Origin of the sequence: Shinella sp. HZN7 (assembly GCF_001652565.1) — a bacterium.
Lineage (GTDB): Bacteria > Pseudomonadota > Alphaproteobacteria > Rhizobiales > Rhizobiaceae > Shinella > Shinella granuli.
On the sequence record NZ_CP015736.1, the window covers coordinates 447,501 to 559,562 of the forward strand.

108 protein-coding genes, 2 tRNA genes, 2 rRNA genes and 6 pseudogenes (2 of these 118 running past the window's edge) are annotated in these 112,062 nt (G+C 63.9%); 64 read left to right on the top strand and 54 right to left on the bottom strand.

Features of this window, described 5'->3' with window-relative positions; genetic code table 11:
* The 3 genes from shn_RS02150 to shn_RS02160 form a co-directional block, all read left to right on the top strand.
* Positions 1–2,307, top strand: a 23S ribosomal RNA gene (locus shn_RS02150); it begins 489 nt to the left of the window's first position.
* Between the two features lie 225 nt (positions 2,308–2,532).
* Positions 2,533–2,647, top strand: a 5S ribosomal RNA gene (gene rrf / locus shn_RS02155).
* A 160-nt stretch (positions 2,648–2,807) separates the two neighbouring features.
* Positions 2,808–2,884 (top strand) — tRNA-Met (locus shn_RS02160).
* On the opposite strand, the gene shn_RS02165 is transcribed toward shn_RS02160, so the two are convergent.
* Complete coding sequence (locus tag shn_RS02165) at positions 2,841–4,514, bottom strand: recombinase family protein (RefSeq protein WP_235823042.1); 1,674 nt, start codon at positions 4,512–4,514, stop codon at positions 2,841–2,843. The genes shn_RS02160 and shn_RS02165 overlap by 44 nt on opposite strands.
* Before the next feature lie 495 nt (positions 4,515–5,009).
* On the opposite strand from shn_RS02165, the gene shn_RS02175 reads away from it, so the two are divergent.
* The 4 genes from shn_RS02175 (at position 5,010) to shn_RS02190 (ending at position 8,387) form a co-directional block, all read left to right on the top strand.
* A complete protein-coding gene (locus shn_RS02175) occupies positions 5,010–5,309 on the top strand; it encodes a DUF1778 domain-containing protein (RefSeq protein WP_012092580.1) in 300 nt (99 codons plus the stop codon).
* A gap of 4 nt (positions 5,310–5,313) precedes the next feature.
* A complete protein-coding gene (locus shn_RS02180; protein WP_012092581.1) occupies positions 5,314–5,823 on the top strand; it encodes a GNAT family N-acetyltransferase in 510 nt (169 codons plus the stop codon).
* Positions 5,824–5,891: 68 nt separating this feature from the next.
* Positions 5,892–6,368, top strand: a complete 477-nt coding sequence (locus tag shn_RS02185) for a thermonuclease family protein (protein ID WP_012092582.1) — start codon at positions 5,892–5,894, stop codon at positions 6,366–6,368.
* A 228-nt stretch (positions 6,369–6,596) separates the two neighbouring features.
* Positions 6,597–8,387 carry an ATP-dependent endonuclease gene (locus shn_RS02190; RefSeq protein ID WP_245337352.1) on the top strand — a complete coding sequence of 597 codons (1,791 nt, stop codon included), beginning with the start codon at positions 6,597–6,599 and terminating at the stop codon, positions 8,385–8,387.
* On the opposite strand, the pseudogene shn_RS02195 reads toward shn_RS02190, so the two are convergent.
* Positions 8,379–8,810, bottom strand: a pseudogene (locus tag shn_RS02195) (integrase core domain-containing protein); the annotation flags it as partial. The gene shn_RS02190 and the pseudogene shn_RS02195 sit on opposite strands and share 9 nt — an antisense overlap.
* A 194-nt stretch (positions 8,811–9,004) precedes the next feature.
* Between shn_RS02195 and istA (shn_RS02200) the strand changes: the two are divergent.
* Both istA (shn_RS02200) and istB (shn_RS02205) read left to right on the top strand, forming a co-directional pair.
* On the top strand, positions 9,005–10,516 hold the full coding sequence (gene istA, locus shn_RS02200) for an IS21 family transposase (protein WP_371328596.1): 1,512 nt from the start codon (positions 9,005–9,007) through the stop codon (positions 10,514–10,516).
* Positions 10,517–10,530: 14 nt separating this feature from the next.
* Positions 10,531–11,286, top strand: coding sequence for an IS21-like element helper ATPase IstB (gene istB, locus shn_RS02205; RefSeq protein WP_035089229.1), 756 nt, complete (start codon positions 10,531–10,533; stop codon positions 11,284–11,286).
* Between the two features lie 140 nt (positions 11,287–11,426).
* On the opposite strand, the pseudogene shn_RS35675 reads toward istB (shn_RS02205), so the two are convergent.
* The 5 genes and pseudogenes from shn_RS35675 to shn_RS02230 form a co-directional block, all read right to left on the bottom strand.
* Positions 11,427–12,127 (bottom strand): annotated as a pseudogene (locus tag shn_RS35675) (transposase); the annotation flags it as partial.
* A 59-nt stretch (positions 12,128–12,186) separates the two neighbouring features.
* Positions 12,187–12,981 carry an IS21-like element helper ATPase IstB gene (istB, locus tag shn_RS02220; RefSeq protein ID WP_064328778.1) on the bottom strand — a complete coding sequence of 265 codons (795 nt, stop codon included), beginning with the start codon at positions 12,979–12,981 and terminating at the stop codon, positions 12,187–12,189.
* Complete coding sequence (gene istA, locus shn_RS02225; RefSeq protein WP_145925847.1) at positions 12,971–14,503, bottom strand: IS21 family transposase; 1,533 nt, start codon at positions 14,501–14,503, stop codon at positions 12,971–12,973. The genes istB (shn_RS02220) and istA (shn_RS02225) overlap by 11 nt, the downstream gene beginning before the upstream one ends.
* Before the next feature lie 55 nt (positions 14,504–14,558).
* Positions 14,559–14,948, bottom strand: a complete 390-nt coding sequence (locus shn_RS34835) for a hypothetical protein (protein ID WP_245337354.1) — start codon at positions 14,946–14,948, stop codon at positions 14,559–14,561.
* Positions 14,948–16,387 carry a tyrosine-type recombinase/integrase gene (locus shn_RS02230; RefSeq protein WP_064328975.1) on the bottom strand — a complete coding sequence of 480 codons (1,440 nt, stop codon included), beginning with the start codon at positions 16,385–16,387 and terminating at the stop codon, positions 14,948–14,950. Before shn_RS02230 ends, shn_RS34835 begins: the two co-directional genes overlap by 1 nt.
* Positions 16,388–16,828: 441 nt before the next feature.
* Here shn_RS02230 and shn_RS02240 point away from each other — a divergent pair, with 441 nt between their 5' ends.
* The 6 genes from shn_RS02240 to shn_RS02265 all read left to right on the top strand — a co-directional run bounded on the left by shn_RS02240 (position 16,829) and on the right by shn_RS02265 (position 19,925).
* On the top strand, positions 16,829–17,317 hold the full coding sequence (locus tag shn_RS02240) for a DUF6878 family protein (RefSeq protein ID WP_012092608.1): 489 nt from the start codon (positions 16,829–16,831) through the stop codon (positions 17,315–17,317).
* A 10-nt stretch (positions 17,318–17,327) separates the two neighbouring features.
* On the top strand, positions 17,328–17,708 hold the full coding sequence (locus shn_RS02245) for a hypothetical protein (RefSeq protein ID WP_012092609.1): 381 nt from the start codon (positions 17,328–17,330) through the stop codon (positions 17,706–17,708).
* 39 nt (positions 17,709–17,747) lie between these two features.
* Positions 17,748–18,116 (top strand): thermonuclease family protein, encoded by a 369-nt coding sequence (locus shn_RS02250; protein ID WP_012092610.1) that lies wholly within the window; start codon positions 17,748–17,750, stop codon positions 18,114–18,116.
* A gap of 131 nt (positions 18,117–18,247) precedes the next feature.
* Positions 18,248–18,805 carry a hypothetical protein gene (locus shn_RS02255; protein WP_012092611.1) on the top strand — a complete coding sequence of 186 codons (558 nt, stop codon included), beginning with the start codon at positions 18,248–18,250 and terminating at the stop codon, positions 18,803–18,805.
* Between the two features lie 66 nt (positions 18,806–18,871).
* Positions 18,872–19,288 (top strand): hypothetical protein, encoded by a 417-nt coding sequence (locus shn_RS02260; protein WP_012092612.1) that lies wholly within the window; start codon positions 18,872–18,874, stop codon positions 19,286–19,288.
* A complete protein-coding gene (locus tag shn_RS02265; protein ID WP_012092613.1) occupies positions 19,281–19,925 on the top strand; it encodes a hypothetical protein in 645 nt (214 codons plus the stop codon). The genes shn_RS02260 and shn_RS02265 overlap by 8 nt, the downstream gene beginning before the upstream one ends.
* Before the next feature lie 17 nt (positions 19,926–19,942).
* Here shn_RS02265 and shn_RS02270 read toward each other — a convergent pair whose 3' ends face one another.
* Together shn_RS02270 and shn_RS02275 are read right to left on the bottom strand one after the other, a co-directional pair.
* Positions 19,943–20,326 (bottom strand): type II toxin-antitoxin system VapC family toxin, encoded by a 384-nt coding sequence (locus tag shn_RS02270; RefSeq protein ID WP_012092614.1) that lies wholly within the window; start codon positions 20,324–20,326, stop codon positions 19,943–19,945.
* Positions 20,323–20,580, bottom strand: coding sequence for a type II toxin-antitoxin system Phd/YefM family antitoxin (locus shn_RS02275; protein WP_028034381.1), 258 nt, complete (start codon positions 20,578–20,580; stop codon positions 20,323–20,325). Before shn_RS02275 ends, shn_RS02270 begins: the two co-directional genes overlap by 4 nt.
* 161 nt (positions 20,581–20,741) lie before the next feature.
* On the opposite strand from shn_RS02275, the gene shn_RS02280 reads away from it, so the two are divergent.
* The 4 genes and pseudogenes from shn_RS02280 to shn_RS02295 all read left to right on the top strand — a co-directional run.
* Positions 20,742–21,164, top strand: coding sequence for an antirestriction protein (locus tag shn_RS02280; protein WP_012092616.1), 423 nt, complete (start codon positions 20,742–20,744; stop codon positions 21,162–21,164).
* 158 nt (positions 21,165–21,322) lie between these two features.
* Positions 21,323–25,678 carry a strawberry notch-like NTP hydrolase domain-containing protein gene (locus shn_RS02285; protein ID WP_012092617.1) on the top strand — a complete coding sequence of 1,452 codons (4,356 nt, stop codon included), beginning with the start codon at positions 21,323–21,325 and terminating at the stop codon, positions 25,676–25,678.
* On the top strand, positions 25,678–26,721 hold the full coding sequence (locus tag shn_RS02290) for a toprim domain-containing protein (protein WP_036749060.1): 1,044 nt from the start codon (positions 25,678–25,680) through the stop codon (positions 26,719–26,721). The genes shn_RS02285 and shn_RS02290 overlap by 1 nt, the downstream gene beginning before the upstream one ends.
* Before the next feature lie 338 nt (positions 26,722–27,059).
* A pseudogene (locus tag shn_RS02295) lies at positions 27,060–27,287 on the top strand (hypothetical protein); the annotation flags it as partial.
* A 128-nt stretch (positions 27,288–27,415) separates the two neighbouring features.
* On the opposite strand, the gene istB (shn_RS02300) reads toward shn_RS02295, so the two are convergent.
* The 6 genes from istB (shn_RS02300) to shn_RS02315 all read right to left on the bottom strand — a co-directional run bounded on the left by istB (shn_RS02300) (position 27,416) and on the right by shn_RS02315 (position 31,695).
* Positions 27,416–28,174: an IS21-like element helper ATPase IstB gene (istB, locus tag shn_RS02300; RefSeq protein WP_064328977.1), complete on the bottom strand. Its 759-nt coding sequence runs from the start codon at positions 28,172–28,174 to the stop codon at positions 27,416–27,418.
* Positions 28,171–29,625, bottom strand: coding sequence for an IS21 family transposase (istA, locus tag shn_RS02305; protein ID WP_084437716.1), 1,455 nt, complete (start codon positions 29,623–29,625; stop codon positions 28,171–28,173). Before istA (shn_RS02305) ends, istB (shn_RS02300) begins: the two co-directional genes overlap by 4 nt.
* A 161-nt stretch (positions 29,626–29,786) precedes the next feature.
* The gene (locus shn_RS34840; protein WP_084437718.1) at positions 29,787–29,948 is read right to left on the bottom strand and encodes a LysR family transcriptional regulator; all 162 of its coding nucleotides are present in this window, start codon (positions 29,946–29,948) and stop codon (positions 29,787–29,789) included.
* Entirely contained in the window at positions 29,948–30,124 is a 177-nt protein-coding gene (locus tag shn_RS36280; RefSeq protein ID WP_012092667.1) for a hypothetical protein, read from the bottom strand. Before shn_RS36280 ends, shn_RS34840 begins: the two co-directional genes overlap by 1 nt.
* A gap of 213 nt (positions 30,125–30,337) precedes the next feature.
* Positions 30,338–30,652 (bottom strand): metalloregulator ArsR/SmtB family transcription factor, encoded by a 315-nt coding sequence (locus shn_RS02310; protein ID WP_012092668.1) that lies wholly within the window; start codon positions 30,650–30,652, stop codon positions 30,338–30,340.
* Positions 30,649–31,695 (bottom strand): cation diffusion facilitator family transporter, encoded by a 1,047-nt coding sequence (locus shn_RS02315; RefSeq protein WP_034658511.1) that lies wholly within the window; start codon positions 31,693–31,695, stop codon positions 30,649–30,651. Before shn_RS02315 ends, shn_RS02310 begins: the two co-directional genes overlap by 4 nt.
* A gap of 388 nt (positions 31,696–32,083) precedes the next feature.
* Here shn_RS02315 and shn_RS37575 point away from each other — a divergent pair.
* Positions 32,084–32,191, top strand: a pseudogene (locus shn_RS37575) (hypothetical protein); the annotation flags it as partial.
* On the opposite strand, the pseudogene shn_RS36920 reads toward shn_RS37575, so the two are convergent.
* Positions 32,164–33,357: pseudogene (locus shn_RS36920) on the bottom strand (MFS transporter); the annotation flags it as partial. The pseudogenes shn_RS37575 and shn_RS36920 overlap by 28 nt on opposite strands.
* 469 nt (positions 33,358–33,826) lie before the next feature.
* On the opposite strand from shn_RS36920, the gene shn_RS02325 reads away from it, so the two are divergent.
* Entirely contained in the window at positions 33,827–34,042 is a 216-nt protein-coding gene (locus tag shn_RS02325; protein WP_012092671.1) for a heavy-metal-associated domain-containing protein, read from the top strand.
* Positions 34,043–34,123: 81 nt separating this feature from the next.
* On the opposite strand, the gene shn_RS34845 is transcribed toward shn_RS02325, so the two are convergent.
* The 8 genes from shn_RS34845 to shn_RS34850 form a co-directional block, all read right to left on the bottom strand.
* On the bottom strand, positions 34,124–34,627 hold the full coding sequence (locus tag shn_RS34845; RefSeq protein ID WP_012092672.1) for a YqaA family protein: 504 nt from the start codon (positions 34,625–34,627) through the stop codon (positions 34,124–34,126).
* Positions 34,628–34,695: 68 nt separating this feature from the next.
* The gene (locus shn_RS02330) at positions 34,696–36,054 is read right to left on the bottom strand and encodes a DUF305 domain-containing protein (RefSeq protein ID WP_231771507.1); all 1,359 of its coding nucleotides are present in this window, start codon (positions 36,052–36,054) and stop codon (positions 34,696–34,698) included.
* Positions 36,055–36,367: 313 nt separating this feature from the next.
* Positions 36,368–36,778, bottom strand: a complete 411-nt coding sequence (locus tag shn_RS35680; RefSeq protein WP_028034404.1) for a hypothetical protein — start codon at positions 36,776–36,778, stop codon at positions 36,368–36,370.
* 178 nt (positions 36,779–36,956) lie between these two features.
* A complete protein-coding gene (locus shn_RS02335; RefSeq protein ID WP_012092675.1) occupies positions 36,957–37,445 on the bottom strand; it encodes a DUF411 domain-containing protein in 489 nt (162 codons plus the stop codon).
* 300 nt (positions 37,446–37,745) lie between these two features.
* On the bottom strand, positions 37,746–40,133 hold the full coding sequence (locus shn_RS02340) for a heavy metal translocating P-type ATPase (RefSeq protein ID WP_012092676.1): 2,388 nt from the start codon (positions 40,131–40,133) through the stop codon (positions 37,746–37,748).
* Between the two features lie 105 nt (positions 40,134–40,238).
* Complete coding sequence (locus tag shn_RS02345) at positions 40,239–41,210, bottom strand: cation diffusion facilitator family transporter (RefSeq protein WP_012092677.1); 972 nt, start codon at positions 41,208–41,210, stop codon at positions 40,239–40,241.
* 63 nt (positions 41,211–41,273) lie between these two features.
* Positions 41,274–42,782, bottom strand: a complete 1,509-nt coding sequence (locus tag shn_RS02350) for a multicopper oxidase family protein (RefSeq protein WP_012092678.1) — start codon at positions 42,780–42,782, stop codon at positions 41,274–41,276.
* Between the two features lie 73 nt (positions 42,783–42,855).
* Positions 42,856–43,332: a hypothetical protein gene (locus tag shn_RS34850; RefSeq protein ID WP_197057541.1), complete on the bottom strand. Its 477-nt coding sequence runs from the start codon at positions 43,330–43,332 to the stop codon at positions 42,856–42,858.
* On the opposite strand from shn_RS34850, the gene shn_RS02355 reads away from it, so the two are divergent.
* Positions 43,331–43,792: a cytochrome c gene (locus shn_RS02355; protein WP_028034407.1), complete on the top strand. Its 462-nt coding sequence runs from the start codon at positions 43,331–43,333 to the stop codon at positions 43,790–43,792. The two genes, shn_RS34850 and shn_RS02355, sit on opposite strands and share 2 nt — an antisense overlap.
* A gap of 106 nt (positions 43,793–43,898) precedes the next feature.
* Here the strand turns inward: shn_RS02355 and shn_RS02360 are convergent, their stop codons facing one another.
* The 5 genes from shn_RS02360 to shn_RS02380 are packed head-to-tail and all read right to left on the bottom strand — an operon-like array spanning position 43,899 to position 48,546.
* The gene (locus shn_RS02360) at positions 43,899–44,105 is read right to left on the bottom strand and encodes a hypothetical protein (protein WP_028034408.1); all 207 of its coding nucleotides are present in this window, start codon (positions 44,103–44,105) and stop codon (positions 43,899–43,901) included.
* A gap of 2 nt (positions 44,106–44,107) precedes the next feature.
* Positions 44,108–44,623 (bottom strand): Cu(I)-responsive transcriptional regulator, encoded by a 516-nt coding sequence (gene cueR / locus shn_RS02365; RefSeq protein ID WP_012092680.1) that lies wholly within the window; start codon positions 44,621–44,623, stop codon positions 44,108–44,110.
* 20 nt (positions 44,624–44,643) lie between these two features.
* Positions 44,644–45,660: a 2Fe-2S iron-sulfur cluster-binding protein gene (locus shn_RS02370; protein WP_012092681.1), complete on the bottom strand. Its 1,017-nt coding sequence runs from the start codon at positions 45,658–45,660 to the stop codon at positions 44,644–44,646.
* Positions 45,661–45,671: 11 nt separating this feature from the next.
* A complete protein-coding gene (locus tag shn_RS02375) occupies positions 45,672–45,935 on the bottom strand; it encodes a glutaredoxin family protein (protein ID WP_012092682.1) in 264 nt (87 codons plus the stop codon).
* A gap of 52 nt (positions 45,936–45,987) precedes the next feature.
* Positions 45,988–48,546 carry a heavy metal translocating P-type ATPase gene (locus shn_RS02380; RefSeq protein WP_012092683.1) on the bottom strand — a complete coding sequence of 853 codons (2,559 nt, stop codon included), beginning with the start codon at positions 48,544–48,546 and terminating at the stop codon, positions 45,988–45,990.
* Between the two features lie 159 nt (positions 48,547–48,705).
* Between shn_RS02380 and shn_RS02385 the strand changes: the two genes are divergently transcribed.
* Positions 48,706–48,900, top strand: a complete 195-nt coding sequence (locus tag shn_RS02385; RefSeq protein WP_012092684.1) for a heavy-metal-associated domain-containing protein — start codon at positions 48,706–48,708, stop codon at positions 48,898–48,900.
* Between the two features lie 14 nt (positions 48,901–48,914).
* Positions 48,915–49,319 carry a DUF305 domain-containing protein gene (locus shn_RS02390; RefSeq protein WP_012092685.1) on the top strand — a complete coding sequence of 135 codons (405 nt, stop codon included), beginning with the start codon at positions 48,915–48,917 and terminating at the stop codon, positions 49,317–49,319.
* A gap of 104 nt (positions 49,320–49,423) precedes the next feature.
* Here the strand turns inward: shn_RS02390 and shn_RS36285 are convergent, their stop codons facing one another.
* Positions 49,424–49,600: a hypothetical protein gene (locus shn_RS36285; protein WP_156122387.1), complete on the bottom strand. Its 177-nt coding sequence runs from the start codon at positions 49,598–49,600 to the stop codon at positions 49,424–49,426.
* Between the two features lie 178 nt (positions 49,601–49,778).
* On the opposite strand from shn_RS36285, the gene shn_RS02400 reads away from it, so the two are divergent.
* Genes shn_RS02400 through shn_RS02410 form a run of 3 tightly spaced genes read left to right on the top strand, consistent with a single transcriptional unit; the run spans position 49,779 to position 51,366 of the window.
* Positions 49,779–50,054: a metal-sensitive transcriptional regulator gene (locus shn_RS02400; protein WP_028034411.1), complete on the top strand. Its 276-nt coding sequence runs from the start codon at positions 49,779–49,781 to the stop codon at positions 50,052–50,054.
* A gap of 18 nt (positions 50,055–50,072) precedes the next feature.
* Positions 50,073–50,840, top strand: a complete 768-nt coding sequence (locus shn_RS02405) for a glutaredoxin family protein (protein WP_012092687.1) — start codon at positions 50,073–50,075, stop codon at positions 50,838–50,840.
* Between the two features lie 22 nt (positions 50,841–50,862).
* Positions 50,863–51,366, top strand: a complete 504-nt coding sequence (locus tag shn_RS02410; RefSeq protein WP_012092688.1) for a DUF305 domain-containing protein — start codon at positions 50,863–50,865, stop codon at positions 51,364–51,366.
* A gap of 131 nt (positions 51,367–51,497) precedes the next feature.
* Here shn_RS02410 and shn_RS02415 read toward each other — a convergent pair whose 3' ends face one another.
* From shn_RS02415 to shn_RS02430, 4 genes are all read right to left on the bottom strand, one after another.
* Complete coding sequence (locus shn_RS02415) at positions 51,498–52,298, bottom strand: TlpA disulfide reductase family protein (RefSeq protein ID WP_064328979.1); 801 nt, start codon at positions 52,296–52,298, stop codon at positions 51,498–51,500.
* Between the two features lies 1 nt (position 52,299).
* Positions 52,300–54,150 carry a protein-disulfide reductase DsbD gene (dsbD, locus tag shn_RS02420; protein ID WP_012092690.1) on the bottom strand — a complete coding sequence of 617 codons (1,851 nt, stop codon included), beginning with the start codon at positions 54,148–54,150 and terminating at the stop codon, positions 52,300–52,302.
* Positions 54,150–54,758: a DsbA family protein gene (locus tag shn_RS02425; RefSeq protein WP_037092232.1), complete on the bottom strand. Its 609-nt coding sequence runs from the start codon at positions 54,756–54,758 to the stop codon at positions 54,150–54,152. Before shn_RS02425 ends, dsbD begins: the two co-directional genes overlap by 1 nt.
* Before the next feature lie 186 nt (positions 54,759–54,944).
* Positions 54,945–55,484 (bottom strand): thioredoxin family protein, encoded by a 540-nt coding sequence (locus shn_RS02430; RefSeq protein WP_012092692.1) that lies wholly within the window; start codon positions 55,482–55,484, stop codon positions 54,945–54,947.
* A gap of 335 nt (positions 55,485–55,819) precedes the next feature.
* Between shn_RS02430 and shn_RS02435 the strand changes: the two genes are divergently transcribed.
* A complete protein-coding gene (locus tag shn_RS02435; RefSeq protein WP_109707754.1) occupies positions 55,820–56,476 on the top strand; it encodes a L,D-transpeptidase in 657 nt (218 codons plus the stop codon).
* A 107-nt stretch (positions 56,477–56,583) separates the two neighbouring features.
* On the opposite strand, the gene shn_RS02440 is transcribed toward shn_RS02435, so the two are convergent.
* The 4 genes from shn_RS02440 to shn_RS02455 form a co-directional block, all read right to left on the bottom strand.
* Positions 56,584–57,924 (bottom strand): ATP-binding protein, encoded by a 1,341-nt coding sequence (locus shn_RS02440; RefSeq protein ID WP_012092694.1) that lies wholly within the window; start codon positions 57,922–57,924, stop codon positions 56,584–56,586.
* Complete coding sequence (locus shn_RS02445; RefSeq protein ID WP_012092695.1) at positions 57,924–58,586, bottom strand: response regulator transcription factor; 663 nt, start codon at positions 58,584–58,586, stop codon at positions 57,924–57,926. Before shn_RS02445 ends, shn_RS02440 begins: the two co-directional genes overlap by 1 nt.
* A 545-nt stretch (positions 58,587–59,131) precedes the next feature.
* Positions 59,132–59,222 (bottom strand) — tRNA-OTHER (locus tag shn_RS36290).
* Positions 59,223–59,400: 178 nt separating this feature from the next.
* A complete protein-coding gene (locus tag shn_RS02455; RefSeq protein WP_064328980.1) occupies positions 59,401–60,375 on the bottom strand; it encodes an EAL domain-containing protein in 975 nt (324 codons plus the stop codon).
* A gap of 5 nt (positions 60,376–60,380) precedes the next feature.
* On the opposite strand from shn_RS02455, the pseudogene shn_RS02460 reads away from it, so the two are divergent.
* Positions 60,381–60,605 (top strand): annotated as a pseudogene (locus tag shn_RS02460) (chemotaxis protein); the annotation flags it as partial.
* Positions 60,606–60,652: 47 nt separating this feature from the next.
* On the top strand, positions 60,653–61,732 hold the full coding sequence (locus shn_RS02465; protein ID WP_064328982.1) for an IS5/IS1182 family transposase: 1,080 nt from the start codon (positions 60,653–60,655) through the stop codon (positions 61,730–61,732).
* Between the two features lie 341 nt (positions 61,733–62,073).
* On the opposite strand, the gene shn_RS02470 is transcribed toward shn_RS02465, so the two are convergent.
* The 4 genes from shn_RS02470 to wrbA all read right to left on the bottom strand — a co-directional run bounded on the left by shn_RS02470 (position 62,074) and on the right by wrbA (position 65,416).
* On the bottom strand, positions 62,074–62,706 hold the full coding sequence (locus tag shn_RS02470; protein ID WP_064328983.1) for a LysE family translocator: 633 nt from the start codon (positions 62,704–62,706) through the stop codon (positions 62,074–62,076).
* A gap of 104 nt (positions 62,707–62,810) precedes the next feature.
* Complete coding sequence (locus shn_RS02475; protein ID WP_064328984.1) at positions 62,811–63,413, bottom strand: LysE family translocator; 603 nt, start codon at positions 63,411–63,413, stop codon at positions 62,811–62,813.
* 159 nt (positions 63,414–63,572) lie between these two features.
* Positions 63,573–64,790 (bottom strand): MFS transporter, encoded by a 1,218-nt coding sequence (locus tag shn_RS02480; protein WP_064328985.1) that lies wholly within the window; start codon positions 64,788–64,790, stop codon positions 63,573–63,575.
* Complete coding sequence (wrbA, locus tag shn_RS02485; protein ID WP_064328986.1) at positions 64,790–65,416, bottom strand: NAD(P)H:quinone oxidoreductase; 627 nt, start codon at positions 65,414–65,416, stop codon at positions 64,790–64,792. The genes shn_RS02480 and wrbA overlap by 1 nt, the downstream gene beginning before the upstream one ends.
* Before the next feature lie 101 nt (positions 65,417–65,517).
* Between wrbA and shn_RS02490 the strand changes: the two genes are divergently transcribed.
* Positions 65,518–66,435, top strand: coding sequence for a LysR family transcriptional regulator (locus tag shn_RS02490; RefSeq protein WP_064328987.1), 918 nt, complete (start codon positions 65,518–65,520; stop codon positions 66,433–66,435).
* A 78-nt stretch (positions 66,436–66,513) separates the two neighbouring features.
* Here shn_RS02490 and shn_RS02495 read toward each other — a convergent pair whose 3' ends face one another.
* The 3 genes from shn_RS02495 to shn_RS02505 are packed head-to-tail and all read right to left on the bottom strand — an operon-like array spanning position 66,514 to position 69,261.
* The gene (locus shn_RS02495; RefSeq protein WP_064328988.1) at positions 66,514–67,944 is read right to left on the bottom strand and encodes an MFS transporter; all 1,431 of its coding nucleotides are present in this window, start codon (positions 67,942–67,944) and stop codon (positions 66,514–66,516) included.
* The gene (sigJ, locus tag shn_RS02500; RefSeq protein ID WP_064328989.1) at positions 67,941–68,831 is read right to left on the bottom strand and encodes an RNA polymerase sigma factor SigJ; all 891 of its coding nucleotides are present in this window, start codon (positions 68,829–68,831) and stop codon (positions 67,941–67,943) included. Before sigJ ends, shn_RS02495 begins: the two co-directional genes overlap by 4 nt.
* A 1-nt stretch (position 68,832) precedes the next feature.
* Positions 68,833–69,261, bottom strand: a complete 429-nt coding sequence (locus shn_RS02505; protein WP_064328990.1) for a carboxymuconolactone decarboxylase family protein — start codon at positions 69,259–69,261, stop codon at positions 68,833–68,835.
* Positions 69,262–69,506: 245 nt separating this feature from the next.
* Here shn_RS02505 and shn_RS02510 point away from each other — a divergent pair, with 245 nt between their 5' ends.
* The 12 genes from shn_RS02510 (at position 69,507) to shn_RS02565 (ending at position 78,123) form a co-directional block, all read left to right on the top strand.
* The gene (locus shn_RS02510; RefSeq protein ID WP_064328991.1) at positions 69,507–70,148 is read left to right on the top strand and encodes a DsbA family protein; all 642 of its coding nucleotides are present in this window, start codon (positions 69,507–69,509) and stop codon (positions 70,146–70,148) included.
* Positions 70,149–70,192: 44 nt separating this feature from the next.
* Positions 70,193–70,513, top strand: coding sequence for a multidrug efflux SMR transporter (locus shn_RS02515; RefSeq protein ID WP_064328992.1), 321 nt, complete (start codon positions 70,193–70,195; stop codon positions 70,511–70,513).
* Positions 70,514–70,570: 57 nt separating this feature from the next.
* The gene (locus shn_RS02520) at positions 70,571–70,942 is read left to right on the top strand and encodes a multidrug efflux SMR transporter (protein WP_064328993.1); all 372 of its coding nucleotides are present in this window, start codon (positions 70,571–70,573) and stop codon (positions 70,940–70,942) included.
* Positions 70,942–71,427 carry a nucleoside deaminase gene (locus shn_RS02525; RefSeq protein WP_064328994.1) on the top strand — a complete coding sequence of 162 codons (486 nt, stop codon included), beginning with the start codon at positions 70,942–70,944 and terminating at the stop codon, positions 71,425–71,427. The genes shn_RS02520 and shn_RS02525 overlap by 1 nt, the downstream gene beginning before the upstream one ends.
* Positions 71,428–71,512: 85 nt before the next feature.
* Complete coding sequence (locus tag shn_RS02530; protein ID WP_064328995.1) at positions 71,513–71,923, top strand: MarR family winged helix-turn-helix transcriptional regulator; 411 nt, start codon at positions 71,513–71,515, stop codon at positions 71,921–71,923.
* A gap of 227 nt (positions 71,924–72,150) precedes the next feature.
* Complete coding sequence (locus shn_RS02535) at positions 72,151–72,585, top strand: acetyl-CoA carboxylase biotin carboxyl carrier protein subunit (RefSeq protein WP_064328996.1); 435 nt, start codon at positions 72,151–72,153, stop codon at positions 72,583–72,585.
* Positions 72,585–73,952, top strand: a complete 1,368-nt coding sequence (locus tag shn_RS02540; RefSeq protein WP_064328997.1) for an acetyl/propionyl/methylcrotonyl-CoA carboxylase subunit alpha — start codon at positions 72,585–72,587, stop codon at positions 73,950–73,952. Before shn_RS02535 ends, shn_RS02540 begins: the two co-directional genes overlap by 1 nt.
* Positions 73,939–74,403 carry a biotin/lipoyl-containing protein gene (locus tag shn_RS02545; protein WP_064328998.1) on the top strand — a complete coding sequence of 155 codons (465 nt, stop codon included), beginning with the start codon at positions 73,939–73,941 and terminating at the stop codon, positions 74,401–74,403. The genes shn_RS02540 and shn_RS02545 overlap by 14 nt, the downstream gene beginning before the upstream one ends.
* Entirely contained in the window at positions 74,400–75,098 is a 699-nt protein-coding gene (gene pxpB, locus shn_RS02550; protein ID WP_064328999.1) for a 5-oxoprolinase subunit PxpB, read from the top strand. The genes shn_RS02545 and pxpB overlap by 4 nt, the downstream gene beginning before the upstream one ends.
* Positions 75,095–76,087, top strand: a complete 993-nt coding sequence (locus shn_RS02555; RefSeq protein WP_064329000.1) for a biotin-dependent carboxyltransferase family protein — start codon at positions 75,095–75,097, stop codon at positions 76,085–76,087. The genes pxpB and shn_RS02555 overlap by 4 nt, the downstream gene beginning before the upstream one ends.
* Positions 76,088–76,123: 36 nt before the next feature.
* On the top strand, positions 76,124–76,891 hold the full coding sequence (locus tag shn_RS02560) for a LamB/YcsF family protein (RefSeq protein WP_064329001.1): 768 nt from the start codon (positions 76,124–76,126) through the stop codon (positions 76,889–76,891).
* 29 nt (positions 76,892–76,920) lie between these two features.
* Positions 76,921–78,123 (top strand): pyridoxal phosphate-dependent aminotransferase, encoded by a 1,203-nt coding sequence (locus shn_RS02565; RefSeq protein ID WP_064329002.1) that lies wholly within the window; start codon positions 76,921–76,923, stop codon positions 78,121–78,123.
* Here shn_RS02565 and nac read toward each other — a convergent pair.
* Positions 78,120–79,025: a nitrogen assimilation transcriptional regulator NAC gene (gene nac, locus shn_RS02570; RefSeq protein ID WP_064329003.1), complete on the bottom strand. Its 906-nt coding sequence runs from the start codon at positions 79,023–79,025 to the stop codon at positions 78,120–78,122. The genes shn_RS02565 and nac overlap by 4 nt on opposite strands.
* 149 nt (positions 79,026–79,174) lie before the next feature.
* Between nac and shn_RS02575 the strand changes: the two genes are divergently transcribed.
* The 10 genes from shn_RS02575 to yjfF all read left to right on the top strand — a co-directional run bounded on the left by shn_RS02575 (position 79,175) and on the right by yjfF (position 88,601).
* Positions 79,175–79,927 carry an SDR family oxidoreductase gene (locus tag shn_RS02575; RefSeq protein ID WP_064329004.1) on the top strand — a complete coding sequence of 251 codons (753 nt, stop codon included), beginning with the start codon at positions 79,175–79,177 and terminating at the stop codon, positions 79,925–79,927.
* A complete protein-coding gene (locus shn_RS02580; protein WP_064329005.1) occupies positions 79,924–80,631 on the top strand; it encodes an amino acid ABC transporter permease in 708 nt (235 codons plus the stop codon). The genes shn_RS02575 and shn_RS02580 overlap by 4 nt, the downstream gene beginning before the upstream one ends.
* Positions 80,628–81,389: an amino acid ABC transporter permease gene (locus shn_RS02585; RefSeq protein ID WP_064329006.1), complete on the top strand. Its 762-nt coding sequence runs from the start codon at positions 80,628–80,630 to the stop codon at positions 81,387–81,389. Before shn_RS02580 ends, shn_RS02585 begins: the two co-directional genes overlap by 4 nt.
* A complete protein-coding gene (locus shn_RS02590) occupies positions 81,386–82,153 on the top strand; it encodes an amino acid ABC transporter ATP-binding protein (RefSeq protein ID WP_064329007.1) in 768 nt (255 codons plus the stop codon). The genes shn_RS02585 and shn_RS02590 overlap by 4 nt, the downstream gene beginning before the upstream one ends.
* Before the next feature lie 23 nt (positions 82,154–82,176).
* Positions 82,177–83,013: an ABC transporter substrate-binding protein gene (locus shn_RS02595; RefSeq protein ID WP_064329008.1), complete on the top strand. Its 837-nt coding sequence runs from the start codon at positions 82,177–82,179 to the stop codon at positions 83,011–83,013.
* Between the two features lie 94 nt (positions 83,014–83,107).
* Entirely contained in the window at positions 83,108–83,782 is a 675-nt protein-coding gene (locus shn_RS02600; RefSeq protein WP_064329009.1) for a 4-carboxy-4-hydroxy-2-oxoadipate aldolase/oxaloacetate decarboxylase, read from the top strand.
* Positions 83,783–84,024: 242 nt separating this feature from the next.
* Positions 84,025–84,987, top strand: coding sequence for a galactofuranose ABC transporter, galactofuranose-binding protein YtfQ (ytfQ, locus tag shn_RS02605; RefSeq protein WP_064329010.1), 963 nt, complete (start codon positions 84,025–84,027; stop codon positions 84,985–84,987).
* Between the two features lie 106 nt (positions 84,988–85,093).
* Positions 85,094–86,614, top strand: a complete 1,521-nt coding sequence (gene ytfR / locus shn_RS02610; protein ID WP_064329011.1) for a galactofuranose ABC transporter, ATP-binding protein YtfR — start codon at positions 85,094–85,096, stop codon at positions 86,612–86,614.
* The gene (locus shn_RS02615; protein WP_064329012.1) at positions 86,611–87,636 is read left to right on the top strand and encodes an ABC transporter permease; all 1,026 of its coding nucleotides are present in this window, start codon (positions 86,611–86,613) and stop codon (positions 87,634–87,636) included. The genes ytfR and shn_RS02615 overlap by 4 nt, the downstream gene beginning before the upstream one ends.
* Positions 87,633–88,601 (top strand): galactofuranose ABC transporter, permease protein YjfF, encoded by a 969-nt coding sequence (yjfF, locus tag shn_RS02620; protein ID WP_064329013.1) that lies wholly within the window; start codon positions 87,633–87,635, stop codon positions 88,599–88,601. Before shn_RS02615 ends, yjfF begins: the two co-directional genes overlap by 4 nt.
* Positions 88,602–88,736: 135 nt before the next feature.
* Here the strand turns inward: yjfF and shn_RS02625 are convergent, their stop codons facing one another.
* Genes shn_RS02625 through shn_RS02635 form a run of 3 tightly spaced genes read right to left on the bottom strand, consistent with a single transcriptional unit; the run spans position 88,737 to position 91,929 of the window.
* Positions 88,737–89,576 carry a TIGR01459 family HAD-type hydrolase gene (locus tag shn_RS02625; protein WP_064329014.1) on the bottom strand — a complete coding sequence of 280 codons (840 nt, stop codon included), beginning with the start codon at positions 89,574–89,576 and terminating at the stop codon, positions 88,737–88,739.
* Positions 89,573–90,850, bottom strand: a complete 1,278-nt coding sequence (locus shn_RS02630; RefSeq protein WP_064329015.1) for an FGGY-family carbohydrate kinase — start codon at positions 90,848–90,850, stop codon at positions 89,573–89,575. Before shn_RS02630 ends, shn_RS02625 begins: the two co-directional genes overlap by 4 nt.
* On the bottom strand, positions 90,847–91,929 hold the full coding sequence (locus shn_RS02635) for a class II aldolase/adducin family protein (protein WP_064329016.1): 1,083 nt from the start codon (positions 91,927–91,929) through the stop codon (positions 90,847–90,849). Before shn_RS02635 ends, shn_RS02630 begins: the two co-directional genes overlap by 4 nt.
* 194 nt (positions 91,930–92,123) lie before the next feature.
* Here shn_RS02635 and shn_RS02640 point away from each other — a divergent pair, with 194 nt between their 5' ends.
* The 6 genes from shn_RS02640 to shn_RS02665 all read left to right on the top strand — a co-directional run bounded on the left by shn_RS02640 (position 92,124) and on the right by shn_RS02665 (position 98,858).
* Positions 92,124–92,903, top strand: coding sequence for a DeoR/GlpR family DNA-binding transcription regulator (locus tag shn_RS02640; RefSeq protein WP_064329017.1), 780 nt, complete (start codon positions 92,124–92,126; stop codon positions 92,901–92,903).
* Positions 92,900–94,303: an FGGY-family carbohydrate kinase gene (locus shn_RS02645; RefSeq protein WP_064329018.1), complete on the top strand. Its 1,404-nt coding sequence runs from the start codon at positions 92,900–92,902 to the stop codon at positions 94,301–94,303. Before shn_RS02640 ends, shn_RS02645 begins: the two co-directional genes overlap by 4 nt.
* Complete coding sequence (locus tag shn_RS02650; RefSeq protein WP_064332398.1) at positions 94,300–95,841, top strand: sugar ABC transporter ATP-binding protein; 1,542 nt, start codon at positions 94,300–94,302, stop codon at positions 95,839–95,841. The genes shn_RS02645 and shn_RS02650 overlap by 4 nt, the downstream gene beginning before the upstream one ends.
* 32 nt (positions 95,842–95,873) lie before the next feature.
* Entirely contained in the window at positions 95,874–96,857 is a 984-nt protein-coding gene (locus tag shn_RS02655; protein WP_064329019.1) for a ribose ABC transporter permease, read from the top strand.
* Positions 96,858–96,925: 68 nt separating this feature from the next.
* A complete protein-coding gene (locus shn_RS02660) occupies positions 96,926–97,864 on the top strand; it encodes an ABC transporter substrate-binding protein (protein WP_064332399.1) in 939 nt (312 codons plus the stop codon).
* An 85-nt stretch (positions 97,865–97,949) separates the two neighbouring features.
* Positions 97,950–98,858 (top strand): sugar phosphate isomerase/epimerase, encoded by a 909-nt coding sequence (locus shn_RS02665; RefSeq protein ID WP_064329020.1) that lies wholly within the window; start codon positions 97,950–97,952, stop codon positions 98,856–98,858.
* Between the two features lie 141 nt (positions 98,859–98,999).
* Here the strand turns inward: shn_RS02665 and shn_RS02670 are convergent, their stop codons facing one another.
* Complete coding sequence (locus shn_RS02670) at positions 99,000–99,776, bottom strand: SDR family oxidoreductase (protein WP_064329021.1); 777 nt, start codon at positions 99,774–99,776, stop codon at positions 99,000–99,002.
* A gap of 94 nt (positions 99,777–99,870) precedes the next feature.
* On the opposite strand from shn_RS02670, the gene shn_RS02675 reads away from it, so the two are divergent.
* From shn_RS02675 to shn_RS02695, 5 genes are all read left to right on the top strand, one after another.
* Positions 99,871–100,770 carry an AraC family transcriptional regulator gene (locus shn_RS02675; RefSeq protein ID WP_064329022.1) on the top strand — a complete coding sequence of 300 codons (900 nt, stop codon included), beginning with the start codon at positions 99,871–99,873 and terminating at the stop codon, positions 100,768–100,770.
* A gap of 251 nt (positions 100,771–101,021) precedes the next feature.
* Entirely contained in the window at positions 101,022–102,887 is a 1,866-nt protein-coding gene (gene ftsH / locus shn_RS02680; protein WP_064329023.1) for an ATP-dependent zinc metalloprotease FtsH, read from the top strand.
* 195 nt (positions 102,888–103,082) lie between these two features.
* Positions 103,083–104,150, top strand: coding sequence for an HlyD family secretion protein (locus shn_RS02685; protein ID WP_064329024.1), 1,068 nt, complete (start codon positions 103,083–103,085; stop codon positions 104,148–104,150).
* Positions 104,147–106,879 carry a ribosome-associated ATPase/putative transporter RbbA gene (rbbA, locus tag shn_RS02690; protein ID WP_145925848.1) on the top strand — a complete coding sequence of 911 codons (2,733 nt, stop codon included), beginning with the start codon at positions 104,147–104,149 and terminating at the stop codon, positions 106,877–106,879. The genes shn_RS02685 and rbbA overlap by 4 nt, the downstream gene beginning before the upstream one ends.
* Entirely contained in the window at positions 106,879–107,991 is a 1,113-nt protein-coding gene (locus tag shn_RS02695; protein ID WP_064329026.1) for an ABC transporter permease, read from the top strand. The genes rbbA and shn_RS02695 overlap by 1 nt, the downstream gene beginning before the upstream one ends.
* 33 nt (positions 107,992–108,024) lie before the next feature.
* On the opposite strand, the gene shn_RS02700 is transcribed toward shn_RS02695, so the two are convergent.
* The 4 genes in view from shn_RS02700 to shn_RS02715 are tightly spaced (at most 22 nt apart) and all read right to left on the bottom strand, a layout consistent with a single transcriptional unit that may run on beyond the window.
* Entirely contained in the window at positions 108,025–109,608 is a 1,584-nt protein-coding gene (locus tag shn_RS02700; RefSeq protein ID WP_064329027.1) for a GMC family oxidoreductase, read from the bottom strand.
* A 7-nt stretch (positions 109,609–109,615) separates the two neighbouring features.
* Entirely contained in the window at positions 109,616–111,046 is a 1,431-nt protein-coding gene (locus shn_RS02705) for an NAD-dependent succinate-semialdehyde dehydrogenase (RefSeq protein WP_064329028.1), read from the bottom strand.
* Entirely contained in the window at positions 111,036–112,025 is a 990-nt protein-coding gene (locus tag shn_RS02710) for a nitronate monooxygenase family protein (RefSeq protein WP_064329029.1), read from the bottom strand. Before shn_RS02710 ends, shn_RS02705 begins: the two co-directional genes overlap by 11 nt.
* Before the next feature lie 22 nt (positions 112,026–112,047).
* Positions 112,048–112,062: the 3' portion of a class I adenylate-forming enzyme family protein gene (locus shn_RS02715; RefSeq protein WP_064329030.1), read on the bottom strand. Its footprint extends 1,608 nt past the window's final position; the window shows 15 of its 1,623 coding nt (coding positions 1,609–1,623); the start codon falls outside the window, past its right edge — the gene reads right to left on this strand; the stop codon is at positions 112,048–112,050.

Below are 112,062 nucleotides of genomic sequence, written 5' to 3' on the forward strand. Positions count from 1 at the left end.
CGAACAAGTACCGTGAGGGAAAGGTGAAAAGCACCCCGACAAGGGGAGTGAAATAGAACCTGAAACCGGTTGCCTACAAGCAGTCGGAGGGCGCAAGCCTGACGGCGTACCTTTTGTATAATGGGTCAACGACTTAGTGTGTCGAGCAAGCTTAAGCCGGTAGGTGTAGGCGCAGCGAAAGCGAGTCTGAACAGGGCGTTCAGTTCGACGCATTAGACCCGAAACCGAGTGATCTAGCCATGAGCAGGTTGAAGGTTGGGTAACACCAACTGGAGGACCGAACCCGCATCTGTTGCAATAGATTGGGATGACTTGTGGCTAGGGGTGAAAGGCCAATCAAACTCGGAGATAGCTGGTTCTCCGCGAAATCTATTTAGGTAGAGCGTCGACCGAATACCCTCGGGGGTAGAGCACTGGATGGGCTATGGGGACTCACCGTCTTACTGATCCTAACCAAACTCCGAATACCGAGGAGTACTAGTCGGCAGACACACGGCGGGTGCTAACGTCCGTCGTGAAAAGGGCAACAACCCTGACCTCCAGCTAAGGTCCCCAAGTCATGGCTAAGTGGGAAAGGATGTGAGGATCCCAAAACAACCAGGATGTTGGCTTAGAAGCAGCCATCATTTAAAGAAAGCGTAACAGCTCACTGGTCTAAATAAGGGTCTTTGCGCCGAAAATGTAACGGGGCTAAAGCCATGCACCGAAGCTGAGGATTGGACGCAAGTCCAGTGGTAGCGGAGCGTTCCGTAAGCCTGCGAAGGGGTATCCGTGAGGAGCCCTGGAGGTATCGGAAGTGCGAATGTTGACATGAGTAACGATAAAGGGGGTGAGAGACCCCCTCGCCGAAAGACCAAGGGTTCCTGCTTAAAGTTAATCTGAGCAGGGTTAGCCGGCCCCTAAGACGAGGCGGACACGCGTAGTCGATGGGAACCACGTTAATATTCGTGGGCCTGGTGGTAGTGACGGATTGCGTAACTTGTAAGGGTTTATTGGATTATCCTTGCAGGGAAGCGGTTCCAGGAAATAGCTCCACCGTATAGACCGTACCCGAAACCGACACAGGTGGTCAGGTAGAGCATACCAAGGCGCTTGAGAGAACTCTGCTGAAGGAACTCGGCAAATTGCACGCGTAACTTCGGAAGAAGCGTGACCCCAATTTACGCAAGTGAGTTGGGGTGGCACAGACCAGGGGGTAGCGACTGTTTATCAAAAACACAGGGCTCTGCGAAGTCGCAAGACGACGTATAGGGTCTGACGCCTGCCCGGTGCTGGAAGGTTAAGAGGAGAGGTGCAAGCTTTGAATCGAAGCCCCAGTAAACGGCGGCCGTAACTATAACGGTCCTAAGGTAGCGAAATTCCTTGTCGGGTAAGTTCCGACCTGCACGAATGGCGTAACGACTTCCCCGCTGTCTCCAGCAGAGACTCAGTGAAATTGAATTCCCCGTGAAGATGCGGGGTTCCTGCGGTTAGACGGAAAGACCCCGTGCACCTTTACTATAGCTTTACACTGGCATTCGTGTCGGCATGTGTAGGATAGGTGGTAGGCTTTGAAGCGCGGACGCCAGTTTGCGTGGAGCCATCCTTGAAATACCACCCTTATCGTCATGGATGTCTAACCGCGGCCCGTCATCCGGGTCCGGGACAGTGTATGGTGGGTAGTTTGACTGGGGCGGTCGCCTCCGAAAGAGTAACGGAGGCGCGCGATGGTGGGCTCAGACCGGTCGGAAATCGGTCGTCGAGTGCAATGGCATAAGCCCGCCTGACTGCGAGACTGACAAGTCGAGCAGAGACGAAAGTCGGTCATAGTGATCCGGTGGTCCCGCGTGGAAGGGCCATCGCTCAACGGATAAAAGGTACGCCGGGGATAACAGGCTGATGACCCCCAAGAGTCCATATCGACGGGGTTGTTTGGCACCTCGATGTCGGCTCATCGCATCCTGGGGCTGGAGCAGGTCCCAAGGGTTTGGCTGTTCGCCAATTAAAGCGGTACGTGAGCTGGGTTCAGAACGTCGTGAGACAGTTCGGTCCCTATCTGCCGTGGGTGTAGGAATATTGACAGGATCTGTCCCTAGTACGAGAGGACCGGGATGGACATATCTCTGGTGGACCTGTTGTCCTGCCAAGGGCATAGCAGGGTAGCTATATATGGAAGGGATAACCGCTGAAGGCATCTAAGCGGGAAACCCACCTGAAAACGAGTATTCCCTTGAGAGCCGTGGAAGACGACCACGTTGATAGGCCGGGTGTGGAAGCGCAGCAATGTGTGAAGCTTACCGGTACTAATCGCTCGATTGGCTTGATCGTTCTCATTGAATATGCTCATCGAAGATGAGCAAGACCTTTGTCCTCACAGGCGCACCGCGATCTGACGATCGCTGCGCCCCAAGGACGGCGCGCCGGACAACCGGCGACGCGCTCTGCGCTTGCGGCCCCTGGCCGAAGGCGTAGCAGAAAGGTTCAAAGACGTGTTCACAAAGACAAACGAAGGCCAGGCCTTCTACCAGCTTCTCAAAGATTGCCCTTAGCCGACCTGGTGGTCATGGCGGGGTGGCCGCACCCGTTCCCATTCCGAACACGGCCGTGAAACGCCCCAGCGCCAATGGTACTTCGTCTCAAGACGCGGGAGAGTAGGTCGCTGCCAGGTCTGCTAAAGGCAATCTCAACACAGTCCCTTGCAAGTCAAGGGACCCATCTTCTCGACACATCTTCGGCCCTGCCGAAACGAAGGGCCGCCCAAAAGCGGCCTTTCTGCATTGCAAGAAACGGTATTTGCCTTCGGCAAAAACCGAGCAAAAACCGGATAACGCGGGGTGGAGCAGCCCGGTAGCTCGTCAGGCTCATAACCTGAAGGCCGCAGGTTCAAATCCTGCCCCCGCAACCATCTTTACTTGCGACCCCGTAGCACCCGCTGCGGGGTTTTTGCTTTGCGTGGAAATCGTAAGGATTCCAGCGAGATCGCCCTGAACGTCGATCTCCACCTTGCCGTCGACTGGGGTCAGCACGATCTGATCCACGAGCGAGCGCAGCGTGTCGGCGGCCTCGATCCGCTTCCCCTCATCTTCGTCCTGCAGAGCGTCGTAAAGCTGTTGGACCCGCTTGCGGTATTGCAGTGCCATGCTCGGGTGCAGCAGCGGTGGCGGCTCGTCGGCTTCGGCCAGGAACTGTTCCAGTTCGGTCTTTCGGGCCTCGAGCTTCTTGCTGCGTTCTTTCACCATGTCGACCGAAAGGGCGTCGCTCAGGTACAGGTCGAGGATCTTTTCCAGTTCTCGGTTGACCTTGGCCAGTTCCGCCTCGGCCGACGCGATACCCGCACGGCCTTCCATGCGCAGGCGGTTCATCTCCTGCGTGAAGACCTCGCAGAAATGGGCGAAGAGCTCCGGATCGACGAGCTTGGTGCGCAGCGCATTGAGTACACGCGATTCAAGCTCGTCGCGGCGGATGTTGACCCGGTTGTTGCAGGTCCCCTTGTTGCGCGCTGTCGCACATCCGATCAGCGTCGCCGAAATCGCGGAATAGCCGCCACCACAGCAGGAACATTTGGTCAGTCCCGAGAAGAGGTATTTGGGACGGCGGCGGGTATTGATCCGGGAGAGATCGGCCTCGCCGTTTTCCTTCCGTGCGATCTTGTTCTTTTCCTGTCGCGCCTTCACCGCGCTCCAGAGGTCGTCGTCGAGAATGCGCAGCTCCGGCGCCTCCTGGATGACCCATTCCTCTTCCGGGTTGGGGCGGGCCTGCCGCTTGCCGGTGCTCGGATCTTTGACGAAGCGCTGTCGGTTCCAGACGATCTTGCCGACATACATCTCATTGTTGAGGATGCCGTTGCCCCGTTTCGGGTTGCCGTTGATCGTGCTGAAGCCCCAGTCGCCGCCTGACGGAGCGGGAATGCCTTCCTTGTTCAGGGCGAAGGCGATGGTCTTGGCCGATTTGCCGGCGGCATAGTCGCGGAAGATGCGGCGCACGACTTCGGCCTGGAATTCGTTGATGGTGCGATCGCCGCGGATCGGCTCGCCGTTCGCATCGAACTTCTTGACCACATCGTAGCCATAGGCATTGCCGCCACCCGATTTGCCTGCCTCGACGCGGCCGCGCTGCCCGCGGCGGGTCTTGTCGGCCAGATCCTTCAGGAACAGCGCATTCATCGTGCCCTTGAGGCCGACATGCAGATGCGTCACCTCGCCTTCCGACAGGGTGAACATCTTCACGTCGGCATAGGACATGCGCTTGAAGATGCCCGCGATGTCTTCCTGGTCGCGGGAGAGGCGGTCCATCGCCTCGGCGAGGATCAGGTCAAAGCGGCCGCCCATTGCGTCGGCCATGAGCGCCTGAATGCCCGGCCGGATCAGCGAGGCGCCGGAGATCGCGTGGTCCGAATACTCCTCGACGATGTGCCAGCCCTGCTTCTCGGCATGGAGACGGCACATACGGAACTGGTCGGCGATGGAAGCGTCGCGTTGATTGTCGGAAGAATAGCGAGCGTAGATCGCGACTTTCAAAACTTGGCTCCCATCCATATCAGGAGGAGCGCTTCCTCCTTTGCCGTGACATCATCACTTCCTCTGCATAGCACTCCTGCGCCGCCTGCCTCGCCAGGATGCCGACCAGTCGCAGAAGGCGTGGGTCGGGATTGCCGCGTGGCGTAAACGTCAGCTCCGGCACGTCCAGCAGCAAGGATTCGAGCAGCGCTTCGCGCTCTCCTCCTGTCATCTTTGCCGGGTTTCCTGGGGCTCGCAAGGTCATAACTTGCAGCATTCGCCCCGAGGGAAGCATAAGCAACGGAAATTGAAGGCGAATATTCGGCGGCAATTGGCGCGGGTGAGCGTGCTATCGCGTAGCTCAGCGTGTCCTGGCGAGCCATGGCGTAGCAAAATAACCTATCGGAATCCCTCGCTGGCCCGGTCATCATTGGCCTCGTCGCCTCTCCTCATGAGGTCATTGACTGTAGGCGCAACCTTATCGTATTGTAATTCGCGATACAAGGCGCTATATGCCGACCAAGGAGATTCGCCATGGCCACGACCGCCGAACGCAAGGAATACCCGATCTCGATGCGCTTGCCCGAGGCGGATGTCGCAATGATCGATCGCGCCGCCAGCTTGCGCGGCCGCTCGCGCACCGATTTCGTGCGCGACGCCGCTGTGCGCGCGGCCGAGGAGGTCGTCATGGAGCAGGGCCTGATCCGGATGAGCCCGGAGGGCTTCGCCGAGTTCATGGATGTGCTGGCGCGTCCGGCCGCTCCCGTTCCGGAGATGGTAGACGTTCTGAAGCGGCCCGCGCCATGGGAGCCCGGCTACGTGGCGAAGCGGTAAGCTCTTGCACCTTTCGGGTCCTGAACCGCTCTCTGCCGAACACGATGTGTCCGAGTTCACCTGTGGCAAGCCCACGCTTGACCACTGGCTGAAATCACGCGCCCTCTCCAATCAGCAGAAGGGCTTCACCGCCGTCCTCGTCGTGCATGAGGCTGGGCGCGTGGTCGGCTTCTACGGCCTCGCGCCTACCGGTGTGGTGCCTTCGGTTCTGCCGCGTTCGATCAGGACGGGGCAGCCGCCCAACCCGGTCCCCTGTATGCTGCTCGGCCAACTCGCAACCGACACCGGATGGGCAGGGCTGGGCATCGGGACCGGTCTTGTGAAGCATGCTCTCCAGCGCTGCGTTCAGGCCGCATCGCTGATCGGCGGGCGGGCCTTGCTGGTCAACGCCGTCGACGGGGAGGCGGCCAAGTTCTGGAGGCGGCGTGGCTTCGAGCCTTCCAGGGATGATCCCCTGGTTCTGCTCCGCTCGATCAGCGACATCGCTGCCTCGCTCGGCGAGGGCGGTGGGTGAAAGCTTGGTTGGCCTCCAACCGTAGCGATCCGCCCCTTCAGTCAGATTGAAGTAGATCAGATCCGCCCATGCAAATTCGTCCTCCCCCATTGCCCACATTCCACTGGCAGATGTTCGTGCTTTCCTTCGCGCTATTCTGGGCGGTCGGCGGCATGCCCGAACCTGCCAAGGCTCAGCCTCGGCCGCAGATTGCGAAGTGCGTTCCCGGCCAGGCCCGTACCGCCGACGAATATTGCCTCGTTGATGGCGACACGATCTGGATCGACGGGGAAAAGCTGCGCATGGAAGGCTACGACACCCCGGAACCGCAAACCCACATCTGTGGTGGCGACGCCGAAATCGCGCTGGCACACCGAGCCAGTGATCGGGTGATCGAGCTGCTGAACTCGCACGACTGGACCGTCGAATATGGAGAGCCGGACAACACCGGCACGCGGACGCTCGTGACGATCAGAATCGGTGGTCGCGACATCGGTGACATCCTGATTGCCGAAAGGCTGGCCAGACCCTGGCCCGATGGCGAAGAATGGTGGTGCAACCCGTAGACGTTAGTTCCACGCCGTCGACCGCCTGGCGAGATCAAACTAACTCACTGTGCGCCCCTTCTCTGTCGTTTCGACGATGATCCGCTGATCCTGGAAGCAGCTTTTCAGCGCCCAGTGTGACCAAGGCTTTGCCGTGCGAGGTAGGCGCGACTTGATGGAGTAGCTGTTCATCGCACTTGCATTCCCGCCGCTCGGATTCGACAACTGGTGTACTCGGGGGAAAATGCCATGCAGCTTGAGCGTGCTCGCATCAGAAATTTCCGTTCACTTCGCGATGTCGAAGTCGTTTTTGGCGCACACACCGCATTGATCGGCGGCAATGGCGCAGGAAAGTCTTCAATCTTGAAGGCTATCGAGAAGTTCTACTCGACTACGAAAAACTGCGACGCTGACGATTTCTTTGGACGCGATCAAGGGCAGCCGATCGAGATTGAACTAACCTTTCACCAGCTTAGCGAGCAAGAAGCCGCAGCGTTCGAGGATCGGGTGCGGGATGGTAGGTTGGTCGTCACCCGCATTTTTGACGGAGGTCCATCAAGTGGACGCTATCATGGTGTCGTTCCACAGATTCCCGACTTCGTCGCTGTTCGGGCTCATTCCGCAGCCACACCCAAGCGCGCTGCTTATAATGCCCTGCGCGAGAATAACCCACTCTACGCCGACCTTCCCACTGCTGGCAGTGCGGCAGCGGTCGACCAGGCGATGCTAACCTGGGAGGCTGAGCATCCCGATCAGTTGGTGCTGCTGCCCGACGATGGTCAGTTTTTCGGATTCCAGAACAACAGCCGAGGCAAGCTCCAGCAGCACACGAGCTTCGTGTTCATTCCGGCGGTTCGCGACGCATCAGCGGACGCGGCGGACGGCAAGACGAGCGTCATCGGCAAACTACTCGAACTGCTAGTGCGCAGTCAGATCCTTCAGCGGCCGGACGTTCAAGCGTTCAAGGCGCAGTTGACCGAGGCCTACCAGGCCTTGGTATCCGCCGAAAATATGCCTGAACTCGGTGCGCTCGCTGGGACCCTCACCGCCGACCTGCGGGGTTTGTATCAAGATGCTGAAGTTTCGTTGGCCTGGCGCGAGGTCGGCGAGATGCCAGTCCCGTTGCCAATGGCGGATGTGTTTCTCAAGGACGAAGGCTTCGGTGGACCGGTGGACAGGCAAGGTCACGGCCTCCAGCGTGCCTTCATCTTTACACTTCTCCAGCATCTTGCGCGAACTGCCGTGCCGGAGGGCGACGAGGCACCCCCTGATAGTGACGTTGACGGCAGTGATGACGCGCCCGCTGCGGCTGCGGCTGCGGTCATGGCGCAGGCACCGACGCTTATCCTCGCAATTGAAGAACCCGAACTGTATCAGCATCCGACCAAACAGCGGCACTTCGCGGAAGTGCTGCGGGGCTTGAGTAGCGGTACGCTCCCTGGCGCGCAGGGCCACACACAGGTTATCTTCGGTTCGCACTCGCCAATGTTCATTTCGATGGGGAAGGCCGACGAGATCAGGCTTACCCGGCGCTCGCATTGTGACGACAGTGAATTCAAGCAATGCAGCCTGCAAGCGCTGGATCTCGGCACCGTTGCGCAGAAGCTCGAACGCGGCTGGAATAAGCCCGCTGGCACTTTCAGTGCACAGACTTTGATGCCGCGGTTGCACATTCTCGGTGCTGAATTGGCCGAAGGCTTTTTCGCCACCGGTGTGATTCTGGTTGAGGGCCGAAGCGATAAAGCGGCGCTCACCGCGACGGCGCGGATGCTCGGCGTGAATTTCGAGGCGGCCGGCATCGCCATCCTGTCAACCGAAGGCAAAGCCAATCTCGATCGTCCCTATGTGATTTTTCGCGAGCTGGGTATTCCAACCTTCATGCTATGGGATTGCGACCAGCAGTTACCCGAGGCTAAACGAACGCCGGCAACAGATCTTGCTTTGAGCAAGCTCGCTAAGCCGAACGATCAGATCGACGCCGCGCCCACTAGCGACCTCATGGAGTGCACCCCGTTTCGCCGGACATGTCGGCTAGTTTGATTTAGCCCTGATGAACTGCCGTGGGGAAGCCATCTTGAGCGCGGAGTGGGGATGGATCTCGTTGTAATCCTCGATCCATCCGTCGATGAGCCGGAGCGCTGTTTCGGCGTCCGGTATAGTCGATATGCGGATGTAATCCCGCTTCAGGGTTTTGACGAACGCCTCGGACATACCATTCGACTGAGGGCTCGCGACAGGAGTGAAGCAGGGTGTCAGATTGAGCGCCTGGGCAAACAGCTTCGTGTCCCGTGCGGTGTAAGCCGAGCCATTGTCCGAGAGATGCTCAATTGCGTTCGGGGCTCGCGTCGCTGCGAACCGCTTCTCGACCGCCTCCAGCATCATGTCGCGCACGTCGGAGCCGGAGATGCCTGCATTCGCGACCGCAGTCCAGGCGATGATCTCCCGGTCGAAGGCATCGATGATTGCGGATTCCGGGAATTAACCGGACGGTGTTCCGATCAAAAACCGGACGCCATTCCGACATGAAGCCGGACGCGATTCCGATAAATAACCGGACAGTTTAGGCGGTCCACCGATGCCTTTGGGTCAGCAACCTTGGCATGTGTTTCCTCGTGACGAACGAGGAGATGCTGATGCCGGCGAAGAGAAGGCTGACCATGAGACAACTACGACAAATGCTTCGGCTTTGCTCGGACGACGTGAGCGTGCGCGATATTGCCATGATGCTGGGGCTTGCCCGCAGCACGGTGCAGGATAACCTTGAGCGTGCGAGAGCGGCCGGACTGAGCTGGCCCTTGTCCGGAGACCTGACGGACGACGTCATCGAGCGCCGGCTATTCTCCCGACAGGGCGTCAAGCAGGGCCTGCGCCGGCGGGTGGAACCCGATTGGAGCGCGCTGGCGGTCGAGCTGAAGAAGCCGGCCGTGACCCTACAGATCCTTTGGGAGGAATATCGCGCGATTCATCCTGATGGCTACGGCTACAGCCGGTTCTGCGAGCTGTTCCGCAGTTTCGAGCAGCGGCTTTCGCCCACGATGCGCCAGGAACATGTTGCCGGCGACAAGGTGTTCGTCGACTATTCCGGCAAGACGCTGCCGATCGTCGACGGCAAGACCGGCGAGATCCGCGAGGCGGAGATCTTCCTCGGCGTGCTGGGTGCGTCGAGCTACACCTTCGCGGAGGTAACCTGGAGCCAGGCCCTGCCGGACTGGATCGGCTCGCATGTGCGCATGTTCCGCTTCTTCGGCGGCGTCCCGCGGCTCCTCGTTCCCGACAATCTGAAGTCCGGCGTGAACAAGGCCAGCTTCTACGATCCCGAGATCAACCGCACCTACGGCATGATGGCGGCGCATTATGGCGTCGGCGTTCTGCCTGCCCGCCCGAAGCGCCCCAAAGACAAGGCAAAGGTCGAAAGTGGCGTGCGTTTCGCCCAAACCTGCATTCTCGGCCGCTTGCGCAACCAGACCTTCTTCTCGCTGGCCGAGGCCAATGCCGCCATCGTCGGAGCCGTCGAGCGGATCAACACCCATGTCATGCGCCGGCTCGGCCAAAGCCGCCGGGACATGTTCGAGGCGATGGAGCGCACCGCGCTGGCAGCACTTCCGGCGCAGGATTACGAGTTCGCCGAATGGCGTCTGGCGCGGGTCTCGACGGACTACCATGTCGAGTTCGAGCGTTACTTCTATTCCGTGCCCCACCATCTTATCCGCCAGCAGGTGGATGTCAGGGCCACGAGCCGCACCATCGAGATATTCCTCAAAGGCCAGCGGATTGCGGCTCATCAGCGCCGATACGGCGGTTCACGCTTCGGGACCGATCCGGATCACATGCCCAGTTCGCATCGCCGATATGCCGAATGGTCGCCGGAACGCTTCCGACGCTGGGCCGCATCGATCGGCCCGCACACCGAGGGCCTGATCGTCGCGATCCTTGCCAGCCGGCCGCATCCAGAACAGGGGTTCCGAACCTGCCTCGGGGTTCTCGGGCTCTACCGCGCCATCAGCGCCGCCCAGGCCGAGGCCGTCTCGGCCCGCGCCGTCGAGATCGGCGGGCTGACCTGCAAAAGCATCGGCGCGCTCATCAAAAGCTACAAAACACCCCGCCATTCCGCTGAACCGGCCGCCGTCGGCGAACACGCCAATCTTCGCGGCCCCGGCTACTTTCACTAAGGAGACAATCGACCATGCTGACCAATCCCACCCTCGACACCCTGCGCGCCCTCGGCCTTTCCGGTATGGCGTCCGCTTTCCAGGAACTCGATCAGCAGCCGGAGGCCCAAAGCCTCCAGCATGGAGAGTGGCTCACCCTTCTGCTCGAGCGGGAGATGACGACGCGCCGCCAGAAGCGCTTCGAGGCCAGGGCGCGCGCCGCAAAATTGCGCCATGACGCCCAGGTCGAGAACATCGACTTCCGCGCTGCCCGCGGCCTCGACCGCAATCTCTTCCTCAAGCTGTCCGGTTGCGACTGGATCAGGCAGCACCATAGCCTGCTCCTCATCGGGCCGGCCGGCGTCGGGAAGAGTTGGCTGGCCTGTGCTCTCGGGCATAAGGCCTGCCGCGAGGATCTTTCCGTCGCCTACCACCGCGTTCCCCGGCTCTTCGCCGCCCTCGCGCTGGCCCGCGGGGACGGACGATACACCAGACTGATCAAGTCGCTGGCCAGAACCGATCTGCTCATCCTCGATGACTGGGGGCCGGAGAAGCTCAACGACGAACAGCGCCGTGATCTTCTGGAGATCGTCGAGGATCGATACGAGCGGCGCTCAACCATCATCACCAGCCAGATTCCCGTCGACCACTGGTATGACATGATCGGCAACGCCACCATCGCCGACGCCATTCTCGACCGCCTCGTGCACAATGCCTATCGCATCGAATTATCTGGGGAGAGCCTGCGCAAACAGCGCGCCGTGTCCATATCCGACACAACCGTCGCTTGACCCACCACTGCCTCAACGGCAATCATCAATCAGACCCAAAGGCAACTTGCCGCGTCCGGCTTCAGATCGGAACAGTGTCCGGCATCAAATTGGAATGCCTGTCCGGCTTCGCGTCGGAATAACCGTCCGGCATCATCGGAATACGCATCGATGATGAAGGCGAGACGAATGACCTCGCCATTCCAGCAGGTGAACTCCAGCCCGTCGGAGCACCAGCGCAGGTTCGAGCGCATGACCATGACCTTGCCGTCATGGATGCGGCCCTTGCGAACGGCCGTATGCTTCTCCAGCAGCATGGCGTGGTTGCCCATGATGCGATGAACCCGCTTGGCGTTGACGACAGGCATATCGGCGGCTCGCCTCTCGCGATTGAGGAGCGCTGCGATCCGCCGATAGCCATAGGTTGGCCTTTGATCCACCAGCCTTCGAATGGTGGGCAGAAGCTCTGCATCCTCGGCCTTGTGATAGGCCCCGCGCGGCTTCGATCTGCCTTTCAGGCGCTCGACGAGGTTGGAACGGGAGACGCCCAGCGTGTCGGCGACGGTCTTCATCGGGAACCGTCCTTCGGCAACAAGATCGGCCGCGATATCCGTTTTTTTGAGTCTGCTTTGGATAATGCTTCGCGGAGGATTTCGACCTCCATCGTCTTGCGGCCGAGCATGCGCTCCAGCTCGCGAACGCGATCCTCCAGCTTCTTCACTTCCGAATTGCCGACAACCGGCTCGTCAGAACCCACGGCTGCAGCACCTCCCTCGCTTAAGAGCCTGCGCCACCGGTAAAGCAGATTGGGCGCAACGCCATGGCGGCGAGCGGTAGAAGACACCGTCTTGTTGGTTTCCACGCAGAACTGAGCCGGTTTTTCCACCGAGAAGTGAGCCACCTCTGAGTATGGTTTTCTGATCAGGGTTTGGTCAAGGGATTGGCCTTTTCTCCTCTCTTCTGTGCTGCTGCGGCCGAGCTGGCCTTGAAGCGGAAGCTGTCGTTACCGGTTTCCAGGATGTGGCAACGGTGGGTCAGGCGATCGAGCAAAGCTGTCGTCATCTTGGCGTCGCCGAAGACGGTTGCCCATTCGCTGAAGCTGAGGTTGGTGGTGATGACGACGCTGGTGCGCTCATAGAGCTTGCTCAACAGGTGGAAGAGCAGCGCTCCGCCGGAAGCACTGAACGGAAGGTATCCTAGTTCATCGAGGATCAGCAGATCGAGACGGACCAGCGTCTCGGCGATCTGACCTGCCTTGCCCTTTGCCTTCTCCTGCTCGAGCGCATTGACCAATTCGATGGTCGAGAAGAAGCGGACCTTCCGGCGGTGATGCTCGATCGCCTGGACCCCAAGGGCAGTCGCGACATGTGTTTTTCCTGTGCCCGGCCCACCGACGAGCACGATATTCTGCGCCCCGTCCATGAACTCGCATCGGTGCAGTTGGCGCACCGTCGCTTCGTTGATTTCGCTGGCGGCGAAGTCGAACCCGGAGATGTCCTTATAGGCTGGGAAGCGAGCAGCCTTCATGTGATAGGCAATCGAGCGAACCTCACGTTCGGCCATCTCGGCTTTCAGCAACTGGGACAGGATCGGCACGGCCGCATCAAAAGCTGGAGCCCCTTGCTCAATCAGGTCTGTGACGGCTTGGGCCATGCCATACATCTTCAGGCTCCGCAGCATGATGACGACGGCGGCACTTGCGGGATCATGACGCATGGCGACCTCCCACGATCCGGACACGCAAGCCATCGTAGCGTTCGACGTTGGCCTTGGGTTCACGCAACAAGGTCAGCGCCTGTGGCGTGTCGATGTCGGGGCCGTCAGTCGTCTTCCCATCGATCAGACGATGCAGCAGGTTCAGCACATGCGTCTTGGTCGCGACGCCTTGATCCAGAGCCAGCTCCACAGCCCTGACGACGACCTGTTCGTCGTGATGAAGCACCAGAGCAAGGATATCGGCCATCTCACGATCGCCGCCCAGGCGACGCAGCATCTGGTCCTGCAACTGTCGAAAGGCCAGCGGCAATTCCAGGAAAGGCGCACCATTGCGCAAGGCACCGGGCTTGCGCTGAATGACGGCAAGGTAGTGTCGCCAGTCGTAAATCGTCCGCGGCGGTTTGTCGTGGCTGCGCTCAATCACCCTCGGATGTTCGCATAGGACATTACCCTCGGCCGCAACGACCAGTCGCTCGGGATAGATTCGCAAGCTGACAGGCCGGTTCGCAAACGATGCAGGCACGCTATAGCGGTTCCGCTCGAAGGTGATCAGGCATGTCGGAGAGACACGTTTGCCCTGCTCGACGAAGCCGTCAAACGCAGCGGGGAGCGCCATCAATGCTGGCTGTTCCGCGGACCAGACGTCCGCGATCGTGCCGGGCAAGGTGCCGTGTGCTGTGTCGCGCCACAGGTCCTGGCAATGCTGTTCCAGCCAGGCATTCAATGCCGCCAGATCAGGAAAGTCCGGCATCTGTTGCCACAGTCGCGGCCGGGCATCCTGGACATTCTTCTCGACCTGGCCCTTCTCCCAGCCCGCGGCAGGATTGCAAAACTCAGGCGCAAAGACGTAGTGGTTCGTCATCGCGAGGAAACGGATATTGACCTGTCGCTCCTTGCCACGACCGACGCGATCGACCGCGGTTTTCATGTTATCGTAAATGCCGCGAGCAGGGACGCCGCCGAACACACGGAAGCCGTGCCAATGGGCGTCAAACAGCATCTCGTGCGTCTGCAGCAGATACGCCCTGACCAAAAACGCGCGACTGTGCGATAGCTTGATATGCGCGACCTGCAGCTTTGTGCGCTCGCCGCCAATGACGGCATAGTCCTCACTCCAATCGAATTGGAATGCTTCGCCTGGGCGGAAAGACAGCGGAACAAATATGCCGCGGCCCGTCGTCTGCTGCTCACGTTGTCGTTCCGCTCGCCAATCACGGGCGAAGGCGGCAACCCGACCATAGGAGCCGGTAAAGCCGAGAGCCACCAGGTCGGCATGAACCTGCTTCAGTGTTCGTCGCTGTTTGCGCGACTTCCCGGCCTCGGTCTTCAGCCAGGCCGCCAGCTTGTCGGCAAACGGATCAAGCTTGCTCGGTCGTTCCGGTACGGTGAATGTTGGTTCGATTGTACCAGCGTTCAGATACTTCGCGATCGTGTTCCGCGACAGCCCTGTTCGCCGGCTGATCTCGCGGATCGACTGCTTCTCACGCAGCGCCATCCGACGAATGATATTTAAAAGTCCCATGTGGATCACTCCGTTGCCCCCGTCGCTCTCCGCGTTGGGGGAAGGTTCACATGGCTCAATTCTCAATGGAAATTATGCGCCTAACCGGCTCAGTTCTGCGTGGAAACCAACACTCATAGGCATTGATTACCGCCGGAGTTAAGTCGTCGAGACGACGAGGTTTTACCGACGCCCCTTCCAGGAACAGCCAGAACCGCCGCAGACGGCGGATAAAGGTGCCTGCGGTTTTCCAGAGTGGTGCCGGCCCCATCCGGTGGAGATACTCCTGCAGGAATGGCGCAACCTCATGGGTCAGCGCCGTCAGCGGCCAGGAAGACAGATTGACGTCGATCCTCCCGGCATCTTCCGTCCGAAGGACGAAGACGAGCGGATTTTGCGGATTTTCCTCTTGAGTGTCGAACAATTCGATTCCAACTGGGAAGGTGGCACGACGACCGCGTTTCATCACAGGGGTCCACCAGCATTAACGCGCAGTTCCCAGGCCTCGACCGCAGCGTCGATCATTTCCTGGCTTTCTTCCATGCAATCCAGGTAGATGTGAGTGCTTTCGATGCGGCTATGGCCCAGCAAACGCTGCAACTTCAGAAGAGGATCGCCAATCAAGCGGCGGTACGCCGCGCCGATATGGGATCGGCGTTCGTCGAGTACCCATCCGATCTGTTCACGCACGAGCAGCGACAGCATATGAACCGCAAAGGTGTGGCGCATCATGTGCGGAGTGACGTCGAGGTCGATCCCGAACCGCCTGCACCGTACGCTTGCCCTCCGGAAGACCACCTCCCAAGCGGCCGGGGGCATGGGCCGCGCCCCTTCCGCCAGCCAAAGACACAATGGTTCGGATGTTTCCGCCCATACCAAGCGGCTGCGTTCGCGCGGCGCCAGCACGTCGACACTGGCTCGAACTGTGTCCTTTTCCAGAAGGAGCCTTCCCCGATCGTGGCTGACGACACGGATCGGATGTTCGATTGACCTATTGCGCGGTTGCGAAAGGCGCATGAGGACATTGGTCCGTTCCAACGCCGCGTATTCATGCAGACGCTTCAGCACGCGCTCGGGCAAGCGGATCTCGCGCCCCTTGCTACCCTTGGCAATGGCCGGCGCCAGTCGGAAAGATCGGCTCCTCAATGCACCGACCGGCTCCGTCCTCGGGAACTCGATCCAGAGCAGACTTGCCGCTTCCTGGAGCCGCAGGCCCGTCGTGACGAGCAATTCGGCGAACAACGCATTGCGCTCGCTGTTGCGGCCCTGCCAGGTGGGATCCTCGCTCCCGTCTGGAAGACGACCACGCAAGCCGATCTCGCGAAACAGGAGATACCGATCCAGGGAAAGGAACCGGATATCGCGTGTCCGTGCGCCGCGCTCGGTGGCAACATTGGCAGCGACCGCTATGGCCCCGCCGCCGTTCGTCCGTCGCCATGATTGCCGATAGGTGAAAGGCGATTTGGCGATCATTCCCTCTTCAAGAGCCCATCGGTAAAGCTTGTCGAGCGCTGCTACCGACCGGTTCCAGCTCGCGGCCGAGATGCGCGCCGGAGGAAGCGCCAGACGTCGCGCCGCATGGAAGGCTGCGACATCGTGCCGATCAGCCGCCCAGAGGGCTCTGTTGTCTCGGCGCTCGGCAAGAAAGCGCATCCAGATCAGGATATCCCAACCATAGGCGCGCAAGCTGTTGGGCGAACGAACCCCCAACGTGGGGCAAGCTCGAAAGAACCGGTTCAGGTCGTGATCGTAGCTGTCGTCATCGCCAAGAATGAACGGCATGCCGTCCACGAGGTTCAGCTTCTCGGCGGCTGCGACTTCATCCACCGACAGCCTGTGGACGACGCCATCAACCGTAACAGACTGCCGCAGCGTCGAAAGATCCGTGAAGAAGAGCTGGCGCATCCTGTTCTCCTCGGCCGCGATTTTCCCGCCGGGACGGGCTCGAGCCCGTCCCGGCGGGAAAATCGCATCGCCTCACCTCAAGCGAAGGGGAATGTCGTCAACGTTGATCGTGTGCTGCGAACGTCACAGCGGTAAGACAGAACACAGAGTCAGGATAACGGCGCCATGCCCGCCGACGAGTTCGACGGCGACGAAGAGATGGTGAAGCTCGAACTCGATCCCTTCGGCTGAGGCGCGAAAGCGCCTCCGCCCGACGGCCCGGCCCGCGTCAGGCGCAGCCGGGCCTTGTGCCATGCGCAGGCTGCGCATCGCCAGCGGCGGTGCCGAGGCCTCGCCTCGGCTCTGGAAAGGGAGAGTTGGGCCGGGATCGGGGCGAGCCTGGCGGAAGGAGAGGAGAGCGCCGCCGGGCCATATCATCCCGCTCTCCTGGAGGATCATCCAATGACCGATACCGACAAACCAGCCACGCCGGAATTCGACATGGCCGCCAGCGTCGCGCGCTTCTTCGCCGAGCGCGATGAGCGCAACCGTCGCGCTGAAGCGGTCCGTCCCGACAACAAGACGGCGCTGTTCGATGCGCTGGCCGCCGCAGGCATCACTCTCGTGACCGTCACCTTCGACGGTTCTGGCGACAGCGGCCAGATCGAGGACATCACCGCGCAATCGGACGACCGGACCGTGGACCTGCCGCAGGGCGAGATCACCATTGCCACGGTGGCATGGGGAACCGACAAGGTGACCGCAATCTCAATGGGCGTTGAGGCGGCCATCGAACAGCTCGCCTATGACTTCCTCTCGGAAACCCATGGCGGCTGGGAGAACAATGATGGCGCCTATGGCGAGTTCAGCTTCGATGTGGCGGCGCGCACCATCACGCTCGACTACAACGAGCGCTACACCGCCACCGAATTCTACAGTCACGAGTTCTGAGGGGGTGGAAATGGCACATCCCTATCATCATGCGCTCTCGTCGGTGAAGAAATGGGGCGGCACGGTCGAGGATTACTTGCCCATCCATAGCTGGTTCGATGCCAGCAAGGAGATCCTGGCCGATTTTCGTCATCGCGCGCTTCGCCACCATGCCGAGGGCATCTTCATGGCCGAGACCATTTTCGGGGCGACGATCACCCTGTCCACCGGCAGGGTGATCCCGGCCCGATGGGTCGGGGAGCAGCATGTCCGCGAGGATCTGGGCCGTATCCCGTCCTTCGCCGATTGGGCGCGGGCAATCCACCCGGCGCCTTGGATGGGGCGGACGCAGCGGATCGAGGCGGAGGTCGATCCGCATTGCGTCAATGGCCGACTTCAGGAAGAAGTCTGAGCAGTCGCGTCAGCCTCCCCCTTATGAAAGCCTCTTGCCATGCTCAGCCATATCGTCATCTCCGTCCTGCTCTGCACGGCTTCCTGCGAACCGGCGGAAATCCGCGTCTGGGACGGTGACTCGATCCGGCTGGGTATGGGACAGCAGTCCGAAGCTGTTCGGATATTCAACATCGACGCTCCCGAAATGGAGGGCCGCTGCATCCATGAAACCGACCTTGCCCGGCAAGCGAAGATCAGGCTGGCGGAAATCCTGCAAGGTCGGCGGGTCGAAATCCTGCGTCAGGGGACCGACCGCTATGGCCGGACCCTGGCGGCGATACGCGTCGAAGGCCGCGATGTCGGCGATATTCTCGTCGATGAAGGGCTGGCGAGAACCTGGGCCGGGCGGCGTGAGCCCTGGTGCTGATCGCCGGATCGTCCCGCCGAGGTGCGGGACGATCCACCGTCGGGACGGGAGAGTAAGAGTGCGGGCCGGTTGGCCGTGACGGATTGTGAGGCGGGAGAGGGGCTTCCGCCGTCCGTCGCGGAGCATTCCCCATGAGCCTTTCCCACCACACCACTTTCGCCTCGATCGGCGAAATTGTCGCGCGACAGATCCTGCCCCGGCTGCGTCATGCCCAGAAGCTGCCGCTGCGCATCTCCTGCATCGGTATCGCCAGCGATGACGAAAGCGATGACGTCGGCGGCTTCGAGCGCACGCTCGTCATCGGCCAGTGCCAATCCCCCGAAGAGGCGTTGATCATCGCCAGCCAGCGCGTTGCGCGCGGTGATTTCCGCGTTGGACAGGGCGATGCGCTGCGCTTTCGCCCCCGCGTCATGGTCATTCAGGACAACGAACTGGGCCTTGTCCTTGCCGGTGAGGTCCGGGCCGGGATCGTGCTCTGGCAGCATCCGGTCGCCTCCGACGCCGAGGCTCGCCGCACCGTCACGGAGGCCAGCCGTCTGCGGGGCATGGCCTTCACGGCATCCGGGCGCGGCGATGCGGTATCGGCTCGTGATCTCCGCCACCGCGCCAGCCTGCTCGAGGCGCGGCTGGTCGATCCCTTCTGGCGCGAGACGACTGCCGATCTGCTGCGGCTGCCACAAGCTGCCTGACCTGTCGCCCCTTTCCATCCACTAGGCCCGGCCCCGCGCCGGGCCTTCTCGTTTCAGGAGCCTGACATGGCCGACTACTTCACCCATTTCTCCTGCCTGCTCGACGTGGGCAGCCCCGAGAACGCCGCCCGCGCGCTTGATCTCTACAACGCGCTGGCGCGCGAAAACGCCGCCGAAGATCCGCCCTCGGACGGCTTCATGCTTTCGATCCAGCCCGAACATGGCGGCACCCAGCTCTGGATGCGCGATGACGGCACCGGCGATCCCGAGCATGTCATCCAGTTCGTCAAACGCTGTGCCGCCGCGTTCGGCCTGACCGGGCTATGGGGGATGCAATACGCCAATACCTGCTCACGTCCGAGAATCGACGGGTTCGGGGGCGGCGCGCATGTCCTCGACCTCGCCACCGGCGAGACGGTGGACTGGATCTACACCGACGGTTGGCTTTCCACCGTTCTGGACGGGGGCGACCCCAATGCCTGACGTCATCGAAACCACGGTCTATCGGCTCGACGAGCTTTCCGAAGCCGCGAAAGACAATGCCCGCGCCTGGTATCGCGAGGGCGGCTTCGACTACGATTGGTACGATGCCGTCTATGAGGATTTCCGGCGGATCGCGGACATCCTCGGCATCCGCATCAAGAGCCGCACCGTCCGCCTCATGGGCGGCGGCGTGCGACAAGAGCCTTGCATCTGGTTTACGGGCTTCTGGTCGCAGGGCGATGGCGCCGCGTTCGAAGGCCACTATTCCTATCGCAAAGGCACGGCGGCGGAAATCCGTACCTATGCGCCGAAGGATGTGGAGCTGCACCGCATCGCGGATGCCCTGCACCAGGCGCAACGCCGCAACTTCTACCAGTTGACCGCCGAGGCGACCCATCGGGGGCGATACTATCACGAATACTGCATGGCGATCTCGGTCACCCGCGACAGCCCGACCTGGCAGGACATGACCGCCGATGCCGAGGAGACCGTCATGGAGGCATTGCGCGATCTCGCCCGTTGGCTTTATCGCCAGCTTGAGCGCGAATACGACTACCTGACTTCGGATGAGGCGGTCGATGAGGCCATCGTTGCCAACGAATACAGCTTCACAGTTGATGGAAAGCGCTTCGGCTGAAACCCTTCTGCGCTGCCTCACAGAACCGACAGCAGGTCCGTCCGTGAGAAGTCGTCGCCGACGAAGAGCAACGGGCAGCCGCGTTCGCTGGCGACCTCATAGGCGAAGCAATCCCCGTAGTTGAGTCCGGCGGGATGAACGCCCTTGCCCCAGCGGGCATAGGCTTCGGCGATCCTGCGTGCCGAGGCTTCAGTGACGGAGACCACCTCGAACCCAAGGCCCTCGACCAGGGCGGCGATCTCTTCACCGACATTGCGCCGCCCGGCGACGATCAGCGCCTCGGCCACTGTTCCGGCCGAGATCAGCAGGCCGTCTGCCGCCTCGATCGCCACCATGCAGGTCTCGGCCTGCGGCTCGTCCAGCACGATGGCCATCAGCGCCGAGGTATCGACGGCGATCATGCCGGCATCCCGTCATCCCCGTAGAGGAAATCCTGGCTGCGCGCGGCAGCCGCGCCGGGCAATGCCTTGCCCCGCGCCGTGGCCCGGACCCGCTCCATCAGCGCGCGCCGGCCTTTCGGGGTCGCCACCACGGCAACCGGCACGAGGCGGGCGACCTCGTGGCCCCGCCGCGTCAGGATCACCTCGTCGCCGGCTTCGGCCCGCTTCACCAGTTCGGTGAGCTGCCCCTTCGCCTCGGTGACAGAAACCCTCATCGCATATCACTCCAGATGTTCTCCGCTATTCTGCACAAGATGGTCCAGATAATGGTCCACTTCAAGCCCCCAGAGCGAAAGGAGGGCCGGGAACAGGTGCCCCCGGACGGGTTGAGAGAGGGTCGTCCGGCAGGTGCCCCTTTCCCTCTCGGAGACCGATCATGGCTTTGCCCGAACTTGCTTCCCAATCCGCAATCCGCGTCCCCGACGAGCGCCGCATGGACTTCCTGCCGCGCCTTTTTGGCCGGCGCCTGCTCATCATCGGCGAGCATACCGTCTTTCGCTTCATGGAGATACTCAGCCCCGGCGATTACGGCGGCGGGCTCTGGGATTTCTACGAACGCGCCGGCCAGCCGCTCTATCTCGCGCCGACCTCAAAGCCCCGTTGCCGCCTGTTCTGCGAAGGCAACGGCTTCGAGGGCGAGGTCTCAAGCGATGCCGCCGGGATCATCGCCACGCTCTTCGCCTTCTCGCATCTTTCCTTCCGCTACGATGACGACGAACTCGCCGAGGGCTATGGTCGCCTCTACGAGCATGCCGCCGATCACGCGGAGGCGGCGGCGATTTTCCAGGCCATCGACTGAAACCCACAAGCGCCCAGCCTGACGGTCGGGCGCTTGTTTCATGCCTGCTTTCGCCACGGCTTCAGAGCGAGAGATGGGCCGGAAGGGGTTTGAGCCGGTGCGGTCGAGAGAGAGCGCTGCCCGGCTTGATCCTGACTTGCTCTCCCGAGGAATCCCCGATGAACATGATTTCCGCATCCGCGGCGGCATCCGCCACCGCGCCGCTTCCGTTCGACCATGACGCTGAGACCGCGGCCTGCGTTTTCACCGCTGCCGGTCTGCTGCTGCCGCATCTGGAACGCGGTCAGCGTGTCGACGCCGCCACGCTGCGCGGCGCCATGGAGGCCGCCTTCGGCACGTCCGATGCCGCCGGCGCTTGGGACTGGAAGACCGCCTATGATGCCTGCGAGGCGGCGACCGTCCTCTTCCTGCGCAAATACGGCAATGCACTTTTCCGCAAAGCCGGGTCTCCGTCGGCAATCCTGCCGCAGCTTACGAAAATTGCCGGGCTCCTGCCGACCCACACCCGGCGTTCCGAGGAAGCGCAGACCTTCCAGCAGTTCTCCACCCCGATCCCTCTCGGCTTCGCTGCGGTGACGGCGGCGGCGATCACGCACGCCGACCGCGTGCTGGAGCCCTCGGCCGGCACCGGGCTCCTCGCCATCCTGGCCGAGATCGCCGGCGGTGCGCTGCTCGTCAACGAACTGGCCGAGGTCCGCGCCGGCCTGCTTTCCTCCCTCTTTCCGGCCCTGTCCATCACCCGCTTCGACGCCGCCCAGATCGACGATCATCTCGATCCCGGCCTGATCCCGACAGTGGTGCTGATGAACCCGCCGTTCTCGGTCATGGCCCATGTCGAGGGCCGCGTGGCTGATGCCGCCTTCCGCCATGTCGCCTCGACGCTGGCGCGCCTTGCGCCCGGCGGGCGGCTCGTCACCATCACCGGCGCGAGCTTCGCCCCCGACAATCCGGCCTGGACGGCTAACTGGAAACGGCTGCAGGAGCGCGGCCGCGTGGTCTTCTCGGCCGTCATCGATGGATCGGTCTATGCCAAGCACGGCACCACCATCGACACGCGGCTGACCGTCATCGACAAGCTGCCCGCCGAAGACCCGGCGGTGTTCCCGGCAGCGCCCGGTGTGGCGTCGGATGTTGCCACCCTGATGGGCTGGCTGGCGGAGCAACTTCCGGCCAGGCTTCCCGTCGATCCCGGCCTGGCCGTGCCGGTGGCACGACCGACCGCGCCGCGCACCGTGCGCGGCTATGTCAACCGCGCCGCGCGATCCGCGCCCGACGCGCCCCTTGCGGAACCGGAGGCCGTGCCGGTCGCCTACGAGATCGTGGATTGGGAACCGGCCGAGGGCGGCCGCCTCTCCGACGCGATCTACGAGGAATACGGTCTTCAGACCATCCGCATCGCCGGGGCGCAGGCGCATCCGACCCAGCTCGTGCAGTCGGCCTCGATGGCGAGCATCGCGCCGCCGAAGCCGAGCTATCGTCCGGTGCTGCCCAAAGACATTCTCGGCAGGCTGTCCGAGGCGCAGTTGGAGACGGTGATCTATGCCGGCGAGGCCCATATGGGATTCCTCGCCGGGGCTTGGACGGTGGACGACACGCTCGACAATCTTGCTGCCACGCCGGAGGACGCCAAGGGCGCCGTCCGCTTCCGCCAAGGGTTCATGGTCGGCGATGGCACCGGCGTCGGCAAGGGCCGGGAATCCGCAGCGATCATCCTCGACAACTGGATGCAGGGGCGGCGCAAGGCGGTCTGGATCTCGAAGTCCGACAAGCTGCTGGAGGATGCGCAGCGCGACTGGTCGGCGCTTGGCATGGAGCGGCTGCTGGTCACGCCGCTGTCGCGATTCCCGCAAGGCGCAAAGATCACCCTGAACGAAGGCATCCTATTTCTAACCTATGCCACGCTGCGCTCCGACGACCGCGGAGAAAGGATTTCCAGGGTCAGGCAGATCGTCGAATGGTTGGGTTCCGACTTCGATGGAGTGGTGATTTTCGACGAGGCGCACGCAATGGCCAATGCCGCAGGAGGCAAGGGAGAACGCGGCGATGTCGCCGCCAGCCAGCAGGGCCGTGCCGGGCTGCGCCTCCAGCACGCCCTGCCGCAGGCCCGCGTGGTCTATGTCTCGGCCACCGGCGCCACCACCGTCCACAATCTCGCCTATGCGCAGCGGCTCGGTCTCTGGGGCGGCGAGGATTTCCCATTCTCGACCAGGGCGGAGTTCGTCGAGGCGATCGAGGCCGGCGGCGTCGCGGCGATGGAGGTGCTGGCGCGCGACCTGCGGGCGCTTGGCCTCTACACCGCCCGCTCGCTGTCCTTCAAAGGCGTGGAATACGAGTTGCTCGACCACGAACTGACCCCTGAACAGGTCCGCATCTACGACAGCTATGCCGATGCCTTCGCCATCATCCATAACAATCTCGATGCGGCGATGCAGGCCGCCAACATCACCGGCGGCGAGGGCGGGTCCGGCACGCTGAACCGGCAGGCCAAGTCCGCCGCCCGCTCGGCCTTTGAGAGCGCCAAGCAGAGGTTCTTCGGGCACCTGTTGACGTCGATGAAAACCCCGACGCTGATCCGGTCCATCACGGCCGATCTGGAAGCGGGACATTCTTCCGTCATCCAGATCGTCTCGACCGGCGAGGCGCTGATGGAACGGCGGCTGGCAGAGATCCCCACCGAGGAATGGGGCGATCTGAAAATGGACCTGTCGCCGCGCGAGTATGTCCTAGACTACCTCGCTCATTCCTTCCCGGTGCAGCTTTATGAGCCGTTCACGGATTCGGAGGGCAACCTGTCGTCGCGCCCGGTCTATCGTGATGGCCAGCCGGTCGAGAGCCGCGAGGCCGCGGCCCGGCGCGACGAGATGATCGCCAACCTCGCCAGCTTGCCGCCGGTTCCCGGCGCGCTCGACCAGATCATCCAGCATTTCGGCACCGACACGGTGGCGGAGGTCACGGGCCGCTCGCGTCGTATCGTCCGCAAGCGCGGCGGCGGCGTTACCATCGACCGGCTCGTCGTGGAAAGTCGCGCCGGTTCGGCCAACCTGGCCGAGACGCAAGCCTTCATGGACGATCAGAAGCGGGTGCTGGTGTTCTCCGATGCCGGCGGCACCGGGCGCAGCTATCACGCCGAACTGTCAGCGAAGAACACCCGGCTGCGCGTCCATTACCTGCTCGAAGCCGGCTGGAAGGCGGACGCCGCCATCCAGGGCCTTGGCCGGACGCATCGCACCAATCAGGCGCAGCCGCCGCTGTTCCGGCCGATCTCGACCAATGTGAAAGCCGAGAAGCGCTTCCTCAGCACGATTGCCCGCCGCCTCGACACTTTGGGCGCGATCACGCGCGGCCAGCGCCAGACCGGCGGCCAGGGCCTGTTCCGGCCCGAGGACAATCTGGAAAGTCCCTACGCCCGCGACGCGCTGCGCCAGCTCTATCTCCTGCTGGTGCGCGGCAAGGTCGAGGGATGTTCGCTCGAACGCTTCGAATCCGCCACCGGGTTGAAACTGATGGACGCGAACGGCATCAAGGACGAGCTGCCCGCCATCACGACTTTCTTGAACCGGCTGCTGGCGCTGACCGTCGAGCTTCAGGGCGTTCTCTTCAGCGCTTTCGAGCAGCTTCTGACCGCGCGGATCGAGGGCGCCATCGCGTCCGGCATCTATGACGCTGGGCTGGAGACGCTGCGCGCCGAGAGCTTCACCGTCACCGACCGTCAGGTGATCTACACCCATCCCCGCACCGGGGCCGAGACCAGCCTGCTGACGATCACCGAACGCAAGCGCAACCGGCCCGTCATGCTCGATGCCGCCCTAGCGGAACTCGACGATCCGCGCGCGAAGCTCCTGATCAACGGGCGCTCAGGCCGCGCGGCGGTGCAAATCCCCACCACCAGCGTCATGCTGGACGATGGCGAGATCGAGCGCCGCGTCAGGCTGATCCGGCCGATGGAAGCACACAATATCCCCATCAGGATGATGGGCGAGACCCATTGGGTCGAGGCCGACCGGGACGCATTCGCTGCGGCCTGGAATGCGGAACTTGCGGAGGTGCCGGAGTTCGCAGACAGCACCCTGCATATGGTGACGGGCTTGCTGCTGCCGATCTGGAAACGGCTGCCGAACGAGTCCACCCGCGTCTATCGCCTCCAGTCTGACGCGGGCGAGCGCATCATCGGCCGCAAGGTCTCCCCGGCCTGGGCCGCGAACGCGACCACGACCGGCATCGCGAAGGTCACGCCGAAGGATGCTTTCGCGGCGCTGATGGAAGGCCGGACGATCCTCGATCTCTCCGAGGGCCTCCAGCTTCGCCGGGTCCGCGTCATGGGGGTGAACCGCATCGAGCTTTCCGGCTTCACCGACACCATGCGCCAGCGTCTCACGGCATACGGCCTCTTCCACGAGATCATCTCCTGGAAGCTGCGCATGTTCGTGCCAGTCGATGCCAGCGGACCCGCCGTGCTGGCCAAGCTCTTCGACCGCTGGCCGGTCGAGCGCATCGGTGAACGGGAGGCAGCCTGATGCCGCGTCACGACGCCTTCGAACTGGCGACCCGTCTCGGCCGAGAGGCCGAGGCGGTCTGCCGCCACTATCTCTCGTCCGGCCACCGCGCCGGGCGATATTGGCTGGTCGGCGATGTGCAGAACACTCCTGGCCGCTCGATGTTCGTGCGCCTGACCGGCCCGGGTTCCGGCAAGGGCGCGGCGGGGAAATGGACCGACATGGCCACCGGGGAGCATGGCGATCTGCTCGACGTCATCCGCGAGGCGCTTGGCCTTGTCGACTTCAAGGACGTGGCCGAGGAAGCGCGCCGTTTCCTTGCCCTCCCGCATCCTGAACCGGAGAAGACGAGGACGCCGACCGGCAGCACATCCAGCAGCGTGCCCGGTTCGCCTGAAGCGTCGCGCCGCCTCTTCGCCATGGCGCAGCCGATCCACGGCACCCTTGCGGCGATCTACCTCAACGGGCGGGCGATCACCTCCCTCTCGGACACCACCGCGCTGCGCTACCATCCGAGGTGCTACTATAGACCCGACGAGTCTTCACCCACCGAGATCCGGCCGGCACTCGTTGCCGCCGTCACCGATCTTGCGGGCCAGCAGACCGGCGCGCATCGCACCTGGCTCGCCCCGGACGGTTCCGGCAAGGCGGCTGTCGAAACACCGCGGCGGGCGATGGGCGTCCTTCTCGGGCACGCTGTCCGCTTCGGAACCGCCGCTGAGGTTCTCGCCGCCGGCGAGGGCATCGAGACCGTGCTGTCGCCCCGTCAGGTTCTGCCCCGCATGCCGATGCTGGCGGCGCTTTCGGCCGCTCACCTCGCTGCCATCCTGTTCCCGCCGTCGCTGCGCCGGCTCTATGTCGTCAGGGATCGCGACCCGGCCGGGGACGGTGCAAGAGACGGCCTGGCCGCCAGAGCAGAGAGCCTCGGGATCGAGGCGATGTCGCTCACGCCGCTCAACGGCGATTTCAACGATGATCTGCGACGCCACGGCGCCGATGCCCTCCGGGCGCGTCTGAAGGATCAGCTTCATCCTGAAGACGTCCGCCGGTTCATGGAGAGGTGAGGTCGTGATCGGTCCCGGAGGCGCGGCCCAGCGTCATCCTCTGCCGGTTTCAGTCTTTCGCCATCGGCAGGTGCATCCATCGTCGGAGAGTCCCGCGCCCACGGCCTTCGGAGAGGGCGATCGGCGCACAAACGGGCCGGGCAGGCAATGGCCGGGTTTGGACTATTTTCCGCCGGCGGGGACGAACCCCGCCTTTGCATCGCGAAAGTCAAAATAGCCCACCCCCGGCCATCAAGGCCCTCGCGGAGCGGGCGAGGGCTGCCAACCCGTCCCGCCCGTGCGCTTCGACGCCTGCGAAGGCCGCGATGGGCGCGGTCTCCAGACGAAGGACGCTCCCGATGACGAACGAAACCTATTCCGCAGGCGACGAGCCGGTCCACACCTCCTCCCAGACCGATCACACCCTCACCGAACTCCAGCTCTACGGCTGGCGCCCGTTCCAGGACGAACCCGATCCGAGGCCGCTGCCCGAGGGCAACACCGTCGCCGCCGCCGTCACCGACATCTTCGACGCCCTCGTCGCGACGCTCGGCGACACCCGCTTAGAGCCCGACCTCGAAGATGTCAACGGCGGAGTAAAAACCGGCCACGGGGCGGAGCAAAAGTCGGCCACCTTGGCGCGCGCCTGAGACCGCCGGGAGGGCGTAGCCCGAGCGGGGGTCTCAGGCGCGCGCGGCGATTTTCAGAGAAGGCTTCAGCCGGCCTTTCGGGCGCGGCTTTGGGCGAGACGGTAGCTGTCGCCGTTCATCTCGAGGATGTTGACGTGGTGGGTGATGCGATCGAGCAGGGCGCCGGTCAGACGCTCGGATCCCAGGGTTTCGGTCCATTCGTCGAAAGGCAGATTGCTGGTGATCAGGGTGGCACCGCGCTCATAGCGTTGCGAGATCAGCTCGAACAGCAACTCCGCGCCGGTCTTTGATAGCGGGACGAAGCCCAGCTCGTCGATGATCAGTAGCTTGTAGGCCGCCATTTGCTTCTGGAAGCGGAGAAGACGCCGCTCATCACGCGCCTCCATCATCTCACTGACCAGGGCGGCGGCCGTGGTGAAGCCGACGGACAAGCCCTTCTGGCAGGCGGCCAGGCCGAGGCCGAGAGCCACATGCGTCTTGCCCGTGCCGCTGGGACCGAGAGCGATGACGTTCTCGCGCCGATCGATCCATTCGCAGCGCGCCAGTTCCAGCACCTGCATCTTGTTGAGCTTGGGGATGGCGGCGAAGTTGAAACTGTCGAGGCTTTTGACGACAGGGAATTTGGCCGCCTTGATCCGGCGTTCGACCTTGCGGCGATCCCGCTCGATCGTTTCCCGTTCGGCAAGCCGGAACAGGTAGCCGACGTGATCGACGCCCTCGGTTGCGCATAGCCGGGCCAGCTTCTGGTGCTCGCGCTGGAAGGTCGGCAGCTTCAGGGCCTTGAGATAGTGCGCGAGCAGGATCTCGGGTGCTTCAGTGCTCATGCCGCTTCTCCCGCATCAGGCGACAGGAGGCGCATATACGCCTTTGCCGAGGTCTTCTCGACCGTCGCCCGTGGCAGGTAAGGATAGATCGCCAAATCCAACCGCGGTGGCCGGCGCTCGACCCGGCACAGGATCAGATGCTTCACCGCATCGAAACCGATCGCGCCGAGTTGAATGGCCTGCTTAACGGCCGCATGCAGATCGGCGAGTTCGAAGCTTTCCAGCAGGCGCAGAACCTGCACGTATTCCCGCCGCCCATGCTTGGCCATGCGACCTTCCATCAGGCGACGCAGTGTGGCGAACTCTCCGGGCAGGTCCCAGCCTTGGAGAGGTGCAGCCTGATCCAGAGAATTGATCTTCTGCTCGATCAGCGGCAGGTAGTGGATAGGGTCGAAGACGACGTCTTCCCGATCCCAGCATCGCGGATGGCGAGCAATGATCTCGCCACGGCAGCCGATCACCACCTCGTCGACATAGCCCCGCACCCAGACGTCCTGATGACCGTAGGCGACAGGCACGGAATAGTCGTTGGTCTTGTAGCGTACCAGAGACTGGGCCGTTACGCTTGTGCTGGCCTGATCGCAGGCATCGAAGGGTGATGCCGGCAATGGACGCATGGCCGCCAAATCCCGCTGCAGGCGCTCGCCGATCGTCTCGCTCTCGCCGCGCAGCCTGTCGCGCTGGCGTTTGCGGCACTGCTCCTCCAGAAAGGCGTTGAACGCATCCCATGTCGCAAACTGCGGGATCGGCACCATGAAGTTGCGCCGGGCGTAGCCCACAAGGCCCTCGACATTCCCTTTGTCATTGCCCTTTCCGGGACGGCCATATCGATCGCGGATCAGGTAGTGGGACAGGAAGCCGCTGAACAACGCCGCCCGCTTGCGGGTGCCGTCGGGCAGGATCTTGGCAACAAGGCAGCGATCGTTGTCATAGACGATCGATTGCGGCACGCCCCCGAAGAAGGCGAATGCATGGATGTGACCGTCCACCCAGGCCTCGGCCACCGCCGCCGGATAGGCCCGAACATAGCAGCCATCACTATGCGGAAGATCCAGCACGAAGAAGCGGGCCTTCTGCTCTATACCACCGATCACCACCATCGCCTCGCCGAAATCGGCCTGCGCGTGGCCCGGCGGATGGGCAAGTGGCACGAACACTTCCTGCCGGCGCTGATCCCGCTCGCGCATGTAGTCCTTGATGATCGTGTAGCCGCCGGTGAACCCGCACTCGTCGCGCAGGCGGTCAAATACCCGCCTGGCGGTATGGCGCTGCTTGCGCGGCACCTTCAGGTCCTCGTCGAGCCAATGCTCGATCGTCGAAACAAACGCATCCAGCTTCGGGCGCCGGATCGGTGATCGCCGCTGGTAACCGGGTGGCGTCGAATACGACACCATCTTCGCCACGCTGTCGCGCGATATGTTGAAATGCTTCGCCGCCTGACGCTGCGTCATCCCTTCCGAAACAGCCAGACGAACCTTCAGATATAGTTCCACGGTGTAGATCCCCTGTCCCTCCTGCGATCATTGCAGAAGGAAGATAGGTGGCCGGATTTTACTCCGCCCGCAGCAGCATTATGCCGCCGCTACCGTGGCCGACTTTTGCACCGCCGCTCTCAAATCTCGTCTTCCAGCTTGGCAATGGACCGACTGATTGCAGCTTGCGACCGTCCAACCGCAGCTCCTGCTTTGCGAAAGCTGCCATGCTCGACCACAGCCACGAAATAGCGGAGATGGCGAAGCTCGACTTTATCCGAACACTTGACCCCTTTCCGCATTATGCGGCCACCTTGCTTCTGGTCGCCAACATCAATGTCTGGAGAAAGCCCAAACGAATCCGTATGTCGGCACCATCATCGAGGTCCGCGGCATCATCTGCATAAACGTACCCTTCCGCGATCAGCGAGCCGAATAATTTGTCGACGGACGAACGGTTCTTCGCTTGGTCCTTCATTTCTGCCGCCTTGCATTGACGAAACGGGTATCAAGCAAGATCGTGCAGCCTCCAACCATTGGAAGGTCAAGACCGAAATTGCTTAAGTCCCGGTCTTAACCGCAGCGTGAAGATTGCCGTGTCGGCGATAAGTGCTGCTGCCTGCTTCAACGAACGCATTAGCGGCCCGCTCTTCAGCGGTACAGGCATCACATCGCCAAGAAGCCTTGTTTGTCAGTCATCAAAGTGCTCCTCGTCGATGTGGGTTGCCATGTCGATCAGCATGTCGCTCACGTGACTGTCTGCCACTTCGTAGAAAACCTGCTTTGACCGACGCTCCCCCCTGACGAGCCGTGCACCTCTGAGCAGGCGTAAATGGTGGCTAACCAGTGTCTGCGACAGTCCCAGGCTCTCAACAATGTCGCCGACGGACTTTGGACCCGGCAGGCAAAAGAGCAGAATTCTCAGCCGTGTAGGATCGCCCAGCAGGCGAAAAGTCTCTGCCAGTACGGTTACGTCGTTCTGCGACAGGGACGGGGCTTGCTTCAACGTTCATGCTCCTGCTTGCTGTGGACATGCTCAGGCCCATGGTTGTGGTGATGCCCATCATGGTCGTGTCGATCCCCATGCGCGTGCCCCGTCAAGGCAGAGGCTTGCGACAGGCTGCACGCGTCCGCATCGTCATTCCAGTCGATGGCGATGGTCGGATGTTCGATCTTAAACTGTGACTTCAACTCACGCTCGACCGCGCGCATCACCGAGCGAGCATCGACATCGGCTTTCGGCCGCACATGTAGGGTGGCCAAGGTCCGCCCGGACGTGATCGACCAGACATGGATGTGGCTCACCGACGCCACGCCAGCGATGTTCTCGACAAGATGGCGTTCGATCTTCTCGGGCGTCGCGTTATCTGGCGCACCTTCAAGCAGGATATGTATCGACTTGCCGAGGAGATTCCACGCGGCGCGCAGGATCAGCAGGGAGACAAACACCGAGAGGATAGGATCGATCAGCGTCCAACCCGTGTACATGATCACGATGGCGGCTGAAACCGCTGCCACAGAGCCGAGGAGGTCGCCCAACACATGAAGGATGGCACCCTTGATGTTCACGTGCTCGGTATCTCCGCGCGTCAGAATCCAGAACACGAGAATATTGATGAGGAGCCCCGCAATGGCGACGCCAAGCATCGGACCCGCGAGGATAACATGCGGTTCCTGAAAGCGCTGCCAGGCTTCATAGACAATCCAGACGACGATCGCGAATAGCGTGATTGCGTTGATAAAACCGGCAAGGACCTCGAAACGCAGATAGCCAAAGGTCCGCTTGGAGTCTGCCGCCCGCCGTCCGAACCGAAAGGCGGCATAAGCTAGCGCCAGCGCAGCCGCGTCGCTCAGCATATGTCCAGCGTCGGCGAGCAGCGCCAGCGATCCTGAGATCAGACCGCCGATCACCTCCACGATCATGAACGTGAGGATCAGGAAGAACGAGAGAAGGACCTTGCGCTCATTATCGCTCGTGACGGTCGGCGCATGGGAGTGATCATGGGAATGGTCATCATGAGAATGACCATGGCTGTGTGAATGGGACATTTCAGGGCTCATGCGGTTGACATACAACACATGAATATGTGTTCATATGTTGTATGTCAACCGCTCCGCTTGCAATTCGTCCAAGCAGGCGTCTGCGCAAGGCCTACGGCGGGTAGCGCGCCACGGAACCGCGCCGTAGGCTTAATGACTATCCTGTCAATGGACAGCGATCGTGCCGGTAGAAACCTGTCCCCTCTTAGCGTTGACCAGAACCGCGGCAATGACTGCGGCAATCACGAGGGCAGCTCCAGCTCCCGCAAGCGCAAGACCATAACCGTGGATCAGCGCATCGCTGGCCGATCTCACTAGCCCGGCGTCACCCGTCTCCCGCCCGCGATAGAGGGCGGCGAGTGCACCCGGCAACCTGCCAGCCGTGGCAGAGACTGCGATGGTCGAAAGGACGGCCAGCCCCAAGGCGACGCCGATCTGTTGCGAGGCGTTGAAGAGCGCCGATGCGATGCCCGTCTCCTGTGTCTGCACGCCTTTGACGGCGGTCAGCGCCAGTGCAATCACGGCCCCCACGAAACCGAAAGCGGTGAGGAAGGCCGCGGGCATGAAGTGCCACATATAGTTGAGTTCCTGTCCGATATTGGCGAGCCAGAACAAGGCAGCGCCGCCTATTAGTGCGGCGGGCGCTGCCACCTCGCGCGGCGCAAACCGCGTGACAAGCTTGGAACTGACAATGGCCCCAACGATAATACCCGCACCGAATGGCAGGAACGCCAGCGCGGTCATGATCGGGCTGTAGCCGAGGATGTGCTGCAAATAGAGCGTCAGCAGATAGATCATCCCCATCGGACCGAAGCCCAGCAGCAGCATGGCGAGGTAGGAACCCGCCCGGTTGCGCTCCTTGAACAGACGTGGCGGCAGAAGCGGGTCTTTGCTGCGCGACTGCAAGATCAGGAACAGCGGCAGCAGGATCGCGGCGGTAGCGAACGAGGCGAGCGTGATGCTGTCCGTCCAGCCATGTTCGCCGCCACGGGTGATCCCATAGACGAGCGCGGCCATGCCCACAATGCTGGTGAGCGCGCCGGTGAAGTCCGGGCGGCCTTTGTGCAGTTCCGCCTCGACAAGCGTTCTTGACCCCGCCAGCACAGCCAGGCCGATGGGAATGTTGATGAAGAAGGCCCAGCGCCAGCCCAGCAGCCCCGTCAGCAGCCCGCCGAGGATCAGCCCGGCGATGATACCAAGGCCGGACATTGCTCCGTAAACGGCCATCGCTCCGTTGCGCGCCTTGCCTTCGGGGAAGGTCGTCGCGATCAAGGCAAGAGCATTGGGGGCCGTCAGCGCCGCACCCACGCCCTGTAGACCGCGTGACGCGATTATGCTCATGCTGTCCTGGGCAAGCCCGACGAACAGGGAAGCAATGGTGAAGATCGCCATGCCCGCCTGCAGCATGCGCCGCCGGCCATAGATATCGCCCAACCTGCCGCCGAACAGCAGCAGTCCACCAAAGGCGAGAACGTAGGCGTTGATCACCCAAGGCAGGCTCGCAGCCGACATTCCGAGTTCGTTCTGGAGTGTCGGCAGGGCGATGTTCGCGATGGTATCGTCAAGCACCACCATGAGCTGAGCCGTCGCAATGACGGCCAGCGGCAATGTCGTGCTTGCAGGTGACGAAGCCACCGGAGGCTTCGGCGTTTGGGGGGAGAGCGTAGACATCCGGAGTTCCTGTTATTTTTCATGGGGCGTTCAGATGTCGCAGACCCCTAATCCTTCCAACGGCTGGAAGGTCAAGAACAAATTGCTTCCCAAATCCGCTGAAACTTGATCTATAAGCCGATGAGCTGCACATCGCCCACATTTTGCATGCGAGAAGCGCCGATCAGGCAATGGCGATCAGTGGTCTAGCTGGCCATGACATGACCAGATTCGTCGTTCACGGACGGGCCGAGCGGCCTGGCGCGGCAGGAACGGGCGGCGGTCAGACGGTCCTAGCAGCAAATTCGCCGGAACAAGGTTCGTCTTGACATGCTTCCTTCCTGATCCATTGCACCCCAGATGGGGCTTCCAACAATGGGAAGGTCAAGGCCGCCTTGGCCGCGATATCATTTTTCCTCGTTGACCCTTGACCTTGCCAACGTGGCAAGGACCAGATTTGTCCGTGAACGCCCAACAGAGGAGAGTTCGCATGTTCCGATTCACTGCTCCCGACATGACTTGCGGCGGCTGCGCGCGCCGGGTCAACAACGCGCTTCTGAGCGTCGATCCGGCGGCTGATGTCACCACCAATCCACCCACCCGCGAAGTGACGGTCACCACGAAGGTGGACGAGCAGGTACTCCCCGCCGCCTTAACCGAGGCAGGCTATCCGGCCGAACGCAAGGACCAGTCGGCGGCCGCGTGAGGCTTCTGGGCGCGGTGGCGGCTCGGCTGCGCCCCTTCGTCTCCGCCATTCTCAACAGCTCGACTCGACGTGCAAGTACACTCAAGAACCGCTCCACCAGAGAAATGCGCCGGCGACAAAGAGATAGCGTGCCGCTTTGCCGATCGACACGAATATGAGAAAACGAGAAAGGTCAACTCGCAGTGCTCCTGCCACAACTGTCAGCGGATCGCCGATAATCGGCAGCCAGGACAAGAGTAGAGACCACACGCCATAACGTCCGTACCAATCTGATGCACGGCTAAATGACCTGTCGTCAATCGGAAACCAGCGATGGTCTCGAAACCCTGAGAGGAACCTGCCCAGCGCCCAGTTCACCAAGGAGCCGAGCACATTTCCTGCCGTTGCGACGCCCACTAGGGTGACGAGGTTGGCCTGTCCCATTGTTAGAAGAGTCAGGAGCGCTGCCTCGGACGACCCTGGTAGGAGGGTCGCCGACGTGAACGCGCTTACGAAAAGGGCGGCATATGCGACAAGATCAGTTCCGATGTCTGCAACCAATGCCGTGCTGCCTCGAAGTTCGTCATGCACGCCGGCTCTGCTCATCGACGCCAATAGCTATTCTCAATTCTCAAGTCTGGCGCCAGAGCTGTTTCGCTCCGGCGCCGCGCTGCTTACTGGTTCGATCCGGCGTAGACTATGCCGTTCGGGCGATCGCCGACCGGCACGGTCTTGAGCACTTCCTGGCTCGCCACGTCGATGATCGAAACGCTGTCATCGGCAATGTTCGTTACGAACACGAATGCCCCGTCAGCCGATGCCGAGACGCCGTGGGCGCCGCTCCCGGTGGTGATCGTCTCGATCACGTTTCCGGACTCAATCTCGATCACGGAGACCGTGTCGTTCGGTTCCGCCTCGGTGCCCTGATTGGCCACATAGACGTAGGCTCCATCCGGGGTGGCGAACATCTGGATCGGGTTCGGCCCGACGTCGATCCTGTTCGTCACCTCGCGGGATGCGGTGTCGATGACGGCCACCCGGTTCTCGTCTCGAAGAGAGACGTAGACCTGATCGCCCGAGGGCGTGAACCCGACCTGAACAGGCGCTGCGCCCACCGGAATGCGCGCAACCTCGGTCAGCTCCTGCGTGTCGATGACGGAGACCGAGCCGTCCTCGACATTGGCCACATAGAGCTCGCTCTCATCCGGGTTGAGGCGCAGCCCGTGCGGATAGGCTCCGGTCGTGATGTGCTCGATCACCGAAGCCGCTGCGAGATCAACGACCGCAATCTCGTTCCCGCCGGACAGCGAAACATAGGCGCGGCCGCTACGATCGGCGACGACATGCGCCGGATGCGCACCGACTTCTACAGTGCCGACGGGTTGTGACAGCTGCTGCGGATCGAGCACCACCAGAAGCCCGTTGCCGGCATCGGCATGTCCCTGGTCATCCGATCCGTGAGCGTGATCGGAGGCAGCGCTCCCGACGGCGAGCAACAGCCTCCCGTCCGGTGTCCGATCGACATTGTGCGGTGAGACTCCGATCTGCACCGTCTCGACCGAACCCGTGCCGAGTTCGATGGCGCTGATCGAATTGTCGCCCTCGTTGGCGGAGTACACGGTTCCGCCTGTCTCGACCAAGCCGGCAGGCTGCTGGCCGGCATTCCTGTCCAGCCACGCCTGCATTTCGGCGATCTCACGTTCCTGTGCTTCAATGATCTGAGACGCCCACTCTCTTGTCTGCGGGTCATCTCCGTATCGCTGCACGATCTTCGCCATGTCGACCGCACCCTGATGGTGCGGGATCATGCCCCGGATGAAAGCGACGTCCGGGTCCTCGGCCATGACGCCCTCCATCATCGGACCGTGCATCTCCTCCATCGCATCGACATAGGCCTTGGTGAAGTCGGCGACATCGGCGTCGGCTGGAGCCGACTCTCCGCCTTGGGGAGCGGCCATCCCACCGTGCATCATGCCGCCCTGCATCATCTGCTGCATGGCGTCCATGCACGCTTGGGGCATGGTCTCCATCATGGCCCGGCATTCCTTCGGCATGTCCTGCATCGAAGGCATCTGTCCTGAAGGGGACATGGAGGCAGGGGCCCGTTCCTCCTGGGCCTGCGGCGTCTGAGGGTGATGGGCGTCATGCTCTGCCTGCTGCGCCAGAGCAGCGCCGGAGACTCCCATCAAGAGACTGGCAGAAAGGGCAACTATTGTTCGGTACGTCATGGTTCATCCTTTGGCACCGGAGAGCCGCGTCTAATTTCTGGACGCGCGCCTACCGTGGCTTCGTCTGACTGTTTGCTGCTTGAGTGCCGAGAAGAACACCTCCCGGCCGATGCGTTCACTACGCAGGGGCGGTCAGACGCGGTGGTGTCAGGAGGACTGAAGGATTTCGGCCCAGATCGCTGGCCTGGAAACCGAGCAATGGCTCGCCGTCCGAGGATGGCATCACAGGCGGCGCCTCGGGTAGCAGGGCAACAATGGTGCAGAGCTGGCCGCAATCGCGGTCCGGCGCCGTTTCAGTGTGACAGCATCGTTCGTCCGCAGCCTTGCTTCGGTCGTCGGAGTAATTCGAATGGGCCTCATGCTGTGCACCCGCAACGGTCTGATCCTGATACGAGCCGTGTGTGCCCGGGCTGGCATGCGCCGCTGCCAGGAAAACAAAAGCGCTGAACGCAAGCAGCAGCAGGCCTGTCAGGAACTGGCGGAGCCAGTCGCCTTTCGATCCGAAAGCCGCAGTCGAGCTCCTGCTCATGGCTTGGCTTCTTTGTCGAGGTCGGGATGGAGAGTTGCCACGCACCAGATGACATCCTTGCGGCCGTCAGTATCCGAGCCCAGGCAACCAGAGCTCCTGACAAAGGCAGGGTCTGCCCCGCAGGCCCGGTTCTGGATCGGACTGATGGCGACCGGATGGATCATGAGCACCGTTCCACTCAGATCTCCCGCGCGCCGCGGAAACGCCCGAAGGTTTTCTGGACGGAAGGGCCGAACAGGAACACCTCGTATGGCTCGGGGACCACGCCGGGAAAGTCCATGCCGGGGGAGCCGGCGGGCATTCCGGGAACCGCAAGCCCTGTCGCGAGCGGGCGCGCGGCCAGGAGGCGGCGAAGCGCGGCGGCCGGCACATGTCCTTCGATGACATAGCCGTCCACTTCGGCCGTATGGCAGGAGTACAACGCCGCCGGGACGCCGAGCCGCTGCTTGAGGCTTTCGACCTCGCTCGATTCCACGACGCTCACCGGGAAGCCGGCCGCCTCGATATGCTCGACCCATGCGCCGCAGCACCCGCAATTCGTATCCTTGGTGACGGTCACCAGAGGCAGTCCTGCCGAGCGAACCGTTCCCGCCGTTGAGAGCAGGAGGGGGAACGCGGTGGCGCTGGCGAGGAAGGAGCGCCTGCTGATCATATGGATGGTTTGCATCTCAGTTCCTCCATCTGGGCCGCAACTTCGTCAAAGCTGGATCACCGGAAAAATACGTATTTGATCAAAGCGGCGGCGGTAAGGAGCACGAGCACCAGAAGAACGATGCCCCACATCATCCCGCCCGACATCATGACATTGCATCATGGCCTGTTCTGCCCTTCCGTCGCAAAGATACTCATAGCGGCCCCCTTCGCCGCAGACTTTGACTTAGCGCAAGGATGGGACGGTATCCGGGCTGTTGGCGCCACCATCGTCACCAATTTTTCCAGATGGAGGACCTTCGCCCACGTCAGCCTCCTACAATCTCGTGACCCGCAGCCGGGAGGCGTTCGCGATGACGCTCACCGACGACAGCGCCATGGCGGCGGCCGCGATGATCGGCGACAGCAGGATGTCGAAGAACGGGTAGAGCACCCCGGCCGCCACCGGCACGCCGAGCGCGTTGTAAATGAAGGCGAAGAATAGGTTCTGGCGGATGTTGCGCATGACAGCCTCCGAGAGCCGGCGCGCGCGGACGATGCCCGTGAGATCGCCCTTGAGCAATGTGACGCCTGCGCTTTCCATTGCCACATCGGTACCGGTGCCCATGGCGATGCCCACATCGGCCGCCGCCAGCGCCGGTGCGTCGTTCACGCCGTCGCCTGCCATCGCCACCACCTCGCCTGCCGCCTTGTGACGCTGCACGACCGCGCTTTTCTGGTCGGGCAGGACCTCGGCCTCGACCTCGTCGATGCCGAGCCGGCGGGCGACCGCCTTGGCCGTGGTCCAGTTATCACCCGTAAGCATGACAACGCGGATTCCCTGCGCCTTCAGCGCGGCAAGCGCCTCGGGCGTCGAGGGCTTGACCGGATCGGCGATGGCGAAGATGGCAGCGATGCGGTTGTCCACTCCCATGAAGATCGCGGTTGCCCCGTCCTCGCGCAGCCGGTCGGCCTCATCCGCCAGTGGGGCGACATCAACGCCTTGCTCGGCTAGGAACTTGGCATTTCCAAGGGGAATGCGCTTGCCTTCGACCGTGCCGTAGGCGCCTTTGCCGGTCGGCGAGTCGAAATCCGCGACCGGTGCGGTCACGATCCCCCGCTCCTCGGCAGCGCGAACGATGGCCAGCGCCAGCGGATGCTCGCTGGCCCGCTCCACGCTGGCGGCAAGCCGCAAAGCCTCGTCCTCGGTGAACCCCGGCGCCGGCACGATTGCGGTGACGGCGGGTCGTCCCTCGGTCAGCGTACCGGTCTTGTCGACTATGATGGTATCGACCTTCTCCATATGCTCCAGCGCCTCGGCGTTCTTGATCAGCACGCCCGCCTGTGCGCCACGCCCGACGCCGACCATGATCGACATCGGCGTTGCCAGCCCGAGCGCACAGGGACAGGCGATGATCAGCACGGAAACCGCCGCGATCAGACCGAAGGAGAAGCGCGGCTCCGGACCCCAGATCGACCAGGTTATGAAGGCAAGGATTGCGACCACGATCACCGCCGGCACGAACCAGCCCGACACCTGATCGGCGAGGCGCTGGATCGGCGCGCGACTACGCTGCGCCTCGGCGACGAGCTGGACGATCTGCGACAGCATGGTGTCGCGGCCGACCTTCTTCGCCTCGATCACCAGCGCGCCGGACTGGTTCATGGTGCCGCCGATGGCGGTGGCGCCGACCTCCTTGGTGACCGGCATCGACTCGCCAGTCACCATCGATTCATCGACGGCGCTGCGTCCTTCCAGAACTTCGCCATCGACCGGCACCTTCTCGCCGGGACGCACCCGCAGGCGGTCGCCGACCCGAACGGTGTCGAGTTGAACCTCCTCCTCGGTGCCGTCGTCACGAATGATCCGGGCGGTCTTGGGGGCGAGGTCGAGCAGCGCCCGGATCGCGCCGCTGGTGCTCTCGCGCGCCCGCAATTCCAACACCTGCCCGAGCAGCACGAGCACAGTGATGACCGCGGCCGCCTCGAAATAGACCGCGACCGAGCCGTCATGCTGGCGGAATGCATCTGGGAAGATGCCCGGCGCCAGCGTGGCGACGACGCTGTATATCCACGCCGTTCCCGTGCCCATGGCGATCAGTGTAAACATGTTGAGGCTGCGGTTGACGAGCGACTGCCAGCCACGCTGGAAGAACGGCCAGCCCGCCCAGAGAACGACCGGCGTTGCGAGGATCAGTTGCAGCCAGTTCGAGACCTGCTGCCCGATGGCATGAGTCAGCCCGAACAGATGCCCGCCCATCTCGAGAATGAACACCGGGATCGCCAGAACGAGGCCGATCCAGAAGCGGCGTGTCATGTCGATCAGTTCGACATTGGGCTCGGCCTCAAGGCTGACCAGTACCGGCTCCAGCGCCATGCCGCAGATCGGGCATGATCCGGGGCCGTCCTGCCGGATCTCAGGATGCATCGGGCAGGTATAGACCGTCCCCTCGAGAATCGGTACTACCTCCGCCGCCGCCGGATCGAGATAGCTTTCGGGCTCGGCCAGGAACTTCGCGCGGCACCCGGCCGAGCAGAAATAATAGGGCCGGCCCGCATGCTCGGCCTTGTGCTGGGCCGTGTGGGGATCGACAATCATGCCGCAGACCGGGTCCTTGACCTTGTGCGTGTCGTCCTGCGCGACGGCCCCGTGATCATGCGCATGACCTTGGGCGGAATGAGCGTGACTCTGATTCTGGTGATCGTGTTCGGTCTTGCTGGCCATTTTCACGCCTCCTCGGCGTCTTATCCTAAGCTTGCTCTTCGCCTATTCTGCGCCTTCCAACCGTTGGAAGGTCAAGAGGTGATCGGAATCCGGGGTTCCTGCCAATCAGTGATTGTCGTGGATCTTTCCGATGCTGGTCCGTTCTTGCCCCGTCTGAGACTGCATGATGTCAATCTCGGCCGCAGAGTCCTCGCCGTCGAGGCAGTATTCCTCGATCTGCAACGTCGAGAAGTAGATGTTGAAACGCTCGCGCAGGAGATTGCTTGCTTGTCGCAGCACCCGTTCGCCTTCCTGAAAGTCCCCAACGCAGACGTGGCTTGAGAATACATTGCGCCCGGATGTCAGACTCCAGGCATGGACGTGGTGCACGTCGGTAACCCCCTCTAGCTGCCGTATGGCCTCGATGGCGGCCTCCAAGTCGAGGTCTTCGGGCGTGCCTTGCAGCAGGATGTGCAATGCCTCGCGCATAATACCCCAGGAAGCCCAGAGCAGCAGCAGTCCGAAGGCCATGCCAAGCAGCGGATCGATGGCCACAAAGCCCGTGAATCGGATCACCAGCGCCGAGACGATGATGAGGAAGCTGCCGACGAAGGTCTGCAGGATGTGCCAATACGCACCCCGCATATTCAGGTTGTCCTTCTGGCGCTCGTACATGAGCCAGAGCGCGACAAGCTCGGTGGCGATGCCGCCCGCTGCGGCGATCAACATCGGCGTCGTGGCCAGTTCGATGGGCTCCATGAGGCGCATCGCGCCCATCCACAGCACGTAGAGAGCCATGGCGACGAGGAAGAGGCCGTTGAAGAGGGCCCCCAGGATCTCCGCCCGAATGTAGCCGAAGGTGCGCGAGGGGCTGGATTTTCGCTCACCCAGACGCATGGCGACCAGCGCAATGAGCACGCCGCCCACGGCCGAGAAGGTGTGGAAGGCATCCGACATGACGGCGACTGAGCCCGTCCAGATGCCGATCCCGAGTTCCACGATGAAGTAAAGGCCGGTAAGCCAGCCCGAAATGACGAGCGCTTTGCGATCACCACTCGCCGGCATGTGGCCGGCATGACCGCCGTGAGACATTGACATAGGGTTCACCTCCTTGTTGCACAGGAGGACGCCGGTGCCGGCGTCCTCCTGCCAGCACGCTGCCTATGCGCTGACCGCGAATTCGGTCATCATGCCTGTTTCAAGATGCGGCATGTGATGGCAATGCAGCATCCAGCGCGCGGCTTCTCCGGCATCGAGTGCCACGTCGACCATCGACATCGGCGGCACATACACCGTGTCCCGCTGCGCGCCCGTGACCGCACGTCCATTCAGCCCGACGACCTGGAACACATGGCCGTGGAGATGCATCGGGTGACCCATCATCGACATATTGTGGAAGGACAGCACGATCCGTTCGCCGCGCCTCGCGGTAACCGGGCGATGCTGGCCCCAGACGGCACCGTTGATCGTCCACACATAGGGCTGCATCGAGCCGCCCAGCATCACCATGTGGCTGCGGTCCACCGGCCGCTCCGGCAAGGATTCGGAAGCGATCAGGCGCGTCTCCTGCGCAAGGTCGGTGTCAAAGGCCGGTGCTTCGGTCTCTGCCAAAGCATCAATGTGCCGTATCTCGGCGCCCGGAGTGGCAAGGATCAGACCGGTGCGCTCCCGCGCGCCTTCTCGCAGCGCGAGGATCGGCCAGGCACCGCCCTCCGAAGGCAGGTCGATCTCAAGGTCGAGCCGTTGGCCCATGGCCAGACCGAACCTCGTGCCGGAGAGCGGCTGAACGGCATGGCCATCAACCGCGACGAGCCGGGCCTGCGCTTCGCCGGTGTCGAGCCAGAACACCGTCGCCGCAGCGGCGTTGATGACCCGCAGGCGGATACGCCCGCCGCGCTCGACCTGCACCACTTCCGGGTCCGAGAGCGTACGATCATTGGCAAGATAGGCGTCCCAGTCGTAGTCGTTGAGGTCCATCGTCATGCCGTCCATGGTCCCCATTCCCATCATGCCGCCCTTGGCGCCGTGATCCATGCCAGTCATCGGCATGTTTCCCATCGCGCCGTGGTTCATACCTGACATTCCGCCCGTGCCTGTGCCTGTGCCGCTTCCGTGATTGCCCGTGGCACCATGGCCGGACTTGATCTCCGCCATCACCTCTTCGGGTGCCTTGAATGAGAAATCATGCAGAAACAGTACCACCTCCTGCCGGTCAGCGGCGACATCCTCGGCGCTGCGCACGATCAGGGGCGCGGCCAGAAGGCGCATCTCGTGCAGCGGAACATGCGCGTGCATCCAATAGGTGCCGGGCAGCGGTGCGAAGTCATAGGCGCGAGTCTCGCCGGGGGCGAGCATCGGCAAGGGCATGTCGGGCACGCCATCCTGCGCATTGGGCGGGATCTGGCCGTGCCAGTGGATCAGTGTGGCGGTGTCGAGTTCGTTCGTTAGATCCACCCGGAACGGCATGCCGGGATCGAGTGTCAGGCCCTGTCCGGATGGCCCGGCAAGGCCCCAGACAGTGGCGGCGCGTCCGTCGATGTCGAGCGTGCGGCTGGCGGCGCGAAGCGATAGCGGCGTGGCGTCCTGCGCTGCCGCCATCCGGGGCACCTGAGCGTAGGCCAGCATGGCCGCGCCAGCGGCGAGAAAGCCGCGTCGTGAAAGGGTATTCATGGTCGTCTCCTCGGGACCGCAGTCCCGTTCCTCAAAGCTGTCGGAAGGCCGCGGGCCGAATGCCCGGGCGCGATCAGAGGAGACGGATCTTCGGAGGGCGTTCGTTCAGTCCGAGCGCCCGACCGGGAATGCTGGCATCAGGCGGCAGAACATAGGCGGTTGACGTGTATTGGTTTCCAGAACCACCGCTCGGTGATACGAGAAAGATTGAAAAACCTGCACAAACCAGTTCACAGGTTCCCGCATCCATGTCTGCCGATCCGCAGTGTTTGCTGGTGCATGCAGGCTCAATGCCGGCTGCAGAGTTTGTAATCTCGCCCACATGCACAGCCTGTTCCGGCGGTATGCTCATTCGTGCCGCGTGCGCGGAGAATGCCATCGTCATGACGGCGACGCCGATTATGGCAAGCATGGAGACAACGCGCGCAAACATACTGGAACGATAGGTACTACTCACCGGAATGTCTATTGCAAATGGTGTCGCACCACTGGCAAATCCTCCTTGCCATCTCGTGCGTTGCAATTCCTCGTTACTGAACATGCGTGCCATGCGAAAGAAGCTCCTAAATACATTCTGGGCAGGGTCGCTCCTCGCAGGTGCGATCGTGGCGACATTGGCTGGGTGGCATTACGCCCGTTCCGAATCCATCGCTGCGGCATCAGCGGAGGTCGTCGAGCAGGGCCGACAAGTCTATGCGGATCAATGCGCGTCTTGCCACGGTGCGAATCTCGAAGGGCAGCCGGACTGGCGCTCGCCGCCTCCCTCCGGTCGGCTGCCCGCACCGCCGCACGACGAGAGCGGCCACACCTGGCACCATGCCGATGAGATGCTGTTCCGCATCGTCAAGGAGGGTACAGCGGCCATCGTCGGAGGGAGCTATGAGAGCGACATGCCTGGTTTTGCCGATGCCCTGAGCGACGGCGAGATCCGGGCTGTCCTCGCTTTTATTAAGAGTACTTGGCCGGAACGAGAGCGCGGATATCAGGAGGAGGTCTCCCGCCGCCGCTGAGTTTCGGAGTCCCGCCTACGCGGGCAGTTGTTGACCTGCGAAGTCGGCATTGACCCGTCCCGTTTCCGGCTCATCCATCCTTGGGCCTCATTGAACGGATGATGTCCTAGTGATGCCGCTGACATTTTTTCGGAGGCACAGGAAGTTCTCCGATAGCCAGATAAGCTTGAGACAACGGCTTGTGCGAAGCTGCGACGCCGAGCCCTCGCGCATCAATCAGTTCAAGAGCCTGCAATAGCTTCTCGGCAACTTCCATGTCGCCGTCCGAACATGCCCGTTTGAACAGGTGCAGGATTTCGCCGGCAAGCGTCATGGCTATTGCTCCCTGGCACCGTGACCGCTTCTTTCCGCCTTCGCCGACACGACGGGCCTCGTGTGCTCGAACCTGTTCCCTGTCGCGCCGGAACGATCGCGGGTGTGTGTGGGGCTGGTCTCAGGGTCATCAGTCGTCGCCAACTCATCGATGATCGGGCAGTCCGGCCGGGCATTGCCCCGGCAGTTCTCGGCAAGGTGCTTGAGCGTCATGCTCATCTCCCTGAGTTCACGCGCCTTCCGTTCAAGTTCTTCGACATGCTCGAGCGCCACGCGCTTGACGTCCGCGCTCGCCCGGTCTCGGTCTCGCCAGAGCGCAAGCAGTTCCGTCATTTTCTCGACCGAGAAACCGAGATCGCGCGCACGCCTGATAAAACGCAACGTATGCACGTCCTTATCGGAGTAATCCCGGTATCCGCTATCCGTCCGCGACGCTTCCGCGATCAATCCGATCGATTCGTAGTAGCGGATCATCTTCGCCGAGACGCCTGATGCCGCCGCTGCTTTACCGATGTTCATCGCTGGTTCCTTTCTTCGACTTATGTAGGCGCTTCTTCGGGCGTAAAAAACACGTCCGCATGTATGTCCTCGCCGCGCAAGCCCAGTTCGCGAAGCATGATGCCGGAAGCATCGATCATGGCAGGCGGTCCGGCCATATATGCCTTCCAGCCATTGAGGTCCTGCACGTCACTCACGATCGCATCCGTTACCAGGCCGGTTCGGAAGTGATCGGATCGGCTCACCTCCGAAAGCACGGGCATGAAGGTGAGGTTGTCGTAGGTGCTCGCCAGAAGACTGAAATGATCGACGAGATAGAGATCACGTTCCGTCCGTGCCCCGAAATAGAGATGGATCGGCTGCCGCAGGCCGCTTGCCAGCGCCGTTTCGACAATCGACTTGATCGGCGCCAGTCCCGATCCGCCGGCGACCGCCAGAATTGGACCCGTATGCTGTTCGCGCAGAAACGAACTGCCGAGCGGCCCGCGAACCGAAACCTCGTCGCCGACCTTGAGTGACCTGGCGACGTGTTCGCTCGTCGCTCCACCGGGCACATGCCTGATGTGGAATTCGAGATGGTCTCGACCCGGCTGGTTCGCCATCGAATAGTCGCGCGCCGGAACGCCATCGAACGTCACCTGCGCATACTGGCCCGCCTTGAACGCGACGGCCTCTCCCGTTTCGACCTCCAGCCTGATTTGCCGGATGTCGTGGGTTGCGTCATCGATCGCGACAACCCGCGTGCGATAGGTGCGGACGGGAAGATCAAGCTGTTCTTCCTCCTCATCGAGCCATGCGACCGTGCAATCCGTGAGCGGCTGCGCGCGGCATGCAAGGATCAGTCCCTGAGACCGCTCATCGTCCGTCAGGGCAAAGCGCGTGTGCGGCAGAAGATCGACCTCGCCGCTGACCAGTCGGGACTTGCACGAGCCGCAGCGGCCCGAACGGCATCCATGAGGATATGCGATCCCTTCTTCTAGCGCTCTCTCCAGAATGGTTCGGCCATCCGGCACGTCGATGATGCGCCCCGCCTGCCGAATTTCGATTTGTCTTCCCATGACAATCTCCCTCAGGCGGCGCCCGATGACAGGGCTTCCGCCAGACGAGGTTTCTGGTCAGCAAAGGTGCCATAGAAGACCTGTTCGTTGACAATCGTGATCGGGGCAACGCGCACGCCGGTCCGCGCTTTCGCCTCTTCGGCGATCTGCGGATCTGACAGGTCACGCTCTTCGAATGGGACACCCTGGTCAGCAAGCCATCGCTTGACGGCATGGCAATCGGGGCAGGTTGGCGTGGTATACAGCACCACTGACGGAGTTCCCGTATTGGTCATCGCTTCATTCCTTTACATGTGGCGAGCCTGCCGAAGCAGGCTCGCCTGTTTCTCATTCCGCAGGCGCAAGTTCAGGCTGACGGGGCCGGACTGCGCCGCTTTCCGCCTGCGCGGGCGCGCGGAAGGTCTTGAGCCTCAGCGCGTTGCCGAGGACGAAGACGCTCGACAGGGCCATCGCGCCGGCGGCAAAGACCGGCGACAGCAGGATGCCGTAGGCCGGATAGAGCAGACCGGCGGCAACGGGGATCAGAGCCGTGTTGTAGGCAAAGGCCCAGAACAGGTTCTGCCGGATGTTGCCGATCGTCGCCTTGGACAGTGCGATCGCGTTCGGCACGCCTTGCAGGCTGCCCGACATCAGCACCACGTCGGCTGCCTCGATGGCAATGTCCGTACCCGTGCCGATGGCAAGGCCCACATCCGCTTCGGCCAGCGCCGGAGCGTCGTTGATGCCATCGCCGACGAAAGCGACCTTGCCATGCTGGGCTTTGAGGCGGCGTACAGCGTCGACCTTGCCGTCCGGCAGCACTTCCGCCACCACCTCGTCGATCCCCAGCCGAGCCGCGATGGCTTTTGCCGTGCGGGCATTGTCGCCGGTGATCATCGCGACCTTGAGGCCGAGATCGTGCAGCGCCTTGATCGCTGCGGGCGTCGTCTCCTTGATCGGATCGGCCACGGCGATAATCGCCGCGAGCTTGCCGTCGATGGCGGCATAGAGCGGTGACTTGCCCTCATTGCCGAGACGTTCGGCAATCTTGGCGAAGGCAGCTACGTCGTGGCCGAGGTCTGCCATGTAGCGGTCAGCGCCAATTTCGACTTGGCTGCCGCCGACCATGGCCTTGACGCCGAAACCCGTCACCGACTCGAAGTCCGACACGGCCGGCAGCGGGATGTCCTCCCCGGCGGCCGCATCCACGATCGCACGGGCGATCGGATGCTCCGACTTCGCTTCGACGGCCGCAACCAAACCGAGGACATTTGCCCGGTTGAATCCGATGGCCAGTTCCAGATCGGTGAGCGCAGGCTTGCCTTCGGTCAGTGTGCCCGTCTTGTCGACGGCGACGACCCTGGCGTCCTTGAGCAGCTGCAACGCTTCGCCCTTGCGGAAGAGCACGCCCAGTTCCGCACCGCGGCCCGTGCCCACCATGATCGAGGTCGGCGTCGCCAGACCCATGGCGCAGGGGCAGGCGATGATCAGGACGGCGACGGCATTGACCAGAGCGAAGGTCAGCGCGGGCGACGGGCCGAACCACATCCATGCGGCGAAGGTGAGGATCGCTACCGCAAACACCGCCGGCACAAAATACATCGTGACCTTGTCGACCAGCGCCTGGATCGGTAGCTTTGAGCCTTGCGCTTCCTCGACCATGCGGATGATCTGCGACAGCACCGTGTTGCCGCCGACCGCCGTCGCACGGATGGCAAAGGCGCCCTTCTGGTTCACCGTTCCGGCCACGACCTCGCTGCCATTCGTTTTGGACACCGGGATCGGTTCGCCCGTGATCATCGATTCGTCGACATAGCTCTGGCCTTCGATGACCTCGCCATCCACCGGGATGCGATCGCCGGGACGAACCTCGACGATGTCTCCCGACAGCACGGCGTCGATCGGCAGTTCGATCGTCTTGCCGTCCCTGCGCACGCGCGCCATCTTGGCCTGAAGGCCGACGAGACGCTTGATCGCCTCGGAGGTGCGTCCCTTGGCACGAGCCTCCAGCAAACGGCCGAGCAGGATCAGCGTCACGATGACGGCGGCAGCCTCGAAATAGACGTTCACCGTTCCGGCAGGCAGGAAACCGGGCGCGAAGGTCGCGACCAGCGAATAGCCATAGGCGGCGAGCGTGCCGACCGCGACCAGCGAGTTCATGTCGGGGGCGAGCCGCCACAGGGCGGGCAGCCCCTTGTCGTAAAAGCGGATACCCGGAACGAACAGGACGATGGTCGTCAACACGAACTGGATATACCAGTTCGTCTGCATGCCGATGGTTGAAGCGATCAGGTCATGCATGCCCGGAATGACGTGTGAGCCCATCTCCAGGATGAAGACAGGCACCGTCAGCACCGCCGCGATGGTGAAATCGCGGGTCAGTTCACGACGTTCCGCTTCCTTCTTTTCGGTACGATCATCCGTCTCGCCCTGGCTGGTTCCTGCCGCCGTGGCGATCACCCTGGCGTCGTATCCCGCGCCCTCGATGGCAGCCACCAAATCCGCCGCATCGGCGCTGCCCTGGATCGTGGCCTTCTCGGTCGCGAGGTTGACGACGGCATTAGTGACGCCGGGTACGGCCTTGAGCGCCTTTTCGACGCGTCCCACGCAGGATGCGCAGGTCATGCCCTCGATCGCCACTTCAAGCGAGGCTGCCGTCGGCGCGGAGAAGCTTGCCGCAACCTCATAGCCTACATCCTCCACGGCCTTGACGAGAGTGGCAGGATCGACCGCAGCGTTCGTGGTGATGCTCGCCTTTTCGGTCGCCAGATTGACGACCGCATCGGCGACGCCAGGCACGGCCTTGAGGGCTCTTTCGACACGACCTACGCAGGATGCACAGGTCATCCCCTCAATGGGGAGTGATATCGTTCCAGACAGGTCTGTTGCTCGAACGGGGGCATTCATAGCCGCCTCCTTTTTTGTCCCGAAATTCCAGTTCGGACAGAAGTTGGGGTTTCCAACCATGGGAAGGTCAAGAGGACAAACAGAGAAAAATCGCCATTGACCTTCCCATGGTTGGAAGCCCCACATTTGGCAACGTGAGACCAAACAAGGAGAATTCTCATGGAACTCAGAATCGAGAACATGACCTGCGGTGGCTGCGCAAAATCCGTCACCAAGGCGATCCAGTCAGTCGACCCCACCGCCAGGGTGGAGACGAATCCGGAGGCGCGGGCGGTCAAGGTTGAGACGACTGCTAGTGCGGGGGCTATTCAGCAGGTTCTCGAAGAAGCCGGCTATCCTGCAACTGTAAACTGACCAGGAGCTGTGTCATGAACAAGCTCACCCCGATCTTCATTGCCGGCGCGTTCGTCATTGCTGGCGGACTCGCCTACGCACAGTCTCAGATGGACGAGCAAGGCCAAGGAGCGACCATGAATCACGGCGAACATGCCGGACACGGCGCCACCGCGCCTTCGGATAACCCTGTCATTCGCGCCTACCAGCAAGTCAACGACAAGATGCATGCCGATATGGCGATCGAGTTTACGGGCGATGCGGATGAGGATTTCATGCGCGGCATGATCCCCCATCACCAGGGCGCCATCGACATGGCTCGTGTCGTTCTCGAACACGGATCAGACCCCGAGGTGCGAGCACTTGCTGAGGAGGTCATCTCCGCCCAGGAGGCGGAAATCGCGCAGATGCAGGAATGGCTGGCCAAGCGCAGCCAATGAGACGGTGAAGGGCGGATCAATTCCGCCCTTTTCCTTTGCCGGTCATCAGCACGAGGACGGTTGCCACCGCGAAGGCGACAAGCGCCCCATCGGTGCGCCTTCGGTCAAGGCAAACGGCTCGCGTGGACGCTGAACCACGTCTGGAACCCTGTTTCGAAAATGGTGATGCGTCCGCGGGCCTCGACCAGGGATAACAGCGTATCGGCCAGATCCCTGACCGCAAGCAACCCGACCCGAAGCTCTCCAACTGCGGCGATCAGATTCTCGGCTCTGATCTTCATGTCCATCTCCTTCGTTTGGCCCTCCAAGATGAGGGTTCCAACCATTGGAAGGTCAACCCCACTGATGATCGCGACAATGGTGCAAAGCAGACAGAAAGCGCCGGCGAGATTTTTTGATCGGAGGGAACCAAGATGGCTCTCGAACCTTAAATATACCCATACGGGGTATTTTACGGCCATGTGCCAGAAGGACAACAAAGCCCTCCGCGCGAGGCTCAAGCGAATCGAAGGACAGGTGCGAGGGGTCAGCCAGATGGTGGCCGATGACCGTTACTGCATCGATATCCTGCATCAGATCCACGCCATCAAGGCGGCGCTGGCCAAGGTCGAGACCGAAATCCTCAAGACCCACGCCGCTTGCTGTGTCGAGGAAGCGATAGCGGCAGGTGATGCGGACGCGCAACGCCGCAAATTCAGCGAGTTGGTCGAGGTGTTCGCAAAAGCAAAACTCTGAAATCGAAGGACTGACGACATGGCCACTTCCACCGCAAAACGCGCCGACCTGCACAGGATGGTGACCCACGAACATACCTGTCCCTACGGTCTCAAATCGCTCGACCTCCTGAAACGGCAGGGCTACGAGGTCAACGATCATGAGCTGACGTCGCGCGCCGAGATCGATGCTTTCAAGAAAACGCACGGCGTCGACACCACACCGCAGACCTTTATCGGCGGCAATCGCATCGGCGGCTACGACGATCTTCTCGCCTTCTTCGGCAAGGAGGTAAAGGACAAGGACGCCACCACCTATACGCCGGTGATCGCGTTGTTCGCGATGGCTGCGTTGATGGCGCTAGCGACGAGTTGGGCCGCGTTCGGTACCCTTGCGACCGTTGCGGCGGCAGAATGGTTCATTGCCATCGCCATGTGTCTGCTCGCCCTGCAGAAGCTCAAGGACGTGGAAAGCTTCGCTACCATGTTCCTCAACTACGATCTGTTCGCCCAGCGCTGGGTGCGCTACTCCTACGTCTATCCGTTCGCCGAAGCGCTGGCGGGCATCCTGATGATGGCCGGCGCGCTGATGTGGCTGTCGATCCCCGTTGCCCTCTTCATCGGCACTGTCGGAGCCGTATCGGTCTTCAAGGCGGTCTATATCGACAAGCGCGAACTCAAATGCGCCTGCGTTGGCGGTGACAGCAACGTTCCGCTCGGCTTCGTCTCGCTGACGGAGAACCTGATGATGGTCGGAATGGCGATCTGGATGCTACTCAAGCCCATGGGCATCGGTCTCGGACATTAAGCGAAAACCAAGGAGCCACGAGATGACCCAATCGTCCCATAATGGCAAGCACGAACACGCCGATCACGGCGAAGGACGTCCCTACCTGATGTTCTGGATCAACATGGCGCTCGGCCTGATCGTCATGTACGTCGTCATGTTCTCGATGATCGACGGATTTCAAGATTTCCGAAACAATCTCAACATGTTCTACATGGCCGTGACCATGTGGGCGCCGATGGGCATCTTCATGCTGGCAACGATGCCCGGCATGTTTCCGCGAAAAGGGCTCAATATCACCCTCTACGCCGTCTTCCTCGTCTTGACGATCGCCTCATTCGCAGCCACACGAAGCCAAACCCTGATCGGTGACGGGCAGTTCATCGATTCGATGATCCCGCACCACTCGGGCGCGATCCTCATGTGCCGGGAAGCAGACCTGCGCGATGCTGAATTGCTGACGCTTTGCGAAGAAATCATCGCAGCCCAGCGCAGCGAGATCGAGCAGATGGAGACAATTAAGGCTCGTCTCGATCAAAGGCCCTAAGACCTGTTGCCTTGCCCAATAGCGTCCGAGAATGGCAGGCTCAATGAGGATTGCATGACAAAACATCATGAGGATGGTCGCAGCTTCGTCACGGTCGTCAGCAAAAGCCAGCCGTGCCGGACCTGCGGCGGCTATTCGAGACCTTGAATGCCGCTCACGAGGGCTTCTCTTGAGATCTCGCCCATGTGTACCGATTGCAGCGTCCCGTCGCTCTTGAGGAACAACGTAGCCGGCAGGCCCGGTACCTCGTAATGACGACCGAACTCACCGAGTCCGTCGAGCACCACATGCTCAAGCTCAAGATTCTCGGCTGTGAGGTAGCGCTGAATGATCTCCTGGCCTTCACCTTGGTTGACGAAGACAAGTTCGGCAGCGTCCGTATTTGCGGCAACGTCCGCCATCATCGGCATTTCACGGCGGCAGGGCGGGCACCACGTCGCCCACAGGTTGATGACCACAGGTTGACCTTCGAGTTCACTTGGATTGAACCGTTCTCCGGCCAGCGTGCGGTAGATGTCTCCGGTCGGCAGCGGTGTCGCCGGCACGCCGGCGCTGAGCTGCAGTACGAAGAACGCGACATAGGCCGCAGCGGCGCTCGGCAGGGCCGTCCACAATGTGAGCCGCAATTCGCGCCGGAAGCGAAAGAACGTGTAGGCGAACGCCAGCGCAATGCCGGCTTCGATCATGAAGCCGCCCTGCCACATGTAGAATACGCGCAGCGGCTCGGCGAGGAAACTGCTCGCGTGCTGGATGACGTGCCCGACGCGCGCGCCGACCACGAAAGCGACGGTCGCGCCCCAGGCCCAGGACGAAAAGCGCTGATCGACCTTGCGGGCGAGGATCTCGCTCAGCAGGAGAAAGGCGGCGATGGCGAGGATCGCGGCGAAGCGGTCGGGTGCTAAGACGAAAGGCCCGATGGCGACTGCGTTCATCTCACTGCCTCGCCTGAGAGACCGATGTCAGCAACGTATCGGTTGTCACATCGCCGATGAGGCGGGAGCCGTTTGCCTCCGAGGCATTTCGGTTGAAGAAGATCATGGTCGGTGGGCCGACCACAGCAAGATCGCGCATCAGACCCTGACTGGCCTCATCCAGTCCGGTCAGATCCACCTTGACACGCTGGAAGTCGTTCAGTGCGGCAACGATTTCCGTGCTCGAAAAGACGTCGCGTTCGATCGTCTTGCAGATGACGCACCAGTCGGCCGTGAAATAGACCAATGTCGGACGTCCGTTGGCAGAGGCAATCGCTTGCTCGACCTGCGGCGTCGAGTTTGCCTCGATGAATGTCATCTCGGACTGGGCGATCTGCTGGCCCGAACCGGTCATGACGAAGTGGGCGAGCGGACGTAGCGGGTCGGTCCCGCCCGACGCCGCCCCGATCGCCAGGATGACGCCGCCGAGGGAAACCCCAAGTCCGGCGGCTTTGCGGAAACGTGGCCAGGCACCCGCATCGGCCAGGAGCCGATCAGCGACGCCGATGAAGACCGCAACAATCAAGAGGAGGCCCGCCCAAAGCGCCAGCGTCACTTGCGGCGGCAGGATTCGGGAGACCATCCAGATCGCCGCGCCGAGAAAGACGAAGCCGAACGCGTATTTGACCTGCACCATCCACGCCCCCGCACGCGGCAGAGCGCGGCTCCCCATCGTGCCAAAGGCGATCAGCGGAATGCCTTGGCCGAGCCCGAGGGCAAACAGCGCACTCGCGCCGATCCAGGCATCGCCCGTATGTGCGATATAGAGAAGTGCCGCGGCGAGCGGCGCGGTGACGCAGGGACCGACGATCAGCGCGGAAAGGAAGCCCATTCCGGCGGCTCCGCCCACCGAGCCGCGCGTGCCGGCCTGTACCCCTGCCATCCGGCTGACCCAGGTGGTCGGCAGTTGCAGTTCGAACAGGCCGAACATCGCCGTCGCCAGCACGACGAACAGCGCTGCGACGGCGCCAATGGCGTAGGGCGATTGCAGCACCATCTGGAGGTTTTGGCCGGACCACGCGGCAACCACGCCAAGCAGGCCAAACGCTGCGGCCATTGCCAGCACATAGGCCAAAGACAGGATGAAGCCGCGCCGGGCCGTCAATGCCTCGCCCTCGCGCGCCAGGGTCGCGCTCAGGATCGGATACATGGGCAGCACGCAGGGCGTGAAGGCGAGCAACAGCCCGAAGGCGAGGAAACTCACGATCACCCAGATCGCACCGCCGCTGGCGAGAAGCGAGCCGACCATGCCGCCGTCCTGCGTGTCCTCAGCCAGGCTGAAGCCGCCGTTTCCCGTCCCTCCGGCAGGGGCGGCCGGAGTTGGACCTATGCCAAAGCCGACAACGGGTTCGGAAACCTGAAGGTTTGCCGTGTTGACCGTCAGGGTCAGCGGCGGATAGCAGATCGAATCCTTCTTGCAGCCCTGATAGGTGACTGCGACCTGCCCGGGCGCTTCAGTGCCGAGACGTGCCACCGCTTCAAGATAATAGACCTCCGAAGGACCGAAGTTGGCATCCTCTGTCTCCACGACGCCCGGTCCAGTCGACAGCGGGATCGGCTCGCCGGTCGCGGCATCCTTCGCTTCCAGATGATCGCGATAGAGGTAATAGCCTTCCTCGATTTCCCACCGGAGTTGGATCTGCTGATCCGCATTCCGCTCAACCGAGAAACGGAAGGCTTCCTCGGCTTGCAGGAGATCCTCCTGTTGCGCCGCGGCGGGCAGCGACAGGAAGACGAAGAACAGGCCAGCAAGGAGGCGGAGTATGGGCATTGAGGACATGAAATTACTCGGATGATCGCGATCGGGATGCATCAAGACGCTTCGCGAGCGTCTGCGACAACCTGGCGGAAGCCGTCCTCGTCGAGGGCGGAGGCGACGAGAAACCGACCGATCAGAAACACGGGCGTGCCACGCAGACCGAGCCCCTCGGCCTGCGCGTTATTGCGCTGAAGCAAGGCGGTGATCTCGGCGTCGCGGCGGTTGGCTTCGGTCTCGAGACCCGCCGTGTCGAAGCCGGCACCTTCCAATGCCTGTCGCATCTGCTCTTCTGGCACCCGCGACCCTTCGATACCCATCAACGCCAGATAGGCTTCCTCGTAGCGGTTCTGATACCCGGCCGCCAACGCCAGCTTTGCGCCATAGACCGAAGACTGCGCGAGGATCGGCCAGTCCTTGTAGACGTGACGCACATTGCCGTCCGATTCCAGCACCGTATTCAGCGGCTCGACGGTGCGCTTGCAGAAAGGACAGTTATAGTCAAAGAACGAGACGATCGTCAGGTCGCCGTTCGGGTTGCCGCCGACCGGCGCCTCCGGGTCGTTCAGGATCATCTCGGCTGACATGTCGTCGGCACGCACGGGCATGGCAAAGCCGGCGGCAGCGAGCGCCGCCAGGCCCGAGAGCAAGGTCCGCCGACTCAATGCACCGCGGAACGGCGGCCTACCCATAGCGAAAGGATGAGGTCTACGTGTGCAGAGGCGCCGATCGTGCATGGTCTCAAAGCTCCAGATCATGGATATTGAAGCGAGCGCACTCTCCCGAGCTTAAGACAGTCTTAAGGACCGCATTGAGCCGAAGATGCGACGGCAGTTTATCCTGACTCCGGACTATCGGGTGAACGGCCGCAACCGCCGCATGAGATCGCGCCTGCTGAACGGTCCGACCGAACGGGTGCCGTTGTATTCCTGTCCGGTGGCTGCATCCACGACGAAGAATGTCGGCGGGCCGCTCGCTCGAAGGTGGGAGAGGAGCTGGCGGTTTCCCTCGTCCATCGCCGTGACGTCCACCTTGACGAGAGGGACAGCCTCAAGGTGTTGCAGCACAGCAGGGTGGGCGAGGATTTCCCGCTCAATGCGGTGGCACACCGCGCACCAATCCGCACGGATGTCGATGAGCGCGAAGCTATGTGTTCGTGCGATCTGCTCCAGTCTCTCCCGGTAGGAAGCGACGTCCGTGACCATTGCAGCCGGATTGGCGGCGGCCATCCCGCTGGGAGTCGCCAACAATCCTACCGGCACCACCAGGCCCCCGAGCAGAAGCTCGCGGCGGGTCCATTGGTCATTCTTGCGTCGAGCATCAGCATCGATGCCGCATCCAACACCTTCCGCGGACGCTACGGCGTTGTTTCTTAAAAGTCGCGTCCGCATCCTCGTCTCCTTCACAGGACCGGCGGCAAAGCGGGCGTTCCTTAAGGCCCGCTTAAGGGCGGAAAAGTGCTCCTCGCCTGCGACGCAAGCCCGCGTTTCCAACAAAGTGCCCCCACCCAATCGAAAACCTGTTCGGCCGGATCACTTGAGCCGCAGGCCGGCGCCTGAAGTCCCCGCCGCTTCGCTATCTTCGGCCGCGCTTACCTTAAGCTGCTCTTAAGATGGGCATCGTGCTGTGCGGCCTGATTGATCGCAAAGCAGAGAGCGTACGAAACGTGAGCAAGCTACCGACACCCGCAATCGCGCGACGCGCTTTCCTCATTGGCGCCAGCGCAATGACTCTCGCCGGATGCGTTTCCACGAGGCAAACACCGCAAGTCGCGCAGCCGGTCTCGATGCCTCCTCCGCCGCCGACGCCCCCGATGTACTACGCACTGCCGAACGAGCGCTTCCCGATCCCGGAAGTCGACGTTTCCAAGGTCGATCCGAAATGGTGGCGGACGGAAGTCGACTATCCAACCGATGAACGAGCCGGAATCGTCATCGTCGATACGCCAAACCGTTACCTCTACCACGTTCAGCCTCACGGCCGCGCAACCCGATACGGTGTGGGTGTCGGCAGGGACGGTTTTTCGTGGGCTGGTCGAGGGCGTCATATCGCATACAAGCGGGAATGGCCGCGCTGGACACCTCCCGATGAAATGGTTGCGCGCCAACCCGAGTTAGAGCCCTACTCAATCGCCAATGGCGGCATGGACCCGGGGCTGAAAAATCCACTTGGAGCACGCGCCCTCTACATTCATGAAGGAAACCGGGACACGATCTATCGCATCCACGGAAACCCGGAATTCTGGACCATCGGCCAGGCCGTTTCATCAGGATGCATCCGGATGATCAATCAGGATGTCATCCACCTCGCCGACAACGTTCGCGACGGGAGCCCGCTGGTTGTGATAGCAGATCCGGCTATGGGGCATCTTTTGGTGGGATAGCTTCGTCGCGCGGCGAGAAGATCACTCCCTGCGTTGGCGCATCCTGCTGGCACTCCATCTTCTTGAAGATGAGTTGGCTGCGCCCCGCACCATGTATGTGCAACGGGTCACGCGGCGTTCGCCATCACCGCTTGCAGCCCTCCGCAATCGCGATTCTGAAGTCGTAGGTGCCAACCACTCCGCCCGAGCGCCAGTTCGACGATCGCGAGACCGAGACCGCTGCCGACCGGTACTTTGTTGCGGCCGCGAAAGAAGCGTTCGGTGACGCGGGCCAACTCCTCCTCGGGGATACCGGGACCATCATCCTCGATGATCATCTGGCCCTCTTCGGCGGGGCCGGCCACACGACACCTGACGACGCCTCCGGGCGGCGAATGGTTCACAGCGTTCTCCATCAGATTCCGGGCAGCAAGAGCGAACAGATCCGGCTCGATGTCCAGCTCGATGCGGTCAAGATCAGGGGAAACCTCGACCGCAACGCCCCTGGTCGGATCTGCTAATTCGTCCGCGAGCGCTCTCAGTATACTCCCGGGCCATACCTTCCCACTACGCTCGCCCTGGTCGAGCGCCTCAACCGCCGACATATCCAGCAATTGCCGAACGAGCCGGCCGGTGCGGTCTACGCCAACCATGATCTGACGCAATGCCTGCTCGCGGATCGTGCCATCGCCGCTTGCAAGCGCGACCTGCGCCTGCGTCTTGAGGCCGGCCAACGGCGTGCGCAGTTCGTGGGCGGCAAAGGCGGTGAAGTTGCGCTCGCGTTCCCGAAGCCCGGCCACGCGTGCAAACAATCCGTTGAGCGACTGCAAGACCGGCGCAATCTCCTTCGCGGTCTGCACGTCCTCGATCGGGCTGAGGTCGGAGGCGGGTCGTGCTTCCAGGTCGCCTGCGATCTTCCTTAGCGGCTCAAGGCCGCGCCTGACGCTGAGCCAGATCAGGACAGCAAGAACCGGCAACATCAGCAGGACCGGCAGGAGAAGACCGCGGATGACGTCGTTCACCAACCCGTTACGGATACTCAGATTGTCGCCGACCAGAACGCGAACACCGCGCTCGGTATTGGTGATTGCATAAACCCGCCACCGCTCACCATTTATCACGGTTTCGGAGATCCCGTCGGTGTGCTCCGACATTGCTTGATCGGGCGCCGCATCCGATCGCCCGATCAATGTCCCCTGCAGCGACCAGATCTGGCACGAAAGCTGGCGGTCATAGGCGCTGTGGCCGCGCACCGGCAGATCGGACGTGATCGTTTGCGTCGGATCGATGGCGATCTCCTGGCTGACGATCAATGAGGAAACCATCCGGCCGGCTTCCATCAGCCGCGCGTCGAGAACCCGTTCCACCTCCGCGCGCGTGGAAAGGAAAATCCAGACGACCGCCGACAGCCAGACGAGACCGGTGGTCAGGGCGAGGATCAGGAACAGCCGTTTGGAGATCGACGGCATCACGGTTCGTCTCCGAGGCGATAGCCGATCCCACGGACGGTCTGGATCATGCCCGGTCCCAGCTTGCCGCGAAGATGATGGATGTGGACCTCGACAGCATTGCTCTCGACCTCCTCCTGCCAGCCGTAAAGCTTCTCCTCGATCTGGCTCCGCGACAGGATCCGGCCGGGATGGATCATGAGGGCATGCAAAATCGAGTATTCGCGCCGCGACAGGCGGATGGGTTCGCCTTGGTGTTCGACATTCTGGTTTGCAGGATCGAGCCGCAGGCCGCGCCATTCGATAAGCGCCTGCGGCCGGCCAGCGGCACGGCGGACGAGCGCGCGCAGCCGCGCCGCGACCTCGTCGAGGTCGAACGGCTTGCCGAGATAGTCGTCGGCCCCCGCATCCAGTCCGTGAATCCGGTCGGCGACCTGATCACGCGCAGTCAGGAGGAGGACGGGCGTGGCGTCCTGCCGTTCCCGCAGGGATTTCAGCACGTCGAGGCCGGAACCGTCGGGAAGCATCAGGTCAAGCACCAGCGCATCGAACTCATGGTTCGTGAGAGCTGCGCCGGCTTCTTCGCAGGTTTTGACCGCATCGGCGGTGAAGCCGCCAATCGAAAGGCCCACCGTCAATCCGTCTCTGAGGACGGCATCATCTTCGACTATCAGCACGCGCATGGTTATCACCCGAGGTTCCAGGTCGCATTTCTATACGAGGCTTAAGGCAGCCTTAAGGATCGAACTTGAGCGCGCTCGATATCGTTCGGGGATTGGGCGCCTGTGATGTACCTCATCTTACCTGAGCCAAGAGTCGGACGTCTTCGAGACTTGGAATCGCGCCGGCAAAAACGCCGTTCTCGCCCTGATCCTTATGGGCATCTCCAGCCCAGCGCCGAAACAAAACGCTGGCATGGCGGCAGTGTACCCGTCATTCCGGCCCTCCTGTCCATCGGGCTGTTGCTGGTCGCGGTGAAGGAACTCGCCCGGCCTGAAACGATACGCGGGTCCACTTGTCTGCCCGAGCCAGTTGGGCAATGCGCATTGGAGACGGACTCGAATCAGTTCGGCTCGCCGAGGCATCGTCCGGCTGGTGTTCAGGCGATCATCCCGTCCTGCCTGCTCAGGCGTCATTCGTGTTGACCAGGTGTTGGCCAAGCCCAAAAAGGGAAGGGCCACCCGAAGATGGCCCTTACTCAATCCTTTGATTTCCTTTAGAAATCTGAAGAGAGCGAAGGGATTCGAACCCTTGACTCCAACCTTGGCAAGGTTGCTATGCGGCGGCCCGAAACAGCAAGTTATGATGGGTGCGCCCTCCCGCAACCATCTTTACCGGCGTCGATCGCAAGTTATGATCGACGCCGGTCCCCGCAACCATCTTTACTTGCTCGGGCAGCAAGTAAAGATTAGATCCTGCCCCCGCAACCACTCTACAGCGCGACACGCTATCCGGCTGTAGCCCAAAACTACGATTCTCTGCGCCACAGCACTGCGATCAAACGCTAAATCCCCCCTTCTCGATGACCTTCGCGGTGATTGCGACGGACGTCTTTCCATCGGCCGAGCGGATCGTGAAAAAGGGCTCGGATGCAAGCGCACCGGAACAGGTCAGCACAAAGCCGAAGGTGGTGGCTGTAAGGAAGCGGGTTATCGAAAACATTTTCATCTCCTTTGCTTGGGGGCAGTTGGCGCTTTGCCGCGCGTTTCTTCGGGCGCGGGAGGACTGTCGCTCCGGCGTCTCGAAAGGGCGTGTCAGGGGAATGTTCGGGCCGGCCCCGTCGAACAGGGCTTTCGCGCCGGCGGCTTCGATGTAGCCCATGATTTCGCTGGGGGGCAGCGGCTTGGAGTAGTAGTAGCCCTGCACCAGACTACAATCGAGTTTGCGCAGCGTGTTCAGCTCGTCCTGGGTCTCGACACCCTCGATGATGCAGTTGATCTTCATGTCACGGCAGAGCGCGATGATCGATTTGACGATCTTGTAGCCCGTCGGGACAGAATCGATATTGGTGACGAAGCTGCGGTCGACCTTGATCTTGTCCAGGGGCAGACGGTTGACCTGCCACAGCGTCGAGTAGCCCGTCCCGAAATCGTCCAGCGAGATTCCGACGCCGAAGGACTTGAGTGTCGTGACTGCGCTGACGAGTTGGTCAAAGTCGCCGACGACCGCCGTTTCCGTGATCTCGAAATCGATGCGCTTCGGGTCGAGCGGGCTGTCGTTGAGAAGCGTGATCAGCCTCAGCATGTTGTCCGACGAACAGATGTCCTGCATCGAAAGATTGAAGGAAAGCCGCAGGTGCCGCGGCCAGAGGGTTGCCGCCGTGAGGGCCTTTGAGAACAGGACGCAAGTGAGGCGATTTGCCAGTCCCGCCCGCTCGGCGATCTGGATGAACTCGCCGGGGCTGGCGCGCCCCAGATGGCAGTTGTCCCAGCGGGCGAGCGCCTCGAAACCGATCGGCGTGCCCGTCGCCACGTCGACGCGAGATCAACCAGTCGGTCAATGCGATGGACCAGGCGACGCAGCAGAATGCGGCGATGGTGGAAGAAAGCACGGCGGCAAGCCACGCCATGGCGCGGGAAGCCGATGCGCTGCATGCCCTCATCCGCCGGTTCAGGCTTTCCGGCAGTGCGCAGCCCGTCCAGCGGGTGCCGTCTTCGCCGCCGGCGGCACAGCTGGACACCCGCAAAAACCCGTGGCGTTAGCGGCGGCGGAATGATTCACTGGCGGCGAGCAAAGATGGAGCGCCGTCATGGACCCGCAGTCACTGTTCAGCCTGAACGATCACCTTAAGGCCCTGAGCAAGGAGGGCGATCCGCTCGAGGTTCTGCAGGAGACGGTGGATTTCGAGTATTTCCGGACCTGGCTGATCGAGGGACTGGGATACGGCGACGGTTCCAAGGGTGGAAGACCACCTTTTGACCCCGTCATGATGTTCAAGGCGCTGATTCTTCAGGCGCAGCACAACCTGTCGGACGCCCGCATGGAATTCATGATCCGGGACCGGCTGAGTTGGATGCGCTTCCTGGGACTATCGCTGGGGGATCGCACTCCGGACGAGAACACCATCCGGCATTTCCGCAACCGCATGACCGAGACGGGGACGCTGAAGCGGGTGATGAAGGCCTTCGACTGGCAACTCCAGAAGAAGGGCTACATCCCGATGTCGGGGCAGATTGTCGACGCCTCGCTGGTGCCGGCGCCCAAGCAGCGCAACACCGATAGAGAACGGGAGGCTATCAAGGCGGGCAAGTCGGCCGAAGAGATCTGGCCCGATGAACCGAACAAGGCGGCCCAGAAGGACACCGATGCGCGCTGGACACTGAAGATCGGCGGCAAGGTGCGGTATCGGGAAGACGGAACGCCGCTGCCGATGATCGCCTTGCCGGTGTTTGGCTACAAATCCCATATCGGCATTGATCGCCGCTATGGGTTCATCCGGTCGATGGCGGTGACCTCGGCATCGACGGCCGATGGACGTCTTCTCAGGCGGGTCATCAGCACCGACAACACCGGTTCCGAGGTCTGGGCCGACAGCGCCTATCGCTCGCAAAGCAACGAGAAGTGGCTCGGCGACAGGATGCTGACCAGCCGCATCCATCGCAAGAAGCCCATGGGCAAACCGATGCCGAGGGCGACGGCACGGGCCAATGCGCAGAAGTCCTCAATCCGCGCTCATGTCGAGCATGTGTTTGCCCATCAGAAGAACAGGTTCGGCCTGTTCATCCGCACCATCGGCCTTGCCCGCGCAGAGGCGAAACTGGCCCTTGCCAACCTGGCCTACAACTTCGACCGCCTGATCTTCCACGAACGCCGACGCGCCATGGCCTGAATCTGTCCGGGATTCGGCGAAGCCGCCGAAACCGGGAACCGAACCCACCAAAATCAGCCGAAATGGTCCCGATCAGGGCGACTATATCCTCGTCACGGTCAAACCGCCCGTTCTGGCGCCAAAATCAAAGGGTTTTTGCGGGTGTCCAGCTTCATGCCATGGCGCGCAGCATGCGGGCGCCGCGCGGCTCCACGGCGCCGGCAGCGGAGCACTGGGAGGAGTTCTGAGCGGGCGGCCATGGGATGAAAACGGCCGACGGCAAATGCCGGCCGTAATGAGTAGCGGGAATGCGCGCTTGAGATCGGACGTTCGCCAGGAGCAGCGGTGAGATGGAGTCCGAATTATCGGCGCCCGTCGATCACCATCTTCACCGCAAGCGCGGCAAGGACGGTTCCCATCAGCCAGCGCTGAACCTGTGCCCATGTCGGATGGCGCGCGAGGACGACGGCGATCGACCCCGCCGACAGGGCGATCATGGCATTGACGCACACACTGATGACGATCTGCGTGAAGCCGAGGACCAGCGACTGCGCAAGCACGTTGCCATTGTCCGGTTCTATGAACTGCGGCAGGAGGGAAAGGTAGAGTGCTGCGATCTTCGGATTGAGCAGATTGGTGAGGAAGCCCATGACGAACAGCTTGCGGGGGCTGTCTTTGGGCAGGTCGCGCACATGGAAAGGGGAGCGTCCGCCCGGACGGATGGCCTGCCAGGCGAGCCAAAGCAGATAGATCGCTCCGGCGAAGCGAATAATGTCATACGCGTAGGGTACGGCGAATATGAGTGCCGTGATGCCAAGCGCCGCGCAGAGCATGTAGAAGACGAACCCGAGCACAACCCCGCCAAGCGAGATCAATCCGGCGACCCGTCCCTGACAGATCGAGCGCGAGATCAGGTAGAGCATGTTCGGTCCCGGCGTCAGGACCATTCCAAGAGAGATGAGGGCGAAGGCGAGCAGGTTGGCGCTGTCGGGCATAGTGGGCCTTCAACAATGGGAACTATCTGTTCAAGGATAAGGACACGTCACAGAGGCAGGCATTCAGGAGCGGATGGAAGCAACTGCGATCCTTCGCCCCGCCATTATAAGAATGAGAGCGAACACGCCGCCAGTATCATCAAGGCCATTCCGATGTTCATCGCGCGTTCGGCGGGCGGAGAAAGCGTGATCCGGCCCAACGCGGCGCCGGTCGCCATCCACCCTAGATCGACCACAACCATCACTGCCACGCACAGGGCCCATTTGGCAATTGTGTCTGCCGTCGCAAACGCTGGTTCCAAAACGACGAACGAGCCGAAAAGGGAGACAAACGCCAGATAGGCTTTCGGGTTGGCAAAGCCCAGCGCGAAGCCCATCGCTATCCCTGCCGGCCGGCCGCCGGCCCGTCCATCCGCCCCGCCGGAAACCGGCTGGCTCGCAATCTGCCAGGCCAGCCAAACGAGGTAAAGCACGGAAGCGACGCTCAACATGGTGCGCAATGCTGGAGCCGCATGAAGAAAACCGGCAAGGCCGAGCGCACTCAGGCCGGCCGCCAGGGCCAATCCTATTTGCATGGCAACGAAAAAACCTATTCCGCCGGTCAGCCCTTGCGCCCTGCCCACGGCGATCAGGGCCGCGATACCGGGGCCGGGCGAGCCGAGAAGCGCAGCGCAGGCGATTATGAAGAGGAAAACAGAACCGACCATACATCACCATCGAAAATTATATAACGATATCTTTATGTCTTTATGTCATTTCTTCGTGCGGTGGCAAGACCTCTCGGCGCTCCGCTGGGCGATGGTCGGGCGCCTTCGAGCTCCCGGATGCCGAAAGCAGTCCTCCGCCTCGATTGATATGGCTCGTATTCAGGTGTCTCGACCGGGATTCGCGGTTCGTCGGAGCGCCCGGCCAAGGGCACCTGCGATCATCGCAGCCATACAGGCAGCCAGTGCGACGATCAGCGCGGCAGAAGGCCAGCCATAGGTCTGGATGGCTCTGCCGACCGCCACCGGACCGGCGATCTGCCCCAGATTGTTCCCCTGTACCACGAGGCCCAGGACGACCGGGACGAGCCCGGCGGCCGGCGCAGCGAGCGGAGCGGTCGACAGAAGCGTTGCCGGGATCAAGCCACCCACAGCGGAAAACATGACGCAGAGCATGAAGGTGGGCCCGTCCGGCAGCGCCGGCAGGAAGATACCGAAGCTACCGATGCCCATCGCAAGGCTCGCCCATGCGATCAGGCTGGCGCGCGCTACACCGCGCGACAGCAGAACGCCCGCGGCGAGATTGCCGGCGATGTTGGCAGCCGTTGCCATTGCACTGAGCAGCCCTGCCGTCTGGTGCGAGACCTGCATGCGCTCCATCAGCAATACGGGCAGGAAGCCGAACAGCGCGAAGAACATCAGGCTGTAGCAGGCGAAGGCAAGTGCAAGCAGCAAGGGACCGGCGGTCAGGATGGTCGTCGCTGCATCCTTGCCAAGGTTGCTCCACGACCAGCGCGCACGCCGTCCCGCCGTGGAAATCACGAACACGACCATGACGGCGACGACCAGCGCAAGGAGACTGCTCGCCCACCAAATGGCACGCCAATCGCTGAAAAGCGGACCAGCGAGCATGGCGATCGCCATGCCGGCGGGCATGAAGCAACTCCATAGCGCGAAGGCAAGGTCGCGCCGCGACCGCTCGGTAACATGCTCCAGAACGGACGGTGCCGCGACAGTGATCAGCAGGAAGCCCGCACCTTCGCCGATGCGCGAGATCAGGAGCGGAGCGAAGGATGAAACGGTGGCACCGTGCGCGGCACCGATGGCGGTTATGAGAAGACCGAGGAGGAGAATGCGCCGCGCGCCAAAACTGGCAACGAGTGCGCCGGCGGATATCCCGCCGACGAGCCCCAGCACCGCGAAGACGCCGGTCAGCCAGCCGATGGCTGCCAGATCAAGCCCCATATCGGACTGCAACATGGGAATAGCGATAACCGTTTTGCCGACCTGGAGGGCGGCGACGACGCCGGCCCCGACCAAGAGGGACACAGCGCCCCATCGCGTCGACACCGGCGCCGAGGTGGGAGCCAGCGTTGCCATCACGCCGCCTCGCTCAACCGTCCGGTCGCCAGGCGGATGGTGATCTGCGCGACATGGCGTCCCTGGAAGCGTGCGCCCTCCAACTCGTTGGCGCTTGGCTGACGGTCACCGCCGTCGCCATCGTCGGCAAGGGTGGAGGCGCCGTAGGGCGAGCAGCCGGTGATCTCGTCCATGCGCATCTGCCCCTTGAAGCTATAGGGCAGGCCGACCACGATCATCCCCAGATGCAGGAGCACGGTATGGGTGGACTGGATGGTCGTTTCCTGACCACCATGCTGGCTGCCGGTGGAGGTGAAGACGCTGCCGACCTTTCCGACCAGCCTGTCTTCGAACCAGAGCCCGCCGGTCTGGTCGAGGAAGTTCTTCATCTGCGCGGCCATGTTGCCGAACCGTGTCGGCGTGCCGATGATGATCGCATCGTAGTCGGCCAGTTCGGCGACGCTTGCGACGGGGGCCTGCTGGTCGACTTTGTACCCGGACTTTGACGCCACCGTTTCGGGCACGAGTTCCGGCACGCGCCTGATCGCGGCAGTTGCGCCCGCGTCCTGCACGCCTTGAGCGACCGCGGATGCCATCGTCTCGATGTGGCCGTACGACGAATAATAGAGCACCAGAACCTTGGTCATCGTTCTCTCCTTGCCGATTGATGTTTCCGGCAAAGATTAGGCCTGCCGACCGCTCAGCATAAGTGATATAATTCATATTAAATCGATCATAGGAAGTGATCATGCTGGATGCGCTTACCCTCGACCAGATCCGGACGTTCGTCGCAGTCGCCAGGAGCGGCAGCTTTCGGGCCGGGGCAAGCAGCCTGTCGCGCGCGCAATCTGGCGTCAGCGCCGCCATTGCCAATCTGGAAGCGCAACTCGGCGTCCTGCTGTTTGACCGCTCCGGTCATCGTCCGATGCTCACGCCCCAAGGCACCGCGCTCCTCGCCGATGCGCGCGACATCCTGCTGCGCGTCGACGCCATGCGCGCGCGGGCGCACGGTTTTGGTGAGGATGTCGAGCTTGAACTGTCGATCGCGGTCGATACGCTGTTTTCGGTCGCGGTGGTCGGATCGGCGATAGCCGCGATGCGCCGCGTTCACCCCTCGGTCACGGTCCGGCTCGCTGTCGAGCCGCTTGGCGGGCCGTTGCAGGCGTTGATCGAAAAGCGCGCGACGCTCGCGATCATGGTCGGTGAGGATTTTCGTGACCCCAGGGTCGTATTCGAAGCGCTTTCACCTGTTCGCCAGATCGCCGTCGTCGCTCCGGGCCATCCGCTGGCGACGCTGGGCGCGGAGCGGCAGGTCGAGGTTTCGGATATCGCGAACCATCTTCAGATCGTGCTGTCCGACCCGACCGCACAATCGAAAGGCCGGGATTTCGGCGTCATCTCGCCACAGACCTGCCGGGTGAACACGCAGGACGCCAAGCATGCCCTCATCCTGGCAGGCGTCGGCTGGGGACGACTTCCATTGTGGCAGGTTGGGGAAGACATCGACTGCGGAAGGCTTGTCAGGCTTGGTACGAAATCGCTCGGGCGTCACAGCCAGGTCGAATCCGAGAGCTATCTCGCCCGCCGCATCGATGAGCCATTTGGCCCGGCCGCCCGCAGCTTTGTCGATGCGTTGAACCTGCTGGATGCGGACAATCCTGCCTGAACCGCCGGCGGTACCCCTCGACCGCATGGGGTGCCGCCAGCGCTGCCAGGGCACGGCGAAGTTCGACGGCGTGTGTCGTCAGGCATCGTCTGCGTGTCTGAACGACGTGCTGTTCATAACGAAAAGGCAAAGAAGCGGGGCGCCCGCCACCGTCACGAACAGCCAACGCGCCGCGCTGGCCATATCCATGCCGTCAGCGCCGCCGCTCGCCCCTGCGAGATTGACGGCCAGTCCGGCGATGGCCGCACCGAATGCGGTGGCGCAAAGCTGCACCGTCATGATGGAGGATGCTGCATTGTCTTCCTCGCCCTGCGGCGCCACATGCAGGATCATTGCCGAAAGGTGCGGATAGGCAAGGCCGACGCCCACTCCCCCGATCACCAGAGCCGCGCAGATGAGGGTCAGGGCAAGCCAGCCTTCCACGCTCGTCCACGGCATGGCGACGACGAGAACCACCATCGACGCAAGGGAGAGCATCGGCCCTGCGCGCACGGCGGAGGCGCGCCGTTCGCCTTTCAACCCGGATGTGTGGATTGCCGCCGCCGTCCACCCCGCCGACATGACGGCCGCGATATAGCCGGCCTCCAGCGGGGAGCGGCCATGCAGGTCCTGCAGGAAGAGCGGTAGGAAGATTTCCGTGCAGGTGACGGTGACGGCGAGCAGCGCGGTGGCCGCATAGAGGCTGCCGAGGGCGGCGGGGCGCTCGAACGTGCCGGCCGGAAGCAGCCTGTGCCTGGATCGTCGTTCCGTCATGATGACAAGCCCGACCAGAACGAGGGCCGTCACCATTCCAGCGACAGTGGATGAAAGATGCGCGCCCATGCCGCCCCAGGAGGCGGCAAACACCGCGAGCGTCAGGAGCGCGAGCTGAACGAGAGGAAGCGGCTCGCTCCGGGCTCGTTCTCCCGTGCGTGGTGGCAATACGAAAAGCGCGGCAAGGGTGACCAGCCCGGCAATCGGGACCAGGAACAGGAACGCGCCGCGCCAAAGGCCGAGTTCGGCGAAGACGCCGCCGACCGCAGGACCCAGCAGGGTGGCGATGCCCCACATGCTGGACAGGAGGGCGAGGGCGCGAGGCCAGAGCGGCTGGGCGAACACCCGGCGGACCATGGCATAGGCCAGCGCCAGCAGGATGCCGCCGCCGAAACCCTGCGCGAACCGCCCGGCCAGCATGATCTCCATCATATTCGCAATGGCGCAGACCAGCGTGCCGGCAACGAAGACGAGCGCGGCCACGAGATAGCCCCCTCTCGCCCCCGCCTGTGCCAGCAGGGGCGCGGACAGCGCCGCCCCGAGGATCGAGGCGACGACGAACAGGGTCGTGTTCCAGGCGTAGTAGTCGAGGCCGCCGATCTCGCGCACGACGGACGGCAGGATCGTGGTCGAGATGTAGAGATTGACGGCATGCAGGGCGACCCCGCCGCTCAGCGCCAGGGAGCGGATGAGGTTGCCGCCGGAGAGCAGATCGCCCCAGCCCGGCGAAGCCGAAAGGGTGTGCGAGTCGGTCATTGGATCGTCCTTTCGGCGTCGCCGAGGCGCGCCAGCTTGTCGGGATTGCGCATGATGTAGACGCCGGACAGGCGGCCTTGCGCATCGCAGGCGAGGCTGACCGAGGCGACGATTTGCGCAGCGTCGAAGACGAGCGCCCCCCGCGTCCCGTTGATGTCGGCGGGCTGCCATCTGTAGCCCTGCCAGTATCGATGGAGGGCATCGCCGAGGAAACCGAGCACGTCCGCCTTGCCCGAGAGGGGAAGCAGCAGCGTCGGCACCTTGCCGCCCCCGTCGGCCCGAAGCTCGATGTCTTCTGTCATCAGCATGGCGAGCTGCGCCGTGGCTCCTGTCGTGATCGCCGTCTGGAAGGCCGCAAGCAGTTCTTCCTGGCGCTGCTTCGGAGCGAGGGAAGCCGGCTCGGCCCGACCGACACGGCTGCGGGCGCGTGAAACCAGCTTGCGGCACGCCGCCTCCTGAACGCCCAGCGCGGCGGCGACATCCTCATAGGGCTGGTCGAATATCTCCCGCAGGAGATAGGCCGCCCGCTCCTTCGGCGCGAGCCGCTCCAGCACGAGCAGGAAGGCGAGGGACAGCGATGAAGACAGTTCCATCGCGCTTTCCGGCGTCTCGTCGGTCATGGTCTGGATCGGCTCCGGCAGCCACGCCCCGACATAGTCGACCCGGACCCGGCGAGCCGAGCGCAGCATGTCGATGCAATGGCGCGTGCAGGTTGCGGTCAGCCAGCCGGCGGGATTGGAAACGGCCCGGCGTTCGGCCCCCTGCCATTTCAGCCAGGTGTCCTGAACCGCATCCTCGGCTTCGGCGAGCGAGCCGAGGATGCGGTAGGCAAGTCCCGTCAGAAACGGGCGCCGGGCTTCGAACAGGTCTGTGTCGTGCCTGTCCATGTCAGTGCGTCGACACCTGAATGCGGTTCCACAGATTGATCATCGCAACCGTCGCGGTCAGCGCGCTGATCTCGACCTCGCTGAAATGCGCGCGCAGCTCGGCGCGCAGCGCCCCGTAGTCCGTCTTCCGCTCGATCTGGGTCAGCGCCTCCGTCCAGGCGAGCGCAGCGCGTTCCTTCGGCGAAAAATCGCTCACATGGTCCCAGACCACGAGGCGATCGAGCCGCTCGTTGGTCTCGCCGTCGTCACGCGCTTCCTTCGTGTGCATCTTCACGCAATATGCGCAGCCGTTGAGCTGGGATGCGCGAAGCTGAACGAGATGATGCAGCATCCGGTCGAGGCCGTGCTCGTCGATCGCGCCATGCACATTCTCCAGGGCCGCAAAGACGGTGGGGATGGTCTTGTAGTGGTTGACGGGTTTGCTCGTCATCGGTGGTCTCCTTTTGGGCGTTACGCTCCTATGACGATCCACGCCAACGATCTGTGACGTGCCTTTGTCGAAATCCGCGGCTTGCTTGTCCCACGGCTGAGCGCTGTGCGCCATTGAGCGTCCGGCATGGTTCGGCTCGCGGCTGCGGCATGCCTTCCAAAAAATATATGCTTGCGCATGCAAATAGATTGACAGTGCCGCGCGCTCAAGATATTGCATGCACATACATATAAATACGAGCCCGCATGATGAGCAGTGTAACCGTCTATTCCGACTATGTTTGCCCCTTTTGCCTGCTTGCGGAGCAGGTTCTGTCCGATGCAATCGGCGATCGGGATATTTCCATATCCTGGCGCGCCTTTGAGCTGAGGCCCGAGCCGGTGCCGACGCTGCGTCCGGAAGACCCGTATCTGCCGGCGATCTGGAGCAGGTCCGTCTATCCGCTCGCCGACAGGCTGGGTGTTCCGATCCGGCTGCCGTCGATTTCGCCGCAGCCCCGAACTGCCAAGGCGTTCGAACTCCTCGTCATGGCGCAGGACAAGGGGCTGGACCATCCCTATTCCATGCGCGTGCTGCGCGCCTTCTTTCAGGAGGATCGCGACATCGGCGATCCTGAAATCCTGATCGCGCTGGCGGCGGAGGCGGGCCTCGACGCCGGCAAGGCCCGGCAGGTGCTTGAAAGCGGGGCCTATGCCGAACGTCATCGCGAGGCGTTGCGCCATGCCCGCGAAGACATGGCGATCACATCAGTGCCCACAATCGTTGTCGGCGACCGGGTTTTCCGGGGAACGCCACCGCTGGACGCGCTGCGCCAGGCAATCGACCGTCTGCAGGACGCCGCCGGCAATGAAGACCGCTCCCGTCCGGTGGGGCGGCCGACCCGATAGGCACATGCCTTCACAAACTCACCACTCACGAAAGGATACATGCAATGAGCTGGCTTTATCTCGGAATCGCCGTGATCTTTGAGATCGCGGTCGCAATCAGTGCAGGCAATGCGAAAGGGTTCACGCGCGCCTGGTGGACCATTGCGACCCTCGTCAGCGGGGCCATCGCCACCTTCTTCCTCAGCCTCGCGCTTCTCACCTTCGATGTGGGCGTGGGATACGCGATCTGGACGTCGGTCGCGGGGGTCGGGATCGTCGTGTTGGGTGCGCTGTTCTTCGGGCAGCAACTGAACTGGACGAAGGCTCTCGGGATCGCCCTCGTCATCGGGGGCGTCGTCGGCCTGCGCCTCAGCGGCGCGGCCTGACAAGGAAAACAGCCATCTTACTCGTCCAATTCATCCTGACCAAAAGGAACCACCATCATGGACACAATCCGCAAGACCCAAAGCAAGGGCAGCGCATGGGGCATGCTGCTGCTCGCCAGCGCCTTCGAAATCGGCTATGCCCTCAGCGTGGGGGGCAGCCAGGCGTTCACCGTGTTGAGCTGGTCGGTCGCCGCCGTCTTCTTCTTCCTGCTCACGCTCTATTTCCTCAGTGCCGCCTTGCGGACCATCGACGTGGGGATCGGCTATGCGGTGTGGGCCGGGATCGGCTCGGTTGGGGCGGCCGTTTTCGGCAGCCTCCTGCTCGACCAGCCGCTGACATTGATCCAGGCATTCTGGCTGGGGGTCATCATTGCCGGTGTCGTCTGGCTGAAGCTGGCCGACAGCGCAAAGCTCCGGGGACAGGCCTGATGGTCGCCGAACGCTCCGCGCGCCACACGCGACTCATGGAGGAGGTCGTCGCCTTCTCCGTGGATCATGTCCACGACGGTGGCATTCCCTTCACCGCCTTCGTCGTCGACCAGGACGGCGTCGTTCTCGGACGCGGTGTCAACCTCGTCCGGGAGCATCACGACCCGACCGCGCATGCCGAAGTCGAGGCGATCCGTGACGCTTGCCGCACGCATGGAACAACCCGCCTGCAAGGCACGACGCTTCTTGCATCGGGAGAGCCCTGCGCGATGTGCTACATGAGCGCGCTCCATGCGGGCATCTCGCAGGTGCTCTTTGCCGCGGATCGCGACGAGGCGGCTGCGCATGGCTTCGACTATCGCGGCACATACCGCCTCCTTGCCCACGATCCGCGGACCTGGCGGGCGCCCGTCGTGAACAAGCTTGCCGTCCCTGAACGGTTGCGTCCATTTCTGGGATTTCGTGCGCGGTTGCCCGTCCTTTAGCTGGGGGTCGTACTTGTTTAGGTGCTTGCATGAGCATACATATGCTGGGCAAGCACCCATTGTCCGAGAGGAGTCGATATCGCTCATGCCTAAGAGAAGTGATGCCTGGCTCAAGCTGATTCATGCGGTCGCCAATGTCGAAGCCGAACTCGGGAAGGTCCTGCAAGACCATCATGGTCTCGGCCTGTCGGATTATCGTGCGCTCGAGATATTGTCGCGATCGCCGGATTCCGAACTTCGAATGCAGGAACTGGCCACGCATTTGCGCCTGAACCAGAGTTCGGTATCACGAATGGTCGAGCGCCTGGAGCGCGGCGGCCTTACGGTTCGAGACCTTTGCCCGGACGACAAGCGCGGCGTTTACACCGTGCTCACCGACAAGGGGCGTGCGCATTTTGAAACTGCGCAGCCCGACTACGAGGCGGCTCTGACCGCCGCCCTCAAGGAGCATGGCTGCGAAGAACTGCTGTCGGTGAAATTCACCACGACAGGATAGGCGTTTCCTGAGCGCGGAGTCCTGAACACCGTGGCGATGGTGTTGGTGTTTCCGCCCGGGCTTTCACCAAACATCCCGCAGGCCATGCGGATATCCCGTTCTCAGCCGACGGTATTCAAAGTTTGTCTGCCCCCATCAACCGCAATGCTGTGTAAGGTTTTTCCAATCGAACCGGAGGGTTGGCCGCTGCGGCCAGGTGCCGGTTCTGCCATGCCTTGGGGAAAACCATGGATCTGGAAAAGATCAAGACGCTGCTCGATTTCGTCGGCCGCTCGCGCGTCTCGGAACTGACGGTCAGCGAGACGGGTACGACGGTCATCATCCGGAAATCCCCGCAGGCGGCGGCAGCGGGGCACGCACCAGCGGCGCTGGAGCCGCAGGCATCAACCGCCCCGGTCGAACCGGCAAGGCAGAAGGATGAAGCCGAGGCGCAACTCGTGCGTTCGGCCATTGCCGGTGTTCTTCATCAGGCCGCAAGCCCCGGCGCGGCGCCGCTGATTGCCGTCGGCGATCCGGTCGAGGCGGGCCAGGCGCTCTGCATCGTCGAGGCGATGAAGGTCTTCACCACGGTGAGCGCGCCCTTCGGCGGGACCGTCAAGCGCATCTTCTTCGACGATGGGCAGGATGTCGGTTTCGGCGATCCGCTCGTGGAGATTGCCTGATGGGCAGGCCCTTCACCTCCGTCCTCATCGCCAATCGCGGCGAGATCGCCGTTCGCATCGAGCGCGCCTGCCTGGAACTGGGGCTGCGGCCGGTCCTTGTCGCTTCCGAAGCGGACGCGGCGGGCTGCACCAGGCCGGGTGCGGGCGGACCGCTCGCCATCGGTCCCTCGGCGCCGGGGCGCAGCTATCTCAACCAGGCGGCCATTCTGCTGGCGGCCCGCGTGACGGGCGCCGAGGCGGTTCATCCCGGTTACGGCTTCCTGTCGGAAAACGCCGATTTCGCCGGTGCGGTGGAGGCGGCGGGGCTTGCCTTCGTCGGCCCACCGGCATCGGCGATCCGTATCATGGGCGACAAGATCGCTGCCAAGCGGGCGATGATGGCGGCCGGCGTGCCCTGCGTGCCCGGGCCGGGCGAGCCGCTGCCGGAAGATGCCGAAGCGGTGCGGGCGATCGCCGAGGAGATCGGCTATCCCGTTATCGTCAAGGCGGCCGGCGGCGGGGGCGGGCGCGGCATGCGCGTCGTGCGCGAAAGCGCTGAGGTCGCCGATGCGATCGCCATCACCCGCGAAGAGGCGCGCCGCGCCTTCGGCAAGCCGGAACTCTATATGGAGAAATTCCTGGAGCATCCGCGCCACGTCGAATTCCAGGTCCTGTGCGACATCCATGGTAATGCCGTCTGGGTCGGCCACCGCGATTGCTCCGTCCAGCGCCGGCACCAGAAGGTGGTAGAGGAGGCGCCTGCGCCGGGCATCGCGCCTGACCTTGCCGAACGGATCGGCGTGCGCTGTGCGCAAGCCTGCCGGCAGATCGGCTATCGCGGCGTCGGCACCTTCGAGTTCCTCTACGAGAACGGCGAATTCTATTTCATCGAGATGAACACCCGCCTGCAGGTCGAGCATCCTGTCACCGAGATGACGGCAGGCGTCGATCTCGTGCATGAACAGTTGCGCGCCGCGCAGGGCGCGGTGCTGGAGACGGAACGCTTTACCGGCGCAGCGCGGGGCCATGCCTTCGAGTGCCGCATCAATGCCGAGGATCCCACCACCTTCGTCGCCTCCCCGGGGCGGATCACGGCGGTGCGCTTCCCGAGCGGTCCGGGCATCCGCGTCGATACCCATGTGTCCGCTGGCTACCGCGTCTCGCCCTATTACGATTCGCTGATCGCCAAGCTGATCGTCCATGCCCCGACCCGGGAAGATGCCATCCGCCGCATGCAGGTCGCCCTGTCCGAGACCTGCATCGAGGGCATCGCCACCAATCTCCCGCTGCACGCGAGGATCTTCTCCGATCCCGATTTCGTGCGCGGCGGCGTCGATATCCACCATCTTGAAAAACGGCTGAGGGAGGAACCCCGTGGCGAGGCGTGACCGCTCGACGGGCAGGAACACGATCGGCGATCTGTCCGATCCTGCCCTCATCTCGACCCTCACCGGCTGGCTCGAACGCTCCGGCGCAAGTGCGCTGGAGATCACGACGCCCGACGGCGGCGTACTGAAGATCGCCCTCGATGCCAGCGCACGGTTGGAGGAGATTGCCGAACCCGCGCCGGCAATCCCGGCCCGGCCGGAAGGCCGCGTCGTCAAGGCGCCGATGGCCGGCCTCTTCCGCGACCGGCATCCCGCCGCCCCTGAAACCGGCCCGCTTGCCGGCGAGGGCAGGGCGCTTGAAGCCGGCGCCGTCGTCGGTTTCGTCGAGATCGGGCCGGTGCTCCTGCCCGTGACCGCTCCTGATGCCGGGGTGGTCGGTGAAATCCGCACCCGTACCGGTGACCTGATCGGCTACGGCGACCCCGTCCTGACGATGGAGCCTTCCCGATGAGCATTCGGTACGCCGCGCCCGCCGCCATCGTGCCCGACACGGATGGACAGGCAAGAATCTCCTTCATCGGCACACGCGCCTTTCTCATCGAGGCGCCCGGTGCCTTCGATCTGCCGAACCAGCGGCGCGTCTGGGCGCTGTCGCATGCGCTCGAAACCCGCCCCGACGTCGCCGAGATCGTGCCGGGCATGACGAACCTGCTGGTGATCCTCAAGGAGACGCCGGACATGCCGGAGGTGGTCGTCCGTGATCTGCAGGAGGAATGGCGGCGCGCGCGAAGCGTCGATCTGGCAGGTCGCGAGATCGAGATCGCCGTTACCTATGGCGGCGAACACGCGGATGACCTGCCGGCGCTGTGCGACCTTTCCGGTCTTTCCGACCGGGAGGTAGTGCGCATCCACCACGAGGGCACCTACCGCGTCTTCGCGCTCGGCAGCGCGCCGGGTTTCGGCTACCTGCACGGGCTCGATCCGCGCATCCACATGCCTCGCAAGACCGTGCCTTCGCTTCACATGGCGCGCGGCTGCGTGACCATCGGCGGCATGCAGACGGGCATCGCCGTGCTGACCGGGCCGAACGGGTGGAATTCCATCGGCTTTGCCGAATTGCAGATGTTCGATCCGCTGGCCGCATCCCCCGCCGTCATGGCCCCCGGAGATACCGTGCGTTTCCGTCCTGAAAGGATCGAGCTGTGATCGAGATCGTCGCAACGGGTCCCCTGAACACGGTCCAGGACCTCGGCCGCCCCGGCTATCGCAATATCGGCGTCACGGCGTGCGGGGCGATGGATACGCTCGCGCTGACGATCGGCAATATCCTCGTCGGCAATGCGCCGGATGCGGCCGGCATCGAGGTGCAGACCTTCCCCTTCCGTGTGCGGTTTTCCGACCGGGGCGCCTTTGCCCTGACAGGGGCCGACTGCCGGGCGACGCTCGACGGTGTGCCGCTGCCGCCCTGGTGGATGGCGCAGGCGCGGCCGGGCCAGATGCTGGAACTCTCGCCGCCCCTGAAGGATGCCCGCGCCTATCTCAGCCTTGCCGGCGGAGTGGATGTGGCCCCGGTTATGGGCTCGCGCAGCACCTCGCTACGCGGCGGTTTCGGCGGGGTCGACGGGCGCGTGCTTGCCGCGGGCGATCGCATTGCGACGGGCGCGGCGGCGGATGGTTTCCTGCCGAAGGACGGCTTCGGCGTGGTGCCGCCGGCTGTGGCGCTGAAGGATGTCTTTCCCCTCGCCGAGGGCGGCGCGCTCGTCATCCGGGCGCTGCCGGCGGGTGAACATGATCTCTTCGGCGTGGATGCGGAACGCTTCTGGAGCCAGCCGTGGAAGATTTCCGCGCGCAGCGACCGCACCGGCTATCGGCTGAGCGGCGATCCGATTCATCCGACCGAGGTGGTGGAGATGCGCTCGCACGGGGTCGTTCCCGGCGTCATCCAGGTGCCGCCGGCGGGCGAGCCCATCGTCCAGATGAGCGACGCCAATACGGCGGGCGGCTATCCCAAGATCGCCGGTGTCATCGAGGCCGATCTCTGGCGGCTGGGGCAGGCGCGCATCGGCTCGCTGCTGCGCTTCGTGCCGGCGACGCATGCGGAGGCGAAGGTCGTGGAGACGGCGCTTGCCGCCTACATCGCCGATGTTCGGAAAACCGCCCGGCTGGTGCGCCAGGCGCTTGCCGCCATGGCTTGAGGCAGCCCGGAATCGCGTAGAAACGAAGAGGATACCATGCAGGTCGATCTCAATTCCGACATGGGCGAGGGCTTCGGCCCCTACCGGCTCTGCGACGACGAGGCGATGATGGATGTCGTCACCTCCGCCAACATCGCCTGCGGCTTCCACGCCGGCGATCCCGACACCATGGTGCGCATGGTGCGCCTCGCGCGGGAAAGGGGCATCGATGTCGGCGCCCACCCCGGCCTGCCGGACCGGCAGGGCTTCGGCCGCCGCGAACTTCCCTTCGGGCCGGACGAGCTGCGCCAGCAGATGCTCTACCAGCTCGGCGCGCTGACGGCGATCGCGAAGGCCGAGGGCGTCATGGTCTCCCATGTCAGCTTCCATGCCGCCATGGGCAACATGGTCAACCGCGACCCGGCGCTTGCCGCCGCCATGATGCAGGCGATCCGCACGGTCGATGCCGATCTCGTCGTCTTCGGCACGGCGGACAGCGTGATCGAGCGCGCGGCCATCGAGGCCGGGCTGAAGACGCTGACCCTTTTCCTCGCCGACCGCGCCTATGATGCGAAAGGCGCGCTCGTGCCGCGTGGCCAGCCCGGCGCCCTCGTCAAGGACGAAGCTTCGGTCCGCGCCCGCGTGCGGCAGTTCCTTCTCGACGGAACCGTCACGGCCATCGATGGCACCATTATTCCCATGCGGGCGCGCTCCATCCTCGTCCACAGCGATACGCCGGGCTCGCTCGACCTTGCCCGCACCCTGCGCAGCGAGATCGAGGCGGCCGGCGGCACTGTCACGCCCGTCTCGAAACTCCTTCGTTGAACTTCCCCGACCAATCGAAAGCAACCGTCATGCCCGCCATTGCCGACCGCCTGAAGAACGTTTCCGTCTCCGCTTCCGCCGCCATGACCCAGCGCGCCCGCGACCTTGCGGCCAAGGGCATCAAAGTCATCAGCCTGTCCTCCGGCGAGCCGGATTTCGCGACCCCCGCCAATGCCATCGAGGCGGGCCACGCGGCCGCCCTTGCCGGCGATACGAAATATCCGCCGCTCGACGGCACGCCGGCGCTGCGCCAGGCGATTTCCCGAAAATTCAAGCGCGACAACAATCTCGACTACGATCCCTCCGAGATCGTCGTTGCCGGCGGCGGCAAGCAGATCATCTTCAACGCCGTCCTGGCCACCTGCAATCCCGGCGACGAGGTCGTCATCCCATCGCCGTCCTGGATCAGCTATGCGGATATCGTGAAATTCGCCGGTGGCGTGCCGGTGCCGGTCGATTGCCCGCAGCAGAACGGCTTCAAGCTCAAGGCAGAGGATCTCGATGCGGCGATCACCCCGCGCACCAAATGGCTGTTCCTCAACTTTCCGAACAATCCGACGGGCGCCGCCTGCTCGCGGGCCGAGATGACGGCCATCGCCGAGGTGATGCTGAAGCACCCCCATGTCTGGATCATGACCGACGACATGTACGAGCATCTGATCTATGACGGCTTCGAGTTCTGCACCATCGCCGAGGTCGAGCCGCGCCTGAAGGAGCGCGTGCTGACGGTCAACGGCGCCTCCAAGGCCTATGCGATGACCGGCTGGCGCCTCGGCTTCTGCGGCGGTCCGAAGGACCTCGTCAAGGCGATCAGCAATGTCAACGGCCAGAACAGCGGCGGGACTTCCACCATCACCCAGGCTGCCGTCGCCGCCGTGCTCGACGGGCCGCAGGATCTCCTGAAGGAGCGGGCGGCGATCTACAAGACGCGGCGCGATTTCGTCGTGGAAAGGCTCGGCGAGATCGAGGGCATTCGCTGCCACAAGCCGGAAGGTGCCTTCTACGTCTTCCCGAACATCGCCGAACTCATCGGCAGGACCAGCAGGGGCGGGCGGAAGATCGCAACCGACACGGATTTCGTTCTGGCTCTCCTCGACGAGCACCATGTCACGACCGTGCAGGGCGCGGCCTATGGCATGAGCCCGTTCTTCCGCATCTCCTATGCCACGAGCATGGAGCAGCTCGACGAGGCCTGCGGGCGCATCGCCGAATTCTGCGCGGGGTTGCGCTAACCCTTGAGCCGTGCGGTCAGCTCCATGAGGATCGACCGCACCGCCAGCGCCGGCTCGGACAGTTCGCTCTGGTCGGAGACGCACAGCGACAGCGTCTCCTCGATCCGCGGCGTCACCACGCGCGAGACGATCGGCTCGGAGGATTCGGCGACGATGCGCTCGGCGATGGCGCGCGGCATGATCGTCGCGCCGACGCCGCGGCTGACGGCGCGGCCGAGCGTGCGCACGATCTCCACTTCCGCCACCACGTTCAGCGACAGGCGGCCGCGCGTGAAGGCGAGATCGATGGCCCGGCGCACGAAATTGTAGGGCGGCGGCAGGAGGAGCGGCAGGTCGTTCAATGCGCTGACCGGCAATGGCGCATCGCCCGGCTCGATGCCGAGATCCCGGTGGGCGACGAGATGGAACTCCTCCACGAAGACCGGCTCGAAGCGCACGCCCTTGATCGGCCCGGTGCCGTGGATCAGGGCCATTTCCAGCCGGCCGTTCATGATCATCTGGCTGTAGGTCTGGCCGACGCTTTCGGTGAGATGCAGCAGGATGCCGGGATGACGCTTGCGCGTTTCGGTGAGAAGATCGACGGAGAGTGTCGCCGCGCTGGAAAAGGGAACGAGGCCCACCGAGACGCGCCCGACCAGCGTGGAGCCGGCTGCCTTCACGTCGGCCTGCGCCTGTTCCATCTGGCGCAGGATGATCTGGGCATGGCGATAGACCGCCTTGCCCGCCTCCGTCATCGAGACGCCCTGCTGGCTGCGGATCAGCAGCTTCTGCCGGAAATGATCCTCCAGCGCGGCAAGCTGCTGGCTGAGGGCTGGCTGGGCGATGTGCAGCACGTCAGCGGCGCGGGTGATGCTGCCGGTATCCACGATCACGATGAAGGATTTGAGACGCCTGATATCCATATGCCGAACCTGCCCTGAATGGGCCGCATGTTACAGGCCCAGGTCGCGGCGGCAAGCCCATAAGGCTTCCTTATCCATCCAGATTCAAACGGTCTTATCCAGAGCCGGAAAGCTTCGCTACTCTCTCTTTCAACAACAGGGGAACCACAATGTCCTTTTCCGATTACAGAACCGCACTGGTGACGGGTGCTTCCTCGGGGATCGGTGCTGCGGTCGTCGAACGGCTCCGTCGCGAAGGCCTCGAAGTGCACGCCGTCGCCCGAAGCGCGGGCGCCCTGCAGGACCTTGCCGCGCGCACGGGCTGCATTCCCCATGCCGTCGACGTCACGGACCGCACCGCGCTGGCAAAGCTTGCCGGCGAGGTCGAGTTCGACATCCTGGTGAACAATGCGGGCGTCGATCGGCCGAAGAAATTCCTGGAGGCGGAGGACGGCGACATCGATCTCCTCATCGATGTCAATCTGCGCGCCGTGCTTCATCTTTGCCGGCTGGTCGTGCCCGGCATGGTGGCGCGCGACCGTGGCCATGTCGTCAACATCACCTCGATCGCCGGCAACTACAATTTCGGCGGCAATTCCACCTATCACGCCACCAAGGCCGGCGTCGCCATGCTTTCCAATCAACTGCGCATCGACACGTTCGGCAAGCGCGTGCGGGTGACGGAAATCTGCCCCGGCCGTGTGGCGACCGACATCTTCAACCATGTGCACGGCGACGATCCGTCCATCCGCGAGCGCTTCATCGACGGTTTCGAGCTGCCGCAGGCCTCCGATATCGCCGACGCCATCGCTTTTGCCATCGCCGCGCCCGTCGCCGTCAATATCGGCCACATGGAAATCACGCCGACGCTCCAGGTGATGGGCGGCCTGCAGACGGCCCGCCCGCAGGAGCGGCAGCCGTGAAGGGCTTCGATCTTGCCGCCATCCTCGGCAATGCCGAATACATGGCCATGCTGGCACACGGCATCCAGATAACCTTCGTCATCGCCATCTGCTCGTGGCTGCTGGCGATGAGCCTTGCGCTCGTGCTGCTCGCCATCCGCTTCTCGCCAGGCCGCATCGGCAATTCGGCGGTGGCGGCCTACGTGTCCTATCACCGCAACGTGCCGACCCTGGTGCAGCTCATGCTCTGGTATTTCGGCATCTACACGCTTCTGCCGTCCGGCATTGCGGATTGGCTTTCGGCCCATTCGGCGGAAATGGTCTTCGCGATCATCGGCCTCGGGCTGTGCCAGGCGGCCTATTTCAGCGAGGATCTGCGTTCGGGCCTGCGCTCGATCAGCCCCGGCCAGATGGAGGCGGCGCGGGCGCTCGGCCATGGCTACATTTCGGCCATGCGCTACGTGCTGATCCCGCAGGGCGTGCGCAACGCCCTGCCGGCCCTCGTCAACCACAGCGTCTCGCTGTTCAAGAATTCCAGCCTCGCCATTGTCATCGGTGCGCCGGAACTCAGCCATGCCGTCAAGGAGATCGAGAACCTCTCCTTCCGGACCTTCGAGATCTACCTGATCGGCACGGTCCTCTATCTCGTCTTCTCCCTGATCATCATGGCTGCGGGGGCCTGGCTCACCTGGCGTGCCGATCCGCTGAACGGAGCGAGCCGATGATCCACGACATGATCGCCATCATCGATGAATACTGGCTGCTGCTGCTGATCGGCCAGTATCCGAACGGACCGCTCGGCGGCCTTGCCAACACGCTGATCCTCTCGGCGCTCAGCATCGTCATCGCCTTTCCCTTCGCCATCCTGCTCGCCTTCGCGCGCCTTTCCAGCTACCGGGCGCTGCGCTGGCCGGTGACGGTGCTGGTCTATGTGACCCGCGGCGTGCCGCTGCTGATGCTGGTGCTCTGGAGCTACTTCCTCGTGCCGCTTCTGACGGGCGCCGACGTGCCGAGCTTCCTGACCATGCTCGCCACGCTCGTCGTCTACCAGGGTGCGTTCCTGAGCGAGATCATCCGCGCCGGCATCGTGGCGCTGGGGCAGGGGCAGATGGATGCGGCGCGCGCACTCGGCCATAGCTGGTTCGGCGCGATGCGCTACGTCATCCTGCCGCAGGCGCTCTACAACATGATCCCGAGCATGCTGTCGACCTTCGTGGCGACCATCAAGGATACGACGCTCGGCTACGTCATCAACGTGCCGGACCTCACCTTCGCCGCCAGCCAGGTCAACAACCAGCTTCTCACGCAGCCCTTCCAGGTCTTCCTCATCCTGGCGCTGACCTACTACGTGATCTGCTGGTCGCTGACCGCGCTCACCAATGTCGTCGAGCGGCGCATCACCCGCCGCCGGGCGGGGCTTGGTCCCAGGCGCCGCGGCGAGATCGCTCTTCCCCTGACACCCAAAGTGACGGAGCAGCTATGACCGCCCCAGTATCCAACATCGGGAACGACCAGACGATCCGGCTTGCCGATGTCCGCAAGAGCTACGGCGATTACGACGTGCTGAAAGGGATCGACGCGACCGTCGCGCGCGGCGAGGTGGTCGTCATCTGCGGGCCGTCGGGCTCGGGCAAGTCGACGCTGATCCGCACCGTGAACCGGCTGGAGGAGATCAACAGCGGCTCGATCTTCTTCGAGGGACAGGACGTGCATGCGCCGATGAGCGGCCGGGACCTCAACCGCCTGCGCAGCCGCATCGGCTTCGTCTTCCAGAGCTTCAATCTCTTTCCGCATCTTTCTGCGGTGGACAATGTCGCCATGTCGCCCATCCGCGTGAAGGGCGTGCCGGCGGCCGAGGCGCGTGAGAAGGCGCTGAAGCTTCTCGATCGGGTGGGCCTGCGCGAAAAGGCCGAGTCCTATCCCGCTCAATTGTCCGGCGGCCAGCAGCAGCGCGTGGCGATCGCCCGCGCGCTCGCCATGGAGCCGCCCGTCATGCTCTTCGATGAACCGACCAGCGCGCTCGACCCGGAAATGGTCGGCGAAGTGCTGAGCGTGATGAAGTCGCTGGCGGCCGAGGGCATGACCATGATGTGCGTCACGCACGAAATGGGTTTCGCCCGCGATGTGGCCGACCGCATCTGGTTCATCGATGGCGGCCAGATCATCGAAACGGCGACGCCCGAGGACTTCTTCAAGAACCCCAAGCACCCCCGCGCGCAGCGATTCCTTGCGGACCTGCGCCACTAATATCAAGCAAAGAGGAGAACAGCATGAAGTATCATCATCTCATCCTGGCGGCGACCGTCGCCGTGGCCGCGCTCGCCGGTCCCGCGAAGGCCGACCAGCTCGACGATATCATCGCCAACCAGACGCTGCGCTGCGCGACCTTCGCCGACGTGCCGCCGTTTGCTTCGCCGGATACGCAGACCCGCGAAATGGTGGGCTTCGACGTCGATCTTTGCAGCGCCATTGCGCGTGAACTTGGCGTGAAGGCCCAGATCAAGCCGGTTTCGGTGGAAGCCCGCGTGCCGGAGGTCAAGCTTGGCCGCGTCGATATCACCGTCGCCAACCTGGCTTATACGCAAAGCCGCGCCGAACAGATCCAGTTCAGCGATCCCTATTATCTCGCCAAGGAAATGCTGATCGTGCCGGTCGACGATGCCGGTCAGTCGAAGGCCGATTATGTCGGCGAGCGCATCGCCTCCACCAAGGGCTCGACCTCGGAAATGTCGATCAAGCTCAACAATTCCCAGCCGCTCACCTTCCAGGACACGGCATCGGCCTATCTCGCTGCCCAGCAGGGCAAGGCACGCGGCATGGTCGCCAACACGATGACGACCACCAAGCTCGTCAACGAATCCAAGACGAAGGGCCGCGAGATGCGGATGATCCCCGAACCCATGCTGTTCCAGCCCATCGGCATCGGCATGGCGCAGGATCAGCCCGCGCTGACCGCGAAGATCAACGAGGTGCTGCGCAAGCTGGACGAGAGCGGCGAACTCAACCGGATCTGGGACAAATGGCTGGGTCCGGATACCGAATACAAGATGACCCGCACCGACAAGGTCGTACCGCTTTCGGAGCTGAAATTCGACCAGATCCCGTAAGGGGTCACGCGCAAGCGGCCACTGTCCGAAATGGATCAAACCTCTCCGGCGGCGGATGCTGCGCCCGCCGCAATGATTACCCGTGGGAAAAATCATGACGCATATCAAGAAAATGCCCGTCCGCCCGAGTGCCGCCGAGGTTGCGGCGCTTGCGAAATTCTCGCCGGCGACCATTCATGAGGCGCAGGGCCGGCGCGGCGCGCTCTCCTCGCGCATCAAGCCGGTCGATTACCGCATGAAGCTGTGCGGCCCGGCGTTCACCGTGCGCTGTGCGCCGCGCGACAACATCATGCTCCAGCTCGCGATCAACTATGCCCAGCCGGGGGACATCATCGTCGTCTCGGGCGGCGAATACGAGGAAGCCGGCGCCTTCGGCGACGTGCTCGCCAATGCCTGCCTCGCCAAGGGCATCGGCGGCCTCGTCACGGACAGCGGCGTGCGCGACTCGCTGCAACTGCGCGAGCTCGGCTTCCCGGTCTTCTCGCTCAGCGTCTGCATCAAGGGCACCGTCAAGGAAACGCTGACTTCCACCAACGACCCGATCGTCGTCGGCGGCGAGCTCATCCATCCCGGCGACATCATCGTCGGCGATGCCGACGGCCTGGTCGTCGTGCGGCGCGAGGAGGCGCTTGAGGTGGCAAAGCTCTCGCAGGCCCGCGAGGATGCCGAAGCCGACTACATAGCAGCCTACAAGGCGGGCAAATCCGTCGTCGAGGTCAGCAAGCTGGAAGCGGTGCTGAAGGCCAAGGGCCTGACCGTCGAGTCGTGAGCGATGGACCGCCTGTAAGAGGGATCGAGCTGTTTCAGGTTGGTCCTCATCCGTCCCGGGACGAGGATCGCCTGAACGCACATTTCAAGCGCCGCTACCGCGACCATATCCGGCACGAAGCCGGCGCGCCCGTCGCCTTCGTCCACTTTCCGGCACGAAGGACCTGATGGGGATTTACAAAAGTAATATAATATGATGTTTTATCCTTGCTGCTGAGGAGCAGCTTTCTTTGGGAGGACATCATGAAATTCAGAACCGCACTTGCGAGTGCCACGATCCTTGCTGCCTCGATGGTCGGCGCCGCGTCCGCCGCCGATCTCACCGTCGGCTTCTCGCAGATCGGATCCGAATCCGGCTGGCGCGCTGCGGAAACCACCTTGACCAAGCAGCAGGCCGAGCAGCGGGGCATCGATCTGAAATTCGCCGATGCGCAGCAGAAGCAGGAAAACCAGATCAAGGCGCTGCGTTCCTTCATCGCGCAGGGTGTCGACGCCATCCTCGTCGCGCCGGTCGTCGCAACGGGCTGGGACGAAGTGCTGCAGGAAGCCAGGGACGCGGAAATCCCGGTCATCCTGCTCGACCGCACGGTCGATGCGCCGGAAGACCTCTATATGACCGCCGTCACCTCCGACCTCGTGCATGAAGGCAAGGTCGCCGGCCAGTGGCTGGCCGACACCGTCGCCGGCAAGCCGTGCAATGTCGTTGAACTTCAGGGCACGACCGGCTCCTCGCCGGCCATCGACCGCAAGAAGGGGTTTGAGGAAGCGCTCGCCGGCAAGGACAACCTGAAGATCATCCGCAGCCAGACGGGCGACTTCACCCGCACCAAGGGCAAGGAAGTCATGGAAAGCTTCCTGAAGGCGGAAGACGGCGGCAAGAACATCTGCGCGCTCTACGCCCACAACGACGACATGGCCGTCGGCGCCATCCAGGCGATCAAGGAAGCCGGCCTGAAGCCGGGCACGGACATTCTCGTCGTCTCCATCGACGCCGTGCCTGACATCTTCCAGGCCATGGCCGCCGGTGAAGCCAATGCCACCGTGGAACTGACGCCGAACATGGCCGGCCCGGCCTTCGACGCGCTGGAGGCCTTCCGCAAGGACGGCAAGCTGCCGCCGAAGTGGATCCAGACGGAATCGAAACTCTACACCCAGGCCGACGACCCGGCCAAGGTGTACGAGGAAAAGAAGGGCCTCGGCTACTGATCTCTCCCGATGCCCGCGTCCGGCCGCAAGCCGGCGCAGGCATCCACCTAGCCCGCCCGTCGTCTCCGGGGAGACGGCGGGCGGCCATTGTCATCGGGGTCGGATCATGCAGCCTGACAGTTCCCATGTTCTCTCGGCAACGGGGATCGACAAGATCTTCCCGGGCGCGCGGGCCTTGAACCGCGTCGACTTTTCGCTTCATCGCGGCGAGGTGCATGCGCTGCTCGGCGAAAACGGCGCGGGCAAGTCGACGCTCGTCAAGTGCCTCACCGGCGCCTATACCCGCGACGGCGGGCGCATCGTGCTCGACGGTGCGGACATCGATCCGCAGAGCACGCTGGAAGCGCAGAATCTCGGCATCGGCACGGTCTACCAGGAGGTGAACCTGCTGGCGAACCTCACGGTCGCCGAAAACCTCTTCCTCGGCCGCCAGCCGAGGCGTTTCGGCCTCGTCAGCGCGCGCGAGATGAACCGGCGGGCGAAAGCGCTGCTTGCCGAATACGATCTCGACATCGACGTCACCGCCGGGCTTGCCGCCTATTCCGTTGCCGTCCAGCAGGTCGTCGCCATCGCCAGGGCCGTCGATCTCTCCGGCAAGGTGCTGATCCTCGACGAACCGACGGCGAGCCTCGACGCGCACGAGGTCGCGATGCTCTTCCGCATCGTGCGGCGCCTCAGGGAGCGTGGCCTCGGCATCGTCTTCATCACCCATTTTCTCGAACAGGTCTACGAGATCTCCGACCGCATCACGGTGCTGCGCAACGGCGGGCTTGTCGGCACGCGCGCGACCGCGGACCTGCCGCGCCGCGAGCTGATCGCCATGATGCTCGGCCGCGAGCTGGTGCAGGAAGTCGCCGGCGGCCACGGGGCGAGGGGAGAGGCCGGCGACGTGCGCTTCCGCTTCCGCGGTTTCGGCCGCAAAGGCCATATCCAGCCCTTCGACCTCGACATCTGCGCCGGCGAGGTGGTCGGCATTGCGGGCCTGCTCGGCTCCGGCCGCACGGAGACGGCGGAGATCCTCTTCGGCGCCGAGCGGGCAGACAGCGGCACGGCGCAGGCGGACGGGCGGGCGCTCGACCTCTCCTCGCCCCGCGCCGCCATCCGCGAGAAGTTCGGCTTCTGTCCAGAGGATCGCAAGGTCGACGGCATCGTCGGCGATCTCTCGGTGCGCGAGAACATCGCGCTCGCCCTCCAGGCCCGACGCGGCTGGGCGCGGCCGATCAGCCGCGGCGAGCAGGACCGGCTCGCCGACCGTTACATCAAGGCGCTGGACATCCGCACCAGCGACCGGGAAAAGCCGATCCGGCTGCTCTCCGGCGGCAACCAGCAGAAGGCGATCCTTGCCCGCTGGCTCGCCACCAATCCCGATTTCCTCATCCTCGATGAGCCGACGCGCGGCATCGATGTCGGCGCCCATGCGGAGATCATCCGCCTCATCGAATCGCTGTGCGAGAAAGGCATGTCGCTGATCGTGATCTCCTCCGAACTGGAAGAACTCGTCGCCTATTCGAGCCGCGTCATCGTGCTGCGCGACCGGGCGCATGTCGCCGAACTCACGGGCAGCGCGGTCACGACGGACGGCATCGTCGAGGCGATCGCCGCGTCGGCGGGGAGGGCGGAGGCATGACGTCCGCGCTGAAAGCCTATGCCGTCAGGCTCTTGCCCCAGGCCGCCGCGCTCGCCGTCATCCTCGTGATGGTCTCCATCGCCTTTCCCGGCTTCTTCCGCCTCGAAATGCAGAACGGCCGGCTCTATGGCAGCCTCGTCGACATCCTCAACCGCGGCGTACCCGTCGCGCTGCTCGCCATCGGCATGACGGTGGTCATCGCCACCAAGGGCATCGACCTGTCGGTCGGGGCGGTGATGGCGATCTGCGGTGCGGTCGCGGCCGCCTGCATCACCTCCGGCCACGGGCTGGTGGCGACCCTATTGATCACGCTCGCCACGGGCATCCTGTGCGGCCTGTGGAACGGCATCCTCGTCGCCGTGCTCGATATCCAGCCGATCATCGCGACGCTGGTGCTGATGGTGGCCGGCCGCGGCATCGCGCAGCTCGTCACCGAGGGGGCGATCCTCACCTTCAACGATCCAGGGCTCATCTTCATCGGCAGCGGCGCGCTTCTCGGCCTGCCCATGCCCGTCGTCATCTGGCTCGCCTTCGGCATCGCCGTCGCGCTGCTCGTGCGCCGCACGGCGCTCGGCATGCTGATCGAGGCGCTCGGCGTCAACCGGCGCGCCGCCACGCTCTCGGGCGTCTCGACGGGCGTGCTCCTGATTGCCGCCTACATGCTGTCCGGCCTCTGCGCGGCCATTGCCGGCATCATCGCGGCGGCCGATATCCGCGGGGCGGATGCCAACAATGCCGGCCTCTGGCTGGAGCTGGATGCGATCCTCGCGGTCGTCGTCGGCGGCACCTCGCTGCTCGGCGGGCGCTTTTCCATCGCCGCCTCGCTCATCGGCGCGCTGATCATCCAGTCGATCAACACGGGCATCCTGCTTTCCGGCTTCCCGCCCGAATTCAATCTCATCATCAAGGCGGCGATCATCGTCATGATCCTCATCATCCAGTCGCCGCGCGCGCAGTCGGCCTTCGCCTTCCTCTCCCGCCCGCGGGCCGAGGACGGGAAGACGGAGCAGGAGGCGAAATGAACCCGCGCTACCTTCCCCTCGCCGCGACGATCGCGATCTTCCTGATCGCCTATGCCGTCTGCATCGCGCAATATCCGAACATGCTGTCGACCCGGGTGATCGGCAATCTCCTGACGGACAATGCCTTCCTCGGCATCGCCGCCGTCGGCATGACCTTCGTCATCCTGTCGGGCGGCATCGACCTTTCCATCGGCGCGGTCATCGCCTTCACCGGCGTCTTCCTCGCGGTGCTCCTGCAATCGACCGCGATCCACCCGCTCGCCGCCTTCGTGCTGGCGCTTGTCATCACCACGGCCTTCGGCGCGCTGATGGGGGCGATCATCCATCACCTCGAAATGCCGCCCTTCATCGTCACGCTCGCCGGCATGTTCCTGGCGCGCGGCATGGCCTTCGTGCTGACGATCGATTCCATCCCGATCCGGCACCCGTTCTACGCCACGCTGAAGAGCCTCTACTACACGCTGCCCGGCGGCGGGCGCATCACGCTGATCGGCGGCCTGATGCTCCTCGTCTTCGCCGCCGGCATCCTCGTCGCGCACCGCACCCGCTTCGGCGCCAATGTCTATGCGCTCGGCGGCGGGGCGGCGACGGCGCAGCTTATGGGCGTACCGACCGGCCGCACGACGATCCTGATCTATGCGCTGTCGGGCTTCCTCGCCGGCCTCTCGGGCATCGTCTTCTCGCTCTATACGTCGGCTGGCTATTCGCTGGCGACGGTGGGCGTGGAGCTCGATGCCATCGCGGCGGTCGTCATCGGCGGCACGCTTTTGACCGGTGGCTCCGGCTTCGTCGCCGGCACGCTGGTCGGCATTCTCATCCAGGGCCTCATCCAGACCTACATCACCTTCGACGGGTCGCTGTCGAGCTGGTGGACGAAGATCCTGATCGGCGCCCTGCTTTTCGCCTTCATCCTTCTCCAGAAGGGCCTGATCCAGTTCACGGGCCGACGGCGGCGGCATGCATAGGGACCATCCTCTTCCGGCCGCACCTGGATGGAGCCTCGGCCGCCATGGGGCTCGTCGTGCCGCGCGCCCGCATCGGCACGCGGGTCACGTCCAGGCACCGGTGTCGCGACTGCGATCCTGCGTGCATCCAGTCACTTAGACTGCGAAGCGTTCCATCACGAAATCAGGCCGAGCACCATGCGTGTCGGAGATCACGGCCAGGTCGCTTTCGGCACTGCCGGCCAACACGCCCGTCCGGACGAGGCAGGAGGCCAAGCCTGCCCTGGCGGCGCCGGCAATATCGTGTTCGATGCTGTCGCCGATGCAGATAGTGCGATCGCCGGCAATGTCGGAAAGCAGGGATCGGGCCTGCTGGTAGATCGCGGGATAGGGTTTGCCGAACCAGCGGACGGGACCGCCGAGCGCCTGATAGGCAAGCGCGATGCTGCCGGCGCCCGGTGCGGTGACGCCACCCTTGGCGAGCTTGTGACGGTCGGGGTTCGTGCAGTAGCAGGGCACGCCGCGTCGTGCGGCCGGCTCCAGCCGCTCGCGGTAGGCAGAGAGTGGCACCTTCTCCGCCTCGCTGCCCGAGATGATCACGATATCCGCAAGCGCCGCGTCCTCGACATTTTCGAAACCGAGCGCGTCGGCAAGGTTGCGGTCGCCGCCGCTCGAGATCGTCAGGCAGCGTGTCCCCGGTCTACCGGCCGTTTCGCGGGCCAGGATATCGTGGGCGACATCGCCGGAGGTCAGGAAACGATCGAAGCCCGCGCGATCGAAGCCGAGCTTTACCAGGCGCTCGGCATTGTAGTCGCCGCTTCTTCCCGAATTGGAAAGGAGGATGACGGTTTTCCCCGATGCCTTCAGCCGGAGCAAGGCCTCGTTGGCACCGGAATAGGCCCGTTCGTCATCGCGCAGCACGCCGAACTGGTCGACGAGAAAGGCGTCGTAGCGTTCGGCGAGGGCAGCGAGGGTCGTCCGCGGGGCAAGGCTCATGACCACCGGGCCTTTCCGGCAAGGACCAGCGACGCCGTGCCGACGGCCGCTTCGGCTGACCGGGCGGCAAGGAAGGGAACACCGAGCGCGTTTTCCCGCATTCTCGTCCAGGCGGGGTTGGTTGCCCCCCCGCCGACCGTGCGCACGGAGCGCACCTTGGGCCCACCGAGCTCGACCAGCCGGTCGTAACCCGATTTCTCGATGACGGTGATGCCTTCGAGCATTGCCTGGAAGAACACGAGGTCATCGGCCGGGCGCGGCTCCAGCCGTGGCGGATAGGCGGGATCGTTGACGGGGAAGCGTTCGCCGGGCCTTGCGAGCGGATAATAGGCAAGGGCGGTCGGCACGTCCGGCTGCAGATGCGGCGTCATGGCTTTCAATTGCGCGTCGTCGAAGAAGCTGCGGATGACCGCGCCGCCCGAATTGGACGCTCCGCCCGCAAGCCAGAAATCCAGAACCCTGTGCGAATAGATGCCATAGCCGGCCGCATCGATCGGCCGGGCCGAGGCCAGCTTGACGACCAGCGTCGAGCCGAGGGCGGTGACGCCGTCGCCTATGGCCGAGGCGCCCGTCGCCAGGAAGGAGGCGCAGCCGTCCGTCGTGCCCGCATGGTAGTGGCAGCCGGCCGGCAGGCCCAGCGCCCGGCCCGCCGGCCCGATATCCGCCAGAAGCGCGCCGGCGCGCTCGACCGCCGGCAAGAGGGCGATGTCCATTCCGCACGCTTCCAGCCAGTCCGGCCAGCGCTCGGTGGCAAGGTCGTAGCCGGTCTTCAGCGCATTGTTCTCGTCGCTCGTCGCCGTGGCAAGGCCGAGCTTCAGGAGGATCCAGTCTGCCTGATGTACGACCGTACGGACTCCGGGACGGCGCGACAGGTGGATGGCGCGGGCGAGCGCGGACGTCGCCCCGCGCGCGGGGCTATCGGCCGGCGCGTGAGCGGCGATCCGCTCGATGATCGCCGGGTCGGGGCAAGGATCGTTGTACATCAGCGCCTCGCCGACCGGCTGGCCGGTGGCGTCGAGCGCGACCATCGTGCCGGAGGTGCCATCGACCGCCACACCCTCGATGGCGGCGAAGGACAGGCGCGCGGAAAGCGCCGCAAGACAGGATTGCACGCCCGCCCACCACATGCCGGGCATGCGCCCCGCGGGCGCGCTCGGGAAGGGAAAGGCGGACATGTCGAGGGGCGTGCCATCCGCTGCAAGAGCTGCCGCGCGCACCCCTGACGTGCCGATGTCGATGCCGAGCGCGGTTGCGGGCTTGCCTGGCGCGTTCATGCCCGCTGGCTCGCCTTGCGGTCGAGCGCCTGCCGATATTGTTCCGCCTCCCAATGGGTCAATTCATGCTCCTGCTCCGGTCCGAGATAGACGACGGGCGCGCCTTCGGGAATGCGGGCGACGACTTCGGCGAGGCACCGCGCCATGACACGCCCGCCATCGGTCAGTTCGTTCGCCAGCAGGACGCCAAACCCCGGCACGAGAAGCATTTTCGGGATGGCGCGGTTTTGCGCAAGGCGCGCCTCGCAATAGGCCGTCGCCGTCTCGTCCCGGGCAAGGACGCCGATTTCCGTACCGAGGAAGATGACATGGTCCGGGTAGAGCGACCCGCCGGTCGCCATGGCGATGCTTGCCGGGCTGAGCGCGGTCTTGTGGCTGCCGGTGTCCTCAGCCGCGTGGAAATCCGACCCGTCCGCGAGGGTTGTCAGCGCCGCCGGATTGGCCGGCGCGGCGGCGCGCTCTTCGACGGCGAGGGCGGCGGTAACGCGGGCGATGCGCTCGCGCACCTCCTCCACCGTCTCACCGGTGACGATGATGCCGTGATTGTAGAGGATCAGGATATCCGGCCGGCTCGCGGCCACGCTCTCGATCTCGCGGGCGAGCGGCGTGCCGGGGCGACGGTAGGGAATGGCCGCCCAGGTGAGGTCCGGCAGCCTCGCCAGCCGTTCGGCGACGAGCCTCTCCCGGTCCGCCAGAACCGAAAGTGCGATGGCGTTGACGCAGTGATAGTGGGCAACGACCGCCTGCGGCAGTACGGCATGGAAGCTCGCTTCGATCGACGGCCGAAGACCCGAGGCATTCAATTGGGAAACGATGAAGTCGGTGGCCTTTTCGGCGCTCGGATCCCGCTGCCGCAACGCCTCCACCAGCGGCGCCACCGCCAGCGGCACCATGATGTCGCGTGCGCCGGCATGGGCAAGCCAGGTGCCCGATGCCTTCACCCACATCACGCCGTCGCGCTTGAAGGAGGTGTTGCCGCCGGCGCCCTGCGTTTGCAGCACGTCGCTGCCGATCTGCCGCGAAAGATCGAGAAATGCCTCGAAGGCGGGAATGTCCTGCGCCCGAATGCCCGAAGCCATGCCGGCCTCCTCCTTTGAACCGTCTTGCCGCGCCACGCTTGCTTGGCAACGAGAATGAGCGAACTTTTCAATGGATGGTATTTTTATGATCACATATCGTCAATAGTGAATAATTTTCGTCATTCCTGTTGATAATTTCGCGTGAGTATGATTGTCTTCATTCATCGGCGAGGGAGACGCCGGGAGGAGACGTCGTGAACGACACCGAGCGCCACAAAGCCATCATCGACCTCTTGCGCGAGACCCCCTTCGCTTCGGTGCGGGACCTCCAGGAGCATCTCGGAGTCTCCCCCGCCACGATCCGCCGGGATATCGACAAGCTCCACGAGCTCGGTCGCGCGCGAAAAGTCTATGGCGGCATCTCGGCCATCGAGGCGGGCGACAGCGCACGGCTCTCGGCGCGGCCCTATGACGAGAACCGGGATATCGCCGTGGAGGCGAAGCGGGCGATCGCGGCGATGGCCGCTGGCCTGGTGCGCGACGGGGATTCCATCATCGTCCATGCCGGCTCCACCTGCTACCAGCTCGGCATCCTGCTGGCGCAGCGCAACCTGCGCATCTGGACCAACTCCATGCCGCTCGCCGCCTATCTCGGCGAGCACGGCACCTGCCAGCTTTCGCTTGCCGGCGGCGAGCTTTACCGCGAGCCCGGCATCATCCACGACGCGGCGGCCGGCTCGCCGGGCTTCTTCGCCTCGCGCCTCTTCGTGGGCACGCAGGGCATCAGCGGCAAGGGCCTGCTCGAATCCCATCCGCTGCTCGTCAAGGTGATCGGCGAGCTTGCGGCCTGCGCCGACGAGATCGTGCTGCTCGCCGACAGCCGCAAATTCTCCATCCAGCCGCGCAACGCCGTCCTGCCCCTCTCGCGCATCGGCACCATCATCACCGACGACGGCCTCACGGACGCCGCCGCCAGGATGCTGGAAGACGCCGGCGTCAACATCATGATCGCGACGACGGGAGGCGCAGGTTGAGCCAGAGCCCTCTCGCCGTCTTCGATCTCGGCAAGACCAATTCGAAGCTCTTCGTCGTCTCGGCAGAGGGGCGGGTGATCGACGAGGCGCGCACCCGGCCCGTGTGGCGTCAGGCGGCGGACTTGCGCGTGCTGGACGACGCCGCGCTGTTCGACTGGATGAAAGGGGAGCTTGCCCGTGTCGTCGCGGCGCATGGCGTCGATCGCATCATGTTCTCCGGCCATGGCTGCACCTTCGCGCTGACGGCGGGCGACAGGCTCGTCCACGCCATCCTCGACTACGAACAGGAGCCGCCCGCCGATATCGCCGCGCGCATCGATGCGATGGCGCCGGATTTCAGCGAGACCTTTTCGCCGCCCCTGCCTCTCGGCTTCAACTACGGGCGGCATCTCCTGTGGCTCGACGCGCGCGATCCGGCCTTGATCGGCAAGGTGGAGGCCATCCTCTCCTATCCGCAGTTCTGGAGCTGGAAATTCTCCGGCCGCGCGGTTTGCGAGGTCTCCTATCTCGGCTGCCATTCCAATCTCTGGGCACCGCTGAAGGACGATTTCAGCAGCCTCGTCGACCGCATGGGTTGGCGCGACAAGATGCCGGGCTTCGCAAGCGCCGGCAGCGCGATCGGAACCCATGCCGTCCGGCTCGACGACGGGCGCACCGTCGATGTCGCCGTGCACAACGGCGTTCACGACAGCAATGCCGCCCTCTATTTCTATCGTTCGCTCGGCTTTTGCGACTTCACGCTGGTTTCGACCGGAACCTGGGTCATCATCTTCAACCCGGCAAGCCCGCTCGAAACACTCGATGCGGGGCGCGACATGCTGGCCAACGTGACGGTCGGTCACCAGCCGGTCGCGACCATCCGCTTCATGGGCGGGCGGGAATACGATGTCGCAAGCGGTGGCTGGACAAAGCCGGTTTCGCCGCAAGCCGTCGCTTCGGTCATCGCCAGACGGGCTTTCGCGCTGCCCTCCTTCGCCGCCGGCGGCCCGATGCCCGGCCATGAAGGGCGCTTCATCGGCCCGGCGGTCGATGGCGAGGAACGCGCGGCCGTCGCCATGCTCTATGTCGCGCTGATGACCGACCTGTCGCTCGACCTCATCGGCTCGAAGAACACGATCGTCATCGATGGCGGCCTGGTGAAGACAGGGCTCTATGCCTCCGTGCTCGCGGCCCTGCGGCCAGGCCAGACCGTGCATACCAGTGCCAATCCCGAAGGCAGCGCCTTCGGCGCCGCGGCCCTCGTCTTCGATGCCGCCGGCCGCAATCCTTTCGTCAACGACTGCGCCACGGCAAGCCCGGCGAGCATCGCCGGCCTTGAGGACTACCGCCGGGAATGGCGCCGGCATGTCGATGCCATGGCTGCCGGCGAGCGGGGCGGAGCAAAGGAGAGATGCGCATGACCGCAACGGCGAGCCAGCAGCACGTGCTCCTCGAAATGCGCGATATCAGCAAGACGTTCGGGGCCTCGAAGGCGCTGTCGAATGTGAGCCTGTCCGTCCATCCCGGCGAGGTGCATTCGCTGATGGGCGAGAACGGCGCCGGCAAGTCGACGCTGATGAAGATCCTGTCGGGCGCCTATACGGCCGATCCGGGCGGCTCGGTGCTCATCGACGGCGCGCCGGTCGTGCTCGGCGATCCCCTCAGGGCCAAGGCCTACGGCATCGCCGTCATCTACCAGGAGCTTTCGCTCGCGCCGAACCTGACGGTCGCGCAGAACATGTTCCTCGGCAACGAGCCGTCCCGTTTCGGCCTTGCGGACCGGGCCGAGATGCGCCGGCGGGCCGAGCCGATCCTCAAGCAGCTCGGCATCGGCTTCGACTCTGCCCGGCGCGTGGCGGAGCTGTCGCTTGGTGAACGGCAGATGGTGGAGATCGCCCGGGCGCTGACGACCAATGCACGGATCATCGTCATGGACGAGCCGACGACGTCGCTGACCACCCGCGAGACCGACAGGCTCTTCGACGTCATCGCCCGCCTCAAGGCCGAGGGCATCGCGATCATCTATATCAGCCACCGCATGGAGGAGATCTACCAGCTCTCCGACCGGGTGAGCGTTCTGCGCGACGGCGCCTATGTGGGCACGCTGGAGCGCGCGGAGCTTTCGGCGAACAAGCTCGTCTCGATGATGGTCGGCCGCGATCTCTCGTCCTTCTACAAGAAGGAGCACCGGCAGGTGACAGGCGAACGCGCCGCCGTGCTCTCGGTGAAAAATGTCGGCGACGGCGTCAGGGTGCACGATTGCTCCTTCGACGTACGCGCGGGCGAAGTGCTGGGCGTTGCCGGCCTCGTCGGCTCCGGCCGCACGGAGCTTGCCCGCCTCATCTATGGCGCCGACCGGAAAACCTCGGGCGAGATCACGCTGAACGGCAGGCCGCTTGCCATAACCGCCCCGCGCGATGCGCTCGACGCGGGCATCGCCTACCTTACGGAAGACCGCAAGACGCTCGGCCTCTTCCTCGACATGTCGATCAGCGACAACATCAATATCGGCGTCATCGCCGGCGATGCGAAGGCCGGCGGCGTGCTCAACTTCGCCAGGGCAAGGGAGCGGGCGGCGCATGCGGTGCGGGCGCTGTCGATCCGCACGGTCGGCACGCAGATCAATGCCGGTGCGCTCTCGGGCGGCAACCAGCAGAAGGCGCTGCTCGCGCGCCTGCTGGAGACGAAGCCCAAGGCCATCATCCTCGACGAGCCGACGCGCGGCGTCGATGTCGGCGCCAAGTCGGAAATCTACCGCATCATCGACGAGCTTGCCCAGAACGGCATCGCCATCGTCGTCATCTCCAGCGACCTGCCGGAAATCCTCGGCATCGCCGACCGTGTGCTGGTCATGCGCGAGGGGCGTATCGCCGGCGAGGTCACGGGCTCGGCCGAGCAACCGATCGGGCAGGAAGCGATCATGGCGCTGGCAACCGGCATCGCCGGCCATGCGGCCTGACAAACGGCAACGGAAGAAGACGGAACGGAACCATGAGCGCAAGTGAAACCGAACAGGCCCGGATGGACAAGCTGAAACTGCGCTCGACGCTGACGGCGCTCGGCATGCTGCCGGTCCTCGTGCTGCTGGCGATCGGCTTCCATCTGCTTTCCGGCCGCTTCCTCTCCGTCAACAACCTGTCCATCGTCATGCAGCAGGCCTCGATCAACACGGTGCTCGCCGCCGGCATGACCTTCGTCATCCTGACGGGCGGCATCGACCTTTCCGTCGGCTCGATCCTTGCCGCCTCGGCCATGATCGCCGTCATCGTCTCGCTCGTGCCTGACCTCGGCATGCTCGGCATTCCTGCGGCGGTCGCTGCCGGCCTCGCCTGCGGCTTCCTCAACGGCGCGATCATCGCCTGGCTGAAGCTGCCGCCCTTCATCGTCACGCTCGGCTCCCTGACCGCCATTCGCGGCGTGGCGCGCCTGCTGGGCAACGATACGACCGTCTTCAACCCGGACCTGCCGTTCGACTTCATCGGCAACGGAACGCTGTTCGGACTTCCCTGGCTCGCCGTCATCGCCATGGCGACGATCCTCGTCTCCTGGTTCATCCTCAAGCGCACCGTGCTCGGCACCTGGATCTACGCCGTCGGCGGCAATTCCGAGGCCGCGCGGCTGACCGGCATCAAGGTGCCGCTGGTGCTGCTCTTCGTCTATTCGATGTCCGGCCTGCTCTCCGGCCTCGGCGGCGCCATGTCGGCCGCCCGCCTCTACGCGGCGAACGGCCTGCAGCTCGGCCAGGCCTACGAACTCGACGCGATCGCGGCCGTCATCCTCGGCGGCACCAGTTTCGTCGGCGGCGTCGGCTCCATCTGGGGCACGCTCATCGGCGCGCTCATCATCGCCGTGCTCTCCAACGGCCTCATCCTCGTGGGGGTCTCGGACATCTGGCAGTACATCATCAAGGGCCTCGTCATCATCGTCGCCGTCGGTCTCGATCGGTACAGGCTCAAGGGGCTTGGTCGGACGTGAGGTCCGGCTGAACGAACCGGTCGGCGACCGGAAACAACGGCGCCAAACGCGCCACAATGGAGGAAAACATGCGTCTTATGCCCAAGTTGCTCGTCGGCACCGCCATGGCCGCCGCTCTCTGCATGCCTGCAGCCGCCAAGGACCTCAACAAGATCGGCATTTCGGTCGGCCTGCTCGGCAACCCGTTCTTCGTCGCCACCATCAAGGGCATCGAGGACCGCGCCAAGGAGATCAACCCGAACGTCGAAGTCATCTCCGTTTCCGCCGACTACGACCTCAACAAGCAGGTCTCGCAGATCGACAGCTTCATCGCCGCCGGTGTCGACATCATCATGCTGAACGCCGTTGACGCCAAGGCCATCGCGCCGGCCGTCAAGAAGGCCCAGGCCGCCGGTGTCGTGGTTGCCGCCTTCGACGTGTCCGCGCCGGGCGCAGACGTCACCGTCATGACCAACAACGTCAAGGCCGGCGAAGAGGCCTGCAACTACATCGCCGACAAGCTCGGCGGCAAGGGCGACGTCGTCATCATCAACGGCCCGGCCTCCTCCTCGATCCTCGACCGCGTCCAAGGCTGCAAGGATGCGCTCGGCAAACACGCCGACATCAAGATCCTGTCCGACGACCAGAACGGCCAGGGCTCGCGCGACGGCGGCCTTGCCGTGATGCAGGGCCTGCTCACCCGTTTCGACAAGATCGACGCCGTCTTCGCGATCAACGACCCGACGGCGATCGGCGCGGAACTTGCCGCTAAGCAACTGAACCGCAGCGAGTTCTTCCTCACCGCCGTCGACGGCGCGCCCGACATCGAAAAGTCGCTCGCGAGCGGCGATTCCATGATCAAGGCCTCCGCCTCGCAGGATCCGTACGTCATGGCCGGCCAGGCCCTGAAGCTCGGCGTCGAGGTGCTGAACGGCAACACGCCGGCCGAGCCGGTCGTGCTGCTCGACCCGCAGCTCATTACGGCAGACAACATCAAGGACTACCAGGGCTGGACCGCGGCCCGCTAACGTTCCTCCCAGACGCTCGGGCACCCGGCTTCGGTAGGGTGCCCGAGCGATCCTGTTTCAATCCAGTTCAGAAAGTGGCCGGGATATGTCGAAGATCGGTGTTCATTCCTTTGTCTGGAGCGCTGGCTCCTCGCGCGATGCGCTTGAAAAGGCGCTCGAGAACACGCACAGGCTCGGCTATAAGCTCATCGAATTCTCCTATCTCGATCCCAGCCAGGTTGACGTCGCCTGGCTCGCCGGCCGCATCCGCGAACGCGGCCTTGACGTCGCCGTCAGCATGGGACTGCCGCCGGAAGGCGACATTTCGAGCGAGGACGCCTCGGTCGTCGCCAACGGCGTCGCCATCCTCGACCGGGCCGTGGCACTGGTGCGCGATCTCGGCGGCACGAAGCTCGCCGGCATCCTCAGCTCCGCGCACGGCAAGCAGGAACATGCGCTGACCAAGAAGGGCTGGGACACCAGCGTTACCGCGCTTTCCAAGGTCGCCGACCGCGCAAAGGCCGCGGGCGTCACGCTCAACCTGGAGATCGTCAACCGCTTTGAGAGCAACATGCTCAATACGGCGGCCCAGGGCATCGCCTATATCCGCGACACGGGCGCTTCGAACGTCTTCCTGCATCTCGACACGTTCCACATGAACATCGAGGAGGCCGATGTGGGCCTGGCGATCCGCCATGCCGCCGACAGGATCGGCTATATCCATATCGGCGAAAGCCATCGCGGCTATCTCGGTACGGGCACGATCGACTTCCGGGCGATTTTCGATGCGCTGGCGGCAATCGGCTGGGACGACTACGTGACGTTCGAGTCCTTCTCGACCACCATCGTCGACAAGGACCTCTCGCTGAAGACCGCGATCTGGCGCAACCTGTGGGACGACAACGTCGCGCTCGCTCGCCACGCCCATCGGTTCATCGAGCTCGGCCTGGAGACGGCCCGTCTCAAGGGTGAGCTTGTTCGCCAGGCTCATCTGCCTGCCCAGCCGATAGAGTGAAGGTGATGTGATCTGGGTGGCGCCCCCGCGCATGCGGGGTGACGCCGCGGCCAGCCAGTTGCGTGGGGGCCGGGAGGCCCAGCGGCTGATGGTCGGCGATGCCATGGATGCGGCCGGCGCGGGCTTCAACAAGCCAGCCCGTCATGCAGGAGCCGGAGGTCGCTGCGTAACAAGCGCTAGGGCCTTCGACCAGGCCAAGGCATCCGCTCCAGCCGGCAGGCGCATGGGGCAGGCGGGATCGGTTGCCGCCCGCCAGACCGCCTCGGCGACGTCGATGGCGCGCGTGAATTCGGTCGCGCGCTGCCGGTTGGCCACGATCTCCGCCATGATGCCGGCATAGGCTTCGGGCACGTCCATTCCCATGCGGGCGCGGGCGTTCGCACCGAACGCGGTTTCGGGCGAAGCCCCCGGCAGAACGAGGCGCAGGGAGATACCGAGCGGCTCCAATTCCAGCGCCAGCGATTCCGTGAAGGCATTCACCGCAGCTTTGCTTGCCGTGTAGGCGGACAGGAGCGGCAGAGCGCGTAGCGTCACACTGGACGTCACGTTGACGATCGTACCGGCGCCTCGCGCGCGGAACTGCGGGAGAACGGCTTGCGTCATGGCAATGGTGCCGATCGTATTGGTCTCGAACAGCTCGCGGATCTTTTCGATCGACACGCCCTCCAGCGCATTCATGAGGCCGACACCCGCATTGTTGACGAGGACATCGATCGGACCCGCTGCTTCGACGGCGTGTGCGATGCTGCCGGCATCCGTCACGTCGAGCGGCAGAACGCGCAGCCGGTCGGACGGCGGCAGAATGCCTTCGCGCGGCGTGCGCATCGTGGCGATGACCGTCCAGTTCCGGTCGAGAAAGAAACGCGCCGTCTCCAGGCCGAAGCCGGACGAACAGCCGGTGATGAGGATGGTGCTCATGGGTGATCTCCTGTTGGGTATGGCAGGAGGGTAGGCGTGAGACGCCGGATGATCTATAAGGAAGAATACAGAAAATGTTTTCGATCGTACGGAAATGTCGGATCCTCTCAGCCAAGTTGTCGGTCTTTTGCAACCCAAGGCCGATCTGTCGAAGCTCATCGTCGCAGGCGGTGCGTGGCGCGTGCATCGCACGGACGAAGGCCGGCCCTTCTATTGTGCGGTCCTGAGCGGACGCTGCCGCCTTGAGTGTGCCGGCCAGGCGCCCGTCATGCTCGAAGGCGGCGACTTCGTGCTCGTGCCGGCTGCCTACGACTTCGTCACGTCCAGTCTGGAGCCCTCCACACAAGCGGAGACGGCACGGGTCGAGATAAGCCCGGGCGTGTTCCGCCTCGGACCCGCAGACGCCCCGCTCGACTTGCGCATGCTGGTTGGGCACTGCAGCTTCGCGTCGGACGATGCCGATCTTCTCGTTTCGCTTCTGCCGCAGCTCATGCATGTGCGCGGCGAGCAGCGGCTGGCCGCTCTGGTGACGTTCGTGAACGACGAGATGCGTGCCGAGCGTCCCGGCCGCGAGGCCGTCCTGACGCGGCTCCTGGAAGTTCTCCTGATCGAGGCCCTGCGATCGGCTTCAGGCCCGGCGGCGCCCTCCGGGCTCCTGCGCGGCCTTTGCGACGAGCGCCTTGCCATCGCGCTGCGGTGCATCCACGACCGGCCGGCAGAGGGCTGGACGGTGGATGCGCTGGCGCGCGAGGCAGCCCTGTCGCGCACCACCTTCTTCGAGCGGTTCCGGCGTGAAGTCGGGGTCGCGCCGATGGAGTATGTCTTCGGCTGGCGCATGTCGCTTGCCAAGGGTCTTTTGCGTCGGGGCAATATCACGGTCGCAGAGGCGGCTGAGCGCGTCGGCTATGGATCGGCCAGCGCGTTCAGCACGGCCTTTGCCCGGCGCGTTGGCACCCCGCCCGCGCTCTACGCACGCGGGGACGTTCAAGGATGAGGGGGATGAACAGAACGAACACCGCCGCGACCGCGACGAGCGCCAATGCGTAGCCCGCCCCGTTCTCGAAACGGCGTGAAAAGATCGCTTGCAGGAAGCGCCCGTGCAGCGTTGGCAGATCGCACGCCGGCATGGTTTCCCATCGGCACGAATGGGCGTCGTCGGAGGAGCCCGTTTGATTGACGTCAAGGATACGGCCGCCGGGACGTGAAAGAAAGCAGGGCAGGCGATTTTGGACCCTGGGGACGGACATGGACCGGAAACACACGTTCAACATCGGTTACTTCCTTCTGGCGCTCGTTCTGTTCGGCGCGTTCCAGATGTGGCTGGCCTGGCGCGACGTCGCCCCGCTTTCCCATACCGAGCTGATGCGGATGGTGGACCAGGGCAAGGTGGCGTCGGTTACGATCACCGAGACGACGATCCAGGGCCGGTTCAAGGAACCGCAGGACGGCCGGAGCCTGTTCGTTTCCGCCCGCGTCGAGCCGGACGCGGCCGCCGCCTTCGAAAGGGCGGGAGTCCAGGTGACCGGCGGCACCGACAGCAATTGGCTCACCACGATCCTTTCCTGGGTTGTGCCGATGCTGCTCTTCTTCGGCATCTGGATGTTCCTGTTCCGCGGTTTCGCCGAGCGGCAGGGCATGGGCGGCCTCATCAACATCGGCAAGTCCAAGGCGAAGGTCTATCTCGAACGGGAGACCGGGGTGAGCTTCGAGGACGTCGCCGGGGTCGACGAGGCCAAGGTTGAACTGATGGAGATCGTGTCCTTCCTGAAGGACAAGGAGAAATACGGGCGTCTCGGCGCTCGGATTCCGAAGGGTATCCTGCTGGTCGGCCCGCCGGGGACCGGCAAGACCCTGATGGCGCGCGCGGTGGCGGGCGAGGCCGGCGTGCCGTTCTTCTCGATCTCCGGGTCCGAGTTCGTCGAGATGTTCGTCGGCGTCGGGGCCGCCCGGGTGCGCGATCTCTTCGAGCAGGCGCGCAAGGCGGCTCCCTGCATCATCTTCATCGACGAACTCGATGCGCTCGGCCGGGCGCGCACGCCGTTCAGCGGCTATGGCGGCGGCGACGAGAAGGAGCAGACGCTCAACCAGCTGCTTTCCGAACTCGACGGTTTCGATCCGCGCGTCGGCATCGTTCTGCTGGCGGCGACCAACCGGCCGGAAATACTCGATCCCGCGCTGACCCGCGCCGGTCGCTTCGACCGCCAGGTCGTGCTCGACCGGCCCGACCGCAAGGGACGCGAAGCCATCCTCAAGGTTCACATGAAGGCGGTGAGGACGGCGCCGGGACTGGATATCGGCGACATTGCCGGGATCACCCCCGGCTTCACCGGTGCTGACCTTGCCAATCTCGTCAACGAGGCGGCGATCTTTGCCACCCGCCGCGATGCCGACCAGGTGACCATGGCGGATTTTACCGAAGCGGTGGAGCGCATCGTCGCCGGCGCCGAGCGGCGGGGCCGGTTGCTCGGCCCGCTGGAGCGGGAACGCGTCGCCTATCACGAAATGGGCCACGCGCTCGCCGCCGCGTCGCTGACGAAGACCGATCCCGTCCACAAGGTCTCGATCATTCCGCGCTCGATCGGCGCGCTCGGCTACACCTTGCAGCGGCCGACCGACGACCGTTTCCTGATCACCGCCAGCGAATTGAAGGAGCGGATGGTCGTGCTGCTGGCCGGACGCGCGGCCGAGGAGGTCATCTACGGCGAGGTCTCGACGGGCGCTGCCGACGATCTCGCCAAGGCGACCGATGTCGCCCGCCAGAGCGTCACCCGCTTCGGCATGAGCGCTTCCGTCGGCCCGGCCGTGCTGGAGGAGGAAAAACAGCAATGGCTGGGCGACGGCGCCCGCCTCCATCCCCGGGACTATTCCGAAGCGACCGCACGGGAAGTCGATCTTGCGGTACGCGAGATTCTCGACGAGACCGACGCGGCGGCAAGGGATCTCCTGCGCTTCCGCATCGACGACCTCAAGGCTGGCGCCCGCCTGTTGCTTGAGCGCGAGACCATCACGCCGGACGATTTCCCGCCGCTGCGGCGCCGGGAAGAGACGTCGCAACGACGGGTCAATCCGCCGGCCACGGATCGCGCAGGGATTTCTTCATCGCGTTCCTGACCTGCACGATCCCGCCATGCGAAACGCTCCTTGATCTCCCGCTGCATTGACGCGGATCAAGGCCGCCGCGGCCGGGTTCTGGTTTTCATTTCGGAAGGATCGCAGGATAGCGGAGCACGGAGCCATGACAGCATCACGAGAGAGCAGCGGTGACGGGACCCCGGTGTTGCGGGCCGCGAACCGTACGGTCTCGCCATGAAGGCCGGCGGCTTCCGGCTCGGCGCCATCCTGCTCGCGGTCCTTGCCGCCGGTGGATATTATGCCTGGCAGCAATCCCGCAACGGCGCGTTGCCGCAAGGCCTGGCGCGCGGCAACGGGCGCATCGAGGCCGTCGAGATCGACATTTCGGCGAAGTCGCCGGGGCGGATCAGGGACATCCTCGTCGACGAAGGCGATCTCGTGAAGGCGGGCGACGTCCTTGCCCGCATGGATATGTCGGAGATGCAGGCCCGGCGCCGGCAGGCGGAGGCGCAGTTGCAGCGCGCGTCGATCGGCGTGGACACCGCCAGGACGCTGATCGTCCAGCGGGAGGCCGAAAGGACGGCCGCCGCCGCCGTGGTGACCCAGCGCGAGGCCGAGCACGACGTGGCGCAGCGCACGCTGGCGCGTTCGGAACAGCTTGCCGCCAGCAGCACGATCTCGCAGCAGATCCTCGACAACGGCCGCGCGGCCGAGCGCAGCGCCGCCGCCGCGGTCGCCGCGGCCGAGGCGCAGCTTGCGGCAAGCGATGCGGCGATCAACGCGGCGAAGGCGCTGGTCGTGGATGCCGAAGCCGCCGTCGATGCGGCGCGCGCGGCGATCGAGGCCATCGACACGGAAATCGACGACGGGACGCTGCGGGCGCCGCGCGACGGGCGCGTGCAGTATCGCGTCGCCCAGCCGGGCGAGGTGCTGGGCAGCGGCGGCCGGGTGCTCAACCTCGTCGATCTCGGCGATGTCTCCATGACGTTCTTCCTGCCGACGGCGGAGGCCGGCCGCGTCGCGATCGGCACGGAGGTCCGGCTCGTCCTCGACGCCGCGCCGCAATATGTCATCCCGGCGAGGGCAACATTCGTCGCGGATGTGGCGCAGTTCACGCCGAAGACGGTCGAGACCGAGGAGGAGCGCCAGAAGCTGATGTTCCGGATCAAGGCGAAGATCGCGCCGGAGCTGCTGCGCAAATATATCCAGCAGGTGAAGACCGGGCTTCCCGGCGTCGCCTATATCCGCATCGACCCCGAGGCCGAATGGCCCGCCGCCCTCCAGAAAAGCCTGCTGCAATGAGCGGGTCCCCGGTGGCCCGGCTGGAGAATGTCGGCCTTTCCTACGGCAGGACACGGGCGCTCGACGCCGTGACGCTGGACATTCCGGCCGGCTGCATGGTGGGCCTGATCGGGCCGGACGGCGTGGGCAAGTCCAGCCTGCTCTCGCTGGTCGCGGGCGCGCGGGCGATCCAGCAGGGCCGCATCGCGGTTCTCGGCGGCGACATGGCGCGGTCCGCCCACCGGCACGGCGTCTATCCGCGCATCGCCTACATGCCGCAGGGTCTCGGGCGCAACCTCTATCCGACCCTTTCCGTCTTCGACAACATCGACTTCTTCGGCCGGCTTTTCGGTCATGGCCGGCAGGAGCGGGAGCGCCGCATCGCCGAGCTTCTGGACGATACCGGGCTCGCCCCTTTCGCGGAGCGCCCTGCCGGAAAACTCTCGGGCGGCATGAAGCAGAAGCTCGGCCTCTGCTGCGCCCTGATCCACGACCCGGACCTCCTGATCCTCGACGAGCCGACGACCGGCGTCGATCCGCTGGCGCGCCGGCAATTCTGGCAGTTGATCGAACGGATCCGCTTGAGCCGCGAGGGCATGAGCGTGATCGTCGCCACCGCCTATATGGAGGAGGCCGCGTGCTTCGACTGGCTGGTGGCCATGGATGGCGGGCGGATCCTCGCCTGCGGCCCGCCGGCCGAGCTTCTCCGGCGCACGGGCACCACCGACCTCGACGCCGCCTTCATCGCCCTCCTGCCCGCCGCAAAACGCGACGGCTACCGGAAGGTCGTCATCCCGCCGCGCCCGGCCGGCGGCGGCGAGGAGACCGCCATCGAGGCGGAGCATCTGAGCATGCGGTTCGGTGATTTCACGGCCGTCGACGATGTGAGCTTCCGCATCGCGCGCGGCGAGATTTTCGGCTTCCTCGGCTCGAACGGCTGCGGCAAGACGACCACCATGAAGATGCTGACCGGCCTTCTGGAGGCAAGCGGCGGCCGGGCGAGGCTGTTCGGCCGGGATATCGATCCGCGCGACCTCACGATCCGGCGGCGCGTTGGCTATATGTCGCAGGGCTTCTCCCTCTATTCGGAACTCACGGTCCGCCAGAATCTCGAACTGCACGCCCGCCTTTTCGGCCTTCCCGCGGAAACGATCCCGGCGCGGGTCGGGGAGACGGCCGGACAATTCGAGCTTGCCGGCCACATGGACGCGCTGCCCGGCGCCCTGCCGCTCGGCATCCGCCAGCGGCTATCGCTGGCGGTCGCGACCATCCATGCGCCCGATATCCTGATCCTCGACGAGCCGACCTCCGGCGTCGATCCCGTCGCGCGCGACGGCTTCTGGCGCATCCTCGCCGACCTGTCGCGGCGCCAGGGCGTCACGATCTTCGTGTCGACCCATTTCATGAACGAGGCCGAGCGCTGCGACCGCATTTCGCTGATGCATGCCGGAAAGGTTCTCGTCAGCGACACGCCGGCGGCCATCGTCGCCAGCCGCTCGGCCGAGACGCTGGAGGCCGCCTTCGTCGGCTATCTGGAGGACGCCACGGCGGCGCAGGCGGCCACCGTCTCCGCACCGGCGGCACCGCCCTCGCACGACGAAACCCCGCGCGCCCGATCGCGTTTTTTCGATTTCCGCCGCATGTTCGCCTATACGCGGCGCGAAACGCTCGAACTCGTGCGCGACCCGATCCGGGCGACGCTCGCCACCATCGGCAGCCTGATCCTGATGTTCGTGATCGGCTACGGCATCAACATGGATGTCGAGAACCTGTCCTTCGCCATCCTCGACCACGACGACACCGCCATCAGCCGGGATTACGGGCTCCAGCTCTCGGGCTCGCGCTTCTTCACCGAAAGGCCGCCGCTCATCGGCTATGCCGACATGGACCGGCGCATGGAAAGCGGCGAGGTCAGCCTCGCGCTGGAAATCCCGCCGGGCTTCGGGCGTGACCTGGCGCGCGGCCGCACCGTCGCCATCGGCGCCTGGATCGACGGCGCGATGCCGGCGCGGGCCGAGACCGTTCGTGGCTATGTCGAAGGCATGCACATGACCTGGCTGGCGCAGAAGGCGCGCGAGATCTACGGCAAGGATGCCGCGCAAGGCGATTTCCGGTTCGAGGTCCGCTATCGCTACAATCCGGACGTGCGCAGCCTCGACGCCATGGCGCCGGCCGTCATCCCGATGCTGCTGTTGATGATCCCGTCCATGCTGGCAGTGCTGAGCGTGGTGCGCGAGAAGGAACTGGGCTCGATCGTCAATTTCTACGTCACGCCGGTGACGCGGCTGGAATTCCTCATCGGCAAGCAGATCCCCTATGTGGCCGTGGCGATGCTGAATTTCCTGCTGCTGGCGGCCTTCGCCGTCGTCGTGTTCACCGTGCCCTTCACCGGCAGTTTCGCGACCCTTGCGGCAGCGGCGTTCCTCTATGTCATCGTGGCGACCGCCATGGGGCTCGTCCTCTCCACCTTCCTGAACAGCCAGATCGCGGCGATCTTCGGCACCGCGCTCGTCACCATGATCCCGGCCGCGCAATATTCCGGCCTCATCGATCCCGTCTCCTCGCTCCAGGGTTTCGGGGCCTTCATCGGCCATATCTACCCGACGACCTATTTCGTCACCATCGCGCGCGGCACCTTCTCCAAGGCGCTCGGTTTTGCGGACCTGTCGGGCGCCTTCGTGCCGCTGCTGATCGCCATTCCGGTCCTCATCGGCCTCGGCGCGGCGTTCCTCAGAAAGCAGGCACGCTGATGCGGGCGGCGAACATCCTCCATCTCGGCATCAAGGAACTGCGCGGCCTGTTGCGCGATCCGATGCTGCTGGTGCTGATCGTCTACGCCTTCACGGCCGCGATCTACACGGCTTCGAAGGCGATGCCGGAAACGCTGAACCGGGCGCCGATCGCCATCGTCGACGAGGACCGCTCGGCGGTGTCGACGCGCATTGCCGGCGCCTTCTATCCGCCCTATTTCCTCGCCCCGGCGCTCATTTCCCAGCAGGAGATGGACAGCCGCATGAATGCCGGCCTCGACACGTTCGCGCTCGACATCCCGCCGAACTTCCAGCGCGATCTCCTCGCCGGCCGCGCGCCGGCCCTCCAGCTCAACATAGACGCGACACGCATGTCGCAGGCCTTCACCGGCGGGGGCTATGTGCAGTCGATCGTATCGGGCGAGATCGGCGAATTCCTCGCCGGCCATCGGTCCGAGGCTGTCCTGCCCGTCACCCTCGACCTGCGCGCCCGCTTCAATCCGGAATTGAACAAGGGATGGTTCGGCGCGATCAGCGACGTCATCACCTCGATCACCATGCTGTCGATCGTCCTTACTGGCGCCGCGCTCATCCGCGAGCGCGAGCACGGCACCATCGAGCACTTGTTGGTAATGCCGGTGACGGCCTTCGAGATCATGGTGAGCAAGGTCTGGTCGATGGGCCTCATCGTGCTGGCGGCGTCCGCCTTCTGCCTCGTCTTCGTGGTGGAGGGGCTGCTCGCCGTGCCGGTCAACGGTTCGCTGCTCCTCTTCCTTGCCGGCGCCGCGCTCGACATCTTCGCCATGACCTGCCTCGGCATCTTCCTCGCCACCATCGCCGGCTCGATGCCGCAATTCGGGCTCCTGCTGATGATGGTGCTGATGCCGCTGCAGCTGCTGTCGGGCGGCGTCACCCCGCGCGAAAGCATGCCTGATGTCATCCAGTTCATCATGCTCGCCGCGCCCAACACGCATTTCGTGATGCTGGCGCAGGCCGTGCTGTTCCGCGGTGCCGGGCTCGATGTGGTGTGGCCGCAACTGGCCGCCATGTTCCTTATCGGCGCGGCGCTGTTCGTCTTCTCACTAAGCCATTTCCGGAATTTCCTCAGATAACATCAACAGTTCAAATGGGTATGCAAGCGCAGGTCATTGCTGGCCCAGCAGGAAGTCGGAGCACCGTTCCGCGATCATGATGCAGGGCGCATTCGTGTTGCCGCTCACGAGGGTGGGCATGATCGAGGCGTCGGCGATGCGCAGGCGCGGGATACCTTGCACCCGCAGCCGGTTGTCGACGACCGACAGCCGGTCCTGGCCCATCCTGCAGGTGCCGGCCGGGTGGTAGACGGTCTTGGCATTGGCCCGCGCATGCGCCTCGAAGTCCGCATCGGACGACTTGTCGTCTCCTGGGGCCAGTTCCCGGAAGCCGAGGGCCTTCATGGCGGGAGCGGCGAGAATCTCGCGCGAGAGCCTGATGCCGCGCACCAGGGTGTCGACGTCTTCCCGGGCGACCAGGTTGTTGCCGACGAAATGGATCGGATCCTCCACCCGGTTGCTGCGCAGCGAAACCTTGCCGCGCGAGACGGGGCGCAGGATGCAGGGATTGATCGAGACGCCGTGGCCCTCCATCTGGCCGCGGGTGGCATCGCCCACAAGAGTGGGCGTGACGTGGATCTGGATGTCGGGCCGCCCGCCGCCGCTCGTGTCGATGAAGCCGCCGCTTTCCACGACATTCGACGACAAGAGGCCGGACCGCCCGAACAGATAACGAAGTCCGTTTGCGACGGCATTCAGGCCCTTGTCCTGGTCCTTCAGCGAGATCGGCCGATCGGTGATGCCGTAGACGGAGACGGCGATGTGGTCCTGGAAATTCTCGCCGACACCGGGAAGCTCGCGGACGACCGGGATGCCATGCTGCGCGAGCATCTCGCCCGGGCCGATGCCGGACAACATCAGGATTTTCGGCGTGGCGAGCGCCCCGGCGCAAAGAATGACCTCCTCTTTCGCCCGCGCTTCGAAAATGCTGCCGTCCCGCCGACGATAGGCAAGGCCGGCCGCCGCGCCGTTCTCCAGGATGATCTTCGTCGCGATGCTCTCCGTGCTGATGTCCAGGAGAGGGGAGCGGCGCACCGCCTTCAGGTAGGTCACCGCCGTGGAGCCGCGCCGGGCATTGGTCGTCGTCGTCTGGTAGAAGCCGACGCCGTCCTGCCGGGCGCCGTTGAAATCGTGTGAATAGGCAAGGCCGACCTGCTGCGCGGCCCGCACGAAGGCCGCGCTGATCGGATGGCGGAAGCGGGGCTCGGAGACCTTCAGGGGACCGCCGGTGCCGTGATAGTCGTCGGCGAGAACCTCGTTGTCCTCCGAACGGCGGAAGACCGGCAGCACGTCCTCGTATCCCCAACCCTCGCAGCCGAGGTCGCGCCAGGTGTCATAGTCCTCGGCCTGGCCGCGGATGTAGATCATCGCGTTGACGGACGAGCCGCCGCCGAGCGTCCTGCCTTGCGGCACGAGCAGGACCCGGTTGTTGGAGCCTGGTTCCGGCTCGGTGGCGTACATAAAAGTCCGCTGGGTGCCGAGAACCTTCACGAAGGTGGCGGGGATGTGGATATAGGGCGTGTTGTCGGCAGGCCCCGCTTCGAGAAGCAGGACGCTCTTGCCTGCCGTCACGAGCCGGTTTGCGAGAACGCAGCCGGACGAGCCGCCGCCGGCGATGATGTAGTCGTAGCTTTTCATCAGGCGCTCACAGGCCGATATGGCTGACGAACTTCGTCGTCAGGTAGGCATCGAGCGTTTCGCTGCCGCCCTCGCTGCCGTAGCCGCTCTCCTTGAGGCCGCCGAACGGCGTTTCCGCGGCCGCAAGGCCGAAATGGTTGATCGAGACCATGCCGGCTTCAAGCTCGGTCGAAAACCGGTCGGCCGTGGCGAGCGAGCGGGTGAAGCCGAAGGCGGCGAGGCCGAAGGGCAGGCGGTTGGAGCGCCGGATCGCCTCGTCGATATCGGAAACGCGCACGAGCGCCGCGAGCGGGCCGAACGGCTCGTCATTCATGATCGCTGCGTCTTCCGGCACGTCGCTGAGCACCGTCGGCTCGAAGAAATAGCCGCTGTTGCCGATGCGCTTGCCGCCGCATTCCAGCCGGGCGCCATGCGAGACGGCGTCGTCCACGAAGCGCGCCATCGCATCGAGCCGCCGGGCGTGCGTGAGCGGGCCCATCTGTACGCCGTCCGACAGGCCGTCGCCGACCTTGATGGCGCGCGCGCCGGCCACGAAGCCCGACCGGAAGGCGTCGTAGACGTCTTCCTCGATGTAGAAGCGGGTGGGCGCGGCGCAGACCTGGCCGGCATTGCGGTATTTCAGCATCAGGCCGAGCTTGACGGCGGCCTCGACATCCGCGTCCTTCGCGACGATGTAGGGCGCATGGCCGCCGAGCTCCATCGTCGCGCGCTTGACCCCGGCGGCGGCCATCGCCCCGAGCTTCTTGCCGACCGGAACGGAGCCGGTGAACGAGATCTTTCGAATGACCGGCGAGGCGATGAGGTGCTCGGAAACCTCGGCGGCGGGGCCGAAGACGATGCCGAGCACACCCGGCGGCAGGCCGGCATCCTGGAAGGCGCGGGCAAGCGCGATACAGGCGGACGGCGCCTCCTCCGGCGGCTTGGCGATGATCGAGCACCCGCTGGCGAGCGCGGCGGAGACCTTGCGCACGAGCTGGTTGATCGGGAAGTTCCAGGGGGTGAACGCGGCGACCGGCCCCACGGGCTCGCGCAGGACGACCTGGCGTGCGCCGGGCACGCGCGCGGGGATGACGCGGCCATAGGCGCGCCGGCCCTCCTCGGCATGCCATTCGATGTGCTCGGCGGCGGCATTCGCTTCGCCGCGCGCCTCGGCGATCGGCTTTCCCTGCTCCCGGGACATGAGCTGCGCCATGGTTTCGGCGCGCTCTCGCACAAGGGCGGCCGCCTTGTGCAGGATCTTCGCGCGTTCGAGGGCGGTGGTCCTGCGCCAGGTTTCGAAACCCTGCTGCGCCGCTTCCAGCGCCGCGTCGAGGTCGGCGTGCTCGCACAAGGCGAGTTGCGCGATCACTTCGCCGGTTGCCGGATTGTGAACCCCGGCCGATCGGTTGCCGACGGGCGCGCGCCATTCGCCGTTGATGAGAAGCGGTTTATCCAGCATGGCTCAGTCCTTCATGAGAGCGTGTCATGGGGCGGGGCAGGGCGGAAAGCGCCGCCGCATAGTCCCGCGCGATGGCGGCGACGATGTCCGCCGCCGGTAGGATGTCGTCGACGAGGCCTGCGCTCTGGCCGGCCTCGACCTTGCCGTTCTCGACATCGCCGTCGAAGGCCGCGGCCTTGAGCGAGGCGGCGGCGAAGAGCGCCTTGCGCTCCTCCAATTGCCGTCCTTCCGCTTCCGCCGCCCCCATCCGTTCGCCAAAGTCGTTGCGCAGGATGCGGATCATGCCGAGGCCGTGGCCGACCACCATCGTGTCGGTGACGGAGGCGGACAGCAGGCGCCGGCTGTAGGCGGCGTGCAGGCGTGCCTCGCAGGACAACATGAAGCGCGTGCCGAACTGCGCCGCGCCGGCCCCCAGCGCCAGGGCGGCGGCAAGGCCGTATCCATCGGCAAAGCCGCCGCTGAGGATGAGCGGCATGCCGGGCACGGCCCTTGCGATCGCACGGCCGAGAACGAGCGTGGAGACGAGGTCCGGCGGAGGGTGGCCGCCGGCTTCCCCGCCGACGGCGATCAGGCCGTCGACACCGGCCGCCGCTGCCTTGGCCGCATGCTCCGCACCGGCGACCACATGCAGGCAGACGGTGCCGATGGCCTTGAACCGCTCGAGGTAGCGCTTCGGTCCGCCCTGGGAGGCGATGAGCACGGGTACCCGCTTTTCGACGAGGAGGTCCAGGATCTCGTCGGCGCCCTTGCGATAGAGCGGCAGGTTGACGGCGAACGACCTGTCCGTGCCCGCCCGCACCGCATCGATCGCCGCGGCGAGGTCGTGCGCATACATGGGACCTGCGGCGATCACGCCGAGACCGCCGGCAGCCGACACGGCAAGCGGCAGGGCCGCGTTGGACGATGCCCACGACATGCCGGCCTGGATGATCGGAAGGTCGATGCCGAGAAGCCGCGTCACATCGGTTTCGATCCGCATGGGGGTTTCTATCCGCATGGGGTCACGCTCCGATCAG

Bases quoted from the DNA above. Each gene is read 5' to 3' on its own strand.
- shn_RS02165 (WP_235823042.1), bottom strand. From the start codon at position 4,514: ATGGATGGGAGCCAAGTTTTGAAAGTCGCGATCTACGCTCGCTATTCT.
- shn_RS02175 (WP_012092580.1), top strand. From the start codon at position 5,010: ATGGCCACGACCGCCGAACGCAAGGAATACCCGATCTCGATGCGCTTG.
- shn_RS02185 (WP_012092582.1), top strand. From the start codon at position 5,892: ATGCAAATTCGTCCTCCCCCATTGCCCACATTCCACTGGCAGATGTTC.
- shn_RS02190 (WP_245337352.1), top strand. From the start codon at position 6,597: ATGCAGCTTGAGCGTGCTCGCATCAGAAATTTCCGTTCACTTCGCGAT.
- istA (WP_371328596.1), top strand. From the start codon at position 9,005: ATGAGACAACTACGACAAATGCTTCGGCTTTGCTCGGACGACGTGAGC.
- istB (WP_035089229.1), top strand. From the start codon at position 10,531: ATGCTGACCAATCCCACCCTCGACACCCTGCGCGCCCTCGGCCTTTCC.
- istB (WP_064328778.1), bottom strand. From the start codon at position 12,981: ATGCGTCATGATCCCGCAAGTGCCGCCGTCGTCATCATGCTGCGGAGC.
- istA (WP_145925847.1), bottom strand. From the start codon at position 14,503: ATGGGACTTTTAAATATCATTCGTCGGATGGCGCTGCGTGAGAAGCAG.
- shn_RS34835 (WP_245337354.1), bottom strand. From the start codon at position 14,948: ATGAAACGCGGTCGTCGTGCCACCTTCCCAGTTGGAATCGAATTGTTC.
- shn_RS02230 (WP_064328975.1), bottom strand. From the start codon at position 16,387: ATGCGCCAGCTCTTCTTCACGGATCTTTCGACGCTGCGGCAGTCTGTT.
- shn_RS02240 (WP_012092608.1), top strand. From the start codon at position 16,829: ATGACCGATACCGACAAACCAGCCACGCCGGAATTCGACATGGCCGCC.
- shn_RS02245 (WP_012092609.1), top strand. From the start codon at position 17,328: ATGGCACATCCCTATCATCATGCGCTCTCGTCGGTGAAGAAATGGGGC.
- shn_RS02250 (WP_012092610.1), top strand. From the start codon at position 17,748: ATGCTCAGCCATATCGTCATCTCCGTCCTGCTCTGCACGGCTTCCTGC.
- shn_RS02255 (WP_012092611.1), top strand. From the start codon at position 18,248: ATGAGCCTTTCCCACCACACCACTTTCGCCTCGATCGGCGAAATTGTC.
- shn_RS02260 (WP_012092612.1), top strand. From the start codon at position 18,872: ATGGCCGACTACTTCACCCATTTCTCCTGCCTGCTCGACGTGGGCAGC.
- shn_RS02265 (WP_012092613.1), top strand. From the start codon at position 19,281: ATGCCTGACGTCATCGAAACCACGGTCTATCGGCTCGACGAGCTTTCC.
- shn_RS02270 (WP_012092614.1), bottom strand. From the start codon at position 20,326: ATGATCGCCGTCGATACCTCGGCGCTGATGGCCATCGTGCTGGACGAG.
- shn_RS02275 (WP_028034381.1), bottom strand. From the start codon at position 20,580: ATGAGGGTTTCTGTCACCGAGGCGAAGGGGCAGCTCACCGAACTGGTG.
- shn_RS02280 (WP_012092616.1), top strand. From the start codon at position 20,742: ATGGCTTTGCCCGAACTTGCTTCCCAATCCGCAATCCGCGTCCCCGAC.
- shn_RS02285 (WP_012092617.1), top strand. From the start codon at position 21,323: ATGAACATGATTTCCGCATCCGCGGCGGCATCCGCCACCGCGCCGCTT.
- shn_RS02290 (WP_036749060.1), top strand. From the start codon at position 25,678: ATGCCGCGTCACGACGCCTTCGAACTGGCGACCCGTCTCGGCCGAGAG.
- istB (WP_064328977.1), bottom strand. From the start codon at position 28,174: ATGAGCACTGAAGCACCCGAGATCCTGCTCGCGCACTATCTCAAGGCC.
- istA (WP_084437716.1), bottom strand. From the start codon at position 29,625: ATGACGCAGCGTCAGGCGGCGAAGCATTTCAACATATCGCGCGACAGC.
- shn_RS34840 (WP_084437718.1), bottom strand. From the start codon at position 29,948: ATGCGGAAAGGGGTCAAGTGTTCGGATAAAGTCGAGCTTCGCCATCTC.
- shn_RS36280 (WP_012092667.1), bottom strand. From the start codon at position 30,124: ATGAAGGACCAAGCGAAGAACCGTTCGTCCGTCGACAAATTATTCGGC.
- shn_RS02315 (WP_034658511.1), bottom strand. From the start codon at position 31,695: ATGTCCCATTCACACAGCCATGGTCATTCTCATGATGACCATTCCCAT.
- shn_RS02325 (WP_012092671.1), top strand. From the start codon at position 33,827: ATGTTCCGATTCACTGCTCCCGACATGACTTGCGGCGGCTGCGCGCGC.
- shn_RS34845 (WP_012092672.1), bottom strand. From the start codon at position 34,627: ATGAGCAGAGCCGGCGTGCATGACGAACTTCGAGGCAGCACGGCATTG.
- shn_RS02330 (WP_231771507.1), bottom strand. From the start codon at position 36,054: ATGATGGAGACCATGCCCCAAGCGTGCATGGACGCCATGCAGCAGATG.
- shn_RS35680 (WP_028034404.1), bottom strand. From the start codon at position 36,778: ATGAGCAGGAGCTCGACTGCGGCTTTCGGATCGAAAGGCGACTGGCTC.
- shn_RS02335 (WP_012092675.1), bottom strand. From the start codon at position 37,445: ATGCAAACCATCCATATGATCAGCAGGCGCTCCTTCCTCGCCAGCGCC.
- shn_RS02340 (WP_012092676.1), bottom strand. From the start codon at position 40,133: ATGGCCAGCAAGACCGAACACGATCACCAGAATCAGAGTCACGCTCAT.
- shn_RS02345 (WP_012092677.1), bottom strand. From the start codon at position 41,210: ATGTCAATGTCTCACGGCGGTCATGCCGGCCACATGCCGGCGAGTGGT.
- shn_RS02350 (WP_012092678.1), bottom strand. From the start codon at position 42,782: ATGAATACCCTTTCACGACGCGGCTTTCTCGCCGCTGGCGCGGCCATG.
- shn_RS02355 (WP_028034407.1), top strand. From the start codon at position 43,331: ATGCGAAAGAAGCTCCTAAATACATTCTGGGCAGGGTCGCTCCTCGCA.
- shn_RS34850 (WP_197057541.1), bottom strand. From the start codon at position 43,332: ATGGCACGCATGTTCAGTAACGAGGAATTGCAACGCACGAGATGGCAA.
- shn_RS02360 (WP_028034408.1), bottom strand. From the start codon at position 44,105: ATGACGCTTGCCGGCGAAATCCTGCACCTGTTCAAACGGGCATGTTCG.
- cueR (WP_012092680.1), bottom strand. From the start codon at position 44,623: ATGAACATCGGTAAAGCAGCGGCGGCATCAGGCGTCTCGGCGAAGATG.
- shn_RS02370 (WP_012092681.1), bottom strand. From the start codon at position 45,660: ATGGGAAGACAAATCGAAATTCGGCAGGCGGGGCGCATCATCGACGTG.
- shn_RS02375 (WP_012092682.1), bottom strand. From the start codon at position 45,935: ATGACCAATACGGGAACTCCGTCAGTGGTGCTGTATACCACGCCAACC.
- shn_RS02380 (WP_012092683.1), bottom strand. From the start codon at position 48,546: ATGAATGCCCCCGTTCGAGCAACAGACCTGTCTGGAACGATATCACTC.
- shn_RS02385 (WP_012092684.1), top strand. From the start codon at position 48,706: ATGGAACTCAGAATCGAGAACATGACCTGCGGTGGCTGCGCAAAATCC.
- shn_RS02390 (WP_012092685.1), top strand. From the start codon at position 48,915: ATGAACAAGCTCACCCCGATCTTCATTGCCGGCGCGTTCGTCATTGCT.
- shn_RS36285 (WP_156122387.1), bottom strand. From the start codon at position 49,600: ATGAAGATCAGAGCCGAGAATCTGATCGCCGCAGTTGGAGAGCTTCGG.
- shn_RS02400 (WP_028034411.1), top strand. From the start codon at position 49,779: ATGTGCCAGAAGGACAACAAAGCCCTCCGCGCGAGGCTCAAGCGAATC.
- shn_RS02405 (WP_012092687.1), top strand. From the start codon at position 50,073: ATGGCCACTTCCACCGCAAAACGCGCCGACCTGCACAGGATGGTGACC.
- shn_RS02410 (WP_012092688.1), top strand. From the start codon at position 50,863: ATGACCCAATCGTCCCATAATGGCAAGCACGAACACGCCGATCACGGC.
- shn_RS02415 (WP_064328979.1), bottom strand. From the start codon at position 52,298: ATGAACGCAGTCGCCATCGGGCCTTTCGTCTTAGCACCCGACCGCTTC.
- dsbD (WP_012092690.1), bottom strand. From the start codon at position 54,150: ATGCATCCCGATCGCGATCATCCGAGTAATTTCATGTCCTCAATGCCC.
- shn_RS02430 (WP_012092692.1), bottom strand. From the start codon at position 55,484: ATGCGGACGCGACTTTTAAGAAACAACGCCGTAGCGTCCGCGGAAGGT.
- shn_RS02435 (WP_109707754.1), top strand. From the start codon at position 55,820: ATGACTCTCGCCGGATGCGTTTCCACGAGGCAAACACCGCAAGTCGCG.
- shn_RS02440 (WP_012092694.1), bottom strand. From the start codon at position 57,924: ATGCCGTCGATCTCCAAACGGCTGTTCCTGATCCTCGCCCTGACCACC.
- shn_RS02445 (WP_012092695.1), bottom strand. From the start codon at position 58,586: ATGCGCGTGCTGATAGTCGAAGATGATGCCGTCCTCAGAGACGGATTG.
- shn_RS02465 (WP_064328982.1), top strand. From the start codon at position 60,653: ATGGACCCGCAGTCACTGTTCAGCCTGAACGATCACCTTAAGGCCCTG.
- shn_RS02470 (WP_064328983.1), bottom strand. From the start codon at position 62,706: ATGCCCGACAGCGCCAACCTGCTCGCCTTCGCCCTCATCTCTCTTGGA.
- shn_RS02475 (WP_064328984.1), bottom strand. From the start codon at position 63,413: ATGGTCGGTTCTGTTTTCCTCTTCATAATCGCCTGCGCTGCGCTTCTC.
- shn_RS02480 (WP_064328985.1), bottom strand. From the start codon at position 64,790: ATGGCAACGCTGGCTCCCACCTCGGCGCCGGTGTCGACGCGATGGGGC.
- wrbA (WP_064328986.1), bottom strand. From the start codon at position 65,416: ATGACCAAGGTTCTGGTGCTCTATTATTCGTCGTACGGCCACATCGAG.
- shn_RS02490 (WP_064328987.1), top strand. From the start codon at position 65,518: ATGCTGGATGCGCTTACCCTCGACCAGATCCGGACGTTCGTCGCAGTC.
- shn_RS02495 (WP_064328988.1), bottom strand. From the start codon at position 67,944: ATGACCGACTCGCACACCCTTTCGGCTTCGCCGGGCTGGGGCGATCTG.
- sigJ (WP_064328989.1), bottom strand. From the start codon at position 68,831: ATGGACAGGCACGACACAGACCTGTTCGAAGCCCGGCGCCCGTTTCTG.
- shn_RS02505 (WP_064328990.1), bottom strand. From the start codon at position 69,261: ATGACGAGCAAACCCGTCAACCACTACAAGACCATCCCCACCGTCTTT.
- shn_RS02510 (WP_064328991.1), top strand. From the start codon at position 69,507: ATGATGAGCAGTGTAACCGTCTATTCCGACTATGTTTGCCCCTTTTGC.
- shn_RS02515 (WP_064328992.1), top strand. From the start codon at position 70,193: ATGAGCTGGCTTTATCTCGGAATCGCCGTGATCTTTGAGATCGCGGTC.
- shn_RS02520 (WP_064328993.1), top strand. From the start codon at position 70,571: ATGGACACAATCCGCAAGACCCAAAGCAAGGGCAGCGCATGGGGCATG.
- shn_RS02525 (WP_064328994.1), top strand. From the start codon at position 70,942: ATGGTCGCCGAACGCTCCGCGCGCCACACGCGACTCATGGAGGAGGTC.
- shn_RS02530 (WP_064328995.1), top strand. From the start codon at position 71,513: ATGCCTAAGAGAAGTGATGCCTGGCTCAAGCTGATTCATGCGGTCGCC.
- shn_RS02535 (WP_064328996.1), top strand. From the start codon at position 72,151: ATGGATCTGGAAAAGATCAAGACGCTGCTCGATTTCGTCGGCCGCTCG.
- shn_RS02540 (WP_064328997.1), top strand. From the start codon at position 72,585: ATGGGCAGGCCCTTCACCTCCGTCCTCATCGCCAATCGCGGCGAGATC.
- pxpB (WP_064328999.1), top strand. From the start codon at position 74,400: ATGAGCATTCGGTACGCCGCGCCCGCCGCCATCGTGCCCGACACGGAT.
- shn_RS02560 (WP_064329001.1), top strand. From the start codon at position 76,124: ATGCAGGTCGATCTCAATTCCGACATGGGCGAGGGCTTCGGCCCCTAC.
- shn_RS02565 (WP_064329002.1), top strand. From the start codon at position 76,921: ATGCCCGCCATTGCCGACCGCCTGAAGAACGTTTCCGTCTCCGCTTCC.
- nac (WP_064329003.1), bottom strand. From the start codon at position 79,025: ATGGATATCAGGCGTCTCAAATCCTTCATCGTGATCGTGGATACCGGC.
- shn_RS02575 (WP_064329004.1), top strand. From the start codon at position 79,175: ATGTCCTTTTCCGATTACAGAACCGCACTGGTGACGGGTGCTTCCTCG.
- shn_RS02585 (WP_064329006.1), top strand. From the start codon at position 80,628: ATGATCCACGACATGATCGCCATCATCGATGAATACTGGCTGCTGCTG.
- shn_RS02590 (WP_064329007.1), top strand. From the start codon at position 81,386: ATGACCGCCCCAGTATCCAACATCGGGAACGACCAGACGATCCGGCTT.
- shn_RS02595 (WP_064329008.1), top strand. From the start codon at position 82,177: ATGAAGTATCATCATCTCATCCTGGCGGCGACCGTCGCCGTGGCCGCG.
- shn_RS02600 (WP_064329009.1), top strand. From the start codon at position 83,108: ATGACGCATATCAAGAAAATGCCCGTCCGCCCGAGTGCCGCCGAGGTT.
- ytfQ (WP_064329010.1), top strand. From the start codon at position 84,025: ATGAAATTCAGAACCGCACTTGCGAGTGCCACGATCCTTGCTGCCTCG.
- ytfR (WP_064329011.1), top strand. From the start codon at position 85,094: ATGCAGCCTGACAGTTCCCATGTTCTCTCGGCAACGGGGATCGACAAG.
- shn_RS02615 (WP_064329012.1), top strand. From the start codon at position 86,611: ATGACGTCCGCGCTGAAAGCCTATGCCGTCAGGCTCTTGCCCCAGGCC.
- yjfF (WP_064329013.1), top strand. From the start codon at position 87,633: ATGAACCCGCGCTACCTTCCCCTCGCCGCGACGATCGCGATCTTCCTG.
- shn_RS02625 (WP_064329014.1), bottom strand. From the start codon at position 89,576: ATGAGCCTTGCCCCGCGGACGACCCTCGCTGCCCTCGCCGAACGCTAC.
- shn_RS02630 (WP_064329015.1), bottom strand. From the start codon at position 90,850: ATGAACGCGCCAGGCAAGCCCGCAACCGCGCTCGGCATCGACATCGGC.
- shn_RS02635 (WP_064329016.1), bottom strand. From the start codon at position 91,929: ATGGCTTCGGGCATTCGGGCGCAGGACATTCCCGCCTTCGAGGCATTT.
- shn_RS02650 (WP_064332398.1), top strand. From the start codon at position 94,300: ATGACCGCAACGGCGAGCCAGCAGCACGTGCTCCTCGAAATGCGCGAT.
- shn_RS02655 (WP_064329019.1), top strand. From the start codon at position 95,874: ATGAGCGCAAGTGAAACCGAACAGGCCCGGATGGACAAGCTGAAACTG.
- shn_RS02660 (WP_064332399.1), top strand. From the start codon at position 96,926: ATGCGTCTTATGCCCAAGTTGCTCGTCGGCACCGCCATGGCCGCCGCT.
- shn_RS02665 (WP_064329020.1), top strand. From the start codon at position 97,950: ATGTCGAAGATCGGTGTTCATTCCTTTGTCTGGAGCGCTGGCTCCTCG.
- shn_RS02670 (WP_064329021.1), bottom strand. From the start codon at position 99,776: ATGAGCACCATCCTCATCACCGGCTGTTCGTCCGGCTTCGGCCTGGAG.
- shn_RS02675 (WP_064329022.1), top strand. From the start codon at position 99,871: ATGTCGGATCCTCTCAGCCAAGTTGTCGGTCTTTTGCAACCCAAGGCC.
- ftsH (WP_064329023.1), top strand. From the start codon at position 101,022: ATGGACCGGAAACACACGTTCAACATCGGTTACTTCCTTCTGGCGCTC.
- shn_RS02685 (WP_064329024.1), top strand. From the start codon at position 103,083: ATGAAGGCCGGCGGCTTCCGGCTCGGCGCCATCCTGCTCGCGGTCCTT.
- rbbA (WP_145925848.1), top strand. From the start codon at position 104,147: ATGAGCGGGTCCCCGGTGGCCCGGCTGGAGAATGTCGGCCTTTCCTAC.
- shn_RS02695 (WP_064329026.1), top strand. From the start codon at position 106,879: ATGCGGGCGGCGAACATCCTCCATCTCGGCATCAAGGAACTGCGCGGC.
- shn_RS02700 (WP_064329027.1), bottom strand. From the start codon at position 109,608: ATGAAAAGCTACGACTACATCATCGCCGGCGGCGGCTCGTCCGGCTGC.
- shn_RS02705 (WP_064329028.1), bottom strand. From the start codon at position 111,046: ATGCTGGATAAACCGCTTCTCATCAACGGCGAATGGCGCGCGCCCGTC.
- shn_RS02710 (WP_064329029.1), bottom strand. From the start codon at position 112,025: ATGCGGATCGAAACCGATGTGACGCGGCTTCTCGGCATCGACCTTCCG.